The following is a 115,343-nucleotide window of genomic DNA, read 5'->3' on the forward strand; positions in this document are numbered from 1 at the left end:
TTCGAATGACGTATGAATCAGCCAATCCTACTGAAATTGTTGGGGTAACATTTATTGCACAAGTACTTTCTATGATTGGAGCAATTTGGATTGACCGCTATTTTTACCGAAGAAGGAGTAGAAAGGGGCGGAAAAAATGAGTATTGTAAATACAATTTCCTTATGGGTAATCCCTTGTGTAATTGGTTTTATCCTTTTATATGGCACGATAAAGAAAGTGCCGACGTATGAATCGTTCGTTGAGGGAGGAAAAGAAGGGATTCAAATTGCAATTTCCATTTTACCGTTTATGGTTGGAATGCTTGTGTCTATTTCTATATTCCGATCGTCAGGTGCGCTAGATGCAATGATATCAGTAATGAAGCCAATGCTAGATTTAATTCACGTTCCAGCAGAAATCGTTCCATTAGCACTAATACGTCCTATTTCAGGTTCTGCTGGTCTAAGTATTACGACTGATTTAATTGCCACATATGGGCCAGACTCATTCATTGGGAGATTAGCTTCTACGATGCAAGGGAGTACAGATACGACTTTTTATATTTTAACAGTATACTTCGGAGCTGTTGGTATTAGAAAAATGGGAGATGCATTAAAAGTAGGTCTTTTTGCAGATTTAATCGGAATTATTTGCTCGATTGTCTTTGTTTCCCTATTGTTTCAGTAAAGCTATTCATTTTTTATGCTATTTCGCGTATAATACGTATACGACCACTATTAAGGTGTAGCTTAATAGTGGTTTTTTTATGCAGTATTTTTGACAAAATGATGAACTTTTATTGTGAGAAATATGAAAAATATGGACAATAATAAAGGATAAAAACATGATTTGACCTTTATATGTTTAATATCATCGCTATGTTGTTTAAGGGAGATGGAGCGAATAACCGTAAAGCGTATGCGGTTGCCAAGTCTTTCTAATGTAAGGTAAGATAAATTCGAGGTGAAAAAAAGAAATGGAACGATTACAAAAAGTGATTGCGCAAGCAGGTATTGCATCGAGAAGAAAGGCTGAGGAATTAATTCAGCAAGGAAAAGTGAAAGTTAACGGAAAAATAGTGAAAGAGTTAGGAACAAAAGTAACTCCTCAAGATAAAGTAGAAGTAAATAACATCCCTCTTGAAAAAGAAGAACCTGTTTATTTTTTACTATATAAACCAACTGGTGTAATTTCAAGTGTATCAGATGATAAAGGTAGAAGTGTTGTAACAGACTTTTTCCCTGAAATTACACAACGTTTATTCCCAATCGGACGTCTAGATTATGATACGTCAGGAGTATTATTAATGACAAACGACGGGGACTTCGCAAATATATTAATGCATCCTAAATATAAAGTTGAAAAAACGTATGTTGCAAAAATAAAAGGTCCATTAACAGGTGAGAAAATTCGCATGTTAGAACGCGGTGTTGCACTAGAAGACGGTAAAACAGCACCAGCACATGTGAAAATTATTTCTTGGGACAAGCGTAAAGAAATGGCTATTGTACAATTAACAATTCATGAAGGACGTAACCGTCAAGTACGTCGTATGTTTGAAGCGTTAGACTGTAAAGTAGTGAAATTAAAACGTGAACGTTATGCTTTCTTAGAAGTAGGAAGCCTGCGACCTGGTGATGCGAGAGAATTGACACCACATGAGGTGAAACAATTACGCGCGCTTGCTTCTACAAAGCCAAGATAAGCTATAGAGTTAAAAATTCACCAGTGGAGTGCTCTGCTGGTGATTTATTCAATACAACATTTACAGAAGATAATACATAACATTTACCGAGGAGAGGAGAGGTAATATGAAGAAAAATCGCTTATTATTTCGCATTATTATTCTACTCATTTTATGCGGTGCTGTAGGATTTACACTTTATCAAGGATATTTCACTAAAGAAGAGAAAATGCAAATCGGAAAAGAAGCACCTAACTTTGTTGTGACAGATTTAGAAGGAAAGAAAATTGAATTAAAAGATTTAAAGGGAAAAGGTGTATTTTTAAACTTTTGGGGAACTTGGTGTAAACCGTGTGAAAAAGAAATGCCTTATATGAATGAACTATATCCAAAGTATAAAGAAAAAGGCGTTGAAATTATTGCGTTAGATGCAGATGAAACGGATATTGCTGTTAAGAATTTTGTGAAGCAATACGATCTTAAGTTCCCAGTCGCAATTGATAAAGGCGGAGAAATTATAAAAACGTATGGAGTAATACCGTTACCAACAAGCTTCTTGATTGATAAGGATGGTAAGGTGATTCAAGAGATTAAAGGTGAACAAACGATAGAACAATTGGAGGAGTATTTAAAGAAAATTACTCCGTAATAAAGAAAGCCTTTACATAAGAGGTGCGTGTCTATAGTGCCTCTGGTTTAAAAATTCTGAGTATTGCGGTAACTCGAGGTTAGAATATACAATAGTACATATAGAGACAGGGCGGTGAGAGTGTTGAAAGAAATTAAATGTGAATGTGGACATGTTAATCCGATAGGAACCGTTTTTTGTGAAGCTTGCGGGAAACCATTTGAAAGCAATGAAAATGCAAAACTATTGGATATGCGCTATGAGGGGAGTGCACGGAGATCTCTCACGCAAACAAAAACGATAGTCGATAAAATTTGGAGCTTTTTTTCTTCTGTAAAAGTGGGTGTATGGCTAATCGTAATAACTTTAGCTGCATCAGCGATAGGAACTATTTTTCCGCAAGAAATGTACATAACTCCAGGGATTGCACCAGCTGAATATTATAAACAAGAATACGGATTTTTAGGACAATTATACTATCAATTAGGATTTAATAATTTATACGGTTCATGGTGGTATATGATTTTGATTGCTTCTATCGGTATTTCACTTGTGATATGTAGTTTAGACCGCGTTATTCCACTTTATAAAGCTTTAAAAAAGCAAGGCGTAAAAAGACATCCTAGCTTTTTAAAGAGACAGAGATTATATGGGACTGGTACACCGAAAGATGGTGACCTGGAAAGAGTGCAAAAGAATTTAAAGAAAAGAAACTATAACGTGAAAGTGGAAGACGGAAACGTTTTAGCAGAAAAGGGACGCTTCTCGCGTTGGGGTCCATATGTAAATCATATCGGTCTTATTATCTTTTTATTCGGTGCGATGCTTCGTTTTTTACCGAGTATGTACGTAGACGAAGCACTTTGGTTACGTGATGGTGAAACGAAAGAAATACCAGGGACGGATGGACAATACTACTTAAAAAACGAGAAATTTATAAAAGAAGTTTATGATAAAAGTAAGGACAAGGAAGTTTTTGAGGAAGCGATTGATCGTGTAGGCGATAAAATGATTGCGAAAAACTTCCAAACGAATGCTGTATTATATAAAGCTGTGGGCGAAAATATAGCAGGGCAAAAACCAAAGTTGGAAAAAGTAAAAGAAGCGGAAATTCGAGTAAATGAACCACTGAAATTTGATCAATTTGCAGTGTATCAAGTGGATTATAAAGAAAGTGAATTTAAAAGTATGTCCTTCAACTTGCAAAATAAAGAAAATAATCAAAAATGGGGACCGATTAAAGTAGATTTAACGAATCCTAAGGAAAAATATGATTTAGGAAATGGTTATTCTCTAGAACTATTAAGCTATTTTCCTGATTTTTATTTTGATGAGAATGGAAAACCAAATACAAAAACGAAATTACCGAACAATCCTGCATTTGTATTTAAAATGTTTACACCTGAAACACCAGATGGTGAAGTGAGTTTTGTTGGTATTCAGCAAAATATAGAACCTGATGGAAACAACAAATATAAAATGTCGTTTGCAGGTGTTGAAATGCAAAATGCAACAGCACTTACTGTAAGAAAAGATTTAACGCTTTGGATTCTCGGTATTGGAGGGTTTATATTTATGGTTGGTGTCATTCAAGGTATGTATTGGAATCATCGCCGTATTTGGATACAACGTGTTAATGATGAATGGTGGATTGCAGGGCATACGAATAAAAATTGGTTCGGTTTAAAGAAAGATATTGAAAGAGTAATAGAAGGTACAGCAATTCCACAGCCAAATGATAAAGTAATCGATAAAAAAATTAGTTAAGGTGGGGAAACGATATGGTGCAAATAAGTAGTAACTTTCTCTTTACCGCATTTATTTTATATTTAATTGCGACTCTATTTTTTGGTGGAGCCATTAAAGAAAAGGGTCATAAATGGGCAAATGTAGGAATAACAATTACAATTTTAGGGTTTATAGCACAAACAGTATATTTTGTTACAAGGTGGATCGCATCAGGGCATGCACCAGTTAGTAACTTTTTTGAATTCGGTACATTTTTCGGCATGATGCTTGTAGGAGCATTTATTGTAATGTATTTTATGTACCGTGTAAGTATAATTGGACTATTTGCATTACCAGTTGCGCTTTTATTAATTGCCTATGCAAGTATGTTTCCGAGGGAAATATCTCCGCTTATTCCATCTTTAAAAAGTAATTGGTTACATATTCACGTGACGACTGCAGCAGCAGGACAAGCAATTTTAGCGATTAGTTTTATTACGGGCGTTATGTATTTATTAAAAAATGTAGATCAATCAACGAGAAGTAAACGGACATTTTGGCTAGAGACGGTAGTATTTACACTTGTTTGTACAGTTGGATTTATTGGAGTAACAACGGTATTTTCTAGTATGAAATATGAAGCGAAGTTTCAATGGGTTGATAAAAATGAACAGCAACTGGAAATGAAGTACAATCTTCCGGCTTTAGTTGGACCGCATGAAGGGAAGTTACTGACAGAAAATAAATTAGAACCGGCAGTTGAAGTTCCAGCGATTGTAAATGCGAAGAAATTAAATACTGTTATTTGGTCAGTGTTAGTTGGAACATTACTTTATATTGTATTAAGACTTGTTTTACGGAAGCGAGTATCGGCAGCACTTCAGCCGTTAGTAAAGAATACGAATAGTGATTTACTAGATGAAATCGGATATCGATCTATTGCAATTGGATTCCCAGTTTTCACATTAGGAGCGTTAATTTTTGCAATGATTTGGGCTCAAATAGCGTGGACGCGTTTTTGGGGCTGGGATCCGAAAGAGGTTTGGGCACTTATAACGTGGCTCTTTTATGCTGCAGTACTACATTTACGATTATCTAAAGGGTGGCATGGAGAGAAATCAGCTTGGCTTGCAGTAATTGGTTTTGCAATTATTATGTTTAACTTTATTGTAGTAAACTTAATTATTGCCGGTTTACATTCATATGCATAGAGAAATAAAATAGGAGAGTGCATGTCACTTTCCTATTTTATTTTTGTCAACTTTTCTTCTTTTTTGAGAAAAACATGACAAAGTAGCGGTTGATTTTGTAAAATGATGTCGAGGACATTATATACTGTTCAAAAAAAATACATAGTTTTGGAAAAAAATTGAACAAAATTTATTATTCTTGTGAAGCATAACATGGGAAGTGAAACATTTAGAAGATTGCTTAAATAAACGAGAATAGCGCAACATAATAGTAAAGAAGGGTAGGTGTGAACCGCTGAAGTGAGAGTACGCAGCGGGTAGATATGGAAAATGAATCAAGAATTTTAATTGTAGATGATGAGGATCGTATTCGTCGTTTATTGAAAATGTACTTAGAAAGAGAACAATACACAATTGAAGAAGCAGATAATGGTGATACAGCTTTAGAAATGGCGTTACAAAATGATTACGATTTAATCTTATTAGATCTTATGATGCCTGGTAAAGATGGCATTGAAGTATGTAAAGGGGTTCGTGAGAAGAAAGCGACACCAATTATTATGCTGACAGCAAAAGGTGAAGAAGTAAATAGAGTACAAGGATTTGAAGTTGGAACAGATGATTATATTGTAAAGCCATTTAGTCCACGTGAGGTCGTGCTACGTGTGAAAGCGGTATTACGTCGTGCTGTACCAACAACATTCTTTACACAAGATACAACGACAAAAGATGTTACTGTATTCCCGCACTTAACAATTGACAACGATGCACACCGTGTTACTGCAGATGGTAATGAAGTAAACTTAACGCCGAAAGAATATGAGTTACTATTATTTTTAGCGAAAGCTCCTGATAAAGTATTCGATCGTGAGCAACTGTTAAAAGAAGTATGGCAATATGAATTCTTCGGAGATTTACGTACAGTTGATACACATGTAAAGCGTTTACGTGAGAAGTTAAGCAAAAAATCACCAGATGCAGCGAAAATGATTGTTACTGTTTGGGGTGTAGGTTACAAATTTGAGGTTGTGAACGACTGATGCTTTGGAGAAGTGTAGTAGGGAAGTTATGGATGACCATATTACTTCTCGTTTCGTTTGTTCTTGGATTTGTTGCGATTTTACTTTCACAGTTTTTTAGAACGTATTATGTTGATATGAGTGAAGCTAGGCTTCAAAAAGTCGCAACAAGTGTTTCAGAGTTAATTGAAGAAGGTGCCGATGTAAAAACGATTGAGAATATCGCTTACAAATTCTCTGATCCACTTTCAAGGATTATTATTGTAGAAGATGGTAAAGAAATCTCTTCTTCACCGAAACAAGAAGGCTTAGTCACTCTTACAATGGATGACTTAAAAGAAGATAAAGAATTAGCGGCTGTGTTTACAGACAAAAAAGAAATTAAGAATAACATTAGAAAAGCCTCTAATAGTAGAAAGAATAAAAATACTGAAAATGATATTATGATTGTCGGAAAACCAGTGCAATCAAAAAATCAAAGTGCAGTGTTTGTGTACGAATCTTTACAAGTGCCGATACAAGGTATGGAAAGAACGACTGATTTTATATTCTTATCAGCAGGGATTGCGATTATATTAACAACTTTCTTTGCATTCTTCTTATCTACTCGAATTACAGCACCACTTCGTAAAATGCGTGAGGTTGCTTTTGAAGTGTCGCGTGGGAAGTTTGATGCGAAAGCTCCTATGGTATCTCAGGACGAGATTGGTGAGCTTGCAACGGCCTTAAATCAAATGGGGAAACAGTTGAAGTTTAATATGAATGCCCTGCAGCAAGAGAAAGAACAGTTAGCAAGTATTTTGAGTAGTATGGCAGATGGGGTTATTACATTAAATCAAGAAGGTGAAGTTGTAGTAATCAATCCGCCGGCTGAACATTTCTTACAAGTTTGGCAAGAAGAAAAAGAGATAGAGCTCAGTAAAAAACTGCCTTCTGAACTTGTTGAACTATTCCATCTCGTTGTAGAAAGCGAACAACAACAAGTTGTTGAAATTAATTTACAAAAAGGGAACTATGTAGTTCTTATGACGCCGCTCTACAATCAAACGAAAATTCGCGGGGCTGTAGCAGTACTGCGAGATATGACGGAAGAACGTCGTCTTGAAAAGATGCGTCAAGACTTTATTGCGAATGTATCGCATGAACTTCGTACACCGATGGTCATGCTGCAAGGGTATAGTGAAGCAATTTTAGATGATATTGTGCAAACGAAAGAAGAAATTAATGAGTTTGTTCAAATCATTTATGATGAATCTGTTCGTTTAGGTAAACTTGTAAATGAATTATTAGATTTAGCACGCATGGAAAGTGGTAATGTAGAGTTACATATAGGTGAAGTGGACATACATCCGTTTGTTGAAAAAATTGGTCGTAAATTCCAAGGGATCGCAAAGGATAAAGAAGTTGAACTAACAGTTGATTTCAAAAATCCAATTGAACAATACCCGTTTGATGCAGATCGTATGGAACAAGTATTGACGAATTTAATTGATAACGCAATACGTCATACGAACGCAGGCGGACATGTAACACTTGTAATTGATACGAAAAATAATGGTCTCATTTTTGAAGTACAAGATTCGGGCGTTGGTATTCCAGAAGAAGATATTCCATTTTTATTTGATCGTTTCTATAAAGCTGATAAAGCAAGAACACGTGGGAAAAAAGGTGGAACAGGACTCGGGCTTGCGATTGCGAAAAATATTGTTCAAGGCCATGATGGTAAAATTTCTGTATCAAGTGTTGTTGGAGAAGGAACTAAATTCTCTGTCTATTTACCGAATCGTATAATTTAGATATACGTTTTTAAAGTTGATAATGAATAAAGTTCTGCTGTTTTTTATTTTTTTGTAAACTCAATTAAATAAAGAATGGTAGAACTTTTTTCTATGTTGCTCGAATAAAGAATAACAAGAGAGGTGCTGTGAAGAAATGAAATTATATACAAAAACAGGAGATAAAGGAACGACAAGTGTAATAGGCGGTAGGGTTGATAAAGATGATATCCGTGTGGAAGCGTATGGAACAATAGACGAGGCGAATTCTCATATCGGATATGCAATGACTAAACTACAAGGCGGGCCTTTCGGAGATATTTACAATGAACTTGAAACGATTCAACATGAACTATTTGATTGCGGGGGAGACTTGGCGATAGTAGGCGAGAAGATACCTTATAAAGTAAAAATTGAAATGGTCGAAAACTTAGAAAGTAGGATTGATTCGTATATAGAAGAAGCACCGCCGCTAGAGCGCTTTATTTTACCAGGTGGAAGCGAGTCGGCAGCTGCTATTCATATTGCACGTACAGTTGTAAGGCGAGCAGAACGATGTATCGTATCCTTACAAAAAGAAGGAAAAATAAATGAAGTTGTTCTAAAGTATGTAAATAGATTATCTGACTATTTATTTGCAGTAGCTAGAGTAATAAACGCTCGATTACAAGTAAAAGATGTAGAGTATAATCGCAGTGCAATCGTTTTTCGTGATAAGAAAGAGAAGGAAGTGGAGTGATTCACTTTCTTTTTTTGTATACTTTTTTCTGTAATATACCAAAATAGAGAAGGTATGGTGGTAATTAGAAAACGGAGGATGTATATGAAAGCTTTAAAATACGGCGTCATGTTATTGACAGTACTGTTTTTATCTCAATTACATGTGTACGCAGAGGGAAATCAATGGGCATGGCCTGTTGAAGGACAGATAAGTGATTATTTTGGGACAAGACACGGAAAACACTACGGTATAGATATAGCGGCACCGATCGGCACGCCTGTGTCAGCTATTCAAGAAGGGAAGGTAACAAAGTCTTATTATTCAAGTAGTTATGGAAACGTTATATTTATTAAACATGGAGAATATGAGGCTGTGTATGCACATTTAAATAAGAGATATGTAGTTCAAGGGGATTATATTTCAAAAGGAGAAAAAATTGGAGAAGTAGGGAACACGGGAGAATCGCGAGGTGCACACTTACATCTAGAACTTCATCAAGGAAGATGGACGATGGCGAAAAAGAATGCGATGAACCCATTGCTTGTTTTAAGTGAACAAAGAAATGAAGTTGTTTCTTCATCATTATATGTTGTACAAAAAGGGGATACTTTAGTTAGTATTGCACGGAAATTTAGTATGACACTTAAGGAAATTAAAGAAAAAAATGGATTGCAGCAAGAGCTAATTTATCCTAATCAACAATTATATGTTAAGTAAAGGCAACGTCTCAAAAATTAAACTTTGAATATTCTTAAATAAGGTTCAATGTAAATGAAATTATATGGACGCTTCTCCTAGAAGTATTGAGTGAATTAGAGTATCTATATTTAAAAGAAAACCGTCCCGAAATTTATTTTGGGACGGTTTCTTTTACCAAAAAATAAAGACACATATAAATCCAGAAATAGCTAAATAGCTATATAAGTAAAAAACTTTTGTTCTTGTTTTCTCTTTTGTTCGAAACAGTACGATAGTCGGTTCAATTAAACCGATTGTCAAACAAAGTAGGCCAAGAAGCATACAACCAATCGAAATAGAATACAGGGCGATTTGTGGTGCTTGAAATGGAATCATCCATTTTAATAAAAATGCAATAAGTGCAGTGTAACAAATGCTACCGATGTATTTATTCAGTGGTGTATTAGAACGAAAACCAGGAAGTTTTTTTAAGAAAGAGCGGGAAACAACTTCTGTTTGTAAAGATGTATGCTCTTCAATAATTTTTTGAGCTTCTTTTCCTTTTTGAAAAAGAGATAAGATCCAATTTCGCTCACCCTGAAAAATAAATTGAGAAGTTGTCAAATAGTGATCAATCTTCACTTTACTCCAACTCTTCCACGGATGACGCTCGCACAATTTTAATTTACTTTCTGTTTTCTTATCATACTGATAAATACTGATGCCATCTTCATCGAAAGTAGCATAGTATGTCTCGTTTGAGAATGTGCCTAAATCAATTGGGCAGTAGAAAAGTAATTCTTTTTTTAAGTAAAAGTATTCTTTTCTTAAGTTTTTTTTCATTGCTTCTCGAATAGAATGTCTCTTTTCTTTTTTCATGACATTTCCTCCATAACTCAGAAAATGTTCTTATCTTAACAATTCAATATCTTATCACTTTTAATTATATATGACTAGGTAATTCAAAAGAGAAATGCCGAATAATAAAAAATATGGATTGTATTGTAAAATATTTCGCAATTCATTTGTTGTTACGAAAAATAAATAACTAATTTTAAATAAGTTACAATTTTTTAGTTCACAATGTTATGAGGTTGTTGTATAATGAAGGGGAAAATAGAATATCGGTCTATCTTCGGGGCAGGGTGAAAATCCCGACCGGCGGTGATGAACTATTTATGATTTTGTTCTAAGCCCGCGAGCCGTTAAGGCAGGATTTGGTGTGATTCCAAAGCCGACAGTATAGTCTGGATGGGAGAAGATGGAGGTTCAAGCGTTCAAAAAAGATATGGATTTGAACGTCTGTTTGATGTGCCTAAAATTCTCCCTTTGTGTAAAACACAAAGGGTTTTTTCGTTCTATGAAAAAATAGGCATAGCAGAACCTTTCCACTTTCCATGAGATGATCGATGGAAAAGGAGAGAGAAAGATGAAACAAAAAAACAGTGTAGTGCAGATGGTGAGTGTAGCGATGCTAAGTAGTATTGCATATTTACTAATGATGTTGGATTTCCCGTTCCCAGGGCTTCCGCCATTTTTGAAAATTGATTTTAGTGATGTACCAGCTCTAATTGCAGCAATTATCTTTGGACCAGTAGCAGGAGTGATTGTAGAGGCGATAAAGAACATTTTACATTACGGGATTCAAGGAAGTTTAACAGGAGTACCAGTTGGAGAAATTGCAAACTTTATTGCAGGATGTTTATTTATTGGACCAGCAGCTTTCTTATTTAGAAAGTATCGTACTGTGAAGAGTTTAACGACAGGATTAATGCTAGGGACAATTACAATGGCACTTATTATGAGTGTATTAAACTACATCATCATATTCCCGGCTTACACTTGGTTTTTAAATTCACCGGCTATGTCTAGCGAAGCTATCAGAACAACGGTTGTAACGGCAATCTTACCATTTAATTTAATTAAAGGAATTGTTGTAACAATTGTATTTGTAGCATTATTCTCACGCCTGAAAGTATGGGTGTTTGCAAAAATGAAAAATGCATAATATATATTAAAACCATTAGTAGTGTGGAACTACTAATGGTTTTTTATTAAGGAAAATAAAATTTAGATACAAAAAACGCCCCTCATCAATATGAGGGGCGTTTTTTGTAGTTAATAAAAGACTATTCGAATTTTAAAGCGTCTCCGTCGAATGATTCGTCAGCAACTTTAATTGAGTCAGTTGGACAGCCTTCGAATGCATCCATCATATCTTCAATTAATACATCTGGAATTTCAACGATACCTTGGTTATCGTCTAATGTTACAAATGCAATACCTTCATCATCATAGTCATAAATGTCTGGTGCAGCAGCGCCACAAGCACCACATGCAATACAAGTATCTTTATCAACGATTGTATATTTTGCCATCTTTTTTTCCTCCTGATAATATGTATGTGAAAAGCTCGCCATAAAAATTATAACCTTATTGTAAAACGGTTTGTGAAACTTTTCAACATAAAATTATAATGATAATGCTTATCAATTAGAGTGTCAACTTATTTTTGAATTATTTCATAAGATTTTCAAAATACGTAAATGTGATTTCGTTTGATACAATAGAATATATACAAGTATATAGTTCTTATATGATAAGTTTAATGAGCGACAGTAGATAGTGTAATTGTACTGAAGAGAATGAAGTTAAGATTGGAAGGTGGAAGCGGTCATGCAAATACAATATACTTTGTTGCATTGTTTAAAACAATTGAATGGTGAAAGAACCGTTTCTTCTATTTATTATTTACTAAAGGGCAAACGTTCTTCGCAAACTTTACAAGATGGAAATATGTTCCGGATTTCTTTTTTATTCGGAATATATAAATCATTAAATAGAAATGACTATGATGGTGAAGTTGTAAAGTTGTTGCAAGCGGATTTTATTCAAGAAATACATGAAAATACATATGTGTTAACACCTACGGGTAAAATGCAGTTACATAAATGGGAGGAAGTTTATGCTTTTCCAGCGCATTTGCATGGTTTACATTATGGTGAATTAGGTGAAACATTTTGGAAAAGATTATCATTGATTATTCAAACCATATCAAATTTACAACAGAATAATACGAAGTTTATCCCAATTCAACAAGATACAGAAATAATGATGTGGGTAAAACGTTTTCTAACAGGAAGGCCATATAAAAGAAGTGAGTTGGCGAGGAAACTATGGACGGAAGTACATAATCTTTTGGAAAAGAGTAATGCGATAGAAGCGACGATTGTAACATATCGACTAACGGGCTATGAACGTATTGGTTGTACATTGCAACAATTAGCAGAAATTACGAAACAAGATATATTCAGGGTGTATTTTTTATTTTGGGGTACAATGCATTTCTTTATACAAGAAGTTCGTGATAAAGAAAATGAATTTCCACTATTAGCTGAAATTATATCTTATCCAAATGAGAGAGCTGAATTATTTAGTTTATCCACGAAAAAAACATATAATTTTTGGAGACAAGGGCGTTCTTTAGAAGAAATAGCGACGATTCGGAATTTAAAGGTTGCAACGATAGAAGATCATTTTGTTGAAATTGCTTTGCGAGAAAAAGATTTTTCTATTGAAATGTTTATGGAAAAAGAAAAGATAGACAAAGTAATAAAAGTAATTGAAGCATTACAAACGCGGAAGTTACGTGTTTTGAAACAAGCGGTTGGAGAAGATATCTCTTATTTTGAAGTTCGTCTTGTATTAGCGCGGATGGAGGGTGTAAATGAAACTTGAAGAATATTTATATAAGTGGTTTGGATATTCTGAATTTCGTCCAGGTCAAAAAGGAGTTATTACAGATTTATTAGAAGGAAAAGATGTGATAGCAATGCTTCCGACTGGAAGAGGGAAATCTATGTGCTATCAGTTTCCAGGGCTTATGCGAGAAGGAACAGTGCTTGTTGTATCACCGTTATTATCTTTAATGGAAGATCAAGTGACACAATTAAAGTATGTTGTGAAAAACCGAGTGATAGCATTTAATAGTTTTCGGACATTAAATGAAAAAAGAGAAGCGATGAAAAAATTATCTTCATATAAATTTATTTTTGTTTCACCAGAGATGTTACAGTCGGAGTTATTAATTAGGGAATTGAAGAAAATTCATATTTCATTATTTGTTGTTGATGAGGCTCATTGTATTTCTCAATGGGGTTATGATTTTAGACCGGACTATAAGAAACTAAATGTAGTTATTGAAAATATTGGTTCTCCTACAGTATTAGCATTGACAGCCACAGCGACAAAAGGGGTACTACAAGATATCGCAGACAGTTTAAATTTAAAGGGTGCCGCGGAACATGTATACTCTATTGACCGTCCTAATATTGCAATGGAGGTGCAATTTGTAGAGACGATAGAAGAAAAGAAAGAGGCGCTTTTGGAGCAGGTGATGTATTTACAAGGGCCGGGAATTGTATATTGTTCAAGTAGAGCGTGGACAGAAAGGTTAACGGAATACTTGAGAGGAAAAGGTGTTACTGGTGTAGCTTTTTATCATGGTGGTATGGAACATGAAGAGCGTATGTTAATTCAACAACAGTTTATGAACGATCAATTGCAGCTTGTAATATGTACAAGTGCATTTGGTATGGGGGTAAATAAGGCGAATACGCAATATATTATTCATTTTCATTATCCAACTAATATAGCTTCTTACTTACAAGAAATCGGAAGAGCTGGAAGAGATGGCGAACCGAGTATAGCTATTTTATTGTGTAGTCCTTTGGATCATGATTTACCAATTTCAATCATTGAGGATGAATTGCCAAGTAAGTCGCAAATACAATTTTTATTTTCTTTACTACAAGAAAGAATGTTTCAAACGAAAGAATTACCAATAGAAGATGTAGAAGAAATTTGTTATAATGCAGCAAGATTTAATGAGCAATATTGGCGTTTCGTTCGTTATCATCTCGAACAGGTTGGAATTATACAACAACGAAGATTATTATTAGAGGGTTTGTCAGATGAAATTATGAACCGATTAATAGCTGAAGTAGAAATAAGGTTGCGTAATAAATATAGTGAGCTAGAAAATATGAAGTCATGGATACGAGTTAAAGGATGTAGACGTGAATATGTGCTGCAACAGTTCGGTTATAGGAAAGAGAAAGAGTTAAATAATTGCTGTGATTATTGTGGTATTACAAAAGAAGATTATAAAAAAAGACGAGCGCAACAATCGGATTTCGACTATAATTGGGAAACAGAGTTACAAAAGCTTTTCGGCCTAGAAAAGATGGGGGAATGATGAACATTCAAAGGCATAATGTTGAAGATATGAGTCCGCAGGAAATAAGGCTGAATCTATATATAACACAGTTAATTATTATCGGTATTGGCTGTTTACTAGCATATATATTATTTCAAGATGTAAAAGAAGTGTTTAATTTATGGAGATGGGAACCAGTATCTATACTTATTATAGGTGGTTTGTTAGCGATTGGTATTGTGTTATTAGATTATGTTGCAATGCGAGTGTTTCCAGAGTCTTGGTTTGATGATGGTGGTATTAACGATAAGATGTTTCGAGGAATGTCGGTTCTGCATTTACTCATTATTACGTTCGTAATCGGTTTTGCAGAAGAATTTTTATTTAGAGGTGTAGTGCAGACTCATTTTGGAATTGTAATTGCGAGTTTCGTATTTGCAGTGTTACATATTCGTTATATAACAAAGCCATTTTTGTTTTGTTTCGTCTGTTTCATTAGTTTTGTCTTTGGTTATGTATTTGAATGGACAGGGAATTTGTTTATAACAATCTTTGCACACTTTCTTGTTGATTTTATAATGGGACTCCAATTAAGAAAATAAATGGAAGGTGGTGGTGAACAACATGAGGAAACGAATTCCTGATTTTGAAGAGGAATTAGAAGTTGAGCGAGTAGAAGAAAAAGAAAGTTTACCGCCGCGTAGTGAAATTCATAGAAATAAAGAGAAAAAACAAAAGTTTAAAATAAATCATATTTTCGTCCGGGTTTTAACATTTCTATTCATTCTGCTGCCGATTAGTATTTTGTGGTATACGGATAAATATATTCAGGTGAAGGGCGATAGTAATAATGCCGGGAAAAGTGCGTTTGAAGTAATCTTCTTTGATTCAGCTAAATCTGAGTCGCAGAAACAGTCTGAAAAAGCGATAACGCATACTGTGAAAGAGGGAGAAACTTTAGAAAGTATAGCGAAGCAATATTTTTCAGATGAAAATGGGGTTGAAGTAATTAAAAAGTATAATAACTTGCAAGAAGATGAAGTGAGTGCAGGTCAAGAATTAAAAATTCCGATAAAAGATAAGTCCACAAAGCAAGAGAGCTAGTGAATTAGGCGAACGCAGTTTGTTATAAAAGCCTAGGGTTATCTTTATGATGAGGGGAGTAAAAAATATGATATGGATTATATTATTCAGTACTCTCATAGGAATGGGGATTTTATTACTTCTTGTGATGTATAAAGAAGCGATGCGTAATACAGTGTTGGAACATACTTTAGTATTTAAAGAATTTCCGAAAAGTTTTCAAAAAGTAAATGTGTTTTTTATTTCTGATATTCATAGAAGAGTCATTTCGAATTTGTTAATTGAACAAGTAAAAGGAAAAGTAGATCTCGTAATTATCGGAGGAGATTTAGCAGAGAAAGGAGTCTCTTTATCAAAAATCTCTGCCAATATTCAAAAGTTAAGAGAGATAGCTCCTGTATATTTTGTGTGGGGAAACAATGATTATGAGATAGAATATCATGAATTAGATGCTTTATTATTAGAAAATAACGTAAAAGTTTTAGATAATACAAGAGTGGTATTTGAGTCTGAATTAGGCGAGAAAATTTGTTTGCTCGGTATAGATGATGTTGGATTGCACCGTGATCGTTTAGATTTGGCATTGGCGGATTGTAAAGAAGATGGTTTTCGTATCTTAGTTAGTCACAACCCTGATATAATAAAAAAGATGTCTGGAAATGAACGGATTTCACTTGTATTAAGTGGACATACGCATGGAGGACAAATCCGATTATTCCCATCTAAAAAATATTTAAAAGGTGGCGTATATAACCATTTGAATACGATTCTCTTTGTTAGTAATGGGTACGGAACAACATTGATACCACTTCGTTTCCGAGCGCCTGCTCAAACACATATTATTACATTGTGCGGAGGGAAATGATGCCAACTCTTAGTGGAAAATATAATATAAAAGCTGTTTCAAATATAATTGGAGTTCAGCCGAGTACGCTTCGCGCATGGGAAAGACGATATCAAATTATTGCCCCAAAGCGGAATCAAGCTGGGCATCGTTTATATACAGAAGAGCATATTCAAATTTTAAAATGGTTAATGGAAAAAGTTTCTTCCGGTATGATGATTGGACAAGCAGTTCAGTTATTAGAAGAGAATCGTTTGCAGAGTACAGTTCAAAAAGAGATACATTTCGATAAAGAAGTTGTTTTAGTGGACGATTTGCTACAAGCTTTGTTAAAATTTGATGAAATTACAATTGCTGCATTATTAAACGAAGCTTTTAGTATATATTCAACAGAAAAGGTTGTTGCCAGTATCGTTCTTCGAGTGACAGACAAATTATTAACGTCAAAAAATAATAATGAGATTTCAATGGTGCAATTTCAATATGCACTATCATTTTTACAAACGCGTCTAGGGATGGTGTATCACAATGCCTCAATGTTTTCTTCTTTACACAAAGTTATTGTGTTAGAAAAGAATGCATTGAAAGGATTTATTTTTTCAACTTATTTACGCTTAAAAGGATATGAGGCGATATATATTAGGACAAGCTTAGCTGAAGATGGTATGTTGTCAGCGGTAGAGGAAATACAGCCGAAATATGTATTTGTATCTTTTGCTGACGAACTAGAAATGAAAAAGACGATGAACTTTATAAATGTATTACAAGAAAAAAGGGAATCTCTTTCTGTTGGATTTATCGGAAAGCTAGGCGTTCTAAACCAGTTGGACATTGAAACAATCTTAATTGGTGATACGAAAGAAGAATGGGATGAATGGTTAAAAATGTCGGAATAGTTGTTCGAAAAGAACCATCTATTTTCTATTTCATATAATAAAAATTAGATGCATTGGTTACGTAGGGAGGGTATGAGATGAGGCTGGAACGATTAAATTACAATAAGATAAAAATTTTTCTAACATTTGATGATTTATCTGAACGAGGATTAACGAAAGAAGATTTATGGAGAAATGCGCCGAAAGTACAGCAATTATTTCGTGATATGATGCAAGAAGCAAATAAGGAATTAGGATTTGAAGCAGATGGTCCGATTGCAGTTGAAGTGTTTTCTCTACAAGCACAAGGGATGGTTGTAATTGTAACGAAAGAAAATCAAGAAATGGATACGGATGATGAGTTCCGTGACGAGTTTATTGAAATGCAAGTGACTCTAGATGAAAGTGAACATATATTATATGAGTTTGCTATGCTAGATGACATAATTAACCTGTCGAATCGCTTATATAACCTTGGTGTAACTGGCGGAAAGCTATATACGTGGGATGAGCGCTTCTATCTTTGGGTGGAAGAAGAGGAACAAATTCAATTGTTAAAGGCGGATTTTATAGCTATTTTAGCGGAATACGGCAATCCGTCTACAGCAACTATTTATCGCATCATGGAGTACGGTAAAGAATTAATGGATTTTAACGCGATAGAACAAATACACAATTACTTTGTGAAAAAACAAAACCTCAGCTAATACAACATAGCTGAGGTTTTGTTTTTATTTGGATAAGGGAAGGGATGATAGTAAATACGCGAACATACTTTTTGAAAATAAAATATGCAGTTTTATGGGAGCGTCGCTGAGGAAAATAAAAAATATTTAAATATTTAAGTATTTTACTTTTCTAAAAGTAATAAAAGGACTATAATAATAGTGAAAACGCTTGCAACAGAAAATAGTTTGTATATATTTGTTAGCGTTTTCTATTGCATTCCAAATTTAAGGGTGTATACTAGGCAATGAAGGTTTACTAAACAAGTGAAATTACAGGGGGTTTACTTACTATGGTAGCCGAAAAGGGAACTCAAACAAAAACACAACAACAAAGGGAACAACATTTTGAACTATTGAATTCAACACAAATTGTTATTAGTGAAGCGTTAGAAAAATTGGGTTATCCAAACGAAGTATATGAATTATTAAAAGAACCAATTCGTATGATGACAGTGAAAATACCAGTTCGTATGGATGACGGGACTGTTAAAATATTTACAGGATATCGTGCACAACATAATGATGCTGTTGGTCCAACGAAAGGTGGAATTCGCTTCCATCCGAATGTAACAGAAAATGAAGTGAAAGCACTTTCAATCTGGATGAGTTTAAAATGTGGTATTGTTGATTTACCATATGGTGGAGGTAAGGGTGGAATTATCTGTGATCCACGTGAAATGTCATTCCGTGAGTTAGAAAGATTAAGCCGCGGTTATGTACGAGCAATTAGCCAAATCGTAGGTCCGACGAAAGATATTCCAGCTCCAGATGTATTCACAAACTCTCAAATTATGGCATGGATGATGGATGAGTATAGCCGTATTGATGAATTTAATTCACCAGGATTTATTACAGGTAAACCGCTTGTATTAGGTGGATCACATGGACGTGAAACAGCAACTGCGAAAGGTGTAACAATTTGTATTCGCGAAGCTGCGAAAAAACGTGGCATTGATATTAAGGGTGCACGCGTTGTTGTTCAAGGGTTCGGTAATGCTGGTAGCTTCTTAGCTAAATTTATGCATGATGCAGGTGCGAAAGTTATTGCAATCTCAGATGCTTACGGCGCTTTACATGATCCAAACGGATTAGATATTGATTATTTATTAGACCGTCGTGATAGCTTCGGTACAGTAACAAAGCTATTTAACAATACAATTTCAAACAAAGAATTGTTAGAGCTTGATTGCGATATTTTAGTTCCAGCTGCAATTGAGAACCAAATTACAGAAGAAAATGCTAATGATATTAAAGCGAAAATCGTTGTTGAAGCTGCAAATGGTCCAACAACATTAGAAGCGACTAAAATTTTAACAGATCGCGGAATTTTACTTGTTCCAGACGTATTAGCAAGTGCTGGTGGTGTAACGGTATCTTACTTTGAGTGGGTACAAAATAACCAAGGTTACTACTGGACTGAAGAAGAAGTAGAACAACGTTTAGAAAAAGTAATGGTAAAATCATTTGATTCTATTTATGAAACAGCACAAGTTCGTAAAGTGAATATGCGCTTAGCGGCGTACATGATTGGTGTTCGTAAAATGGCTGAAGCAAGCCGCTTCAGAGGTTGGGTATAAAATATTATATCTTGAGAAAACGTGATTTCCTTTCGAGGGAATCACGTTTTTTTGTTGAAGTATTAAATGAGGTGTTGTATATGAAGAATGAAATGCTGGAACGAGTAGAACAATTAGAAGAAAAGGTTAAGAGGTTAGAGGGAGAACTTGCAAGAACGGTGAAAGCTCGAAAAATAAGTACTGTCCGGATGTTCGGGGAAGGGCTACTGTTTTTGATATTTGGTGTGGTTGTAGTAGGGCCGATTATTGCCGTTGTAATCTCAATTTTTACTTGGCTTGCTGAAAAATAAAATAAAAACAAAAAGAACGCTTGTTCTATACGAACAAACGTGCTATACTCTCCTTAGATAAACAAAACGGAAATGATTTTAAGGAGAGATAAATGATGAAAATGACAGTAGACCAAAGATTTATGATGCCAGCAGATGTTGTAGAGCGAGTGGAAGTATTACGAAACAAACAAAGCAAGCGTGGCACATTATTACAATCGGTAAACAAATTTTTCGGTTTAGATACGAAAGAAGATTGTGTTTGGTTTTACGGTTTTTATGGAGTGGCTGTAAGTATCTTGTTGTTTATGGTGTTCACTTCAAATATTTTCGATTTTCTCTTCGCGTAAGAAATATGCGATAAGGACATTGCTACCGAATACATATATAAGGAAGTAAGGTAATCTTCTAGAGCGGGAGTTGGTAGCAATGGCGATGTTTCCTATAGAGCGCAACTATATAGGATATGGAAGTTCACGACCGGGGATTCCTCTAACTAAAGTGAGATTTATTGTAAGCCATGATACGGGGAATCCTGGAAGCAATGCGATAGGAAATCGAGATTACTTTAATGAATTACAACCGAAAGCTTCGGCGCATACATTTATAGATGATAAAACAATATTGGAGATTATTCCTATAAATGAAGTTGCATATCATGTTCGATATGGTGTGCCGACGGATAATGACTTATACGGCTATGACGCGAATAAGGCGGCCATTGGAGTGGAACTTTGTTATGGCGGTGATGTTAACTTTTGGGAAGCATATAATCGTTTTACATGGTATCATGCGTATTTATGCCAAAATTTTGGCTTAAATCCGAAAAAAGATATCGTGTCACATAAAACGCTTGATCCAGCTAGAAAGATTGACCCTGAGAATGTATTAGGGAAACAAGGTATTAAATTTCAGCAGTTTTTAGCAGATGTCTATCGGATGTACGTTTCGTTTAGATGACAAATATATGAAAAATGAATACAATAAAGATAGGTGCCTACTGCTGTAAGTAGGTTTTTTCTTGTTTTTATAAATAGTGTATTGGTAGAAGACTAGGAGTGGACGAGTATGCAGAAAGAAACAGTTATTATAATCGGAGGCGGTCCGTGCGGATTAGCGGCAGCGATTTCGTTGCAGAAGGTAGGGATAAATCCGTTAGTAATTGAAAAAGGAAACATTGTAAATGCCATTTATAATTATCCAACTCATCAAACATTTTTCTCTTCTAGTGAAAAATTAGAAATTGGTGATGTAGCTTTTATTACAGAAAATCGTAAGCCAGTTCGAAATCAAGCGCTTGCGTATTATCGGGAAGTAGTAAAACGTAAATCTGTACGTGTAAATGCTTTTGAGCGAGTGGAGAAAGTTCAAAACGATGGAGAAGTTTTTCAGGTTGAGACGACAAAGCGTGACGGAAGTAAAGAAATATATATAGCGAAATATATTGTTGTAGCAACTGGATATTATGATAATCCAAATTATATGAATGTTCCAGGCGAGGAATTGAAGAAAGTAGCTCACTATTTTAAAGAGGGGCATCCTTATTTTGATCGAGATGTAGTAGTTATAGGTGGGAAAAACTCGAGTGTAGATGCCGCGTTAGAACTTGTTAAAGCTGGTGCGCGTGTAACGGTACTGTATCGTGGAAGTGAGTATTCACCAAGCATAAAGCCTTGGATTTTGCCGGAATTTGAGGCGTTAGTACGAAACGACACAATTCAAATGCATTTCGGGGCTCATGTGAAAGAAATTACTGAGCATACATTAACGTTTACAGTTGATGGTGAAGATTTTACAATCCAAAATGATTTTGTATTTGCGATGACTGGTTATCATCCTGATCATAGCTTCTTAACAAAGATGGGTGTTAAGATTGATGAAGAAACAGGACGTCCAATTTATACAGAGGATAGAATGGAAACGAATGCTGAAAATATTTTCATTGCAGGTGTCATAGCTGCTGGAAATAATGCAAATGAAATATTTATCGAGAACGGTAGATTTCATGGAGATGCGATTGCACAAACTATTGCATCAAGAGAAAAATAAAAAGGAGCTGTCGGGAAAACCTCGACAGCTCCTTTTTATTCGTGCATAAACATATTTTGAATGGATTCATGAGAATTTGTATTCTCTAATGCGACAAGTAATTTAATGCGTGCTTTTTGTGCATTTAAGCCGTATGTGAATACAATGCCCATATCTTTTAAGTGTTTACCGCCACCTTCATACGAATATACGTCTTGAACGATACCGTTGAAACAGCGAGAAACTAATACGACAGGAATACCTTTATTTAATAATCGTTCTAGACTAGGAAGTGTTCTTGGAGGTAGATTACCTTGTCCAAGCGCTTCGATAACAATGCCGTCTACAGGAAGATTTTCGATTGCTGCTAACAATGTATCATCCATGCCGGCATATGCTTTTAGAACAACTACATTTTTAGACACTTTGTTTATCGTATATGTTTCGTGATGTACTAAAGCGTGATGGAAGACAACACCGCGTTTTGTTACCATTCCAATTGGTCCATATTGTGGGCTTTGGAATGTTGCGACATTACTTGTATGTGTTTTCGTTACATTTGTAGCGCAATGAATTTCGTCGTTTAATACGACTAAAACACCTTTTTCTGCAGCTTCATCACAACTAGCAACTTTTACAGCTGATAAGAAGTTATATAGACCATCAGCACCTAACTCATTGCTAGAGCGCATTGCACCTGTCACAACGATCGGAATGGTTGCTTGTACTGTTAAATCTAAGAAATAAGCTGTTTCTTCTAATGTATCCGTACCATGCGTAATGACTACGCCATGAATGTTGTCTTGTTTTACTCTTTCATCAATGATGACTTGTAATTGTAACATTTCGCTCGGTGTCATATGAGGAGATGGTAGATGGAACACATCTTCAACGATTAAATCAACATCGCCTTCTAAATCAGGAATGAATTTTAAAAGAGGATTTTTTTCACCTGGTTGTACGACCCCAGTTTCTTTATCTTCTTCCATTGCAATTGTTCCACCTGTGTGTAAAACTAGGATTCTTTTCAATGCTTATACCCCTTTCAAGTAAAAAAATACATTTAGAACATAACATGTTTTGAGTAAATTCGACAATGGAAATGTATAAAAGTATGCCTCGAAAATGACAATAAAATTAACTGCTATATGTACGATGTATAAAATCACGAAACGAAATGTGCAAATATAGTATAGGAGGGGGCAATTATGTTGAAAAAGATGGAGAGAATTTTTATTCGTATATTAATAATACAATTCATTTGTCTTTCTGTTGTACAATTGTTATTTATACATAAGTCATCAGTGAAATATTTATCTAAAATTGTTTATTACGAAGGTGTCATGGTAAAAAATAAAGCAGAAATCTTGCAGGTGAATAGGTAGTTTTCATTTTCTTCTATGAAGGATTATGCTACAATAATTGAGGATTTAATGACGTGAAGCAAATGAGAAGAAGCAGGGTGAACACCTGCTTTTCGTTTTGTTTTATAAGTGAAAAAATGAGGTGTTACAATGGATAAACGAATTTCAATTGCTATAGATGGTCCAGCAGCTGCTGGGAAAAGTACAGTGGCAAAAGTTGTTGCGAAGGAACTTTCTTACGTTTATATTGATACAGGCGCGATGTACCGTACGCTTACGTATGCAGCCCTTGAACAAAAAGTAGATATTGAAAATGAAGAACAGTTAATGGAAGTTGTAAAGAATGTAAATATTGAATTTCAGCAAGGAGAAAATACGCAGCTTGTATTTTTGAATGGACAAGATGTTTCTGAAGTAATCCGTACACCTGATGTGACGAATCGAGTATCTATTGTAGCGAAGCATCGCCTTGTTCGTGAAGAAATGGTACGTCGTCAGCAAGAGTTAGCGAAAAAAGGCGGCGTTGTAATGGACGGCCGTGATATTGGTACACATGTATTACCGGATGCTGAAGTGAAAATCTTTATGCTTGCTTCTGTTGAAGAAAGAGCGGAAAGAAGGCATTTAGAAAATTTAAATAAAGGTTTCGATTCTAATTTAGAGCAGCTAAAAGAAGAAATTGCTCAGCGTGATAAATTAGATTCAGAACGCGAAGTTTCTCCACTAAAAAAGGCTGATGATGCATTGGAATTAGATACGACTTCTTTATCAATTGAAGAAGTTGTCCAAAAAATTATGAGTATTGTTTCAGGAGTGTTTGCGAAATAAAGAAAGGGGATAATCCTCTTTCTTTTTTTGTTGAAATAGAAATGTAAAGGATACGTGAATTGTGAGTCTCTTTCCTTGACAAATGAGCTAATTTGTAAGAAGTTAGTTAAAGAGGAATAAAACTGTCAGAATATATTCGCTATTATATTTCAAAACATACTTTTTTCAAGCTGGTTTTGCTGTATACTATTTATATAGGTTTAATATATTTTCTTGTGAATGGTATTGAAAAAGAGTATGTGATGAGAGATTCTTAAACATGCAAATGAAAACTTTGTTTTCATTTCGTATATACATAAAAAAATGCTTTGTCAATTCTGTAGGGAGGTATTTCCATGGTAGAGAAAATGAATGAAGAAGTTATGGATTCAAAAGAATTACAAGTTGGTGACGTTGTTACAGGTTCTGTAACGAAAGTTGAAGAGAAACAAGTGCTTGTAAATGTTGGATACAAAACAGATGGCGTAATTCCAATTAGTGAATTAGCTAACGTTCATATTGAAAAAGCAAGCGATGTTGTAGAATTAGATCAAATACTAGAGTTGAAAATTATTAAATTAGAAGAAGATGATCTTGTCTTATCTAAACGTGCTGTTGATGCAGAAAAAGCATGGGTAGAATTACAAGAGAAATTTACTTCTGGTCATGTATTTGATGTTACTGTAAAAGATATTGTGAATGGCGGATTAGTTGTGGACCTTGGTGTTCGCGGTTTTATTCCAGCTTCACTTGTAGAAGTACATTATGTAGAAGACTTTACTGACTATAAAGGTAAAACATTAGCGGTGAAAATTGTTGAATTAGACCGTGAAAAAAATCGTGTAATCCTTTCGCATAAAGCGGTAGTAGAATTAGAACTAGATTCTAAGAAAAAAGAAGCAATTTCTTCATTAAAAGAAGGTGACGTTGTTGAAGGAACAGTGCAACGATTAACTGACTTTGGTGCTTTCGTTAACGTTGGTGGCGTGGACGGTTTAGTTCACATTTCACAAATTTCACACGAACGTGTAGAGCAACCTTCTGAAGTATTAGAGCAAGGTCAAAAGGTAAAGGTAAAGGTGTTATCTGTTGATGCTGATACACAACGTATTTCTTTATCAATTAAAGCGGCTCAACCAGGACCTTGGGAAAACGTTGCTGGCGAAATAAAAGCTGGAGATATTCGTGAGGGAGTAGTAAAACGCCTTGTTACATTTGGTGCATTCGTTGAGATTTTACCTGGCGTTGAAGGACTTGTACACGTATCTCAAATTGCAAATCGTCACGTGAAAAACCCAAATGAAGTATTGGAAATGGGACAAGAAGTAAAAGTGAAAGTACTTGAAGTTCACGTAGCAGAGAAACGTATTTCTTTAAGTATAAAAGAAGCCCTTGAGGAAAATAATGTAATTGAAGATTATAGTCAGTATGAGCCAAATGCTGATTCTGCTACTTTCCAATTAAGTGATATTATTGGTGAACAACTGAAAAAATTAAAGAAATAATGAGGGGTACAAGTGGTAAGGGCAAAACGCAAATTAGATCATATTGAATACGCTCTTTCTACTGGTCAGTCTCGTACGCATGGCTTTCATGATATTGATTTTGTGCATCAAAGCTTGCCAAATTCAAATTATGACACAATAACATGTGAAACAAAAATCGGCGAACTTTCACTAAGTTCGCCGATTTTTATCAATGCGATGACTGGTGGTGGAGGAGAGAAAACGTTACATATTAATGAGCAATTAGCATATGTAGCGAAACATCATAACATTGCTATGGCTGTAGGGTCGCAAATGGCGGCGTTAAAAGATGAAAGTGAGGCTGCTTCTTATAAGGTGATTAGAAAGGTAAACCCGAATGGTATTTTCTTTGCTAATTTAGGTAGTGAGGCAACTATCGAGCAGGCAGAGCGTGCCGTTGATATGATTGAAGCGAATGCATTGCAAATTCATTTAAATGTCATACAAGAGTTAACGATGCCAGAAGGAGACCGTGACTTTACTGGTGTACTTCAGCGCATAGAGAAAATTGTTTTAAATAGTAAAGTTCCTGTCATTGTAAAAGAAGTTGGATTTGGGATGAACAAGGAAACAATGCAACAGTTAGCGAACGTAGGTGTAACGGCAATTGATATTGGTGGGCAAGGTGGTACGAATTTTGCTGCTGTTGAAAATGAAAGAAGACAGCGAATGCTTTCTTATTTTAATAACTGGGGCATACAAACAGCAACCTCGATTATTGAAGCAACCTCTACAAATAATAACCTCTCTTTTATTGCATCAGGGGGTATACAGACAGCGCTTGACGTAGCGAAAGCAATCGCATTAGGGGCGAATACAACTGCGTTTGCTGGTTACTTTTTACGTATTTTAATGCAAGATGGTATCGAGAAATTAGTGGATGAAATTGAGCTTCTACATACAGATTTGAAATTTATTATGACAGCTCTTGGTGCGAAGACGATAGAAGAGTTGCAATCTGTACCTCTTGTTGTAAAAGGTGAAACATATCATTGGTTAATGCAGCGTGGTATTGATACTGCGCATTATAGTAGGAGATAAAAAATCAACCGTTCGGTTGATTTTTTTGTTTTGTTTTCTTTCTCGTAATATAAAATGGAATTGGTATTTTCTAAAGGAAATAGGTGGAGGTAAAAAGAAGTGATAGGAGGATATAGTACACAAAATATTATTTCGATATAAATAAAAATCATTAAAATGATTATGTAAAAGACGGTTTCGTACAATATCGAAACCGTCTTTTTGTATTCATTAGTGCTGGTTTTGTTTTCGAGCCTGCTCTGGTGTATCAAGTCCAGTTGCACCTGGATATTGTAGTGATTGATCACGATCAGATTCAACGCGGCGTGATTCTCGTAGTTTTCGTTCTTGGCGATCTTTACCCATAATGAATAACACCTCCTTGTTAAAAGTGTTGCTGTTATAAGAAAAAACTATGCGTAAATAAAGTGGATTAACTTTCATAAAAAATTCCCATAATGGAAAACATAGGAGGTGAAGTAGATGGATGGAAGTACTTTTTATTTTATAGCTTGGATAGGGTGGGTTGTCGTAACCTTTTTTATGAAAAAGGACCATATTCGTTGGAAGTTAGGCGCTTGTATATTGATTTTTATAATTTGCTCTCCGTTACATGTAACGATCGCCTCATTCATGGTATCAGTAAATGCTCTTTTACTTTGTATTATTTCTTTTATAGGGATCGCGCTGTATTCTGTTTGGAAAAAATTATATAGCTTACTTTCGGCACTTATTATTGCGATGTTATATACAAGTTTTCATCTGTTAGAGATATATGATCCGATTTGGATTGTGGTGGATAGAGTGTTTCTGCTAAGTAGTGCTCTTGTGTATGCATCGGTGTTATTGCATGGGGATCGCATATTACGATTATGTTCCCTATATGTAGGGATGTTACAAGGAGAGTTGCTAGTGACATTTATTTTTCGGAAATTGAATTTTCCATATGATTACGGTAGTTTAGCATTTTTTGATATCGTCGCCGTTTCTACATTATTCATGGCAGTATTGTTTTGGATTGCAAAAGCATCAGTATACATGGAACAGTTTAAGAGAAAAACACGTAAAAGAAAGGCGAGGGTAATACATGACTGAATATACACCAGCCATTTTATGCGGCGTAATAGCGGGGACAGTTACAAGGGTGTTAATGCTTCGGACGGATACACGGCAATATCCGACGAGGCTACATGGAAAGATTATTCATATTGCAATGGGGTTAATTGCAGCAGCTTTAGGAGCGATTGCAATCCCATCTATTTTGAAAAAAGATTTTTCTGCCATTACATTTCTTACGTTAGCAGCGACACAATTTCGTGATGTACGTAATATGGAAAGAAATACACTTCAACAATTAGATGGATATGAGCTCGTACCGCGTGGGAATACGTACATTGAAGGGATTGCATTGGTTTTTGAAAGTCGCAACTATTTGGCGATGTTAACGTCGTTTGCAACGACGTTTGCGTATATAGGGTTCCGTTCATGGATTGCTGGAGTAATTATGGCTATAATCGCATTTTTTATTGCGAAAAAATTAATGTCTGGTAGAAGACTCCATGACCTTGTAGATATTGAGCATGTTCCGCTGCGTTTTGAAGGAGCAGGGCTTTATATCGATAATATTTATATTATGAATATTGGATTGCCGGTGAGGCAAGAAGAGATTATGAAATATGGCATGGGGTTTATATTAAAACCGAAATCAATTGATGCGATGGTGACAATCTCAAATTTAGGGCAACGGCAAGCTATTTTACACGATGTTTCGGTGGCGTTAGGGATTTATAGAGATTCTGGTACACCAGCGCTTGTACCGTTAGCAAAGCGTGATTTAGAGGATGGCAGGGTTGGGATTTTTGTCTTACCGCAAGATCAAGATGCAGAGAAAGCGATAAGTGTCATAGGAAATGTACCAACGTTAGAAAGTGCTGTCCATATGTCATCGGAAGCCCCGAAAGGAAGGGGAGATAAGAGATGATGTTAGAAAGCGTTATCCTGGCAGTTATTACAACAGCGCCAGAAAAATTTGCAGGTGGTGCTCCTTTATTTGTTTGTGAGTCGATGGAGGAACTAGAATTTGTTGCAAATAATTTAGAGGCAATTTTAGATGGTATTGCGCATCGCTTACAAGAGAATGTATATATTATTGTGAAACATTAGGAACGTGTGTTATAATGTGAGGTGTTTTGATACGTTGAGAAATATTCTGGAATGCAAATCCCTTCTTGCACAAAGAAGGGTTTTTTACATAATAAACAGAAGCAAGTTGAAAGGATGAAAGTATATGCCGAAACCAGTAATAGCAATAGTAGGCCGCCCGAACGTAGGAAAATCTACTATTTTCAATAGAATAGTTGGAGAAAGAGTTTCAATCGTAGAAGATATCCCAGGTATAACTCGAGACCGTATTTATAGTGCGGGAGAATGGTTAAATCATGAGTTTAACATTATTGATACAGGTGGAATTGATATTGGAGACGAGCCGTTCTTGACACAAATTCGTCAACAGGCGGAAGTTGCGATTGATGAAGCAGATGTTATCATTTTTATGACGAATGGTCGCGATGGTGTAACTGCAGCGGATGAAGAAGTTGCTAAAATTTTGTATCGTTCTAAAAAACCAATTGTGCTTGCGGTAAATAAAGTTGATAATCCAGAAATGCGTAGTGATATTTATGATTTTTATTCATTAGGATTTGGCGAGCCATTCCCGATTTCAGGTACACACGGTTTAGGACTTGGTGATTTGTTAGATGAAGCTGCAAATCATTTTCCAAAGATTGAAGAAGAAGTGTATGACGATGAAACAATCCGTTTCTCTTTAATTGGACGTCCAAACGTAGGGAAATCATCGCTTGTAAATGCACTTCTTGGTCAAGAACGTGTAATTGTAAGTAATATCGCAGGAACGACGCGTGATGCTGTCGATACACCATATAGTAAAGATGATCAAGATTATGTAATCATCGATACAGCTGGTATGCGTAAAAAAGGAAAAGTATATGAAAGTACAGAAAAGTATAGTGTACTTCGTGCACTTAGAGCGATTGAACGTTCTGACGTTGTTTTAGTTGTTTTAGACGGAGAAGAAGGAATTATTGAGCAAGATAAAAAAATCGCTGGATATGCTCATGATTCAGGACGAGCTGTTATTATCGTTGTAAACAAATGGGATGCAGTGAAAAAAGATGAAAAAACAATGAAAGCATTTGAAGAAAACATTCGTGCTCATTTCCAATTCTTGGATTATGCACCAATTGTATTCTTATCTGCAAAAACGAAAAAACGTACACAAACGTTATTACCGGTTATCAATGAGGTAAATGAAAGCCATAGTATCCGTGTACAAACAAACGTATTAAACGATGTAATTATGGATGCGGTAGCAATGAATCCAACACCGACTCATAATGGTAGCCGTCTGAAAATCTTCTATGCAACACAGGTTGCGGTAAAACCACCGACATTTGTTGTGTTTGTAAACGATACAGAATTAATGCACTTTTCATATGAGCGCTTCTTAAAGAATCGTTTACGTGAAGCGTTCGGTTTTGTAGGAACGCCGATTCACATTATTGCTCGAGCAAGAGACTAATGGAGAGGATGTGATTTTATGACAAAAATCACAGTAGTAGGAGCAGGTAGCTGGGGAACAGCGTTAGCGATGGTATTAGCTGACAATGGACATGATGTACGTATTTGGGGAAATCGCTCAGAACTTATGGATGAAATGAATACGAAACATGAGAATAGTCGATATCTCCCAGGCATTACATTGCCAAGCACAATCGTAGCCTACTCTTCTTTAGAAGAAGCATTAGTAGATGTAAATACAGTACTGCTAGTAGTACCGACGAAAGCGTACAGAGATGTATTACAAGAGATGAAAGAAATTGTTACAGAACCGATTACTTGGATTCATGCGAGTAAAGGGATTGAACCTGGTACGTCAAAACGTATTTCGGAAGTAATCGAGGAAGAAATTCCAGAGAACTTAATTAAAGATGTTGTTGTATTGTCTGGACCGAGTCATGCTGAAGAAGTTGGTTTACGACAAGCGACAACAGTTACGTCTGCAGCAAAGCGTATGGAAGCGGCTGAGGAAGTACAAGATTTATTCATGAATAGTTATTTCCGTGTATACACAAATCCAGATATCGTTGGAGTTGAACTTGGTGGTGCGTTAAAAAATATTATCGCATTAGCTGCTGGTATAACTGATGGTCTTGGATTAGGTGATAATGCAAAAGCGGCATTGATGACACGTGGTTTAACAGAGATTGCTCGTTTAGGAAGAAAAATGGGCGGGAATCCGTTAACGTTTGCTGGTCTAACTGGTATGGGAGACTTAATTGTAACTTGTACAAGTGTTCATAGCCGAAATTGGCGCGCTGGAAATATGCTTGGAAAAGGACATTCTTTAGAAGAAGTGTTAGAAAGCATGGGTATGGTTGTGGAAGGTGTAAGAACAACGAAAGCTGCTCATGAATTGGCAGAGAAAATGGAAGTTGAAATGCCGATTACAGCTGCTTTATATGACGTGCTGTTCAATGGGAATAACGTAAAAGATGCGGTAGGCTCATTAATGGGACGTGTTCGAAAACATGAAGTGGAAGCTATACCTGACTTACTGTAAAGAAAAGCGACAGAAGTACATTTGTACTTCTGTCGCTTTTTTATTTTATGGGTCTTTTCACCATTTATTTATTTTTGCATAGGATGAAGAGTAACTTGAGGAGAGGGTGAAAAGAATGGATAATAACATTTTTAATAATATTGAGAAGGAAGCGAAAGTAAATAAAGAGGATATTTTTAAATTAGCATCATCCGTGCAAAATGCGAATTTACGTGATGAAACTGTACTTCGTCAATTGATTCATCAAGTGGCTCTTATGGCGGGACGTGAAGTGCCGAAAGAGCAAGAGGATCAAATTGTAAAAGCGATTATTAATAATAATATGCCAGCAGATTTTGGCTCGTTAAGCAAAATGTTTAAAAAATAAATTATGAGAAACAAAGAGTTTGTAGATTGCATATGATAGCCATGAAAGAATGGGAATAGAGCTGTTTTTGGGCATATTTGGTCAACCGAAGCGAGAGATACAATCGCTTCGGTTTTATTTTTATCTAGATTGGTGGAAGATGCTGAAAAACCTATTGATTAAAGTTACATATTCGCGATTTGTAGTAAAATGTTCTTTTTGTATTTGTTTAAAGATTTTAATTTGTTAAAATAGTATAAAAATAGATTGATAAAAAGGGGTGTGTATATGTCAGAAGGGCTTATGAAAATGTGGTTGGCTTTAGGGGCAATTGGATTTATGTTTTTTGCAGTAAGTTTTATTTTATTAAGTAGACATAAAATAAAGAATAAATTTTTGAAAGGGATTACAGCGTTAGTAGCGTACACCCTTATGGTTGTGTCAGGAATTGTTATTTTTCTTGTTGTATTTAGTGGACCTGTACAGCAGTAAATGGAATGGTCTCGAAAATACTACATACGGAGCAAGTTATATTAGTATGAAAAGGTGATGCTAGTGAAAAAAGTCCATATTATTTTAATATTTTGTTGTATGAGCCTTTTAACGGGTTGTCTGTATCCGAAAGAAAATATGAAGCAAAATGCGGTTCCTTATGAAGATCAGCTACAGGTTGTTCAAAAAGCTGTTGTGACATTTAAGGAGCAAAATGATGGGATATTGCCAATTAAGACGAGGGATATGAGTACACCTATTTATCAAAAGTATCCAATCGATTTTCAACAGATTGCTCCGCGTTACATACAAGAAGCGCCAGGGAATGCATATGAAAGTGGAGGAGTATATCAATACGTATTAATAGACGTTGAAACAAATCCAACAGTAAAGTTAATTGATGTTAGGATGGCTGAACAAATTCAGGAATTATCTTTAAAACTTAGGATGTATCGTGATGAACATCAATATCCGCCTTTTAAAAAAGTAATTTCAGATGGTGTATATGAATTGGATTTCAAAAAACTAGGATATAAAGATGTACCACAAGTGACAAGTCCATATTCTGGTAAAGGGCTTCCTTTTGTAATTAATGAAAAAGGAGAAGTTTTTGTTGATTATAGAATCGACTTATATGACGCTTTGAAAAAAAATGAAGGGCAGTTTACGGAGGGAGAAGATATTCGAAATATACTTTCGAAAGGTTCCCCGTTTGTACCAGCTTATTCTTTACCGTACACAGTAAAGAACGGAGAACCAATTTTTTTAAAATCATAAGTCATGAACCTTTCTTTTAGTGAATAAGTTCTAGAAGAAAGGTTTTTTATGTTATACAACTTACGATGCAAACAAAAGATATTTTTTAATAGTCATATGAAATTGGACAAAATTATATGATATATTGTCCGAACTTCTAGAATACCATTATATTATATCAGATATTATAGGCAACGTTAGAGAAGGTATTAGTTGACTATAAACGCGGAATTATTCCCAAAAATTTTGAGGGAGGGAATCACTTGGAAAAGGTAGATATTTTTAAAGATATTGCAGAACGAACAGGCGGTGATATTTATTTTGGAGTTGTAGGAGCTGTTCGAACAGGGAAATCAACATTCATTAAAAAATTTATGGAACTTGTAGTTATTCCAAATATTGAGAATGAGTCTGACCGTCAAAGAGCGCAGGATGAATTGCCTCAAAGTGCTGCTGGTCGTACAATTATGACGACGGAACCGAAGTTTGTTCCAAACCAAGCGGTTTCTATCGAAGTAGATGAAGGACTTGAAGTGAACATTCGATTAGTAGATTGTGTTGGATATACGGTTCCAGGAGCGAAGGGCTATGAAGATGAGAATGGCCCGCGCATGATTAATACCCCTTGGTATGAAGAACCTATTCCATTCCATGAAGCTGCAGAAATCGGCACGCGTAAAGTAATTCAAGAACATTCAACAATTGGTGTTGTAATTACAACAGATGGAACAATTGGTGAAATTCCAAGAAGAGATTATATAGAGGCAGAAGAACGCGTTGTAAATGAGTTGAAAGAAGTAGGAAAACCTTTCATTATGATAATTAATACGGTACAGCCGTATCATCCAGATACAGAGCAATTACGCCAAAGTTTATCAGAAGAATATGATATCCCGGTTATTGCAATGAGTGTGGAGAGTTTAAGAGAAACAGATGTATATAATGTACTTCGTGAAGCGCTATTTGAATTCCCTGTATTAGAAGTGAATGTGAACCTTCCGAGCTGGGTAATGGTGCTAAATGAAGGGCATTGGTTGCGTCAAAGTTATCAAGAAGCAGTTCAAGAAACTGTGAAGGATATAAAACGTCTTCGTGATGTGGATCGCGTTGTTTGGCAGTTTAGTCAATATGAATTTATTGATCGAGCGAGCCTAGCTGGCATTGATATGGGGCAAGGTGTGGCGGAGATTGATTTATATGCGCCAGATGAATTATATGATCAGATTTTAAAAGAAGTAGTAGGAGTAGAAATTCGAGGGAAAGATCATTTATTGAAGCTTATGCTCGATTTATCTCATGCGAAAATAGAATACGACCAAGTGGCAGATGCATTGCGTATGGTTAAGCAAACAGGATATGGTGTAGCAGCCCCTGCGCTAGCGGATATGAGCTTAGATGAGCCAGAAATTATTCGTCACGGTTCAAGGTTTGGTGTGAAGTTAAAAGCGGTAGCGCCATCTATTCATATGATTAAAGTAGATGTAGAGTCAACGTTTGAGCCGATCATTGGTACTGAAAAGCAAAGTGAAGAATTAGTTCGTTATTTAATGCAAGATTTTGAAGATGATCCGTTATCAATTTGGAATTCTGATATATTTGGACGTTCGCTTAGCTCGATTGTTCGAGAAGGAATTCAGGCGAAATTATCTTTAATGCCAGAAAATGCTAGATATAAATTAAAAGAAACGCTAGAAAGAATTATTAATGAAGGATCTGGCGGATTAATTGCGATTATACTATAAGAAAAATCCCTCTCACTGTAGAGGGATTTTTTGTTTTTTCGATTATAAAATAGAAAAATAAACAGTCATTATCTAATACATTGTTGTAAATTGTCAAGTTTCATCAGATTTTCACATTTTCAGAGTAACAATTTCCTTAAAAATATTGAATTATAAAGGAGAATCGTATAATATAGGCGTTGATAATGATTTATCTACATCTTTGTAGTATAGAATTTGTAAAAATTGCCTACAAATGAAAGTAAGACTCATTTTATGATCATTATACAGTCTTATCTTTGGGAGGAGGTGAATGGCATGAACAAGACAGATTTAATCAATGCTGTTGCAGAAGCAAGTTCCCTTTCTAAAAAGGACGCAACAAAAGCAGTAGACGCTGTTTTTGATTCTATCTTAGAAGCTTTAAAACAAGGTGATAAAGTACAACTGATCGGATTCGGTAACTTCGAAGTTCGTGAGCGTGCGGCTCGTAAAGGTCGTAACCCACAAACAGGTGAGGAGATTGAAATCGCTGCAAGTAAAGTACCTGCATTCAAACCTGGTAAAGCGTTAAAAGATGCGGTTAAATAATCCTTACATATTAACAGGGAAGAAGAGTTTCCTTTTTGGGAACTCTTCTTTTTGCTTTTAAAAACATAAATATGCTAGAATGTGTTCGTATCACTTTTAGGTTTTCGGGAGGGCTAGCGGATGGCAAAAGTTAATTTAGAACAAATTGAACATGCAGTACGCCTTATTTTAGAGGCGATTGGGGATGATCCAAATCGTGAGGGAGTACTTGATACGCCAAAGCGTGTTGCAAAAATGTACGCAGAAGTGTTCTCAGGTATGCATGAAGATCCGAAAGAGCATTTGCATAAAGTATTCGGAGAAGATCACGAAGAGCTTGTACTAGTAAAAGATATACCATTTTATTCGATGTGTGAGCATCATTTAGTTCCATTCTATGGAGTTGCTCACGTTGCATATATTCCGCAAGGTGGAAAGGTGACAGGGTTAAGTAAATTAGCTCGTACTGTAGATACAATTGCACGTCGTCCACAACTGCAAGAACGTATTACATCAACAGTAGCGAACTCTATTATGGAAGTACTAGAGCCTCATGGTGTAATGGTAGTAGTAGAAGCAGAACATATGTGTATGACGATGCGTGGTGTGAAAAAACCAGGTGCGAAAACCGTAACGACAGCAGTGCGTGGTGTGCTTGAAAATGATGCTGCAGCGCGCAGTGAAATTTTATCGTTTATTAAAGCGAAGTAAAGAAAAGCGGGAAACTGCTTTTCTTTTTTTTTTTAGTAAATAAATGATATAGTTTTAGCTAGACAGAGTGAGATTAGAAAGATTGCTTACATGAATGGTAGGTGTAGCCAAGTTTTGGTTATAGAAAATAGAGTGTATGTGTTATAATAAGTTTTATGAATTAGAAAACAAGGGTGATTTTTTGTGTGTGACATCTACGGAGGGTATGCGGGTATAAAAGAGAAATTGATGGAGAAATTACGCCATCCTTATTTTATAAACTATATTGAAGAACCATTTATTGATGAAGAAAAGATAGCATTGTTATATGGTGCTTTAAAGAGTGCAAACTTACATATAGAACAAATTGAGCATTACGTAGTAACAATTATGCTTGTACAAATTGCGCTTGATACGCATGAAAGGGTATCAAATAAAGCAGGCGAGGAAGAGATTGAATTCCATAAATGTCGTCAATTAACAGTACTTGCAGGCGATTACTATAGTGGACTATATTATTATTTATTGTCTATGAATCGTGATATTGTTTTAATTCGTGCACTTGCTGAAGGAATTAAAGAGATAAATGAACACAAAATTATGTTATACCAAAAAGCGCATGAAACGACGGATGACATAATGAAAAGCGTAGTAACGATTGAGTCTGCGCTCCTTCAAAAAACATGTGATCATTTTCATTTATCACATTGGAAGCCATTTATCACATACGTATTAGGTGGAAATCGCCTTCAAAAAGAAATTCAATTGTATGCTGATAAACAACATTCACCTGTTTTTCAAGCGGTGCAAGATGCTTTAGGGGATAAAGCAGAAGTAGTGATTAATGGTTGGATGATGGGATTGAGAAAGAAAGAAAAACAATTTTTAGAAAATCACACAGACATAAATGAAATAAATTCTGTGTTAAGGGATAAATAGAAGACATAAGCAATTTTATATTGGAAGAAGGTACGAGCATGCAACAATCAAAAGAAGAAAGAGTACATGACGTATTTGAAAAGATTTCTGATAAATACGATGTGATGAATTCTGTAATTAGTTTTCAAAGACATAAAGCGTGGCGTAAAGAAACGATGCGAATTATGGATGTACAATCTGGCAGTAAAGCGCTTGATGTATGCTGCGGAACCGCAGATTGGACAATTGCGCTAGCTGGAGCGGTAGGTGAGCAAGGAAAGGTTGTTGGCTTAGACTTCAGTGAAAATATGTTATCTGTCGGTAAGCAAAAGGTAGAGGCGTTACAATTAAAACAAGTAGAACTTCTACATGGGAATGCAATGGAGCTTCCATTTGAAGATAATACGTTTGATTATGTAACAATTGGGTTTGGTTTACGTAACGTACCGGATTATATGCACGTATTAAAAGAAATGACGCGTGTAGTAAAACCAGGTGGAAAAGTAATCTGTTTAGAAACATCTCAACCAACAATGATTGGTTTTCGACAAGGGTATATTTTATACTTTAAATATATCATGCCGTTATTTGGAAAGATGTTTGCGAAAAGTTATAAAGAATATTCATGGCTTCAAGAATCTGCTAGTGCATTCCCAGGGATGAAAGAATTGGCCCAAATGTTTGAGCAAGCTGGACTTGAACGTGTGCAAGTGAAACCATTTACTTTTGGGGTAGCAGCGATGCATTTAGGTATTAAACCAGAATCAAAATAGAAAAAAGAAGTTTTAGGTTAAGGTGAACAATATGAAGTTACAACTTATGTACTCTTTTTTACGATCGGATATTAATGTGATAGAAAAAGAATTAAAAAAGACAGTTGCTTCTGAACAGCCATTAGTAGAAGAGGCAGCATTACAACTTATTGAAGCTGGTGGGAAGCGAATTCGTCCTGTATTTGTGTTGCTTGCAGGGAAATTTGGAGATTATAAGTTAGATGCGATTAAGCATGTTGCTGTTGCGTTAGAGCTTATTCATATGGCTTCTCTTGTTCACGATGATGTTATTGATGCTGCATTTTTACGACGCGGCAGTGCGACTGTGAATGCGAAATGGGGAGATCGTATTGCGATGTATACAGGGGACTATTTGTTCGCTAAGTCTCTTGAATGTATAACAAATATCGAAATCCCAGAGGCGCATCAAGCGTTATCACATACTATTTTAGAAGTCTGTAAAGGTGAAATTGAACAAATTAAAGATAAATACAATTATGACCAAAATTTAAGAACGTATTTAAGAAGAATAAAGCGAAAAACAGCATTATTAATTGCCGCGAGTTGTCAATTGGGAGCGATTGCTGCTGGTGCTAATCGTGATACAGTAAATCGTCTATTTTGGTATGGGTATTTTGTAGGAATGTCTTATCAAATTATTGATGACATTTTAGACTTCGTTTCCACAGAAGAGAAACTTGGAAAACCTGCTGGTGGAGATTTATTACAAGGAAACATAACGCTCCCTGCTTTATATGCGATGGAAGATCCAGTACTTCGTCAGAAAATCACATCTGTACATGAAAATACAACAGCAAGTGAAATGCAAGAAATTATTGATGCTGTAAAAAATAGTCCAGCAATTGATCAAGCATTTGCGTTTAGTGAACGTTATTTACATAAAGCTTTAGAAATAATAAAACCACTCCCACGTGGAAAAGCGAAGTATGCATTACAAAATGTTGCAAAGTATATTGGAAAACGAAAATTTTAATGTTTATTCTAAAAAATAAAATAATCTCTCTATTTCAAAACTATTGCACAATTGTGATAAGGGTGATAATATGTGTGTGGGGATATACAATTACATACATAATTCAGAAGTGGAGAGATTTTTTATGGAAAAAACATTTCTAATGGTAAAACCAGACGGTGTACAACGTGCCTTCATTGGGGAAATTGTAGCTCGTTTTGAGAAAAAAGGCTTTCAATTAGTTGGTGCAAAATTAATGCAAGTCACTCCGGAAATTGCTGGACAACACTACGCTGAGCATAAGGAAAAACCTTTCTTTGGTGAGTTAGTAGACTTTATTACATCTGGCCCTGTATTCGCAATGGTATGGCAAGGTGAAGGTGTAGTAGATACAGCGCGTAACATGATGGGGAAAACAAGACCACATGAAGCAGCTCCTGGAACAATTCGTGGAGATTTCGGTGTAACTGTTGCGAAAAATATTATCCATGGTTCTGATTCTTTAGAAAGCGCAGAGCGCGAGATTGCTATTTTCTTTAAAGAAGAAGAATTAGTTGACTACTCAAAATTAATGAATGAATGGATTTACTAATTATTTTGAAATAATTTGTAAACGCTTTAATCACTGTGATAATAGTAAAAAGTGCAAGGAGAATAGGGGTATTCTTCTTGCACTTTTTTTATTTTCAATTAGTTACGAAGTTTGAGCTGTTATGATATATTGATATTTAAATTAGGCCTATCGGAAATATAGAATAAGAAAATGGTCGATTTATGATATAATTTCTTTAATATTTTTAGAATGATAAAAGTTAATATAGTGAGATAAATACATATACGAAAAGAGGAATAACGTATGCGATATATTACGGCTGGTGAATCTCATGGTCCGCAACTTACAACGATTATAGAAGGTGTTCCAGCAGGATTGTCTTTAGTAGCGGATGATATAAACGAAGAGTTAGCTAGAAGGCAAAAGGGATATGGGCGTGGTAGACGCATGCAAATTGAAACGGATCAAGTGCAAATTTTAAGTGGTGTTAGACATGGAGAAACATTAGGTTCCCCTATTGCACTCGTTGTTGAAAATCGTGATTTTGCCCATTGGACAAAAATTATGGGGGCAGAGCCTTTAACTGAGCAGGAAGAAAAAGAGATAAAAAGGAAAGTGACAAAACCAAGGCCTGGGCATGCTGATTTAAATGGTGCAATTAAATATGGTCATAGAGATATGAGGAATGTACTGGAACGTTCGTCAGCGCGCGAAACGACGGTGCGTGTTGCTGCTGGTGCGGTTGCTAAAAAGGTGTTAGCAGAACTTGGTATTAAAGTGGCGGGCCATGTAATTGAAATTGGCGGTGTACAAGCTAAGGAGGTTACGTATAGTTCAATTGAAGAATTAAAGAGTATTACAGAAGCATCTCCTGTACGTTGCTTAGATGACGAAGCTGGTAACCAAATGATGAAAGCGATTGATGATGCGAAAGCAAATGGTGATTCAATTGGTGGAATCGTTGAAGTAATTGTGGAAGGAATGCCAATTGGAGTAGGTAGCTACGTGCATTATGATCGAAAACTGGATGCGAAATTAGCAGCTGCAATTATGAGTATTAATGCTTTTAAAGGTGTCGAGATTGGAATTGGTTTTGAAGCAGCACATAGACCGGGAAGTGAAGTTCATGATGAAATTCTATGGAATGAGGAGCATGGATATACACGAAGAACAAATAATGCAGGTGGATTAGAAGGCGGTATGACGACTGGAATGCCAATTGTTGTGCGCGGTGTGATGAAACCGATACCTACGCTTTATAAACCTCTTCAAAGTGTAGATATTGATACGAAAGAGCCTTTTACAGCGAGCATTGAACGTTCAGATAGTTGTGCAGTGCCAGCAGCTAGTGTCGTTGCAGAAGCGGTTGTGGCTTGGGAATTAGCAACAGCTTTAATAGAACAATTCGGATTAGATCGTATGGAACTAATTCGTGAAAATATTGAGAAACATAATGAATATGCGAGGGGATTTTAATGGGAAACATACATATTCAAACGAAATCAAAAGAATATGATGTACATGTTGGTAAAGAAGCGTTGTCAAACTTAACAATGATCGTTCAAAATATGCAGCCAGCTGTATCTAACGTAATGATCATTTCAGATGAAGCTGTTGCATCACTACATTTACAGACAGTTATCGATGCATTACAAGTGGAGCAGGACGTGTTTTCGTTTGTTGTACCAAGTGGCGAAAAAGAGAAGTCTTTCGAAAATTTCTATGCGGCTCATACGTCAGCTCTTGAAAATAAATTAGATAGAAATTCTTTAATTCTTGCACTTGGAGGCGGAATGATTGGAGATTTAGCTGGTTTTGTTGCTGCATCTTTTATGCGGGGTATTCGCTTTGTGCAGGTTCCGACGACTTTATTAGCGCACGATAGCGCAGTAGGTGGGAAAGTAGCGATTAATCATCCGTTAGGTAAAAATATGATTGGTGCATTCCATCAGCCAGAAGCAGTTGTATATCATACACCGTTTTTACAGTCTCTTCCTGAAAAAGAGTGGCGTTCAGGTTATGCAGAGGTGATAAAGCATGCTCTTATTGGTGATGTGGAGCTATATCATTGGTTAAAAGAAGAAGTGCAAACATTAGCGGATCTTCGTGATGAGAAGTTAATCCATATATTAACGAAGGCGATTCCTGTAAAGGCAAATGTTGTGTCACAAGATGAAACAGAGAAGGGTGTACGTGCCCATTTGAATTTTGGACATACGTTAGGACATGCTCTTGAAAAAGAGCTAGGGTATGGGAATATTACTCACGGTGACGGCGTAGCGGTTGGAATGTTATTCGCCATATTTTTAAGTGAGCAAGTGTACAAGGTTGATCTTGCTTATGAAGATATGAAGCAGTGGTTCTTGAAATACGGCTATCCAAAAATGCCAAGAGATTTGAATGTAAAGCGCCTCGTTCAATTGATGAAACAAGATAAGAAAGCAAATGCAGGAGCAATTCATATGGTGCTTATGCAGGAATATGGGGTAGTGAATGTCGTATCTATTTCAGATGAGACTGTTCATATTGCGTTAGAGGCATTTCAAAAAGATATGGTTTAAAATGATAGCGAAGTGTTGTGAAGTGCTCATTTAGAGGTATTCTCGTAATAGTGACGGTTATGATAAAAGATTACAGTAAGGGGCTATAACTGTATTGTAATCAAATTGAATGAAATGACTGGGGGAAGAAAAATGAGAGTGAAAGAGCAATTGTTAACTTTGAGAGCATATGTGCCTGGGAAAAACATTGAAGAAGTAAAAAGGGAATATGGATTATCGAAAATTGTGAAATTAGCATCGAACGAAAATCCATTCGGTTGCTCAGCGCGTGTGACAGAAGCATTAACTTCTTTAGCGAGCCAATATGCCCTTTATCCAGATGGATATGCCTTTGAACTTCGGACAAAAGTAGCGGAACATTTAGGTGTAAAAGCAGAACAACTACTATTTGGTAGTGGATTAGATGAAGTCATTCAAATGATTAGCCGAGCGTTACTACATGAAGGAACAAACGTTGTAATGGCGAATCCTACGTTTTCACAATATCATCACCATGCTGTTATTGAAGGAGCAGAAGTTCGTGAAGTATCACTTAAAGACGGTATTCACGATTTAGATGCAATGCTAGAGCAAGTAGATGATAAAACGAAAATTGTATGGATTTGTAATCCTAATAATCCGACAGGTACATATGTTGAGAAACAAAAATTACTTTCATTTTTAGAATCAGTTCCTAAGTCGGCTCTCGTTATTATGGACGAAGCATATTATGAATACGCGGAAGCAGAAGACTATCCGCAAACATTGCCACTTCTTGAAAAGTATGAAAATCTTATGGTTTTACGCACGTTTTCAAAAGCATATGGTTTAGCTGCTTTTCGTATCGGATATGCGATTGGGGATGCGAAGTTAATCGGACAGCTAGAAGTAGCGAGGTTACCATTCAATACATCAACTGTAGCGCAATCTGTAGCACTCGCTGCATTAGAAGATCAAGCCTTTTTACAAGATTGTGTGAAAAAGAATGCTGAAGGTCTAAATCAGTATTATGCATTTTGTAAAGAATATAACGTATTCTATTATCCATCTCAAACAAATTTCATTTTCTTAAAACTTGGTATACCGGGTAATGAAGCTTTCGAACGATTAATGAAAAAAGGATATATCGTTCGTTCTGGTGCTGCATTTGGTATCGATGATGGTATTCGTATTACTGTCGGTTTGAAAGAAGAAAATGATGAAATTATAGAGTTGCTGAAAGAGCTTGTAAATGAGCAAGTACAGAAAGAAGAAACATATTCTTAAGAGATTGTGAAGGCTCCTATTATAGGAGCCTCTTTTATCGTATTAAAAATAAAGGTTGAAGACTGATAATTAAGTTGTTCTGTAAATCACGGTTTGTATGGCTTGATAATTAGTGAGAGAAGTTATTTGCACGGTCATAAAAGAAAGCGGTACAATAGAAGATGATGATAAGGTATCGGTGTCATATCCGAACCTTTTGAACAATTACCTACTCTGTAAGAAGAAGTATAAGAAGAAGCATGCTCATTCTAAAGGTTGCGTTCTAACAGTTGCGTTCTAACAGTGAGTTGCTTATGATAAATGAACAGAAGAGAATATTTTTTAGAATTAAAGGAGACGTTTATGCAAAAGTTTGAACAAGCTGTTTCATATATTGAAAATGGTGAAGTGGAAAAAGGATTACAATTATTAAAAGAACAATTAAAAATTGCAAATGATGAAGAGAAGTATGATATCGCTCGTTACTATCATACACTTGGATTTACAGATGAGGCATTAGCGATTACTGAAGACTTACGTTTACTGTATCCGGAAGAAAGTGAATTCACTGTATTTTTAGCAGAATTATATATTGATCTAGATAAAGAAGATGAAGCGATTGAAGTACTTCATGATATTCCAGAAAATGACGATTTATATGTTCAATCTTTATTACTTGTTGCAGATTTATTCCAAATGCAAGGTTTTGATGATGTAGCAGAGCAAAAACTATTAAAGGCGAAAGAAATGATGCCTGATGAACCTGTTATTACGTTTGGGTTAGCAGAATTATATAGTAGTAAAGGTGAAGAACAAAAGGCAATTACTTATTATGAATCGCTATTAGCTGAACATAAAGTAATGGGTGGTGTTGTGATCGCACTTCGTCTTGCAGAAACGTTAAGTGCGATTGGAAACTGGGAAGAGGCGATTTCTTATTATGAAGCAGGCCTAGAGGAACAAAAAGATATTCACTCATTATTTGGATATGCCTTCACATTATACCAAGGTGAAGAATATCAGAGAGCAATCGGTGCTTGGCAAGAACTAAAAGAATTAGACCCTGAGTACGCATCACTGTACATGTATTTAGCGAAAAGCTATGAAAAAGAAGGAATGCTTCAAGAAAGCTATGAAACGCTTCATGAAGGAATTAAAGTAGATGAGCTTTCAGTTCCGTTTTATGTAGAGTTAGCGAACATTGCGGCGAAATTAGGAAAAATAGTAGAAGCAGAGGAAGTTCTTCAAAAAGCACTTGAGTTAGACCCAGGGCATTTAGGCGCAACATTAAAATATGCGTATATCTTAAAAGGACAAGAAAAGTACGAAGAGTTAATTGCAATTGTAGAGCGTGCTATTGATAGTGGAGAACCAGATACACAACTACTTTGGGACCTTGCGTATGCAAAAAAACAATTAGAAATGTATTCGGATGCATTAAAACACTATGAAAGTGCATATACTTCTTTTAAGAATCATCCAGACTTCTTAGAAGAATACGGTTATTTCTTATTGGAAGAAGGAAAGCGAAAAGAGGCGAAAGAAGTATTTACCCAGTTATTACAACTAGACCCGACACAAATTCATATTGAAGAGTTGTTATATAATTTAGAGGATTTTTCATAAGTTGGAAGGAAACTGAATGCCGCTTCTTGAATCTAAAAAGAAAAGAGAAAGACAGAGGAGGGACTTAATTGCTATGAATACCCCTGTTTCTGTAAACGAGAAGAAGGATTTTGTAAAATGGTTTTTGAATAATTACCAACTGAAACAGCGTGAATGTGTATGGATTCTGAATTATTTAATGAGTCACGACCAATTGATGCATAAAGTCCACTTCGTAGAACATGCAAAATATTGTCCGCGTGGCTTAGTGATGTCAGCGAATTGTGTGAAAGACACACCGTTTCACTTTTTTAAACAAAATGTTATGACAACAGATGCTGAAAAATCGTTTCATGATATTCGTTTAAATCGAGATGAGGATATTTATATTCAACTCAACTTTAAATCATCGTTTCAAAATGCGAATTATGTAGCTGTATTAGAAGAAAACCCATATCTACCAAAGCATATTGAAGTAAATGAAAAAGATCGTTTACTTGCAGAAAGGCTTTTGGAAGAAAGTGTATTTTCATTTAGGAGAGAACGCCTTTTGAAACAAATTGATGAAGCGTTAGATAAGCAAGATAAGGAAGCGTTTCATAGATTAACGGCCGAGTTAAAGACTTTATAGAATTTATTTGGATTAATAAATTTTTACAAATTTCAGACTTTCACCAAGAAAAACTACCTATATTGGGTAGTTTTTCTTTTTTTACCTCTTTTAGTATGGTTTAATATATATAAAGTGAAAGTTCTGTCATTTGCAAGTGAAGGAGGGAAGGAATTTGAAGTGGAGTGTAAAAGATGTGGAACAGTTTGAACAAGCAAGAGAGTATGTTGATACAGGAGTAATACCGCTTTTATCAATTTCGGCAGCACAAGAAATGAAAATGGTTGTAGAACAAGGTGAATTTATCGAATTGTTGAGCACGGAATTGGAAAGAGAGTATAAAGGAAGAGTGCTTTTACTACCTGCGTTTACGTATTTGGTAGAAAGTCAAAAGAATGAAAAAGGTCGTTTGCAAGAATGGACAAATCATTTACGAAGCGAAGGTTTTAAGCATATTGCTTATGTTACAAGTGATTTTTCATGGAAAGAGGATATGCAAGAGTTACAGGGAGATTTATTTTGGTTTCCTTCATTAGCATTAGAACAATTTAGTGATCAGGCAAAAAGAGAAGTTATTCATGCACATATAAAAAATATAATGGTGATGTTGGAAGAGAAGTGGGGAAACTCATAATAAACAGAAAGTTCTTATTATTATGAGTAGTATGATATTGACCTGTGCATGAGCGTATTATATCATGATAGTGTCCTAGTTTTTATTTTTTATATAATTTATCACGAGGGGACAATTTCTGATAGAGGGGGGAAATTTTCGTGAGCGAGAAAGAACATCGCGTGTCAAGAAGACAATTTTTAAATTACACACTCACAGGGGTAGGAGGCTTTATGGCTGCCGGTATTTTAATGCCGATGACGCGATTTGCGCTTGATCCGGTGTTAAGAAAAGAAGCCGGAACAGATATGGTTGCTGTTGCGCAAGTAAAGGATATTACAACAGAGCCGAAGCGTTTCGATTTTAAAGTGAAACAGGTTGATGGTTGGTACAAGTCTGAAGAACCAAAATCGGCTTGGGTTCATAAAGATGAAAGCGGAGACATTGTTGCGTTCTCTCCAGTATGTAAACATTTAGGATGTACAGTTAACTGGAATTCGGACAAAACACATCCGAATCAATTCTTTTGTCCATGTCACGGGGGGCGTTATACAAAAGATGGGATGAACATTAAAGGTACGCCACCCCTTGCTCCGCTGGATGTGTACGAGTCTAAAGTGAAAGATGGAACGCTGTATCTAGGAAAAGCGAAGCCAAGAGGGGGTGCAAAGTAGATGTTAAATAAAATTTATGATTGGGTAGATGAAAGATTAGATATTACACCGATATGGCGTGATATCGCTGATCATGAAGTACCTGAACATGTAAACCCGGCACATCACTTTTCTGCATTCGTCTATTGCTTTGGAGGACTTACCTTTTTCGTTACTGTAATTCAAATTTTATCTGGAATGTTTTTGACGATGTATTATGTGCCTGATATTAAAAATGCTTGGGAATCAGTTTACTATTTACAAAATGAAGTTGCTTATGGGCAAATTGTTCGTGGTATGCACCACTGGGGTGCTAGTCTCGTAATTGTAATGATGTTTTTACATACACTCAGAGTTTTCTTCCAAGGTGCGTATAAAAAGCCCCGTGAGTTAAACTGGATTGTTGGTGTTCTTATTTTCTTTGTTATGTTAGGTCTTGGTTTTACCGGATATTTATTACCGTGGGATATGAAAGCTTTATTTGCTACAAAAGTAGGGATTCAAATTGCAGAGCAAACACCGCTCATTGGTCCTTATATTAAAACATTACTCGCTGGTCATTCCGAAATTGTTGGCGCTCAAACATTAACTCGCTTCTTTGCTATTCACGTCTTCTTCTTACCAGCAGCACTTCTAGGTTTAATGGCCTTCCACTTCATCATGATTCGCAAACAAGGTATTTCCGGTCCACTATAAGAAATTGCTAAATTAAAGGGGAAAGAACTAAAGGAGGGAGATTATGCATCGCGGCAAAGGGATGAAGTTTGTAGGAGATTCTCGGGTACCGGTAGCTCGGAAACCAAATATTCCAAAAGACTATTCTGAATACCCAGGGAAAACAGAAGCATTTTGGCCGAACTTCTTGTTAAAAGAATGGATGGTTGGTGCAGTTTTTTTAATCGGTTATTTATGTTTAACAGTGGCGCATCCGTCGCCGCTTGAGAGAATGGCGGATCCAACAGATGCTGGATATATACCACTTCCAGATTGGTATTTCTTATTCTTGTATCAGTTATTAAAGTATTCTTATGCTTCCGGTTCATTTACTGTAATTGGAGCGTTTATTATGCCAGGGATTGCGTTTGGTGCATTACTGTTAGCTCCATTTCTTGATCGAGGTCCAGAAAGACGTCCATTGAAGCGTCCTGTAGCAACTGGATTTATGCTTTTAGCAATTGCATCGATTATCTTTTTAACTTGGGAATCTGTAGCACACCACGACTGGGAAGCTGCAAAGAAACAAGGAGCAATTGTAAAAACCGCGCCAGTTGATAAAAATGATGATGGCTATAAATTAATGCAAAAAAATACTTGTTTAACATGTCATGGTGACAACTTACAGGGCGGGGCGGCAGCACCAGCACTGCAAAACTTAACTTTAAAGCCAGAAGAAATTGCTAAAATTGCGAAAGATGGAAAAGGTTCCATGCCTAAAGGTGTATTTAAAGGTACAGATGAGGAACTGAAGAAGCTTTCGGAATTCGTTGCAAAGTATAATAAAAAATAATAAAAAGCTGACTACAAAATTTGTAGTCAGCTTTTCTATTTAGTTGGATGAAGTTTGTTATAATAGAGTAGGATTTAGTGAATGAATTACTTTGCTTGAAAGGTGTTGGACATACAGATTGGTGTACTTGTATGCAATGTTAAGACAACGCTCGGTATTATTATTTTTATTGGTTGTTAACATATTAGGTACAATTTACGGGTTTATATGGTACGGAAATCAACTGAAAGAAACGTCACCTATATTTTGGCCGTTTGTACCAGATAGTCCTATGGCGAGTCTCTTTTTTGTCTTTGTTTTAATTGCTTTTTTGACAAAGAGAAACTGGGGATTAATAGAAGCGCTAGCGATTGTTACTTTAATAAAATATGGTATTTGGGCTGTTGTTGTAAATGCGATTATGATTTACGTAAAAGGTCCTATTGGCCTTATGGGCTACATGTTAATGCTTTCGCACTTTGCGATGGCAGTGCAAGGTGTTTTATATGCTCCATTTTACCGTATAAAAAAATGGCATTTTATAGTAGCGGGTGTGTGGACGTTGCATAACGATGCAATTGATTATTTATTTTGGCAAATGCCACGATATGGAATTATGCATTTGTTTGTAGAGGAAATTGGTTATTTTACGTTTTGGTTAAGCGTTGCTGTACTATGTATCACATATTATTGTTGCTTACGTGAGCACAGGAAACAATTTTCTTTATGATGGTTAGAACATTTAGGGGGAGAACATGGAGAAAAATAAGAGTGGTACAAAAATATTGGATCGATTGATTACTTTAGTTGTTTCATATAGCATAGCATTTTCTATTTTTGCACTCGCAACAACGGCAATTGTGTATGGAAAATGGCTGTATTATTTTGAAATTGATTTTTTAAATATTCCTGATTTAGCGGATATGACGAAGGATGAAATTAAAAGAAATTACGATGTGCTTATTACATATTTATCCCCGTTTTATGACGGAGCATTACATTTGCCAACATTAGATATGTCTACAAATGGCCGTATTCATTTTGTAGATGTTAAAAATATTTTAGTAAAGATTCAATATGTGATGTATGCGACAATTATGATTGCAGTGATAGGCGGAATTTATTTATTAAAAAAGAAAAATGAAAAGTTTTTACTGCACGGATCGATTTTAACAATCATTTTTCCGATAGCGCTTATGTTACCAATCGCTATTAATTTTGAAAAGAGCTTTGTATTATTCCATAAGCTTTTATTCAGTAATGATTATTGGATGTTTGATATTGAAACGGATCCAGTTATATTAATGCTACCAGAGGAGTTCTTTATGCATGCTGCGTGTGCTATTTTATTATTCATTTTAGGTGGTAGTATACTTTGTTATAGCTTATATAGATATTTCGTAAAAAAGAAAAGGATGTCAAAGAAAAAATTCTCTGCTTAAAGAGAATTTTTTCTTTGTAAAACGATAATATATTTTTCGGTTCAGTTCTGTTCTATTCTTGTCCCAATTAACATATTTTGTACTAGTAGTTATAGGGGGGACCGGGATGAAGAGAACATTAATTGGATTGATAGCATTTCTAATTATAATGTTTCCGTTACGTATATATGCTGAAGAGTGGAATGAGCTAACAGGGTTGTTAGACGACTCGTTACAGTTAGTGAAGCGTAATGAAGATGAAAAAGCGCTACAAGTATTACAACTTTTCTCAGAGCAATTTTTAATGAAGGGAAATGAAAAGAAGCAGGAAGTAACACCAGATCAAGTTAGAGTTATTTCTTTAGCTTACGACAAGGCGCAGCAATCGCTCTCTGAAGAAGGTTTAGGTAAGCAAGCTAAAATGGATAATGTGTTGGCATTACAACTTGCTGTTGATGCACAAGTATCGAAATATCAACCACTTTGGATGGAAAGAGAAAGGAAAGTAATGGATGCCTTTTCTCAAATGGAAAAAGCGATGGAAAAAGAAGATGCTGGGCAGTTTCAACAAACATTAAATACATTTTTAAATGAATTCAATATTATTTATCCAAGTTTAATGATTGCTTTGCCAGAAAACGAGGTACAGCGTGTAAATGTTCATTTATCTTATTTGGATGAATTTCGTAACGTTATGTTAAAAACGAAAGGTGGCCAAATGCAATTAGGGATTATTAAAGGGGATTTGCAAAAGATATTTCACACAGTAAAAAAGGATGAAATTGCACCTTCTCTCATTTGGTTTATGACAATTACTGGGGGACTTATTTTATTCACATTAACTTATGTTGGATGGAGAAAGTATAAAGGAGAGAGAGAAAAAAGAAAAAGTAATGTGCATTCTAAAAATAGATAATGTAATAAGTAAAGATATGGATTGTAAGGTTTATTCATTGACAATAGTGGCAGAAGAAAATAGAATGAGAAGTACTATAATTAAAACTTCAATGGAGGTTCATGATGTTTTATTTAATTTACTTCGCGATCATAATGATCATACCGTTGTATGCACAGTCAAGAGTACGAAGTGCCTATAGCAAGTATTCACAAGTTTATTCAACATCAGGTATGACAGGAGCGGAAGTGGCTCGAAAAATTTTAGATGAAAATGGATTATACAATGTAGCTGTGGAAGAAACACCAGGTCATTTATCAGACCATTATGATCCAACGGCCAAGACGGTTCGATTATCAACAGATAACTATTATGGACATTCAGTTGCTGGTACAGCAGTGGCAGCACATGAAGTAGGACACGCAATTCAAGATGCGCAAGATTATAACTTTATGCGTATTCGTCATTCGTTAGTTCCTGTGGCGAATTTTGGATCGAATATATCATGGGTATTTATTATGATTGGTATATTTGCGACAATGTCGAAACTATTGTTATTAGGAATTATTTTAATGGCTGCAGGTGTTGTGTTCCAACTTGTTACATTACCAGTTGAGTTCGATGCTTCAAAGCGTGCAATGCAGCAAATTGAAGCGTTAGGTATCGTATCAACAGATGAATATGGCCAAGCTCGTAAAGTATTAAATGCAGCAGCATTAACATATGTAGCAGCTGCAGCTGTAGCGGTATTTGAATTATTACGTCTCGTATTAATGTATACTGGTATGCAGCGTAGCGACGACTAAAGACTATCAATTTTGATAGTCTTTTTTTGTTGTGTGGATTGAATTATATAATGTATTACAAATAGAAATAATAGAAGTAATGCGGAAAGGCGGTGGGGGAAATGAAATATCCAGACCATTTAGTAAAACAAGTGAAAGAGCGTAGTGCTCCTTATCAACTAGAAGGTTTTTTAAGTGGACAAGGTCCTGAAAATCCCAAATTTATGTTGTTAGGAGAAGCGCCTGGTGAAACAGAAATTCATAATGGGATTCCGTTTAGCGGGAGGTCGGGAAAACAATTAATGGGTTTTTTAGAGCGTATTCACGTTACGAGGGAAGAAGTATATATTACGAGCGCTGTTCGGAGTAGACCTTATAAATGGCGAGAGAAAAAAGAACGAAATGGTGAAAGCATACAAAAAAAGTATAATAGAACGCCAAATCAAGGAGAAATAGTTGCCCATGCGCCTTTGTTAGATTATGAATTAGAGAAAATAAATCCGAGGCTTATCGTCACGCTTGGAAATATCGGTCTTCAACGTTTAACAGGAAAAAATAAAAAAATCACAGATGTACACGGGCAATTATTAAAACAGCCCATTCAAAAATTAAAGGATATGCAAAGTGCAGAGTTTACATGGTCAGAGAATGAATATCATGTTTTTCCAACTTTTCATCCAGCTTCCATTTTTTATAATCGGAGTTTATTGGAGCTTATTTATGAGGATTTGGAGAAGCTTAAAAGACTTGTAATAAAAAACTAGAAAAGCTAAGGCGCTTTTCTAGTTACATTTAATTATGTAAAGGGTTTTTATTTTCATCTAACGTAAATCCTTCACCAACTACATCATGTACATCACTTACAGCGACAAATGCATGAGGATCTACAGAAGTAATAATATTCTTTAATTTCACGATTTCATTTTTAGCAACAACGCAATACAGTACGTTACGTTCCACTTTTGTATACGATCCAACAGCCTTTAAAAAGGTTGCTCCGCGCTCCATTTCAGATAAAATTTTGGCAGCAATTTCATCGTTTTTCTCTGAGATAATAGTCGCTCCTTTGGCGGCATAGGCTCCTTCTTGCATAAAATCAATGACTTTAGCCCCGATAAAAACAGCAACTAACGTATACATACCCTCGCGGTATGATAAATAGGTAAGAATAGAGACGACGATAACGACAGCATCGAACATAAACATCGTTTTACCCATACTCCAGCCAACATATTTGTGAGCTAGTCGTGCGATAATATCTACACCGCCAGTAGTCCCGCCATATTTAAATATTATCCCAAGGCCAATACCGATAAATGCCCCGGCGAATAAAGCTGCGAGTGTCATATCATTTTGCAAGTTTAAATGTAAGTTGAGCACTTCGTAACGCTGGAAAATCCATAGAAATAAAGATACGCTAAATGTGCCGATTAATGTATATAAAAATGTCGTTCTGCCAAGTAACCTCCAACCAATAAAAAAAATAGGGATATTTAAAATTAAGTTTGAGTAGGAAGGATCAAACTTAAATAAAAAATACAATAATAGTGTAATACCGGTAAACCCACCCTCTGCAAGGTGGTTTTCAATATTGATATTGACAATACCGAAAGAAAATATAGCGGAACCGATTAAAATAAAAATAATATTTCGTATCTTCAATTTTGATGTCATATAGAAATCCCCCTAATTATGTAATGATTGCATTGCTCCGCTGAAACGGTAAAACATAATAATAAGTAATTTCTAGTTGCTAGTGAAAATAGTAAGAACTCGATTAGTGTGGGCTGATCTTTTGCAAAAAGCGCAAAAGAAAGTTTCACTTTATTATAGTCTATCCAAAAAAGGGTCGCAAATAGGTGTTTGGCGGGGAATAATATTTGTCAAATCGCGATGAATTGGCTAACATGAAAGAGGAAGGATTAGAGGTGAATAGTATGGAAGCAAAAACGATGAAAGATATGCAGAAAGAAGTAGATGCATATATTGGTCAGTTTAAAGAAGGTTATTTCAGTCCGCTTGCAATGATGGCTCGTTTAACGGAAGAAATGGGGGAGCTTGCAAGAGAGGTAAATCATTATTATGGTGAGAAACCGAAGAAAACGACTGAAAAAGAAAATAGTATTGAAGAAGAGCTTGGAGATGTATTATTTGTTATGATTTGTATGGCAAATAGTTTAAATATTGATTTAGAGACAGCACATAACATTGTAATGAATAAATTTAATACACGTGATAAAGATCGCTGGACACGTATTGATGAGGGAGAGAAAGAATAATGAAAGAAATTAAAGTAATTATCGCTGGACCAAGAGGACGTATGGGGCATGAAGCAGTCCTTCTTATGGAAAGAACGGAACATTTTAATTTAGTAGCAGCAGTAGATTATAAGCATGGTGGAGAGAAGATTTCTGATTTACCTGGCATGCCAGCGTTACATACGCCGATTTACGCTGATTTACATACTTGTTTAGATGAAGTAGAAGCAGATGTATTGTTAGATTTAACAACACCAGAAGTAGGGAAACAACACGTTACACTTGCAGTTGAGCGTGGACTTCGTTCTGTTATTGGTACAACTGGATTTACAGAAGAAGAATTGAAACGTTTAACAGAGAATGCAAAAGAAAAAGAAGTAGGAACAATTATCGCTCCAAACTTTGCAATTGGTGCAGTTCTTATGATGAAATTCTCACAAATGGCAGCGAAATATTTCCAAGATGTTGAAGTAATTGAATTGCATCATGATCAAAAATTAGATGCGCCATCTGGTACAGCTGTAAAAACGGTAGAATTAATTCGTCAAAATCGTGAATCAAAGCAGCAAGGTCATCCGAATGAAGTAGAGCAACTAGCAGGTGCACGTGGTGCAAATGTAGATGGTATTCACATTCATAGTGTACGTTTGCCAGGGCTTATTGCACACCAAGAAGTAATGTTTGGTGGAGATGGACAAATGTTAACAGTTCGTCATGATTCATTCAATCGTGCATCATTTATGTCAGGTGTAAAACTATCAATTGAGACAGTAATGAACCTGGATCATCTTGTGTACGGTTTAGAAAATATTATCGACTAAAGGGGAGACAACGGATGAAAATTGCCTTAATCGCACATGACAAAAAGAAAAATGATATGGTTTCGTTTGCATACGCATATAAACCAATTTTTGAACAACATGAATTATTTGCAACAGGAACGACAGGGCTTCGTATTATGGAAGCGACTGGCTTAGTTGTAACAAGATATCAATCGGGCCCTCTTGGTGGAGATCAAGAAATTGGTGCAATGATTGCAAAAAACGATTTAGATATGGTGATTTTCTTCCGCGATCCATTAACAGCACAGCCGCATGAACCAGATGTGAATGCATTGCTTCGTTTATGTGATGTATATGCGATTCCACTTGCAACGAATATGGCAAGTGCTGAAATGTTAATGCACGCATTAGAGCGAGGAGATTTAGATTATCGCAAGTTAAGAAAATGAGGGGAACAATTATGAGTGGATTACATATATTAGCGTTTGGTGCTCATGCCGATGATGTTGAAATCGGCATGGCTGGTACCATTGCTAAATATACGAAGCAAGGGTATGAAGTAGGTATTTGTGATTTAACAGAAGCTGATCTTTCTTCCAATGGAACGATAGAGTTGAGAAAAGAAGAAGCAGAGGCTGCAGCTCGTATAATGGGAGTAAAAACGAGACTGAATTTAGCGATGCCAGACCGTGGTTTGTATATGAAAGAAGAGTATATACGTGAAATTGTAAAGGTGATTCGTACATATAAACCAAAACTAGTTTTTGCACCATATTATGAAGATCGTCATCCAGATCATGCAAATTGTGCAAAGCTTGTGGAAGAGGCTATTTTTTCAGCAGGAATCCGTAAATTTATGCCAGAACTTCCGCCGCATCGTGTGGAATCTTTTTATAATTATATGATTAATGGTTTTCATAAACCGAATTTTTGTATAGATATTAGTGAGTACCTATCGCAAAAAGTGGAAGCATTAGAAGCGTATGAAAGTCAGTTTTCAACAGGGAGTGATGGTGTTAAGACGCCGTTAACAGAAGGGTACGTTGAAACTGTGGTCGCTCGTGAGAAGATGTTTGGGAAAGAAGTTGGAGTCTTGTATGCCGAAGGATTTATGAGCAAGAAACCGGTTTTATTACATGCTGATTTAATAGGGGGATGTAAATGAAATTAAAAATAGGTATTACATGTTACCCTTCTGTAGGTGGTTCTGGAGTTGTTGGAACAGAATTAGGAAAGCAATTGGCGGAACGAGGGCATGAAATTCATTTTATTACATCGGGTTTACCATTCCGGTTAAATAAAGTATATCCAAACATATATTTTCATGAAGTGACGGTAAGCCAGTACTCTGTATTTCAATATCCACCATACGATTTAGCGTTAGCAAGTAAAATGGCAGAGGTTGCACAAAGAGAAAACTTAGACATTTTACATGTGCATTACGCAATACCACATGCAATTTGTGCATATTTAGCAAAACAAATGATCGGAGAGCGTATTAAAATTGTTACAACCTTGCATGGAACAGATATTACTGTGTTAGGTTCCGACCCTTCGTTAAATAATTTAATTCGTTTTGGTATTGAGCAATCGGATGTTGTTACTGCTGTCTCGCATTCATTAATTAACGAAACGCATGAGCTTGTAAAACCAAGTAAAGAAATTCAAACGGTATATAACTTTATAGACGAACGCGTATATTTCAAGCGTAATATGTCTCAGTTAAAGAAAGAATACGGTATAAGTGAGAGTGAAAAAGTACTTATTCATATTTCGAATTTCCGTAAAGTGAAACGTGTGCAGGATGTTGTTGAGGCATTTGCTAAAATTGTTAAAGAAGTAGATGCGAAGTTGCTTCTTGTTGGAGACGGACCAGAATTCTGTACGATTTTACAGATAGTGAAGAATTTACATATTGAAGATCGTGTTTTATTCCTAGGTAAGCAAGATAATGTTGCAGAACTACTTGCGATGAGTGATTTAATGTTGCTTCTATCAGAGAAGGAAAGTTTTGGTCTTGTTTTATTAGAAGCAATGGCGTGTGGTGTGCCTTGTATCGGAACACGGGTTGGAGGTATTCCAGAGGTTATTCAACACGGGGAAACAGGATATTTATGTGAAGTTGGCGATACAACAGGAGTGGCAAATCAAGCTACTCAGCTATTAAAGCACGAGGAACTTCATCGTAATATGGGAGAACGAGCAAGAGAAAGTGTTTATGAGCAATTTCGCTCAGAAAAAATTGTTTCACAATATGAAACGATTTACTATGACGTACTAAGGGATGACAAAAATGGAAAGATTTAAAAAAGCTAGTTCTATTATTGAGACATTAAAACAACAAGGACATGAGGCTTACTTTGTTGGTGGGAGCGTACGAGATCTTATTATCGATAGGCCGATTGGAGATATTGATATTGCGACATCTGCTTTGCCAGAAGAAGTGATGGCTATATTCCCAAGAAATGTTCCTGTTGGTCTTGAGCATGGAACTGTAATTGTTTTAGAAAATGGTGAGCCTTATGAGGTAACTACTTTTCGAACAGAAAGCGAATATGAAGATTTTCGAAGACCTAGTAGTGTTCAATTTGTTCGTTCATTAGAAGAGGATTTAAAACGTCGTGATTTCACGATGAATGCAATTGCTATGACAGAAGAAGGCGAAATGGTTGATTTATTTGCTGGACAGGAAGCCATTCAGCAGAGAGAAATTGTGACAGTTGGAAATGCTGTGGATCGTTTTCAAGAAGATGCCCTGCGAATGATGCGTGGTATTCGGTTTGTAAGCGCGTTAGGTTTTTCATTAGAAACGAAAACGAAGCAAGCGATTGAAACGTATGGGCATTTGCTAGAACATATAGCAATTGAGCGCATTACAGTAGAGTTTGAGAAATTGTTAACTGGTACATATTGTGTGAAAGGTCTCAAAGAGTTAGTAGAGACGAAGCTATTTTCTCATTTGCCATATTTACAAATGTCAGAAGAGAGACTGTTAAAAGCTACGCAGTATAAATGGGATTCTTTCGAAACGGATATTGAGGCGTGGGCATTTTTCTTATATTGTATCGGAGAAGAACATCCATCTGTTTTTTTACGTCAATGGAAGTTTTCGAATAAAAAAATAAAAGATATTGTTGCAGTTTTATTGGCAATCCGTACTAGAAAGGAGAAGGATTGGGATACAGTCCTTCTTTATAAAACGGGAATTTATATCGCTGAAATGGCAGAGAGAGTATATGAAGCGATGATTGAAAGCTATGATCCTACATCTGTTAAACGAGTACAATCAATGTTTCATGCATTGCCAATCCAGGGTCGTCAAGAAATGAATGTGACTGGTAATGATTTATTAAACTGGGCAAACAAAAAGCCTGGTCCGTGGGTTGCTGACATGCTTCAGAAGATCGAGGAAGCAATCGTACAAGGAAACGTAGTTAATGAGAAAGAGCGTATAAGGGAGTGGCTGCAAGGATGCAATCTACTATAAGAAAGCAGTTATTACAAGTTTTTTCTGAAGCGGATGGCGAGTTTGTATCCGGCCAAACGATTAGTGATAAACTTGGTTGTTCAAGAACTGCTGTGTGGAAACATATGGAAGATCTCCGGAGTGAGGGATATGAACTTGAAGCTGTGCGCCGATTAGGTTACCGAATTGCAAGTAAGCCAGACAAAGTGACTGCTAATGAAATTCAGTTAGGGCTACAAACGAAGCGAATTGGTAGAACAGTGTATTTTGAATCAACTGTTGAATCAACGCAGCACATTGCAGCAAAACTTGCTTATGAAGGTGCAGAAGAAGGAACTATCGTTGTAGCAGAAGAACAAACAGCGGGAAGAGGTCGTTTAAGCAGAAAATGGCATTCACCAAAAGGAACAGGAATTTGGATGAGTATTATTTTACGCCCATCGATTCCAGTTCATCATGCACCGCAACTTACTTTGTTAGCGGCTGTTAGTGTTGCACAGGCAATTGAAAAATGTACAGGTGTAAACGTAGGGATAAAATGGCCAAATGATATTTTAATTCAAGGTAAAAAGGCTGTAGGTATATTAACAGAAATGCAAGCGGATCCTGATAAAATTAATGCTGTCATTATGGGCATCGGTATTAATGCGAATCAAAAGCAAGAACATTTTGATGAAGAAATTCAGCACATTGCTACTTCATTAGCGATTGAATCAGGTAAGCCGATTGTTCGTGCAGAACTTATGCAACAAATCTATTTACAACTAGAAAAATTATATGAAGAGTATTTACAAAATGGTTTCTCTGTTATTAAAATTCTTTGGGAAAGTTACGCTGTGAGCATCGGGAAAGAAATTACCGCTCGAACGATGAGAGAGACGATTACGGGGTTAGCAAAAGGAATCACAGAGGATGGTGTATTACTTCTGGAGGATCATGAGGGGAAAGTACATCATATTCATTCTGCAGATATCGAAATTAAGTAAAAGAAGTTCCTCTTTTGGAACTTCTTTTTATTTCAATATTTTTGAGTTAAATTTGTAACATGATAATAAATCCTTTTCATATTTAAAGTTTATTTCAAGATATCTTCCGTCTAGTTGGCCTGGCATGTTATTTGACAATTACTTTGCCTTCCATTCCTTTAAGGAGATGGTATCGACATATTAATTCATATGTACCAGTATTTTTAGGTTTCACGGTAATATTCTTTTCTTTTCCTGACTCAACTACGACGTCAATGCCGAGTTTTTTCACTGTAAAGGTGTGCTCGTTTTTACCTTTATTTTTCAATAGTAATGTTGTTGATCCTTCAAGCGGAATCGTGATGACATTTGGATTAAAGTAATCATCATTTAGTTCAACCTCAATCACGTTCGTTACATCGGTGGGTTGTGTTACGACATTAACTGAGGCAAATACATGAAAGGATCCTAAAGACATCCACCATACAATCATTACAAGCAAACTGCTGAATCGAAATAACCACCTGTTCATAGACATCTGCAATTCTCCTTTGTTAAGTACTTTTCCTCAATTAACCTGCATCATTAGTTTAAGAGTTATACTATACAGTTAAATTGATTACAGAAGAAATTAACTTGGACTTTTTTAACATGCGTTGAAAAAACATGTATCTTTTCAGGATTGAATTATCTATAAAAACTTTATCCCGCTATTTACCGGGCAATAAGACCTCCACCTCAAAATTCAGCGGAAGCAAAGAAGTTAGGTGGGGATCGGGCTGATTAAAGTTTCACTTTCTAGCATATATACTCTCTTATTAAATTTCATATACCGTAATAAGAATAAAAAATTATTTTTTCAAAAAAATGTAGTAATTTCCTTTTGTAGTTTGCTATAATTAGTTCGAATGTGGGCAGTATCAGAGCGAACTGCACCATGATTCGAAGTAATACGAAAAATAATAACTTGGATTCTGCCTTGATCCAATAACGGACTGGGACAGAGGGATGAATAATGCCGACTAACACACAACCCTTCTGCCCTTTTATGGCCAGAGGGGTTTTTTATATGATTGCGGCCATCTCCTCTCTCCTGCATAAAGGAGGAGTAGTTTTTGAAAACAAAAACAGATTTTTTGAAGATGAAAGAGCAAGGTGAGCCGATTACAATGCTAACGGCGTATGATTATCCATCTGCTAAATTAGCAGAAGAAGCTGAAGTTGATATGATTTTAGTTGGAGATTCTCTTGGAATGGTTGTACTCGGATACGATTCAACAGTACCTGTAACAGTAGAGGATATGATTCATCATACGAAAGCTGTGCGCCGCGGAGCGAAAGAGACGTTTATTGTAACTGATATGCCATTTATGTCGTATCACGTATCATTACAAGAAACGATGGTAAATGCACGCCGCATCGTTCAAGAGAGCGGGGCGCATGCACTGAAGGTAGAAGGTGCTGGAGAAGTTATATCAACGATTCAATATTTGACGAACGCAGGAATTCCTGTTGTAGCGCATTTAGGTTTAACCCCTCAATCTGTAGGAGTGTTGGGTGGATATAAAGTGCAAGGAAAAGATGCGGAGAGTGCAAAGAAATTAATAGAAGATGCAAAGAAATGTGAAGAAGCTGGTGCAATAGCGCTTGTGTTAGAATGTGTACCAATGCAGTTAGCAGAACTTATTTCAGAGCAACTAACAATACCGACAATTGGGATTGGTGCAGGACAAAAAGTAGATGGGCAAGTGCTTGTTTATCATGATCTTATCTCATACGGCGTGAATCGTGTGCCGAAATTTGTGAAGCAATATACATCTGTTCAAGAGGAGATTGTGCGTGGGATTTCACAATATGTTACTGAAGTAAAGACAAGGCAATTTCCTGAAGAAAAACATTCGTTCACAATGAAAGAGGAAGAATGCTTAGCGTTATACGGAGGAAAACAATAATGAAAATCGTAACTACAGTGCAAGAGATGCAGCAAATTACAAACGAACTTCGTGCAAGTGGAAAGAGTATTGGTTTTGTTCCAACGATGGGTTATTTACATGAAGGGCATGCTACCTTATTACGTAAGGCAAGAGAAGAAAATGAAATTGTAGTTTTAAGTGTATTTGTAAACCCGCTGCAATTTGGCCCAAATGAAGATTTAGATCGATATCCTCGTGATATTAATAGAGATGAAAATGTAGCAAAAGAAAACGGTGTAGATTATTTATTTTATCCGAGTGTAGAAGAAATGTATCCAGCAGAACAAACAACAACAGTAGAAGTTGTGAAGCGCACGGACGTATTATGCGGTCAACAAAGACCTGGTCATTTTGCTGGTGTTGCAACTGTACTAATGAAACTATTTAATATTACGCTGCCAACGCGTGCTTATTTCGGTATGAAAGATGCTCAACAAGTTGCAGTAATTGAAGGATTTGTAACTGATTTCAATTTTCCAGTTACAATCGTACCAGTTGATATTGTAAGGGAAGAAGATGGATTAGCGAAAAGTTCTCGTAACGTGTACCTATCACAAGATGAACGTGAAGAGGCTCTTCATTTATACCGCAGCCTATGTATAGCGAAAGAAAGAATTGAGGTAGGTGAACGTAATCCGGAAATCATTACAAATCTTGTGAAAGAGTATATTGAGACGCATACGAAAGGCACTGTAGATTATGCGGATTTATATGCATATCCGTCATTAAAAATGGTAGAGAAAGTCGAAGGACGAATCATTTTAGCTATTGCAGTTAAGTTTGAAAATGTAAGATTAATTGACAATATAACATTAACGGTTAAATAAGGGGGAGCACCTATGTTTCGCACAATGATGAGAGCAAAGTTACATCGTGCAACTGTAACGGAGGCAAATTTAAATTATGTAGGTAGTATTACAATTGATGAAGATTTAATGGATGCAGTAAATATTGTAGAAAACGAAAAAGTCCAAATTGTAAATAATAATAATGGTGCTCGCTTAGAGACATACGTTATTAAAGGGGAACGCGGTAGTGGTGTTGTTTGTTTAAACGGTGCTGCGGCAAGGCTTGTACAACCAGGGGACAAAGTAATTATTATTTGTTATGGGCTAGTTACGGAAGAAGAGGTTCATAAACAAGAACCCAAAATTGCAGTACTAGACGATAATAATCAAATTATTGAAATGTTAGGTGCTGAAAAAGCGGGTACGATATTATAAGTAGAAAGGCTATCTCCATTGCGGAGATAGCTTTTTTGTGCATCTTTTCATTAAGATGAGATAAAACGTGGTATAGTAACATTATATAAATTATTGTTGTTTGAAAGGTAAGAAATTGAGGTGTTACATATATGAGTAAGCGTTATGTCGTTGTTGATTTAGAGACGACAGGGAACTCCTGGAAAGATGGGAAGGATAAAATTACCCAAATTGCAGCTGTTGTAGTAGAAGATGGAGAGATATTGGAGATTTTTTCATCTTTTGTTAACCCAAAGAGAGAGATCCCACCATTTATTACAGAATTAACAGGGATTGATGAAAGTCTTGTAAAACAAGCCCCGTTATTTCAAGATGTAGCCCCGATGATTGTTGAGCTATTACAAGGTGCGGCTTTCGTTGCGCATAATGTTCACTTTGATTGGAATTTTTTAAATGAAGAATTAAGGCAGGCTGGATATACAGAAGTACATTGTCCTAAAATCGACACGGTTGAATTGGCTCAAATTCTTTTGCCGACAGCTGATAGTTATAAATTACGTGATTTAGCTAAGAAGCATGAACTAGAGCATGATCAACCACATCGTGCGGATAGTGATGCTCATGCAACAGCGGAATTATTTTTACAATTTTTAAATGAAATTGAAAAGTTACCACTTGTCACGTTGCAATCGCTTTATGAATTAAGCGATGTGTTCCAAAGTGATATAGCTGATGTGCTTTCTGAAAATATTTTAAAGAAAGTAATGCATGGTAAAGAAGATATAGCGGAGTATGAAATACATCGAAATATTGCGCTGAAAAAGCGGAACTATTCCTTAAACCTTGGAGAAACGTGTTCATCAAAGTTTGATGCTTTCTTGAATAAAACGATGGATAAATTGGAATCACATATGCCAAAGTTTGAAAGAAGAGAAAGTCAACAACTGATGATGAAAGAGATATATACGGCGTTAAGAGATTCTCGTTTTTCACTAATTGAAGCCGGTACAGGAACAGGAAAGACTCTTGCGTATTTGCTTCCTAGTCTTTATTTTGCAAAGAGAAAAGAAGAACCTGTCATTATAAGTACACAAACGGTACAACTCCAACAACAAATATTAGAAAAAGAAATACCGTTATTACAAAAAATAATGCCATTTTCATTTGAGGCAGCTCTTCTAAAAGGAAGAAAGCATTATCTTTGCTTGCATAAATTTGAGTATGCTTTGCAAGAGGAAGAAAAAAATTATGATATGGCACTTACGAAGGCGAAGATTTTAGTTTGGCTATTGAAAACTGAAACGGGTGATCGAGACGAATTAAATATTCCTGAGGGCGGAAAGTTACTTTGGAATCGTATTTGTAGTGATGCGTATAGTCCAGGCGGTATGCAAAGTAATTGGTTTAGTCGTTGTTTTTACCAGCGAGCGAAGAATAAAGCTTTATTTGCAGATATCGTTATCACAAATCATGCGTTATTATTTCAAGATTTTTCAAGTGAAGAACCGCTGTTTGCTTCATGCGAACATATTATTTTTGATGAAGCTCACCATATTGAAGAAGCTGCGAGTAGAACATTGGGTGAACAGTTCTCTTGTATGTATTTTCAATTGGTTATATCTCGTCTTGGGACGCTAGAAACAGAAGATGTACTGTCCAAAGTATATAAAATGATGAAAAAATCAGAGCAAGCATCTCGTTCAACTTTCCGTATGATAAGTTATAGTTTGAAGGAACTTAAGTTTGATGCGGATGAACTCTTCCAAATGTTACGTACTTTTATATTTAAACAAACAAAGCAAGAACAAGGAACGAATAATATGCCGCTCATCTATAGGTATAACGCAGAACTAGAAAAAGGTAAGTTGTGGGATAGTATTGTTGAATTAACAAATCGTTTTATATATGAATTAAGAAGGGTAGTAACTGCTCTTGAGAAGCAAGTGAATATATTGCAAAGTAAGTTAGAATGGGAGATGCATGTTGTAACAGGTGAATTTATGCATTTAATTGAGTTGCTGAGAAAGATGGCAGAATCATTACAGTTACTCGTATTAGAAAAGAATTCGTATGTAACTTGGATGGAGACTGAAACGAAAGGGACGATTCATTCAACAGTTCTATATGCACAGCCTGTTCATATTGGTGAAAGATTTGCTGATGAATTTTTAACAGAAAAAAAGAGTGTTATTTTTACATCCGCAACACTAACAGTTAACGATACGTTTGATTATATAAAAGAGGAACTTGGTTTACATGATTTCGCTCCAAATACTTTAAAGGTTCCATCGCCATTTCGTTATGATGAACAAATGAAATTAATGGTTTCAACGGATGTACCTTTTATTAAGCAAGTAAGTAATGAGCGATATATTGAATCTGTATCGGAACATATTGCAAAGATAGCGAAAGCCACAAAGGGCAGAATGCTTGTTTTATTCACTTCGTATGAAATGTTAAAAGAAGCGTATGCGAATTTAAAAAATAATGATGAATTAGAGGGTTATTTATTACTCACACAAAGTGTGAATAATAGAAGTCGAAGCCGCTTAATTCGAAAGTTCCAAGAGTTCGACAAATCAATTTTATTAGGGACGAGCAGTTTCTGGGAAGGGATAGATATTCCAGGAGATGCCTTAAGTTGTCTTGTTATTGTCCGTCTACCATTTACGCCGCCTCATCAGCCGATGATGGAAGCGAAAGGTGAGTGGCTAAAAAATCAAGGTGAGGATGTATTCGCTAAATTAGCGCTGCCACAAGCAATATTACGTTTTAAACAAGGATTCGGCCGCTTAATTCGAACGAATACAGATACAGGAACGGTAGTAGTGTTAGATCGTCGTTTGACGAGTTCTTCCTATGGAAAACGATTTCTACAATCGATCCCTAACGTACCTCTTTATGAAGGACCATTAGAAGAATTATTAGTACAATTAGAAGAACCATCTAATGAATAAAAATGGAAGAAAAATACGCCTGAAGTACTTATAAACTTCAGGCGTAAAAAATGTGGGTAGGAGGAATTTTATTTTTCTTACTTCTTGTATACAAAATGTGTTGGTTTTCGACTTGAAACCTTTTTTTGCTGTACATGTCCTGCTATAATAGATGGGTGATGAAGCAGGGGTTGTAAAGAATGTACTCTTATTGTAACCGCATTGCGTTCTTCTATAATTAGAAATTTTTGTGTAACGGAGGAGTTTTTTCATGGAGAAGAAAATCGAAGTACTATCAACGACGCGTATTAAATATTCGTCTGATTTGTATAAAATTGTTGATAGTTTGAATCGTACGTTAAAAGAGCAGGACCTCATGTTCGGACTAGCATTAGACGAAAAAGATAAAGAAACAGCTGTATTTACGATTTACAGAACGTAGTGATACAATGAAAAAGTGGATCTTTGCAATCATTATTGTTATCGTTGCTAGCGGAATATATGGGGCGTATGTTTATAATAAAGCAATGGGGAAGAAAATTCCAAAAGAGTCGAAATTTGTAGAAATTGCTAAAGAAAAAGCAAAGCTTACAAAGGTGAAATCTGTTGATTATTACAACGGAAAATCTGCATATATAGTCGTGCAAGGTACAGATGAAAAGGGAGAACAACTTATCGTTTGGGTGCCGGAGAAAAAAGGGGATACTGTAGTAAGGAAAAAGAGCGAAGGTATTTCTGAAAAAGAGGCTATACAAAGAACATTAGAACAAGTCGGCAATGAAAGTAAGGAATCAAAAAGTAAGCCGAAAGAGATTATGAAAGTGAAATTAGGCTTTGAAAATGATGTACCACTATGGGAAGTTACATATATTGATGATGACAATCGTTATAGTTATTACTATCTTGAATTTAAAGATGGAAAATTTTTAAGACGATATAGCATTGAAAAATAGATGTAGGGGGAACTACAAATGAAATTAGCAAAGCGAGTAGCTGCTTTAACACCGTCTTCAACTTTAGAAATTACAGCAAAGGCACAAGCATTAAAAGCAGAGGGTCATGATGTAATTGGATTAGGGGCAGGGGAACCTGACTTTAATACACCAGAGCATATTATGGATGCTGCACATAAAGCGATGTTAGAAGGGCATACGAAGTATACACCAACAGGTGGATTACAATCGTTAAAACAAGAAATTGTGAAGAAATTTACTCGCGATCAAGGTATTGCGTATGATCCATCTGAAATTATTGTATGTAATGGCGCAAAGCATGCATTATATACATTATTCCAAGTATTACTTGATGAGGGAGATGAAGTTATCATTCCAACTCCTTACTGGGTAAGCTATCCAGAGCAAGTAAAGCTTGCTGGCGGTAAGCCGGTTTATGTAGAAGGTTTAGAAGACAATGAGTACAAAATTACAGCAAAGCAGCTGCGTGAGGCAATTACAGAGAAAACGAAAGCAGTTATTATTAATTCACCGAGCAATCCAACAGGAATGATTTATAGCAAAGAAGAATTACAACAGCTTGGAGAAGTATGTTTAGAACATGATATTTTAATCGTTTCTGATGAAATTTATGAAAAATTAATTTATGGTGGCGTAGAATATACTTCAATTGCCCAGCTTTCTAATGCATTAAAAGAACAAACACTTATTATTAATGGTGTATCTAAATCTCATTCTATGACAGGATGGCGTATTGGATATGCAGCAGGAAATAAGCAGCTTATTAAAGCGATGACGAACTTAGCGAGTCATAGTACGTCAAACCCTACTTCAATCGCTCAATACGGCGCAATTGCGGCATATGCAGGCTCACAAGAACCTGTGGAAACAATGCGTCAAGCCTTTGAAGAGAGATTAAACATCATTTATGATAAATTAATTCAAATCCCTGGCTTTACTTGTATTAAACCGCAAGGTGCATTTTACTTATTCCCTAACGTAAAAGAAGCTGTAGCTTTATCAGGATATGCAACAGTTGATGATTGGGCAAAGGCTCTATTAGAAGAGGAAAAAGTGGCTCTTGTACCAGGTACAGGATTTGGTGCTCCAAATAATGTTCGTTTATCATATGCGACATCTCTTGAACAAGTAGAGAAAGCATTAGAACGCATCCATACATTTATGAAAAGTAAAGTGCAAGCTTAATTTTATATTTCATTCATGTAATATAAAAAACCTCCCTATTGATGGGGAGGTTTTTTTGACGAATTGTGGCAAAAAGAAATAGCTAAAGGTGTGTTATACTAGAGAGCGAGGTGTTTGGTGATGAAAAAGAAAATGATGCTACAGTGGTTTGAGCAGGGAAGCATTGCAATTCCAAAATTGCTTATGATGCATTATAAAAAATTAGGTTTAAATGAGACGGAATTTATGGTTGTACTTCATGTACACACATTTTTAGAATCAGGTAATTCGTTTCCGACTCCTTCAGAGATTTCTGAACGGATGACGATAACGGAAATGAAATGTATGGAAGTAATTCAAGCGTTGATTCAAAAAGGTTTTTTATCACTAGAAGGTGGACAAAGATCAGAAGCAATGATGTGCGAAAGTTATTCTTTACAACCGTTATGGGAAAAAATATTACATTTCTTAATGGATGAATCAATAGAGGAAGAGCAAAAAGAAAAAAAACAGCTGCAAGTAAATTTATATACAGTATTTGAAAAAGAATTTGGAAGACCACTTTCGCCGTTCGAATGTGAAACGTTAGGAATGTGGGAGGACCAAGATCAACATCATCCAAATTTAATTCAAGCAGCTCTTAGAGAAGCTGTAATGAGTGGGAAACTAAATTTTCGATATATTGATCGTATTTTATTTGAGTGGAAAAAGAATGGAATTAAAACGGTAGATCAGGCTCAAAATCAAGGTCAAAAATTTAGAGCGAATCAACAAAGAGCACAACAACTGACAAAACAAGAGACGAAATTTACTGGAAAAGTGCCTTTTTATAATTGGTTGGAGCAGTAATATAGGAGGAGAAATATGCTTAACAAAACGCAAATCCGTTATTGTTTAGACACAATGGCGGATATGTATCCAGAAGCGCATTGTGAATTGGTTCATGATAATCCATTTGAACTTGTAATCGCGGTGGCGTTATCTGCACAATGTACAGATGTACTTGTAAATAAAGTGACAAGAAATTTATTTCAAAAATATAAAACACCAGAAGATTATTTAAGTGTTTCTCTAGAAGAATTACAACAAGATATACGCTCTATCGGATTGTATAGAAATAAAGCAAAAAACATTCAAAAATTATGCCGAATGTTATTAGATGACTATAATGGGGAAGTACCGAGCGATCGAGATGAACTTACGAAATTACCCGGTGTAGGAAGGAAAACAGCGAATGTTGTAGTTTCCGTAGCGTTTGGGATTCCTGCAATTGCTGTTGATACACATGTGGAGCGAGTGAGTAAACGATTAGCGATTTGTAGATGGAAAGATTCTGTGTTAGAAGTAGAAAAAACGTTAATGAAGAAAGTACCGATGGATGAGTGGGGGGTTACGCATCATCGTATGATTTTCTTTGGACGTTATCATTGTAAAGCACAACGACCGCAATGTGAGGAGTGCAGGCTGTTAGAAGTATGTCGTGAAGGAAAGAAGCGAATGAAGGTGAAATAAAGGATGGAGCGAGTTATAGAAATACCGAAAGAATTTCACTGCTTACCATTTTTTAAAGAAAGCGTAAATTCAATTGAGTATCATACAGCCAAGTCTTTTGAAGAAATAATACAAAATACTTACTTTATATTTGATATTGAAAGACGGTATGAGCCATGGAAGGAAATTGAAAACAGTATTCCAACGATATTGAATGTATGGAAAAATAAGCATGAAGACATTGCTATACTGTTTCGAAATAGAAATAAGCAAGAGGCTGAGGGGCCAATGATTCTTTTTGCAGCTCACTTGTTATCGGTTGTCTATTGGCTAAATGAGCAACCTGTTCATAGTTTGAATGAAATGCAAATAAATACGAATAAATTAAAAGTGCAACCTGTTAATTTTATGGAAAGATATTCATTCATAATAAAGAAACCGAGTAATTATCATTCTTATATTCAATTAGCGCAGTTGTATATCGAAATAGAAAAGCTATATGTAAAGAAAATGATAACAAAAAAGAAGTCCGCTTCTCGTTAAGAGAAACGGACTTCTTTTTTGTTTATTAGGACTCTGTTGTAATAACAGTACCGTCTGCGTGAGGTGTATCTCCTCCGGTATTTTGATGTTGCTGTTCTTGTTGTTTCTTAGCTTCTTCTTCAGCTTTTTTCTTGGCCTCTTCTTCAGCTTTCTTCTTAGCTTCTTCTTCAGCTTTTTTCTTAGCTTCTTCTTCAGCTTTCCTTCTAGCTTCCTCATCAGCTTTCTTTTGAGCTTCTTCTTGCTGTTTACGTTGTTGTTCTTGCTGTTGTTGCTGCTGTTCTTGTTGTTTCTTAGCCTCTTCTTCAGCCTTTTTCTTAGCTTCGTCTTGTTTTACTTTATCTTCATTAGCCTTTTTCTGGGATTCCTCATCAGCTTTTTTCTTAGCTTCTTCATCGGCCTTTTTCTTAGCCTCTTCTTCAGCTTTTTTCGCATCTGGAGTTCCGCCAGGCGCAGTGAAGGATGCACCAACTGCTGGGCTTGTGCCAGTGCCTTTTTTCGCTACTACAGAGAAGCTGTAAGTAACACCTGGTTTAATACCACCAAGAGTAGCTGTCGTACCACTTATTGATAGGCTACCACTTGAACCGTCAGTTGCTTTATAGCTGGCTGCATATGCATCAACTTCTGCTGGTCCAGACCAGTTTAGTGTAACTGTGCTAGCGCCATCAAAAGTGACATTCAGACCACTAGGGGCATCTACTTTAATTTGTTTAATTGCATCTTTTTTCGCACCTTTTACGTATAATTCTCCGTTTATTTCTTGAACAGAAGAAGGACGTTCAAAGCGTGATTTATCTGTAGCGAATTTGCTCATCATTACTTGGAACATTTGCTGTGCAATTTTAGTATAACGATCACTAATGTAGTTTTCTGGACCGTTCTTTACGTAACCCGTCCATACAGCCATCGTATATTGTGGTGTATATCCAGCGAACCAGCTATCCCTGTTTGCATCAGCTGGAATGCCGTATTTCTTTAAATCTTTTGCATCAAAGTTTTGCGTTCCAGTTTTACCCGCTACGTCAACACCTGAAACATATGCTGTTGGTCCTGTACCACCAGAACCAGGTTTTACTACATCACGAAGAACGTCAGTTACCATGTAAGCTGTATAGTCTTGCATAGCGCGTTGTTCTTTCGGTTTAAAGCTTTTCTTTTTCCCGTCCGGGAAGGTTACTTCTTTTACGAAGTGTGGTTTATTATAGTTACCACTATTACCAAAGGTTGCATATGCACCTGCTACTGCTAATGGAGAACTATCGTTACTACCAATTGCAGTAGATTCATGTACTCCATTTTCAAATGTCATGCCTAAACCTTCAGCAAACTCTTTTGATTTATTAAGTCCAACTGTTTGAGCTGTCTTTAAAGCCGGGATGTTTAATGACTTCTTCAATGCTTCACGAAGTGAAACGTCACCTTTAAAACTCCCTGTAGCATTTTTAATCTTTGTGCCATCAGAATAAGTATATTCAGAGTCATTTAATTGATGATAAGTAGACCACTGAAGATTCTCAATCGCTGGACCGTAGTCGAAAATTGGTTTCATTGTTGAACCAACTTGGCGTTTTAAATCAGTTGCCATATTATGACCTTTGAAAGTGGACTTATTTTCTTTACGTCCAGCACCAATTGCTCGAACTTCTCCAGATTGTGTATCCATAAATACGAATGATCCTTGGAATTGATCGTTTGGATACTTAATAAGATTGCCATCCATAATTTTTTCAGCATAATCTTGAGCATCTTGATCAAGTGTTGTATGAATCGTTAAACCATCTGAACCGATATTTACATCAGGATATTCTTTTTCAACTTCTTTTACAACTGCATCTAAAAATGCTTGATACTTCATCTCAGTTATTTCTGAAGACGGTTGAAGGCCCTCTGTTACTGGGATCTTAACTGCGTTATTCATTTCTTCTTTTGTTATATAACCATGTCGATTCATTAATGACAATACGACATTACGACGATTTGTTGCTCGTTCAACATTTTCCTTTTTGGTTGGATCATAAATGTTTGGACCTTGGGGTAAACCAGCGAGCATAGCAGCTTCATGTAATTGCAAGTCTTTTAAATCTTTACCATAATATTTTTGTGCTGCTGTCGCAATACCATATGAACGGTTACCTAAATTAATCTTATTTAAGTACATTTCTAAAATCTCATGTTTAGAGTATTGTTGCTCTAATTTATAAGATAAGTACCATTCTTGTACTTTTCTCTTAGCGGTTTTATCCATCGTTAGAAAATAGTTCTTAACGACTTGCTGTGTAATCGTACTACCACCTTGGGAACCGAAACCACCAGTGACATTTTCCATAACTGCTTTTGTAGTTCGTTTAAAGTCAATTCCATTATGATCATAGAAACGCGAATCCTCAGTTGCAAGGAATGCATTTTCAACTACTTTTGGAATTTGATCATAAGTAACATGCGTTCGTTTTTCAGCACCGTATTCATAGAAGAAATTTCCGTTTTTATCAAGAAACTTTGTTGATAAAGGATTAACAAGTTTGGATTTATCTAATTTTGGAGCGTCCTTTACCATAACAAAGAAAGCGGAAACGCCGGCTACAAGACCAACGATACCAAGAAGTAGACAACCTATAAGGAATTTCTTGAAAAAGGAGCCTTTTTTCTTTGGTTTTTCTTCTTTATGTGTTTTTTTCTCTTGATTTTTTACATGATTTCGTTCTGTACGAGAACGATAATTATCTGACATTATACTTTCTCCTACCTTTCATTCTCTCCCCCAAAAGTCGAAAAAAGAGCCTTAGTGATGACTCTATCACGAAAAATAAACCGTGTCTAGTACACGGATATAGTCAATCCGAGGGTGATAACCGCATGATAATAAGGATCCATGCTCTTCTATTTCTTCTTTCGTAATCGACTTGCGTCCACCTGTATTTTGACGATTCCAAAATGCAATAATATGTTTTGCATCTAATAAATAAAATTCATCAAAAAGTGTAAATTTAATAATGACAAATGCAATTCCATTATGAGCAACCACTTGCTTCATATGTTCTATTTGATGAAGGTGGAAGTTTTGAAGTGGGAAACTAGTTTTATTTTTTGTTTCCTTTGCTTCAAAATCGATGTATTTCCCTTTGTATACACCGTTGTAATCTGTCGTAGAAGGTTGTTTAAAATACGCTTCTTTTACCACTGCAGCACTTCGAGCGGGGTAATCTACTTTTACAATTTGAAGAGGTGTAGGCTTTTTATGTACACATGCAATATTATGGGTTAAGTAATATTGATTTGTTTCATTCAATTCCTCTTCAAGGGACATACCTCTATTACTATAAGTATGTGTTTTTATAGGTGTTTTTTGAGGTTGTGAAGCTTGATTATACCTTTTTCCATTTGGGTAACGAATGGTCATAGTGTGTCCACTCCCAACTTGCTAAGAATTACTTACAAAGGTGATTATATCAAAAAATGAAAAAAGATGTGACCTTTTTGATGAAAGGTATGATGACTTATTTATGTTTACATGGAATGATTATATGAAAATTAAACAAAATCGAGAAAAAAATTTTTGCACAGAGAAAGAAAAAGCGATCATTCGCAATATTAAAAAGAAAACAGAAATAGCTAATGTGGACAATATTTCTCGGACACAATCTTATCAAGAATATTATTTAAGAAATAGTGAAATCAGGTGGGCCTTTTTAGCGAGTATGGTTTCGAGAAATGCGGGATGGAATATGACTGATTTAGAAGGAAGATATTATGCCACTGTATTACCTGAAACGGTAAAAAAACATTTATTTCTTCTGTACGAACAAGCTAATTGGATTATTTTCTTAGATGCATTTCCTCAGCTATTATTGTATGAGGAAAGTAAGAAGAGACGTGCACCTCTCTTTCATTTGTTGCAATATTTCAGCGTATCAATTTTTATGGAAAAAGAATGGTTACTTTTCTGGGAAAGAAAAGATATGAATAGGCTTATGACAGCGCTTATTATAAATGAACAAAATAAAATTCAAAAACCAGTCATTGAGAACACATATTTTAAAAAACATGTATTCCATACTGCACTTTTTAAAGTACAAGAAAGATTTCATATTAGTGCAGTTATCTTCCCAACAATTGAAGGGAGGATGTATGGATTTTCGGTTTATCAATTTGAAACGTTACAACAGCGTATAGAACTAGGAAAAAAATTAGCATGGTTATTGTTTCATCCAATTTATAATGGTTCGTTTTATAAGTTTGCATTGCAAACTACACATACTGGGTCTAGAGAAGATTATGAATTTTACTCAAAGGAAACTAGAAAATCTTGTACGCCAGCACTTAGAGATGTTTATTCTGTTGTTTCACATGAAGAAATAAAAATGAGAGATTGGTTTTGTGCAAATATGAAAATGAATGTGCTATTTGTACTTGAAGAACCTAAAGGAGAAGTTAATATAACAGAATGGTATAGAAGAAAGAGGGAACAAATCTATAGGATATCTATCGTAAATCGTTTCGTTAAAAGGGTGGATGAGTTCATGATATAATAAAAAAGAAGTCCCGTCTTCCATTTTGAAGACGGGACTTCTTAATTTGAAATAATCCTGCTATGCTTGCTACGACTTTAATCTCAAAACGTAATGCTAGTAGGAGATTAAGGATGATTTGAAATTTACCTGTTCGTAATAAAGTCTCGCTTTATGTAGCAGGGAAGTTTGGACCATCTAGCTTTGGATTGCCAGTCCCGGGTTTATTTTGTTGTTTGTTTTGGTTTTTCTTTTTTTCATTTTTGTTCTTTGCCATTGTAATACACCTCCTTTTTGTATTGTTACCATTTCTATAAATGACATACGAAATGATTTCTTTGACGAATAACAACTAGTTTTGTCATGTGGGCAGGAGTGGTGAATCATTCAGCGAAATTACATGACAAAGGAAAAGCAAAGAAGGAGGCGTTTTGTATATGGCGATGGTTCAGAAGGAAGATGTAATGAAAAAAATGGATCAAATGTTAAGTTCTCTCGATTTGCTGGAAATGAATATAGGGATTAGAATGAATCATGCATTAAAGGATGCGAGTGAAAAAATATGCAATAAGATAGAAATAACAGAAATGCATATTGAACATATGGAAAATAAATTAGTGCATCACGAAGAGAAAGGGAATTGGGTAAAGACATTTCAAAACATCGTAGTGAGTGCATAATAAGGTGGGAAAGAAATGAAGAATGAAGCATTAATACAGTCTTCAGAAAAACTCATGCAGTATAATAATGAAGCGAATGTAAAAAAAAGAGAACTAACCGAATACGACTTTTATAAGGATATGAAACCGTTTGTAGATATGGTGGATGAGGAATTAAAAAAGTGGAAAGAATTAGCTTATACGTGGATTAAAGAAGAAAAGCCAAAATATATACATGTACAGCAAATTGATCAAGTATACGATAATTTACAAACGAATGTGTTACAATGCTTTGTAAATAAAGGTAAAGGTAAACGATTCTTTGAAACACACCAAGCCATTTCGTATACTTTGCAAAATATAGTTGAGCAATGTAAATAACAAGAGGGAGAGCCCTCTTGTTATTTTTATGCTTCTGTCACTGTTGTAGGTTTTGTTGCGCCGTTTATTTCTAATTCTTTTATTAATGTTCGATAATCTGAAATGCATATTTTTCCTTCGAGATACCAATGTCTCGCAAAGTCTAATAATTCATTTGCATTCTCTGTGCAATACCCCTTTTTTTGAGAAAACGCTTGTTTTAAATCCCCTAATACCATGTTGATTCCTCCCCCATGAGAATCTTCTTCTTAATTATCATAGCATGGAAGGGTTTTCTTTTTTAATTTTTTAAAAATTTAAACTTCCGACAAAAATAGACAGATACTCCATTACACATATTATTTTATAGGTACATATTATATATGTAGAAACTTATGTGAGGGAGGAGAGAATGCATGTTTCAACAACCTAACGTATATCAGCAAACGAATCCATATGCACAGCAAAATATGTACCAATATAATACGGATACATATTTACGGTATAATATGTATCCTTTCGAGCCTTATTATGGAAATCAAAATTATTATCAACCGTTTGAAGTGTCCTTTATGAATCAAACTCAACAACCACAACAGCAGCAACCTTATGTGAATCAAGCTCAACAACCACAACAGCAGCAACCTTATGTGAATCAAGCTCAACAACCACAACAGCAGCAACCTTATGTGAATCAGGCTCAACAACCACAACAGCAGCAGCCTTATATGAATTCGCAATATTATATGCCACCACCATCGCCGTATGCTAATCAACAAGCGATGTTTTATCCACCAAAACAACCGTACCCGACGCAGGGTAAGCAAAAGCAACAACAGCCAAGTCAGTTTTCTAGTTTTGTTTCTCAATTTAAAACATCAGATGGTAACTATGATGTAAATAAAATGATGAATACAGCTGGACAAATGATGAATGCGATGAATCAAGTGACAGGTATTGTAAAGCAAGTTGGAGGCTTTTTTGGTAAGTGATGTTGAAGGATTGTCTATGAAAGTATTGTATATGAAATAAAGGACTAGACAAATTTCCTTGTAATAAATGGGTATATATAACAAACGGCTTTCTCTCTTTTCTCATACTGTAAAGTGTAATCAGATTTTTTTAACGAGAGAGGAGAGAAAAAACTATGCATCATTGTCATCCTTGCTTTGGAGGGCATAAGCCTACAGGACCTATTTGTACGACTGCTCCTGTCATTCATCCGACGAAACAATGCGTAACACACTCTTTTTCAACAACGGTGGTGCCACACATTTTCCCAACACATACAACACATGTACATCATCAACAAATTAAAAACCAAAACTTCTTCCCACAAACAAATTCAAATGTAAATGTTGTGGACCCAATCGACCCAGGATTCGGTGGCGGATGTGGACCGTGTGGTCATGGACATCATGGACATCATGGACATCACGTATCTCCATTTGGTCCAGGACCAAATGTATCTCCGTTTGGACCAAACGTATCACCATTCGGACCGAATATTGGACCAAACGTATCACCATTCGGTCCAAATATTGGACCAAACGTTGGTGGAATGTTTAAAAAGTAAATGATATGTTAGAACTAGCGAAATGCTAGTTCTTTTTTTGTAATTGGAGTGTTGATATGAAAGTTATTGCAGTAACAGGATATAAGCCATTTGAACTTGGAATATTTAAAAATGATCATCCAGGGGTGGAGTGTATAAAAAAGGCATTATACCGTAAATTAACCACTTTTGTAGAAGATGGTTTAGAGTGGGTTATAATAAGCGGCCAGTTAGGTGTAGAATTATGGGCTGCTGAAGTTGTTTTTGAAATTCAAGTAGAATATCCAGATTTAAAATTAGCGGTATTCACTCCGTTTTTAGAACAAGAAGAAAATTGGAAAGAAGATAATCGTGAATATTACGAATTTATTCTTTCTCAAGCAGACCATGTTGATAGTATCACGAAAAGGAAGTATGAAAGCCCAGAACAATTTAAATTAAAAAATCAATTTTTTATTGAAAAAAGTGATGCGCTTTTAGCGGTATATGATGAAGAAAAACCAGGAAGTCCCAAATATATTGTAGAAGCAGCAAAGAAAAAAGGGGAAATAGAAAATTATCACAGTTATTTCATTCTTTTTTCTGATTTACAAGATATAATAGAAGAGGAACAGTGGAATAATGCAGAGTAATATGTAATATAGTACTCGTATATATGATTGACAAAAAGCATTGTTTCTGAAAAAATTTAGTTAATGAAAGTTTTGGTAAAAATTTGAGGTGAAGAAAATGATTTCGGATAAAATTAAATTAACAGCGAAAGATATTTTAGAAAAAGAATTTAAAACAGGTATGAGAGGTTATCAGCAAGAAGAAGTAGACAAGTTTCTTGATATGATCATTAAAGACTATGAAGCTTTCCACAAAGAGTTTGAGCAATTAAAGCAACAAAATGCTCGTTTAAAGCGTGAATTAGAGGAACAAAAACTAGCAGTAACGCAAGTTCCACAACAACCTGTACAAACACCAGTTGCACAACCGGTTTATAACAACACGAATACGGATATTTTAAAACGCTTATCTAACTTAGAAAAAGCTGTATTTGGAAGTAAGTTATACGAATGATGTAAGGTGGGAAAAGGTTTAAGCGTTTTACATAGAAAAAAACGTTGCAAAATCTTTTTGTTTCCACTATACTAATGGATGTCATAACGTTTGGGTAATCGCTGCAACGCCAACGTTGTAGAGGAAAGTCCATGCTCGCACGGCCTGAGATGGCTGTAGTGTTCGTGCCTAGCCAATTCATAAGCTAGGGTATTCTGGCTGTAATGCTGGTTTAACGGCAGGGAAAAAACCTAAGTCCTTTCGGATATGGTTTGACTACCTTTAAAGTGCCACAGTGACGAAGTCCTTGAAGAAATGATAGGAGTGGAACGAGGTAAACCCCACGAGCGAGAAACCCAAATAATGGTAGGGGAATCTTTTCCAAGGAAATGAACGACGGGAAAGGACAGGTTTTATAACCTGTAGATAGATGATTGCCACCGGAGTACGAGGCGTGGGCCGTTTGTAGTACAAAGGAACAGAACATGGCTTACAGAACGTTATGAACCAACTATGAAATAACTCAGCTCTCCTTTGTTAGAGGAGGGCTTTTTATTTGTATGAAGTTGTAAAGTATGAGTTAAAATGGTTAATGAGAAAATTTTTCGTAAAATGTAATGATTAATAGGACCAATTGCTATTAATTATTGTTTGAATATACATAAGAGGTGAATGCAAATGGGAAAAGTTACTTTAATTGCAACAGCGGCAATGGGTATTGAAGCGTTAGTTGCCCGAGAAGTTCGCGATCTTGGTTATGAATGTCAAGTAGAAAACAGCAAAGTAACATTTGAAGCAGATGAAAAGGCGATTTGTCGTACGAATTTATGGTTGCGTACTGCGGACCGTGTAAAAATTAAAGTTGGCGAATTTAAAGCAACAACATTTGATGAGCTATTTGAAAAAACGAAAGCATTAAACTGGGGAGATTATATTCCAGAGAATGGCGAATTCCCTGTTATCGGTAAATCTTTAAAATCTGAATTATTCAGTGTTTCGGATTGCCAACGTATCGTTAAAAAAGCTGTCGTTGAAAAATTAAAAACAACATATAAACGTACAACTTGGTTTGAAGAAGATGGTCCGTTATTCCGTATCGAGATTGCAATGCTCAAGGATATTGCAACATTAACAATTGATGCGAGTGGTGTTGGACTTCATAAACGTGGATACCGTATGGATCAAGGGGAAGCTCCGTTAAAAGAAACATTAGCTGCGTCTTTAATTAAATTAACAAACTGGAAGCCAGATCGTCCATTTGTTGATCCATTCTGTGGATCAGGTACAATTCCGATTGAAGCAGCATTAATTGGACAAAACATTGCACCAGGATTTAACCGTGGTTTCGCATCTGACGAGTGGGGCTGGGTAGGTAAACAAAACTGGCGTGAAGCTCGTCAAGAAGCTGAAGATTTAGCGAACTATGATCAACGCTTACAAATCATTGGATCAGATATTGATCATCGTATGATTCGAGTTGCTCAAGATAACGCAGAAGAAGTAGGCTTAAGCGATTTAATTACATTTAAACAAATGCAAGTAAAAGATTTCACAACAAAAGAGGATTATGGCTACGTTGTAACGAATCCTCCATACGGAGAACGTTTAAGTGAAAAAGCACTCGTTGAACAACTGTATAAAGAAATGGGACAAGTATTCCGCCCGTTAGATACATGGTCAGCGTATGTATTAACAAGCTACGAAGCATTTGAGAAGTGTTACGGAAAAGATGCGTCGAAGAAGCGTAAACTATTTAACGGATTTATCCGTACAGATTACTACCAATACTTCGGAAAACGTCCACCGCGTAATTCATAGTATAAAACTCCTCCAGCGCGCATATACTGGCTATTATGTAATGCGTAAAGGAGGAAGTGATATGGATAATTTCCAATTATCAATGATTCAAAAAGCTATTCACCGTACGTATGATGAGCTCGGAAAAGAAGTGGATAGTCAAGGTGCGATTGTAGATGAAATACAAAAAGCACAAGAAGAATATTTGTCAGCTCTTTCACATGAAACAGCGATTGATAAACGGTATTTAAAGTCATTAATATAGAAGAAAATTTTCCTTTTTCGAAAGGAAAATTTTTTTTCGTGAATTTCTATGTATTGCAACAGGGGAAAGCAAATGCATACATATGCGTAGCAGTTGCTATTATTTTTTTATAGAAAAACTTTTTGGTTGGAGGCTAAGGATGTTTACTGAGAAGAGATTACCATTTGAAGTAGGAAAACAAGATAATTTTTATGATAAGTTGAATGAGTGGATTGGAGATGTGTTTTACGACATCCTTCCGGAAAAAGGCTTTGAAGAGCGTGATGAACAAATTTTTATGGCGTTTCAGTTAGAACGCGCTTTCCAAGAAAAGAAAGTTATGTTCGCAGAAGCTGGTGTAGGAACAGGGAAAACAATTGTATATCTTCTATATGCAATTTGTTACGCGCGTTATACTGGGAAACCAGCTATTATTGCTTGTGCAGATGAAACGTTAATTGAGCAGCTTGTAAAAGAAGAAGGGGACATCGCTAAGTTATCTGAAGCATTAGGGCTATCTGTTGATGTAAGGCTTGCAAAATCAATGGATAATTATTTATGCTTACGTAAACTTGAAGATGTTATGAGTGGACGAGCTCCAGAAGTAATTGAAGACGTATATTACGAGTTACCACAGTTTGTATTCGATCATGGTACGATGCAAAACTTTACTCACTATGGTGACAGAAAAGAATTTCCACTTTTAAATGACGAAGAATGGTCAAAAGTAAATTGGGATTACTTCCAAGATTGCTTTACTTGTGATTCTCGTCATCGTTGTGGACAAACTCTTTCTCGTGAACATTATCGTAAAGCAGCAGATTTAATTATTTGTTCTCAAGATTTCTATATGGATCATATTTGGACGTACGATGCTCGTAAGCGTGAAGGGCAAATTCCGTTATTACCAGAAAGTAGCTGCGTTGTATTCGATGAGGGACATCTTGTAGAATATACAGCTCAAAAAGCTTTAACATACCGTTTAAAGCAAACGATGATGGAGCAACTTTTAACGAGATTGCTACAAAACGATATTCGTGAGGAGTTTGCACATTTAGTAGAAGAAACAATTTGGCAAACAGAGCGATTCTTTGATGTGTTACAAGAAAACAAAAAAGAAATTGCCGGTTCTGATCGTTTAGAAATTACTGTGACAGAAAAAGTAACAGCTGAAGCGAAACGACTTTATGCAAAAATCGGTGAAGTTGGAGATGCATTAGTATTCGAAAGTGAAATGCATACAGTAAACACGTATGATTTAAATATTGTTGATGAGCATTTAGATGTATTAGAACATTCACTTCGTCTGTTCATGCACGAGAAAAATGTAATTACTTGGGGTGAAGAAGGTGATGGTGCCTTCACGTTAGTTATTATGCCGCGTGCAGTTGAAGAAGTATTACAAGAGAAAGTGTTCTCGAAGAAAATACCGTATATTTTCTCTTCTGCGACATTATCGAACAACGATTCATTCGCTTTCACAGCTAATAGCCTAGGGGTAAAAGATTACTTGTCATTCTCAGTTGCTTCACCGTTTGATTATGAAGAGCAAATGACAGTAAACTTACTATCGCATACGAAAGAAAATGAATGGGAAAGAAAGTGTCAATATACACTTGAAAATATTCAAAAAACAAATGGACGTACGCTTGTATTGTTCCGTACAACGCAAGAGCTTGCAGCGTTCAAAGAGTATGTAAGTAAAGAGCAAATGTCGGTTCCGTTCTTATATGAAGGCGATCAGGAAATTAGTCAGCTCGTTTCTCGTTTCCAAAATGAAGAAGAGACTGTACTTTGTGCGGTTCATTTATGGGAAGGTTTAGATATTCCTGGTTCATCATTATCGCACGTTATTATTTGGTCTTTACCATTCCCTCCAAACGATCCTGTGTTTGAAGCGAAACGTAAGCACGTAAATGATCCATTCTGGGATGTAGATGTACCATATATGATTTTACGACTTCGTCAAGGAATTGGGCGTTTAATTCGTACAAGTGAAGATAAAGGTGCTATATCAATCTTCTTATCTGATTCAGAAGATGAGAAAGTAGTTGCAGCTGTGAAAAATGTACTGCCAGTAGAAGGTATAGAATTATAAGGAGAAAGCTTGGCGCTTGCCAAGCTTTTTTCTATTATAAAAGGAATTTATGTTTCCGTGTCGAATTAAGTTTGAGGTAGAAAAAGGAGGCTTTTATACGATGACAGTTGCTACATATGAAGTAGAAAAACAATTTTTAACATACGTGAAGAAGATACAAAATTACGGAGAAGCATTAAGTTTAATGTTTTGGGATTTAAGAACAGGTGCACCAAAAAAAGGTGTAGATCAGCGTTCAGAAGTAATTGGTATGCTTTCGTCAGAAGTGTTTGCTATGTCGACTTCAGATGAGATGGGAAACTATTTAACAGAGCTTGAAGCTTTAATACGTGAAGATAAACTTTCTGAAACGACGAAGAAAATGGTTGAAGAGTGTCGGAAAGAATATGATAGAAATAAAAAAATTCCACAAGCTGAATATGAGGCTTATGTGAAATTAGAAGCGAAAGCAGAGAGTGTGTGGGAAGAAGCTCGCGAAAAATCTGATTTCGAAATGTTCCGCCCGTACTTAGAAAAAATTGTTGAATTTAAAAAGAAATTTATTACATATTGGGGTTATGAAACATATAAATACAATACATTATTAGACATGTATGAGCCAGGTATTACAGTAGAAGTTTTAGATCACGTATTTGGTCAACTTCGTGGGCGTATCGTGCCGCTTGTAAAAGAAATCTCTGAGTCTAAAAAAGGATTAAAAACAAGTGCTTTATCGGAACAATTTTCAAAAGAAAAACAAAAGAACTTTACATTAGAACTATTAAAGCAATTGAATTATGACTTTGAAGCAGGTCGTCTTGATGAAACAGTACATCCTTTCGAAATTACATTAAATAGAGGGGATGTTCGTATTACGACACGCTATGATGAAAAAGATTTCCGTATGGCTGTATTTGGAACAATTCATGAATGTGGTCATGCAGTATATGAACAAAACATTGCAGAACAATTTGAAGGTACACCACTTTGCAGTGGTACATCTATGGGTATTCACGAATCACAATCATTATTCTTTGAGAACTTTATCGGCCGTAATAAATCATTCTGGAAGAAAAATTATGATTTATTAAAAGAGTATAGCGATGGTCAATTTGATGATATGTCAGTCGATGAGTTTTATGATGCAATTAACGAATCGAAGCCGTCATTCATTCGTATAGAAGCAGATGAGCTTACATACCCGCTTCATGTTATGGTGCGTTATGAATTAGAGAAAGAATTATTTGATGGTACATTACAAGTGAAGGACTTACCAGCAGCTTGGAATGATAAGATGGAAGCATATTTAGGAATTCGTCCGGAAAATGATGCGCAAGGTGTATTGCAAGATGTTCACTGGGCTGGTGGCTCATTTGGATACTTCCCATCTTATGCGCTTGGTTACATGTATGCAGCGCAATTTAAGCAAAGAATGTTAAAAGACATTCCGAATTTTGATGCATTATTAGAAGAAGGAAATATAACGCCGATTCGTGAATGGTTAACAGAACATATTCACCAATATGGTAAAACGAAAAAGCCGCTTGAAATTTTAGAAGATGTAACAGGTGAAGGCTTAAATGCAAACTACTTAGCCGATTATTTAGAAGCGAAATATAAAGAGATTTATGAGTTGTAAAAAAAGAGCTGCTTAATTGCAGCTCTTTTTATTAAAGGGGATGATAAAATGGATTATACATATACAGTAATGAAGCAAGAAGAAGCGGAGGAAATTGTGTATAACTGGCATTATGAAGGGAAATATTCTTTTTATGATATAGAGGCAGATGAAGAAGATTTAGCTGAATTTTTACATGATGAGAGTAGAGGGAATCATACATTTTCAGTGAAGGAAAATGGCATTCTCGTTGGTTTTTTTACTATTTGTAAAATAAATAATGGAACGGTTGATATAGGACTTGGAATGAGACCTGATATAACTGGCAATGGATTTGGTTTACAGTTCGTGAATGCTGGACTAGCTTTTAGCAAAGAAAAATACGGATGCAAATATATAACACTATCAGTAGCGACATTTAATGAGAGAGCGATAAAAGTGTATAAAAGGGCGGGATTTGAAGCGGTTGGAACGTTTATACAGAAAACAAATGGTAGTTGTTTTGAGTTTTTGAAAATGAACTATATATGTAAACGTGATTAAAAAACAGAGGGATCTTCTGTTTTTTTATTTTGATTTAGAAATATATGATACATATTTTTTTACTTGTTGTAATTGAGGGTTTTGAAATTTTGGTAGAGGGTGTGTATGATAGAAGTTTAGTAGCAAATAGTAGGTTTAGCAAGGAAAGGTAGAGGTAGTATGATTACAATTAAAACGAAAAATGAAATAGATTTGATGCATGAATCTGGAAAATTACTTGCTTCATGTCATAAAGAAATTGCGAAAATGATAAAGCCAGGCATAACGACACAAGAGATTGATACGTTTGTTGAAATGTATTTAAAAAAGTATGGTGCCACATCTGAACAGAAAGGTTACAATGGGTATCCATATGCGATATGTGCATCTGTAAACGATGAAATGTGTCATGCGTTTCCGGCCGATGTTCCTTTAACTGAGGGTGATATTGTAACAATTGACACGGTAGTAAACTTAAATGGGGGTCTTTCAGATTCTGCTTGGACGTATAGAGTTGGAAAAGTTTCTGATGAAGCAGAAAAGTTGTTGCTAGTAGCTGAGAATGCTTTGTATAAAGGAATTGACCAGGCGATAATCGGTAATCATGTAGGAGATATTGGCTATGCAATTGAAAGTTATGTAACAAATGAAGGTTTTTCTGTTGCAAGAGACTTTACGGGGCATGGGATCGGTAAAGAGATTCATGAAGAACCAGCAATTTTTCATTTTGGGAAGCAAGGACAAGGGCCTCAGTTACAAGAAGGAATGGTGATTACGATTGAGCCGATTGTCAATGTAGGTATGCGATATTCGAAAGTAGATTTAAATGGGTGGACTGCACGAACGATGGATGGGAAATTATCAGCTCAATATGAGCATACACTTGCGATTACAAAAGATGGGCCAATCATTTTAACGAAGTTGTAATTGGGAATGAAAGAGTTTACAAAACTCGAACGAAAATAGTAGTTTTTAAAAATTCGTACGTGTTTTTTCGATAAATGCTTTTCAAAGTATAAAAAGTGCGTTATAATCCTTCTATAAAATAAATAGTTAGCTACACTCATATAATCGCGGGGATATGGCCTGCAAGTTTCTACCGAAGTACCGTAAATACTTTGACTATGAGTGAGGACGAATATAATTGCTTGTTTGGCATTCTTTTTTGCGAAACTCCAAAAGCGCGTCTCTCACTTGTAACGAGTGGTGGCGGCTTTTGGAGTTTTTTTATTGCATAAGAGGGGGAACAAACATGAAAGTATTACAAGAAAAGATTTTGAATGAAGGAAAGGTTTTATCTGGTGATGTATTAAAGGTGGATGCATTTTTAAATCACCAAATTGATCCAGTACTTATGCAAGAAATCGGAAAAGAATTTGCTAAACGTTTTAAAGAAGAGAACATTACAAAAATCGTGACGATTGAATCTTCAGGCATTGCACCATCTGTTATGGCTGCATTAGAGCTTGGTGTAAAAGTAATCTTTGCAAGAAAACGTAAATCGTTAACGTTACAAGATAATATGTACGTTGCAAACGTATATTCATTTACAAAACAAGAAACAAATGAAATTTCATTATCTCGAAATCATATTGATGAAAATGATCGCGTGCTAATCATCGATGACTTTTTAGCAAACGGTCAGGCTGCTTTAGGTTTAATGAGTTTGGTAGAGCAAGCAGGAGCAAGTATTGCAGGAATTGGAATTGTTATTGAAAAAGCATTTCAAGATGGAGGAAAGAAGCTTCGTGAACAAGGCGTTCGTGTTGAATCACTAGCAGAAATTGCATCACTTGATAACGGCACAGTTACATTTGTACAGCAAGAAACTGCGGAGGTGAAATAAACGATGAAGCAGCATCCATTTAAAATTGTATCGCTTGGTATGCAACATATGCTTGCAATGTATGCTGGAGCAATTATCGTTCCGCTTATTGTGGGCGGTGGACTTGGTTTAAATCAAAAAGAATTAACATATTTAGTCTCAATTGATTTATTAATGTGCGGCGTTGCGACAATTTTACAAGCATTATCAAATCGCTTTTTCGGTATTGGACTTCCCGTTGTACTCGGTTGTACATTTACAGCCGTTGGACCGATGATTGCGATTGGAAAACAATACGGTGTGTCTTCTATTTATGGAGCAATTATTGCTGCTGGGTTATTCGTTGTTATTTTTGCGAAATTATTTGGAAAGCTTGTAAAACTATTTCCACCTGTTGTAACAGGATCTGTTGTTACTGTAATTGGAGTTACACTTGTTCCAGCAGCAATTAATGATATGGCTGGAGGAGTAGGAAGTAAGGATTTCGGTAGTCTTGAAAATTTAGCATTAGCATTTGGTGTGTTACTATTTATCATCATTATGTATCGTTTCTTTGATGGATTTATTCGTTCAATCTCTATTTTACTAGGTCTATTGTTCGGTACAATCGTTGCAGCGTTTATGGGGAAAGTAAGCTTGCAAGCGGTTGGAGAGGCTGATTGGTTCCATGGTATTCAACCATTTTACTTTGGTACACCAACATTTGAATTAACACCAGTTATTACGATGATTCTCGTTGCTTGTGTAGGGATTGTAGAAGCAACGGGTGTATACTTTGCATTATCTGATATTTGCAATAAAAAAATCGGTGAAAAAGAATTAACAAAGGGCTATCGAGCAGAAGGATTAGCGATGGTGTTAGGTGGCATTTTCAACGCGTTTCCATATACAACTTACTCTCAAAACGTAGGACTTGTTCAATTAACTGGAGTAAGAAATCGCGTTATTATTTATACTTGCGGTGGTATGTTAATCGTTCTTGGATTCATTCCTAAAATCGCAGCTATTACAACAATCATTCCGAAATCAGTACTTGGCGGTGCTATGCTCGCAATGTTCGGTATGGTAATGGCATATGGTATTAAAATGTTAAGTAGTGTTGATTTTGGCAAACAAGAAAACTTATTAATTGTTGCATGTTCTGTCGGAATTGGGCTTGGGGTTACAGTTGTTCCTACATTATTCTCACAACTTCCTGAAAACATTCGTATTTTAACAGATAACGGAATTGTACTTGGAAGTGCGTCAGCAGTACTTTTAAATATCGTATTTAATATGGTGCCGCAGCGTAAAGTAAAAGAAGAGCCGGTGTCTATGCAAAGTGCAGTAAGAGAAGCTTAAAAAAGCAAGGTCTCGTTATGAGACCTTGCTTTTCTTTTTAAGTGGCATCATTTTTCCGTAAGTACCAAGACGCCAAATGTACTCAAGTGGCCCGTATTGGTAATGTGAAAGCCACCAGCGGCTAATAAAGATTTGTAACGTGTAGAAACTAATGCAGAATAGTGGTCCAACCCATAGTGGAGCAAGATAATCATTTTTAAACAATAGCCCGAATACAAGTAATGTAACAATTGTATGCGAGATGTAATTTGTTAATGCCATTCGTCCAACGTATTGGAATGGACGTAATAATATTTGCCATTTTTCTTTTTGTAATAAACGCATGAGCGTGAAAATGTAGAATATGAATAATGTTTTGCCGCTAAACATTGTAAAGGCCTGCATATAAATTGGTTCATAAGATGGTTTTGATAAGAAATAACGGACCATGAAGAACCACATTGGCAATGTTAAAATGAACATAATAATTTGCCATTTTTTAAGCTTTGGATCTAACTCTTTCGTACGGCGGAAAATATCCTTTTTACCGGCATATAAACCAAGTAAAAATAGCCCAACTGTTTCTGGGAGCATGAATACGTTTAGTCCAATTCCATCAGCATAAAATGCATGGAAACGATTTTGTATTTGTGACACCCAGTCTTCAAGTGGCATGATTGGTAAGGATAACCCAAGCTCCTCCTTTGGCATGAAGGCAATACCAATACTAGCAATTAGCATAAGAAACTGAAAAATACTTAATAAAACGATTGCCCATATTAAAATGGTACGAGGTTCTCTCTTATAAAATAAAAATAAGAAAAATCCAGCGATTGCATACGTATGTAAAATATCTCCGTCCCATAAAAGAACGTAATGTAAGAAACCAAATAATAATAAAATAAGTAAGCGACGAACAAATAAAGTTTTTGGACGATCTGTTTTCGCTTCAGCACGAGTCATAAAAATATAAAAGCCTAGGCCAAATAAAAACGAAAAGATAGTATAAAACTTTGTTTGAATAAACATATCGTAGAATAGACGGATATAGCTATCTAGCCCCGCATAAACTCCTAAAAGATCACGTGAGTCAACCCCGGCGATAACAGGCCAATTTACAAGAAAAATACCTAGTACAGCTATTCCTCTAATAATATCAATGGAGTGTATCCTCTCGCCTTGTGTGAGATTTTGTGTCATTTTTTTCCTCCTTGTTAAGTAATTCCCTTTTATTATACAAAATGTAAGATGGAGGGGATAGGGGATATTTCCATTTTTTTAAACTGTTAAGTTATGTAGGATGAGATATAATAAGAGTGCACAACAAGTTTTAACCTTTTTCAAAACAGGCAGTAAAGCTCCTTCTTATAAGGAGCTTTCTTTATGAAAAGTGTTGATAATGATTCTCTTTAATGATAAAATGTATTCAAAAGTGATAATCATTATCAAAAAAGGTTGGTGCATGAGTATGGTATATGCATTAGTAGCAGGTACAGTTGCTGTATATGCAGTTATTGCAAAGTATGTTTTAAATGGAGTAGGAACAGCAAAATGAGTGATATGACATAAAATCCCTTTCATTTGTAAAAAGAATGAAAGGGATTTTTTATTTTTAATGAGAATATGCTGAAAATTTAGTATGATAGTAAAGTGAAACTGTAATCAATGGGTAGGTGTAACTCTCACTGGTTATGAGCTCGCAATTAGCGGGGAAAAGTATATACATCTTGGATAAAGGGGAACAAGGGGATGACAAACATAGTACAGACAAACGGTATGAAAAAACTTGTTTGTTTTTATGAAGAGTGGCAAAAACACGGCGATGCAGAGAATAGCTTAAAGTTGTTTGAAGTGATTCAAAAATATAAACGAGAGCAGCTTATGATAGCGTTCTGCGGTCACTTCTCAGCAGGGAAATCAACGATGATGAATCATCTATATAAAGCGCAGTTGTTACCAACAAGTCCAATTCCGACAAGCGCTAACGTCGTTAAAATTGAAAAGGGATTTGATCGTGTTGTTGTAACGATTAAATCTGGAGAACAGTACGAATATGACGGTGCATATTCAGCAGAAGAATTAAAGCAAATTTGTAAAGATGGCGATGAGGTAATTGGTGTTCATATTTATCGGAATGATGCACCAATTCCTGAGGGTGTTATGTTAGTTGATACACCAGGGATTGATTCAACAGATGATGCCCATCAACTAGCGACAGAATCAACGCTACATCTAGCAGACGTAATTTTTTATATGATGGATTATAATCACGTCCAATCGGAAGTGAATTTGCAATTTGTTAAAGAATTGAAACAACGTAATAAAACGGTTTATCTCGTTGTAAATCAAATAGATAAACATAAAGAAAATGAATTATCATTTGAGGATTATAAAGATAGTGTGAAACAATCGTTCTCTAACTGGGATATTGAAGTAGATGGAGTTTATTATACGTCATTACGAATGATGAACCATCCACATAATGAAATTGGAAGTTTAGAAACATTAATTACTTCTATTATGAAAGAAAAAGAGCAGTATGTAAGAGAGGGAATGGAGCGAGAAACAGAATATTTAATGGGAGAACATTTCTCGTTTATTGTTTCTGAAAATGAAAAAGCTCTTTTGACATATGAGGAAGAGTTAGCATCACCGCTTTCGATTTCAGAAATAGTTGAAAAGAAAGAAGAGCTAACGGAAACTAAACATCGCGAGGCTAGTAAAGAATCTCATGTGAGAAACGAATTTATAAAAGGTTTACAAGCTATATTAGATAACGCGTATTTAATGCCATTTGAAATGAGAGAATTGGCAAATGCATATTTAGAAACGAAATTAACAAAGTTTAAAGTTGGTTTGCTATTTGCGAAAGGAAAGACGGAGCAAGAAAAACAAAGACGTGTAGAGGCGTTTTATTCTGCCCTTCAAAAGACTGTTGAAACGCAACTTGATTTTCATGTGAAAGAATTTATTGTAGCCTTCTTAAAAGAAGAAGGATTGTTCACGGAGGAAATTGGGAAAGACATATATGCTTTAGAAATTGCTTTTGGACCAGAAATGTTAGCTGAAGTCATTAAACAAGGTGCAGGTTTCACAGGTGATTACTTACTTCTTTATACAGCGGATGTAGCGAATGAACTGAAGAAACGTTATTTTACAAAAGCACAGCAAATTTTTGATAAAAGTGCAGTCGTTTTAAAGCAAAAAGTGAAGGAAGCAGTTGCTCGTATGGAAGAAGAGATTGAAAAATATACGATGTTGCAAACGGCAAAAGAGACGGAATTACAATACAGTAACAATTTAGAGACATATGAAAGTTATTTACAAAATGTTTGGCACGAGCGTGTTGCTACACCAGAAGGATTGCAAATAGAGGAGATATTGCAACGTGAAAAACAAATTGTTAGTGAGAAATTCACACTACAAGAGCAGGAAATGGTAAATGATAACGTAGCGGCTCATGAAGAAGAGATAAAAGGAACGGCAGCTTTAAATATTCAGCGTATATTAGAGAAAGTGAAGAAAGCTGAAATGATATTAGAGCCATTGCCAGCGCTGAAACATGTACAGCAAGAGGTGATAGAAAAAAGGCATCGTGTGGAAACGAAACAATTTACAGTAGCGTTATTCGGAGCTTTTAGTGCTGGGAAATCATCATTTGCCAATGCCTTACTTGGTGAGAAGGTACTTCCTGTATCACCAAATCCGACGACGGCAACGATTAATCAAATTTTGCCGGTTACAGAGGAAAAACCACACGGAACAGTAATGGTTCAATTCAAATCAAAGCAAGCTCTATTAGAAGATATGAAAGCTGTTTATAAGCTGTTTCATTATGAGATTACTACGTTAGATGAGGCGTTAGCACAAATTGATAAAGTTATGAAATATTCTTCACCGACTGGGAAGCAAAAAACAACATTTAGCTTTTTACGAGCGGTACAAAAAGGGTATGATGCAGTTTCTACTTATTTAGGAGAACAAGTACAAGTCACATTAGAAGAGTTCTCTGATTATGTAGCGAATGAAGAAAAATCATGCTTCGTTGAGTATATGGAGCTTTATTATGATTGTGCTTTAACAAGGCAGGGAGTAGCGCTTGTAGATACACCTGGAGCGGATTCTATTAATGCTCGCCATACGGATGTTGCATTCCAGTATATTAAAAACGCAGATGCTATTTTATTTGTAACATATTATAACCATGTATTCTCTCGTGCTGATCGTGAATTTTTAATTCAGCTTGGTCGTGTAAAGGATACTTTTGCCCTTGATAAAATGTTCTTCTTAATTAATGCGGCCGATTTAGCAGAGTCTGAAGAAGAACTTGAAATGGTAAAAGGTTATATCGCAGATCAGCTACTGCAATACGGTATTAGAAATCCGCGTTTATTTGCAATTTCAAGTTTATGTGCGCTTGAAGAGAAACAAGGAAAGAATGTTGAAAAAGAGAAGTATGGTATTTTACAAAACTCTGGAATTACTAAGTTTGAGAAATCATTTACGTCCTTTATGTTGAGAGATTTAATGCTTGTTTCTGTGCATGCTCTATATGGTGCGTTGCAAGGGGCAGATCAGCTTTTAGTAAACATGATAAATGGTGCAAAGCAGGGGAATGAAGAGAAAGAGAAGCAAACGAAAAAATATGAAGCAGAGCGTGATCAACTACTTCATATTATTTCATCATATAGTGTACTTGCTGAAGAACAGGCGATGCAAAATGAAGTGAAAGAGTTGCTTTATTACGTGCAACAGCGTCTATTCCTACGTTATAACGATGTGTTTACTGAATTTATTAATCCGGCGTCACTTCGAACGGATGGAAATGTGAAAACACAATTGCAACAGTGTGTTATGGAATTAGTAGCATTTATTCAGCATGATTTATTACAAGAAATGCGTGCGACATCATTACGTCTTGAAAAATGGATAGATGAAGCAATGAAGCGTGCAAAGGACGAAATTGTAGTGAACTGTAAAGTAGAAAATCAATCAATTTCTATGAATGGAACAGTTGAGTATGAATATAAAGATATTACACATAAAGAACCGTTCCCTTCAGTTGAAATAAAAAATTTCAAAAAAGCACTGGCACATTTTAAAAATGAGAAAAGCTTTTTTGAAAAGAATGACAAAGCTTTTATGCAAGAAGACGCTAAATCTGTATTAGAACCGCTTGTATCAAACTATGTAGCCGATGAAAAAGATTTATTTGTCCATCATTATAAGCAAGAATGGGATATGAAGTGGAACTTATTCCAAAAAGTGATGCAACAAGATGTGATGAACTATTATGAAAGTATATTGTTTGCATTGGCTAAAACGATCGATGTATCTCTATATGAACAAAGTAAAGAACAATTGCACAATCAGTTAGTAGAGATTGAAAAAGAAATTTATGTTATATAGTCGTTATGAGAAAAAGATTCGTTCAATTTTCTTTTGTAGTACAGTATCTAAAGATTTGACAAATCCAGCAAATTCATCGGTAGAAATCATATGAGTAAGAACGAGTCGTCTGCCATCTGGTGTTTCACCGCATAAGACGAATGAAGAAAATTCGTATGTTTTATTTTCAACTACTAACTTTGGATAGGAATACGTGTCGCTTTTCTTCTTCTTTCCATCAATAGAGATGACGTTGCATTTTTTCTCATTGTTGTCCATGGTGAATCCCTCCTTTCTATTATTTATGGTAGACAAGGAGGGTTTAGAACAATAGAGATGGGGGGATTTTTTATGTCTTTTGTAATAGAACGTATTTTAAAAGAGGCTATACCGAAGTCTTTATTGCTACTTGCTGATCCAAGTGAACGGCAAATAGCTATATATGTACAAAGAGGGTTAACATACGTAGCAAAGCAAGGGGGCAGCATCATCGGTGTGTATGTTCTTTTGGAAACAAGGCCGAAGACGATGGAAATCATGAATATTGCGGTTGCAGAGCATTTGCAAGGAACAGGGATTGGGAAGAAGCTATTAAGGCATGCCGTAGAAACTGCTAAAGGATATGGTATGTCAAAACTTGAAATTGGTACAGGCAATTCTAGTGTTTCACAACTTGCTTTATATCAAAAATGTGGATTTCGTATTTTTTCTATTGATTTTGATTACTTTTCGAAGCATTATGAAGAAGAGATTATTGAAAATGGCATTGTATGCCGTGATATGATTCGGCTTGCAATGGAATTGAATTAGAACGTATAACTTATTTAGGGGGAAGAGAAGATGGAAGTACATAAAGCAATTACAGCACATTCTCGTAAACAAAATGAAAGTGTAAAAGCATGTTTACAATTAGATGCGCAGCGTGAAGCAGCTATTGAAGCAGCCGTATCTCTTGCGTCAAATGGGAAAGAATTTTCGGTTGATGTCATTAATGTTGTAACAAAGCAAATTAATGATCTTGCAAAAAATGGTGTTACCTTGCAGCGTAAATATGTTACAGAAGAAATGGTTATGGAGTATGTAAGTCGTTTACAAGAGAAAGAAGGTCGTTAAAGATGATAGTTACAGTCGAATGGTTACGTGAGCATATAGAAGATGAGAACGTCCGTGTAATCGATTGTCGTTTTGATTTAGCGAATCCTAATTGGGGTAGAGAAAAGTATGAAGAAGAACATATTCTTCATGCGTTATATTTTGATTTGAATTTAGATTTATCAAGTCCTATAGCAGAACATGGTGGCCGCCATCCGTTGCCAAGCATTGAAGAGTTTGCGGACAAGCTTTCGGAGGTTGGTATTGATGAACATACGACAGTAATTGCGTATGACAGTCAAGCTGGTGCAAATGCTGCTCGTTTATGGTGGTTATGTAACTATGTAGGACATGAGAAAGTATATATATTAGATGGTGGTTTCCCGGTTTGGAAAGAGAATGGACTACCGACAACAACGGAAATTCCTGTTGTTATACGAAAAACATTTAAAACAAACATACAAGATCATATGCTTGTATCGATGGAAACAGTAAGAGAGAATATCCAGGCAGGTGCAGATGTTACGTTAATTGATTCAAGAGAGCCAAAACGTTATGCTGGTGTAGAGGAACTTGTGGATCATAAAGCAGGACATATTCCGACAGCAGCAAACTATTTTTGGAAGGATGGAATGTTGCAATCAGGACAATTTAAGAATGAAGCTGAGCAACAAGAACGATTCCAAAATCTGTCGAAAGATAAGGAAACCATTGTATATTGTGGTTCTGGTGTTACGGCATGTCCAAATATCATTGCGTTAAAATTGGCTGGATTCCAAAATGTTAAATTGTATGCAGGTAGCTGGAGTGATTGGATTTCTTATCCAGAAAATCAAATTGCAAAAGAAGAAGATTAATCACTTGCATGCAAAAATAATTTGTATTAAAATAAGGTCACAAGCAAGAGATTGCTCGAAAAACTTTGTATTTTACACATTGGAAACAATGTGATAATATAACGACAAGTAAATAATACATCCTGCGGTGTACGTAACTTATTTATGTCTAAAACCGATGTTAGTTATACGGAAGCTCAATATTTAGCGACCATCATCAAGCCTTCCTTGTGGAGGAAGATGTACGGTAACTGTGAGGGCATCCACCTGCGAGTAGCGGGTTTTTGGACATTTACGAGGAGCGGCACGTGCGGGGGTCTTATTTTAACTAACCTTATATAAAATTCCTACGGTGTACGTAGCTTATGCATGTCTTAAACCAATAAGTTTAATATGGAAGTTCAATATTTAAATGTAGCTAACATGCCATCTTTTTAAGAAGGAAGTTACAAACATTTGTGAGAGCATCCACCTGTGAGAGCAGGTTTATGGACATCTAGAGAGAACGGCATATGTGGGGCTATATAAAAACCTTACGTTTTATACGTAAGTTTTTTTTGTTGCATAGATATATCAATATTATCTTGATTCACCTGTGAAGTTTCCGTAATAAATGTAGCACTTTCTGTCTTCATCAATCTCTCTTGAATCCAAGGAGAATTCCATAGACATGCCGTCTCGCTGAATATATATAATATCTGAATGAAGAGATGGTAAAATTTCTTCGTAGTTCCATACATTTTGACTATCTACTAAGCTTGAACTCGTTTCACTTAGTTCTCTAATTTCAAAACCGATGTGGGAGTATGTAGGGTCTGAAGGGTCATTGGCGAAAACTTCTTTTTGAATATAAATAACTGCTGTTCCGTCTGGATCAACCGAAGTTGCAGTAACAACATAAGTATTTTTCTCTTTAATAAAATATTCACAAGTCATGCGTGCGATAATTTCAGAATTAGAAATATTGGCGTAGTTCCATAAAGCAGGATACCCTTTCGTTTCATCATTAAGTCGATATTCTAAGCGCATTTAATCCCTCTTCTTCCTTTTTTTTTCTACTTTATCATGCCATCCTATATAATAGGAATAGAATTTAAAAAGGGGAGTGCGAAGGTGATAAAAACGAAATGGCTAGTAGGTGGTGTCGTAACGTCTTTAATGACTGGCACTTTATTTGGTTGCGCACAAGATCTTCCCCCAAAACCGAATGATAATAGTTGTTCTGATTGGGATTGGGATGATGAACTTGGGGTATGGCAGTGTGATGATAGTAGTTCAGGTTATCGTGGGCATTATTTCTATGGTGGGCGATACTATCAAAATAAATCCACTTTTAAAAATTCATCGGCGTTTAAATCGTATCAATCGTCTGCTGAATTTAAAGGTGGAATTGGAAGCGGTTCAAAGGGAGGATTTGGGGGCTAAAATATGTCGCAATACATAAGGGATCGAAAAGAATTTTATTTAAAATATCCGAATTTTTGGTCGGATTTATATGAATGTGAGTATAGTTTGTTTCATGTTTTTTCTATAACAAATCAGACTTTGGACCAATTACACTTAGCGACTGAACGAATGGGGAAAATATTTTTTAAGACTGCTAGACTGCTGCGTAATTTAAGTGACGAACAGCTTCTAGATCTTGGCTTTCCATCCGCGAGTTTATCTTTCATTAGAATGAAAGGGCTTTATCCTGAATCTGTAATTTCGCGATTTGATTTTGCTGTAACAGAGGATAACAAAATCAGAATGCTTGAGTTTAATAGTGATACACCAACTTTTATTGTGGAATGTTTTCAAATGAATGGGAAAGTATGTGAAAATCTAGGCTATGATGATCCAAACTCGGATCAAGAACGATTGCTATCTTCTGGTGTAACGAAAGCAGTAATGGAAGCGACAAAGGGATTAGATAATCCAAATGTTGTTTTTACAGCACATCATGAACATATCGAGGATTGGAATACCACTATGTATTTAAGTCAGCTATGCCATGTTGAAAATAAAGTAGTGCCAATGTCAGAACTTAGAATTACAAAGGATGCTCTAGTCGATAAAGATGGGGCGAAGATTGATGTTTTATATCGCCAAACATATCCGATAGAAGATTTAATTGAGGATCAAGATCCTGAAACAGGGGATTTGGTAGGTGTGGAACTGTTACAACTTGTAAAAGCCGGAAAGCTTTTTATAATAAATCCTTTGTCAGCATTTTTACTTCAGCCAAAATCAATTCAGTGTCTTATTTGGGGGTTAGCAGAAGAAGAGGCCTTTTATACAAATGAGGAACAACAGTGGATTAAAGAATATATGTTACCTACATATTTAGAACCAGATTTATTTTTAGGCAAAGGTTCTTTCGTTCAAAAACCTTCATTTGGGAGAGAAGGAGATACAATTACGATTCGCGATAAAGACGAAAATATTATGCTTCAAAATGCACACCAAACGTATAAAGCGTCACTGCCGATATTTCAAAAGTATATAGAACTTCCAGTCGTATCCTTGGAAACAGAAAAAGGGATGGAGAAACTGTCGTATGTGTTTGGTTCGTTTTTAATTGCTGGAAAAGTGAGTAGTATCGGTATTCGCGCGGGAGAAAAGATTACAGGAAATGAATCGTACTATTTACCGGTAGGTATAAAAAGGAGGGGGAAAAATGATTAATTTTTTATTATATTTAGCAGTAACACTCGGACTTTTATGTATTGGTCTGTTCTTGATGGAAGTGACAACGAAAGTTAAGGAATTTAAGTTAATGGCTCAAGGGAATAAGGCGGTAAGCTATGTGCTTGGAGGACGATTACTTGGGTTAGCTATTGTTTTATATTCGACAGCAGCTAATTCAATTTCACTTCTTGATATGATTTCGTGGGGAGCAGTTGGGATTTTGGCTCAAATTATCGTTTTTTATTTAGCTGAGTGGCTTACACCGCGCTTTAATATAAACAAAAGTCTTGAAGAAGATAATCAAGCAGTCGGTCTTTTTCTTATGTTTTTATCGCTTTCAATTGGGATTGTAATTGCTGGCTGTATAACTTATTAAAAACTTTACGTTTAAACGTAAAGTTTTTTTTATCCCGCTATTTGCCGGGCAGTAAGACCCCCACCTCAAAATTCAGCGAAAGCAAAGAAGTTAGGTGGGGGGCTGCCCGTAAAAGCCCGATTGGTGTGGGCTAATAATCAGTGGGGGATGAACAAAACCCCACTGATTAAAGTTTCACTTTATATATGTTAGTTTGCCATACCTTTTGAAAAAATTGTAGGCTACTGTTGACATCTATTTTAAATAAGAGTAACATTTTCAATGTAATGAAAATAAGTCTCTGTTAGGTGAGGCTCCTGTATAGAGAAATGCTACTGCCCAAAAATGTCGAGAGACGCCAATGGGTCAACAGGAATGATCGAATTAAGGTTTTTCTTAACGTAGCTGGTAATGTACCTATGCTATACAGTGCTAAAACTCGGCGAGGGAGAGGTCCGTAGATTTCTAATTATATTAGAAATCGTTTATTTGTGTATGTAATGGCCACTACTCTCTTAAGGGTAGGGGTCTTTTTTGTTACCAAGCTATGAGTAATTTCATAGTATAAACTATAAAATTAAACGAGGAGGTGAGGAGCATGTCAAATTCTGACTCGGTTCCGTTACCCATATACTTCAAATCAAAAATATATGATGTAGGCAGGAAACGATTTGTTCCTCCCTCTATATTTATCACAATGTAGCGTTTATAAAGCGCTAGACACTTTCACAGTAAAGTGGATAAATTGAGAAACAAAGCGTTTCTTCCTATGTTGTAAAGGAGGAGACGATAATATGTTATATGCAAACAAAACGGTGGGTAACACGTCATATAAACTAAATAAAAAATCAATAAAAGAACAAGCAATGCTCCAAAAAAATAAAGATTTATTAATTGAAATTGCAACAAGAGATGTAAAATCTGTATTTGCATATTTTAAAACAACAAGAGACGGACTATCAATGAAAGAGGCGCAAAAACGTATTCAAGTATATGGCCGAAATGAACTAACTTCAAAAAGAGCAATTCTTGCAGAAGTAATGATGAAGCTTGGTGGCATGATTCCAGGTTTTTCAAAACAACGTGTGTGTGATGAATTACAACGTGAAACGATTACTGTATCTAGAGTAGAATGTTCCAGTAGTACAGGGCTAAATAGTGAACTGAAAATGATGGAGATACCAGTGCAAGAACTTGTACCTGGAGATATGATTTTTCTTTCGGCTGGAGATGCTGTGCCAGCTGATGTACGTATTATTTATGCAGATGATTTATTAGTGAATGAGTCTGTGTTAACGGGAAACGAAGCGAGTATAGAGAAGTTTGAAAGCTGCTATCACCTTGAACGTAAACGATTTATTCCATTAAAACGGATGAAAGATTATAATCCACTTGAGCTTGAAAATGTATGTTTTAAAGGTTCACATATCGTTAGTGGAAGTGCAAAGGCTGTCGTTGTTTCTACTGGAAAAAATACGTATTCAGGCATATTGCATACTTGTTGTAGTAGAACGTCTTAATGTGTTAATGGTGCTAAATATACAAAAACAATGTATAATAGACAAAGTTGAGCAAAAACGTAGAATGGTAATCTATTTATATAACCTTACGTGATAACGTGAGGTTATTATTTTTTTAATAGGAGAGGAATTATGAAAAAAGTATTGTTAGTTGATGGTATGGCACTATTATTTCGTGCTTTTTACGCAACAAGTGTCTACGGACAATTTATGAAACGACAAGATGGAACCCCTACGAATGGGATTCATGGTTATATGAAACACTTGTTAACAGCTACGCAAGCGATTGAACCAACACATATCGTTACATGCTGGGATATGGGAAGTACGACATTTAGAACAGAATCGTTCTCGAATTATAAAGCAAATCGTGCAGCGCCACCAGAAGAATTAATTCCTCAATTTGATTTAGTGCAAGAAATGACTGCGAAATTATCCATTCCAGTTATCGGTATGAAAGGCTATGAAGCCGATGATTGTATCGGTACGCTTGCAAAACAATACTGCAATGAAGCTGAAGTTTATATTTTAACTGGTGATACAGATTTACTTCAACTTGTTGATAAGAACGTTACAGTTATGCTTCTGCGTAAAGGAATTGGAAATTACGAATATTACACACCGGAGAAAATCATGGAAGAAAAAGGTGTAGAGCCGTGGCAAATCGTCCATGCAAAAGCTTTCATGGGAGATACAAGTGATAATTATCCAGGTGTAAAAGGTATCGGTGAAAAAACAGCGTATAAGCTTATTCAAGAGCACGGAACAGTATCCGCTGTACTAGAAAATGTAGAATCATTAACAAAAGCGCAGCGTACGAAGATTGAAAGTGATTTAGAGAACTTAAATATTTCGTTGCAATTAGCACAAATTCACTGTGAAGTTCCAATTTCATGTTTACTAGAAGAGGGATTACACACAATGGATGAAGAAAAACTTAGATTTGTTTGTGAAGAAATGAATTGGGGAAGACCTGAAATATTAATAAATATGCTATAAATAGTTTGGAAAGAGGGATGTTGCATAAGTCGAAATTTGACTTGGTGACACCTTCTTTTTGTTTTTGTAAACAGTATTATAGTAAATAAAATTATGTCAAACTCAATTTTAAATATATAAATGTTTCGACAAGATATAATGATAAAAGTTGATGGGAATAGTAATTTTTATAATGAAGTGAATTAATTTCAACATAGTTTTAGAGAGTCTTTTTTTCGTGTTCACAAAGTTGTCAGAAAATAAACGGAATTTTCATATGAAGTTCAAATAGAATTCACAACAATCAATTATTATAAGGACACACAGATAATTCTTTATCTTTTATATAAACCATCCCCCAAGGAGGACAATGAAAATGAGAAAAAAAGTGAGAAAATCTTTTAAACAATTATTAATTGAAAATAAACAATCACTATTAAATAATAAAGAAAATATGAAAGAAATTGAAGAGAGAATTGAGAAACGACATGTAGCATATAGTGGTGCTAGTAATTAAATAAAATAATAAAGATAGCCTATGCAGGCTATCTTTTTTATTTTATATTGAAAAAACGCTATTCATCTCTTTAATTTATGTAAATATGCAAGATATTTTTATAGTGTTTTTCTATCAATATTACTCATTTTTCGAGGTTGAAATTGGTATATACCAATTTTTGAGATTCGCTATTCATAATATTACAAAAAATGTTACAATACACTCAAATTTATACTATAAAATCATTTTAATATGAAAAATTGGAATGAAAAGAAAGGAGAGGAATATGAATAAAGATGTCGCTTTGAAATGATTATTATCATTTCATTAGGAGTTGATGTAAAAAGATGAAGAGATACGAAGAATTGGATTCTATAAGAGGGATTTCTTCATTAATAGTAATGATCGGTCATCATTTAATGATTTTTTCAGCATTTCAAAATTACAGTTATGAAGATAATAAACCATTTGTTGTGTATCTATTAAAAGAAACGCCTGCTCGTCTAATTTTTAGTAGTGGTAATGAATCTGTTATTATCTTTTTTGTTTTGAGCGGATTTGTTTTGTATGAATCTATTCAAAAAACCTATAGTAGTTATGGGGCATACCTTTTAAAACGTATATGCAGAATATACATTCCCTATATTGTAGCAATAATTATAGCTATTATATGCCAGGCTACAATTAGTGGATATGGTATTTCTTATTTAAGTGAATGGTTTAATCGCTCGTGGACGATTGAAAGTTCTTCAAGTTTAATAGCGCAACATATTTTATTGGTTGGGAAATATAATACAGATGCATATAACGGTGTGATTTGGTCACTTGTCCATGAAATGCGAATATCAATAATTTTTCCGCTAATTTTGATGATTTGCTTACGAAAAACGTTGAGGTGTTCATTACTATTATTGTTTAGTTTTAGTATATGTTCTGTCGTAATATTATTTTTGTTTCGCTCGGGCTTAACATTAACAAGCTATGCATTAACGTTGCATTATACGGTGCTGTTTTTACTAGGGGCACTAATTGCGAAGTATAAAAATAAATTAATAGTTTTTTATAGTAATTGTACTAAAAACACGAAAATTGCATGGTTTTTATTTGCGATTTTACTTTTTATGTACGAAGGACTTATTGGAGAAATGAAAGTGCTCAATAATTTCATATTTCGAGACTACGTAGTGGCGATAAGTGCAAGTCTATTTGTCATATTAAGCTTGTCAATATCAACTTTGTCGTCCTTGCTACGCAATAAATACTTGTTATATTTGGGGAAGATTTCTTACAGTCTTTATTTATACCATATTATATCGTTGTTTTCCCTTATATACATGCTCCATGAAATATTACCGTTGCCTATTATTTTAATTTTTTCACTTATATTTTCGTTTATACTTGCAATGCTTTCGTATATATATGTAGAAAAATTTGCATTCAGAGTCGGAAAATATGTAACAAAACAAGTGGATAGAAAGAAGAGAGGGGTATCTGTAAAGAGTGACTTGCAGGATGTTATTCAGAAAAGGGCGGTGAAATAATTGAAGCAAGAAATGAGTATAAAAGATTTTCAACAATTAATGAAAAGAAGATTCGTAACGATTATTTTAACGATGTGTTGTTTAACCGCTTCTTTAGTTCTTATCTCTATGTATGTTTTAAAGCCGTCATATCAATATTCAACGCAAATTCTTGTTGGGAATTTAGATGAGTTTAATAAGGAAAATTCAACAAATAAAACACAAGAAAATAAGCAACTAGTAACATCGTATGTCGATATTTTAAAAAGCCCATTAATTATTTCAACAGTCAAAAAAACTTTGAAATTAGAGCAATCAAGTTATGAATTAGCACAAAAAATCTCGGTGGTGAATACGGACAACTCACAAATTGTAACTGTTACAGTAAAAGATTCCAATCCGAAAGTCGTGAAAGACATTGTAAAGACATTGGCAGAGCAATCACAACAAAGTTTTCAACAGTACACAAATGTACAAGGTGTGAAAGTGTTGACGGATCCTGAGTTACAGGAACAGGCTGAAAAATTGTTTCCGAAATTTCAACTGATCATTCCTATTTCTTTAATTGTTAGTTTTTTTGTTGGGATAGGTTTAGCTGTATTTCGAGATTATTTTGATGAACGTATATACACGGAACAAGATTTAGAGAAAATAACAACAGTCTCTGTTATTGGTCACGTAAATGTGAAACCGAATAGAAAACAGAAATCTACAGAGATTGATAAACAATCATCTATATATCGAGGTGAACATGTCGATGTTTAGGACAAAGAAACAGCTGCCATTCGATTTGCATGATGATCTGATGAAAGAGCAGTTTTATACGGTGTATCACGAGCTGAAAAAATCTGGAAAACAACTATTCACAGTTAGTTCAACGAAGGACAGAGGGGTTGTTGCCTCGCTTATAGTAAATATGGGTCTAGTGTTTGCGGAAATGAAGAAAAAGGTGTTACTTATTGATGTGAATTTTTCTGACCCTCAATTACATGTATTATTACAAAGTGATCACATGATAACAGTAAACGATATAATAAGCTCTTCCCCCTGCAATTATGAATCTTTTTCTAGTAATTTATCTAAATACTTATATTGTATTCCTGCAAAAAAAACAGTACACACAGGGACGCCCTTAGTTGCTATGGATGAATTTGATAATGCGATTGCTAAGTGGAAAGAAGATTTTGATTACATTTTCTTTTATTCTTCTGAAGTATTTGATCTTCCTGCTACGCACATTATTGCAGAGAAATGCGATGGAGTGGTCTTAGCAGTTAAAAAGCGAAAAGATTCACTACGTACAGTGCAAAAAGTAATAGCGGATATAAATAGGAAAGAATGTGAATTAATAGGTATAATTTTATATTCTTGAATGTGGGGGTAACGATCCATGATTCGTGAAACAAATCAAGCCAAGTTGTATACGATTCCGGCTCAAGAAAAGCCTAGCATATTGAATCGAAGTGTAAAACGCTTGTTTGATATTATATTTTCAATCATATTGTTACTATTAACGATACCAATTATGTTGTTCTTTTGTATTATGATTACTTTAGAAACATCAGGGGCTCCAATTTACTTTCAAGAACGTTTAGGTATAAACGGGAAGAAGTTTAATGTATTTAAATTAAGATCAATGGTAAAGGATGCTGAAATAAATGGCCCACAATGGGCAAAAGAACATGATTCAAGAATTACAAAAGTTGGATTGTTTATAAGAAAAACGAGAATTGATGAATTACCACAACTTTTAAATATTTTAAGAGGAGATATGTCTTTTGTAGGTCCTAGACCAGAGAGAGAGTTTTTTTATAATGAATTTGATGCGTATATTCCAGAATTTAAGGAACGTTTAATAGTAAAACCAGGATTAACAGGATGGGCACAAATAAATGGAGGGTATAATCTTGATCCAAAGGAAAAGTTGAGGCTGGACATGGAGTATATTGAAATGAAAACATTTCGGATGGACATCCGTATTTTATGTAAAACCGTTTTAATTGTATTGAACGGTAATGGTGCAAGATAAATATATATGTAAACAAACAACATATGTAAGTAGGTTACTTGCAAAGGAGAACTTGTATGGGTAGATCTATTCTAAACAATATTATCCATCTATTTTATAGTACGATTTTAGCTAACCTTCTTCAGGCCGTCAGTTTAATTGTTTTAGCAAACTTTTTTAACGCACAACATTATGGGATGTTTAGTGTTGCCATAGCAGTGACGTTTGTTATGTTATTCTTTACAGACTTAGGACTTAGTAATACGTTTCTTCGAGAAGGGGCAAAGGATGGAGCAGATTTAGAGAAGATTTTATCATCGTATATAAAAATAAGGATGATTCTACTTATTTTTATTTCTATCATCGGTTATATTGCTATTCATTATATGTATGCGGATAAAAATTTAATTTATATGATGATAAACGTAATGTTTTTCATGTTAATAGGATTAACTTGGCAAAACATAGGAATTGCCTATTTTCAACTGACGGAACGTATGAAGTATATAGCGCTCATAAAAGTTGTATCAGCATCAGTTGTCATTATAATTACATGTTTTTGTATTTTCGGAGAGTTACCGGTGTATGTAACAGCTCGCTTATATGCTTTTGGTTATATGATCGGTGGTTTATTCAGTATATATATCATGAGAAGAAAGACGAAAATGAATATGAAAGTCGTAATTCATAAAGCGTTATTTTGGCAATTAACTCCCTTTATTATTAGCGGTTTTTTAATAATGAGTACGCCACAATTAGCACCTATCTTGCTTAACTATACATTGCCATTAAGTATGGTAGGTGTTTTTGCAGTGGCGTACCGGATGCCGGCAGCTTTATATCAAGTACCAGGGGTAATTGCAGGTGCATTTTTCCCAGTGCTCTTTAAGCATTATAACCAGAATAATATAGAAGAGCATACGAAATTAAATTTACTTCAAATTAAATCAATGGCGATTGTAGGAATATGTATGACGATCGGTTTATATCATTTAGCACCATACTTTATTTCTATATTTTTTCATGAAGAATGGCGCAATGCAGTAGAACCACTCCAAATATTATCATTTCTTATTGTGCTACAAAGTTTAAATATTGCTATTGCTGACGGTTTAACGACGAGTGGATGTCAAAATAAGAGGACTGTTGTGCAGTGTGTAGCATTGGTGATCGGTGGAGTTATGCTTTATAGCTTTAGTAGTCTTGGTGGAGTGATAGGAGCGGCATACGCTATGGTTTTATTTGAAATAGTCGCTTTAGTGGGATATATAGCGGTAAGTGTAGTGAAGAAAAAAATTGTATTCCAAATTGTAATACCGTATACAATTTATTTTGGTGTAACCTTTATTGGAGTGCAATATATATTACATACATATCATTTAATTGCGCTTGTTCTTAATATACTAATTGTAGTAGCTGCCATATTCCTATATGATTATGAGCTAAAAAAACTTCTTCTTTCTTTTATAAGAAAAATACGCAAAAAGGATTATATTACGAAACAGGGGATATAGCCTATGGAAAATAATATGAAAGTATCGATGGGATGGATTATTCTTCTAATATTATTTGTTATGTTAAGTAAATACAATTTATATATTGGATTTTCATTGAAAATATATATGATTTTTTTAGTCATATATTTTTGTTTAACAATTAAAGATTTTCATATTCAAAAGTTATATTTTTATGAAGTTATATTTTTACTGTTTTATTTCATTTATTGTTTGAGTGGAATTCTTTCTATGTATTTAAATGCTAGTATTCGTATGATTTTTGGCGTGCTACTTGTTTTAGGATGCTATTTTATAATGAGGAATTTATTGGGCAATACTGAAATAGTGGTACTTGAATCATCTATTGCTTATGTAGGAGTAGTATTTAATGTAGTAAGTCTAATACTCTATATAATCGGTTTACAATACTTTAGTTTATACGGTGGAGAAGAGAGAGAAATTTTTGCCGGGTTATTAGTTGATAGAGGATATCCACGGTTAATTGGATTGCTAGATGATCCTAACATTTTTATTTTCTATAATACAATATTTTTTATGTACTATATGACGAATTTACAAAATATCACTAACATACTAGGGTTAATTTTATGTGTTACGACGAGTTTATTAACCTTTTCAAGGGGGGGGATATTAGCGCTTGTGCTTGTCGTTTTTGTATATATATGTATGTCTAGTTTCGCTAAAAAAATCAAAATAATTATGAGTTTAGTATTGTTTAGTGTAGTTATTTTTAGTTTATCGAATAGTGTAATGGGGGGCCAATTAGATGACATATTAAATAAACGAATTTCTGATTTTTCCCATGATAATGGAAGTGGTAGATTTACATTATGGGAAGCTGCTTTTAAATATTATTTATCCAATCCATATATCGGAATCGGTGCTTTTAACTTTTCGAATTATTATGAGTATCAATTTAATGAAAAATTATATGTACACAATACATTTTTAGAAATTTTGTCTGAATCGGGTACAATTGGTTTTCTTCTATATAGCGCGTTTTTATTCATATTAATGTTCAAGCTAGCGCAGCATACTTTGTTTCGTGAAAAACCATATCTTCTATTGACTATGATTGCATTTTTATTTCAGATGATGTCATTGTCACTCATTATTAACGAAGCGTTCTTTTTATTTTTAGCAGTTGTTGTGAAGTATATTTCAATATATGAAGGAAGGGGAAAGATAGATGGTAAAATGTCTATCAGCACATAACGAGCCGCCTTATGTTTCTGTAATAACACCTTCTTATAATAGTATACGATTTATAGGTGAGACAATTTCATCTGTACAGAATCAATCGTATGAAAACTGGGAAATGATTATCGTTGATGACGGTTCAACCGACCAATCTGCCGCAAAAATTAAAGAGATAATAGAAGGAGACTCACGAATTAGGTTATTATCATTAAAAGAAAATGTTGGTGCTGCTAAAGCTCGGAATTTAGCGATCCAAGAGGCAAGAGGAAGGTATATTGCCTTTTTAGATAGTGATGATATATGGTTGCCGCATAAATTGAAGACACAATTGTTATTTATGGAAGAAATGAATATAGCTTTTTCATATGCGTCGTATAGTTTAATTGATGAAAATGGTAATGAACTAAATTGCGAAGTGAGTGTACCAAAATCTGTTGACTATCATTATTTAGTAGGAAATACAATTATCGGGTGTTTAACAGTGATGATTGATCGTAAAAAAATTCCGTATGTCGAAATGCCTAGTATACAGCCGGAAGATACAGCGTTATGGCTGAACTTATTACATGAAGGGTATGAAGCAAAAGGGATACAGCAAGTGTTAGCAAAATATAGAATTGTTACAAATTCTGTTTCTAGAAATAAAATTAGAGCAGCTTTTCGGTATTGGAAATTGTTAAGGGAACAAGAACGACTGAATTCGGTGCAAATTTTTTACTATTTTAGTAAGTATGCTTATCATGCTTATAAAAAAAATAAAATCAATGTAGTTGGGAAGACGCAATTATGAATATACTGTTGATGACAGATAAATTGATAACTGGCGGAGCAGAGAGTTATTTCTGTAAATTGGAAAGTAATTTGCGTTATGATGATTTTAAGATTTATACAGCTGCAGGTGATGGAGAACTATATGAATCTCTTACTAGAAAAGAAAATTTTATATTAATTAGTCGATGGAATCATTTGAGAAATATTTATTATTTACGAAACGAAATTTGTAAACGAAAGATAGAACTTATTCATGCAAATAGTTTGCGAATGGTATTATATGCTTTTCTACTTCAAAAGTTTATTAAAAAAAAGATAAAAATTGTTTATACGAAACATAATGTAACGATATTAGAAAAGAAAATGCCAGCCCTTTTTCGTTATTTCATGAATAAATATGTGAACAATATTATTACAGTAAGTGAGTTTGAAAAGAATAATTTAATTTCAATTCATGTAGCAGAAGAAAAAATAAATACAATTTATAACGGCGTCGATATTGAAAAGTTTTTATTCCAGCAGAAAAAGAAAGAATCTACATATAAAATAGGGATATTAGCTAGATTATCCAAAGAGAAAAACCATCAACTATTTGTCAAAATTGCAAATGTGTTGAAAAAGAGAAATGATTTTATGTTTTATATTGCTGGTGATGGACCAAAGAAAGAATCGATTATGAAAGAAATAGAAAAATATGGGTTGCAACAGAGTGTAAAGATGTTAGGGAATATTTCAGAACCACATGAGTTTATAGGGAATATGGATGCCTTACTTTTATTATCTTTTCGTGAAGTGTTTCCAATGGTAGTAATCGAAGCGATGGCTACAGGGACACCAATTGTTTCAATAGATGTTGGCGGAATACATGAAGCGGTAATAGATGGAGAATCAGGTGTTTTGATATCTGAATATTGTGAATCTGAATTTGCAAGTGCGCTTGAGGAACTACAAGGGAATGAAGAAAGGGTGACTGCTATTAGACTAAAAGCACGAGAGAAAGCAGTGAAGTCTTTCTCGTTAACTAAAATGATAGAAGAAACGAAAAATATATATGAATTAAACAAATGACCGGGTAGGTCGTTTGTTTTTTTTATTATAGAAACTTTTAAGAGAGAACTCACATATTATATGAAAAAAGGTAATATGAGGAGTGAATTTATTTTGTCAGAATATATTTCTTCCCAAGAAGATTGTGCACCAAAAGGTAGCGTTCACATCGATTGTTTTGGCGCAGTTCCAAACTCGGTAAATGATAGCTCATTAGCAATTCAGCAAGCTATTGATTATTGTGTAGCGAATCGAATTTCGACGGTTCGAATTACAGGGGTAAATACGTACAAAATTGTAAAGCCGATTGTTATTAAATCAAACGTAAGATTAGAGTTAGATCCTACCGTAACGTTGCAAATTGATGGGGATTTTAATGCATTTGAGCTACAAAGTAACGCTTCGATAGTTGGTGGTACTATTCAAGTTATAAATCCATTGTTTCAATCTGCTGTTATTTATGTTTCTGGTTCACAACAAATCGAAGTACCTAATCAATCTGTTATATCAAATATAAATATAATAAATATAACTCCATCGTATAAAGGAAAAGCTATACATTTTTATTGTCAAAAGGCATGGGACTATATTAGTTTCTTTCAAGTTAAATTTATTCAAATTAAAAACTTTCAAACTGCAATATATTTGAAAACAGAGTATATAGATGATATCAATACACCTTGCTGGATTAACGCCAATGTATTTCAATCTATATTTATTGATGGATGTGTATATGGGATTGAAGTAGATGGAAATAGTGATTTGCCAAATGAAAGTTCAGGAAATACGTTTCATGATATTCAAGTGCAATGTAGACAACAAACGAAAAAAGTAATTCGTTGCTCAGGTGCGTATAATACATTTGATTGTATGATTTGGGATACTTACCGGATGAGTAGTGAACAAATTGTCATTGAATTTTCTTCTAATTCTCATCGTAACTACCTTTTTTCAAATCTGCTTTCGACAATTATTGTAGATAAAGGACAATACAATGTTTGTAAGTCTACTTATGAAGAATCCCTACGAATTCAGTTACCGATTACGTTAAATAGACCTCATTTAATAGGGAATCAAGATGATATTTTAGTAAATGCCCAGCAGAAATATAATGTTAAGCAAGTAAGTGGGAAAGTGCCTTACGGGGGGAATCTCGCAAATTGCTTTAATTTAATAGATGAACAAAGTGTAAACTATATTGACGTTCCAGATAGTAATCCAGTTGTAATTGAACTGGATTTTACGAAAAAACCAATACAAATGTTAAATTGTTTTGGAATGTATTTTGGGTGGGGAGAGAGCCCAAAGAAAATTAAAATTGAATATGCATTAAGCGCAACTGGAAGTTGGGTTATCGCGTTGGATGTTCCATTAAATGTTGGCGATACAATTATATCGAATATGAAGGCGAGTCAGTTATATAAAGTTAGAATTACATTAAGTGGTTATTCTCAAGATCATAAACGTTTTCGAATTAATCGTATCTTTGCAAGATCTTCTATGGAAAATGGGAATGCTTGGTTAGCGACAACTGGAGGAAGAATGTTTGGAGATATTGAAATAGAGGCAAGTAAAGGTATAATCATGAAGACTGCTAGTGGAGTGAAATGGAAAGTTACTATTAATGAAGCTGGCCAACTTATTACGACTAAAATAACTTGAGATGTTGTTTAATTGTATATTCTTGGACGAGTTACAACATAGTGGGATATAGGTAATGAAAAAGAGATTGTAATTTGGTTTCAACCAAACTACAATCTCTTTTTTGTTTAAATTACTTCCACCAAATCCAAGTCCAAAGGTAATTTCGTACATTTCGAGGAGTAATGCGAATGAAGCGTTCACCGTCAAAGAAACAATTTAAATTTGGAAGTGTTTCATCTGGATTTTCTGGAACAAAGGTGACGATGTTTTCGTTACTTGTAACGGTTACTGTAATTGGTGGATCGGTAGCGGATTTGAAGTTGTAATGTTTTAATCGCAAGATAAATACTTTCTACCCTAAAATAGCTTCTACGTAAAGAACATCACTACTAGCAGGGATATTTAAAATAACGATAGAACTATTTTGTATATAGATAATGTTACACCAGCAGGGTTTTAATTACTAATTTCACTTAATTTTTAAGTGAATAGTGTCATATCACATACATATAGTTCTGGTCAAAATAGGATATGTATGCGGTAGTTAAAGGGAAAAGTATATAAGCGGATTTAGAAAGAACAATCTAAGAGTCTAGATAAAGAGAGGGAGAATGATTGAATTGGAAATTAGGGTGGAGCGTCTTAGGGAAGAAAAAACAGGGAATATTGTATCATTATCTTCTTATATTGGGTGGGATTATAACAGAGAAGAAATTGAGACTATTTTTAACGCAGGGATTGTATACGGTGTTTGGAATGAGAAAGAGGAACTAATTGCTAGCGCGGCAATAATATTATATGGGGAGAAATTAGCGTCTATCGGAATGGTGATTGTACATCCAGATTATAAGGGGAGAGGGATTGGAAAGATAATAACGGAAGCGTGCGTTAAAAGCGTATCAGCTCATACTCCAATTATGCTGATTGCTACGGATGAAGGGAAACCTTTATATGAAAAGTTAGGATTTAGGGCAGTAAGTTATGTTTCTAAATACATATGTAACTCATACAATGCGAAAGATTATTGTGTAAGAAATGAAGATTATGTGATGAATTATGAAGAGGGTGATTTAGAAAAAATAGATGAATATGCGTTTGGAACAAATAGAAAAGAGTTTTTAAAGAAAAGAATTATGCAAAGTGAACAGTGTATCGTTGTAAAGGACAAGGAACAAAATGTATTAGGTTACGGTTTAAGCATACAAACACCAGAAAATAAGATAATAGGACCAGTTGTTGCTAAAAATAATGCGATGGCAATGAGAATAGTACATAATTTAGCAAGAGGACATAATGGAAAATTAAGAATGGATGTACCAGAAGGAAAGAACGATTTCATGAAAGAATTAGAGATTGCTGGTTTTAAAAAGGTGAATACACCACCAATTATGATGAAAAATAGTAATCGGTTATTAAAAAGAAATGGTGAACTATATAGTATTGCAGCGCAAATTTTTGGATAAAAAAGAATCCTTTTAAATGAAGGATTCTTTTTTGAGCCAATTTAATCACGATATTGGTCATGAGTAGGTTGAAAAAGATCTTCCTCGACATCTCTAACAACTGAAAAATGATCAACATTATAATGACCATGGAGAATTTTATTATGGTGAGAGATAATTTGCTCTGCAGACAATACGTTAGAATCAGTTGTTGAATGACCGTTTTTAATTAATGTAACGTCAAATCCTTGTACAGTTGCTGCCCTAACAGCAGTGTCAATGCAATGTTCTGTTTTACATCCGCCTATAACAATATGATTAATGTTTTCTTCTTTTAAAAGTTCAAGTAAAGAAGTGCCGTAGAATGAATTGGTTGCTGCTTTATTAATAAAGATTGCAGACTGGGGTACTTGAATTTGATTATGTACTTCAAATCCTTCGCCACTACCAGAAGCAACATCGATATCTCTTACGAAAACAATAAGGGCATTTGAATCTATTGCTTTCTGTATGGCTGTATTTAGTATAGATAAAAGCTCAGTTTTACGAAAAACTTCATTTTCTTGCTCATTTCCATCAATTAATTCTTGTTGAGCGTCGATAATTAATAGTGCTTGTTTCATCGTGTCTCCCCTTTAATATGAAATAAGTTCCACTTTACATATTCCTTCAGATTGTTAGGAAATCCTCCATTGTAAGCGAAGTAGAAGATTGATTTACAAAGTTGTCAAAGAAATTTCATTCTCATAGCGTGTAAAAACATGTATGATAGGAGATGGAGAATTTTTGAGTAGGTGGGAATAACATGCAAACAGTAGAAGATTATCTTTCATTCTTACATACGAAAGGATTTAAATTATCAGAGGAAGCACAGGGGTTTATTATGTTTGGACAAGGATATACTGGTGCGTCTGATGGGATTGTGAACGCAGCAATAGAAGCGACCATTAAACATCAATTACAGTTTGATGGCAGTTATTTCGTTGCGTTATTAGAACGATTGAAAGAAGAAGAGATTACAGATAAAAAAAGCGCTAAGGCTTTTATGCGGAAGTTACAAGCGTAACTTCACGCAGCCTGCGCTTCTTTTTTTGTTTTGGAAGGTAATTCAACAAAAATCATGCCTAGGAAAATACATAGACATCCGATAATAGCAGAAATAGAAAGTTGTTCATTTGCAACGAGAACGCCTGTTAAGGCAGCAAAAACGGGCTCCATTGCGAAAATAATTGCTACTCTCGTTGGAGAAGTGTGTTTTTGTGCCGATGTTTGAATGAAAAAAGCAATAGATGTTGCAAACAGGGCAGTTAGAAAGAGTGCGAATAAAAAGGATTGATTCGTCCATAGTGATACGGAAAATAACTTTTCCCAATCTTCAAACAAAAAAGCGCAAATAGAAGAAAATATACCAACAGCTAATACTTGAGATGTGCTTAATAATAAAGGTGATATTTTTTTAGAAAAGAAGCCGTTAATAAGAATATGGGCAGCGAAAGCAACTGCACAACCGAGAACAAGTATATCTCCTATATTTAATTGGAAAGAATCAGCAGCTGTTAATAAGTATAAACCTGTTGTAGCTACAGCAATACCAAGTACGATGAAAATGGTAGCTTTTTGTTTTAAAAAGATAAATGATAAGATTGGGACCATAACAATGCTTAGCCCAGTTAAGAAACCTGCTTTTGAAGATGTTGTATAGAGTAAGCCAAATGTTTGCAATAAATAACCGACAAATAAGAAAAAACCAACGATTATCCCTGCCGTGCTACTATGTTTTATATCTTGTTTTGAAGTTTTTTGTGAGAAAATAATTTGAACGAATAATAAAATAATTCCAGCGAATAAAAAGCGAATACCATTAAACGTAAATGGACCAACGAAAGACATAGCGTTTTGAACGACAACAAACGTAGCTCCCCAAATAAAAGAGACAAATAATAAAGCAAGAGGAGCAATCCACTCTTTTTTCACACTCATACCCCCGTTAATTTTGTAAGATAGCTTTTCTAGCTAATTCATCAGCTACTTTATTTTGACTACTTGGAATCCACTTAATAAAAAAGAGATCGAAGTTTTTTATGTACTGCAGCGCTTCATCTAAAAGAGGTGCAAATATTTTATTTTTTGCGTATTCCTTTTCAACAGCCCGTTCGACAAGCTGGGAATCTGTACGAAAAGAGACAGTGCTATAATTATGCTCGATGCAATATTTTAATGCTAGAAGTAAAGCGCGATATTCTGCTTCATGATTGGACATTGTTCCAAGTGGTACTGATAATTGTACAGGCGGCTGAACGCCTTTAATAAACACTCCTGCACCAGAAGGACCAGGATTTCCTTTTGATGCACCATCAATATATACTTCAATCAAAATGAGAAACCTCCAAATTATAAGATTATCCCCTACTTAAATATTTTTTGAAGTAGGGGATAGAGTAGTTATCCGATTGTGATGCTATAACGACATGTAAATGTTTCATTCGCTTGTAACGATTGAATTCCCTTTTTGTCCTTGAAATCTTTTGCTGGATTTATTTCATCAGCGATTCCATACCAAGGTTCAATACATAAGAAAGGTGCATTATCCCCTGGTGTCCATACGCCGACAAATGGGAAGCCATCAAATTCTACTTTTACAAATTTATTATGTTTATGAGAACGAATCGAAATTTCATTCGTATTCATATTTTCAAAAATAAGCGCATCATTTTTGAATAAATCATATGTAAGTGGCAATTCAGTTGTATTTTCAGCGATTAATTGCTTTTTGTTTGAAAGATAAGGTCCTTCTAATACGCTTGTTTCTAAGCGTTCCGAACCATTAAACGATAAATGATAATCTGTAAATGATTCACCGTCCAATAAGGGGAAGTTGAATCCAGGATGTGCTCCGATTGAGAAGAACATCTCTTTAGAAGTAGGATTGTTTACTTCATATGTTACATGAACGATTTGTCCATCTAGCTCATAAGAAACGAGTAATTCGAATTCGTATGGATATTTTTTTAATGTTTCTTCATTACTAGTAACGATATAAGTGATCTTTGTTTCACTTTGTTCTTTCACAGAGAAAGTAAGATCACGAGCGAAACCGTGTTGTGTTAATGAATATGGTTTACCGTCTACGTAGTATGTATTATCTACTAATCGGCCGACAATCGGAAACAAAATTGGTGCACGGCGTCCCCAATAAGTAGAATCACCTTGCCATAAATATTCTGTGTTGTCTTCTTTTAAGCGAACGCTCTGTAATTCTGCACCTTTGTCAGAAATGGAAACGATCACTTTTTCATTTTGAATTGTTGCTGTCATGAAGTGAAACCTCCTAAATCTTTCATATGTTTCATTATACGTTGTCTAAAAGGAAAAAGGTAGTTTATGATAGGAATCTATTGACGAAAGAGGGGCTACCACGTAAAATATAATCTTGTTGCTTAAAAAACGAATAACGTGGTTCGAAACCATCCCACGTAAAAAAACTAAGGAGATTTTGTCATGAATATTAGAACTTTAGTCGGTAATGGTATTTTAGCGGCATTATATATTGCTGTTTCTATGCTTATTCAGCCATTTGGCTTTACGAATGTACAATTTCGTATTTCAGAGATGTTTAATCATCTCGTTGTATTTAACAAGAAAGCAATTTACGGAATTGTATTAGGTGTATTTTTAACGAATCTCTTTTTCTCACCTATGATCGCTTACGATTTAGTATTTGGAGTAGGGCAATCTATTCTTGCGTTAGTTGCAACGATTATTTCTATGCGATTTATTAAAGGTGTTTGGGCTCGTATGATTTTTAATACAGTTATCTTTACAATTACAATGTTTATGATTGCAATTGAACTTCATCTTGCATTGGGTTTACCATTTATGTTGTCTTGGTTAACTTGTGCAATTGGTGAATTTGTTGTCATGGCGATCGGTATGCCTGTAATGTACTGGATTAATAAGCGAGTACAATTTGAAAGATTTATGTAATAGATGAAAGAGCTATTCCTATAGGGATAGCTCTTTTTGTATGTAATCATATTGAATATAATGCTGTGACTCTAGATAAAATATAATAAAATAAAGTGAGGCTTCAATTAGCCGGATATATATATAAGAAGTCTTACATAAGGGGAATGTAGTATGAAATATAAAATTCATTGGTTGTATAAAACGAAGCGTGGATTGCAGACGGAATTAACAACAGAGTATATGAACATAGAAGAAGTACTTCAATTTGCAGAGGATTTTGAGAAAACAGGAAGAGCTAAGGAACTTTTATTTTACGATGAAATGGACGCAGAATGGTCATTAAAAGAGATGAAAAAGTTAAGTAAGCAAGTAGAGGAAGAGCCCCAAGAAATACTCGTTTATTTTGATGGGGGGTATGATGTGCAAACGAAAGAAGCTGGCGTTGGTATATGTGTGTATTATAAAAAAGGAAATACAAACTACCGCATTCGCCGCAATGCATATATAGAAGGTATATATGATAATAATGAAGCGGAATATGCATCATTATTATACGGTATGAATATACTCGAGGAACTAGGGAT

At 35.3% G+C, this 115,343-nt stretch carries 128 protein-coding genes, 3 other RNA genes, 1 pseudogene and 4 riboswitches (2 of these 136 running past the window's edge); of the genes and pseudogenes, 114 read left to right on the plus strand and 18 right to left on the minus strand.

Annotation, left to right across the window (positions count from 1 at the left end; translation table 11 throughout):
* The 10 genes from spmA to ACTJJY_RS01445 all read left to right on the plus strand — a co-directional run.
* Positions 1–140 carry the 3' end of a spore maturation protein SpmA gene (gene spmA / locus ACTJJY_RS01400; RefSeq protein WP_000247811.1) on the plus strand. 457 nt of this gene lie to the left of the window's left edge, so only the last 140 of its 597 coding nucleotides appear in the window; its start codon lies beyond the left edge, outside the window; the stop codon is at positions 138–140.
* Complete coding sequence (spmB, locus tag ACTJJY_RS01405) at positions 137–667, plus strand: spore maturation protein SpmB (protein ID WP_000029514.1); 531 nt, start codon at positions 137–139, stop codon at positions 665–667. The genes spmA and spmB overlap by 4 nt, the downstream gene beginning before the upstream one ends.
* Before the next feature lie 289 nt (positions 668–956).
* Complete coding sequence (rluB, locus tag ACTJJY_RS01410; protein WP_000440553.1) at positions 957–1,685, plus strand: 23S rRNA pseudouridine(2605) synthase RluB; 729 nt, start codon at positions 957–959, stop codon at positions 1,683–1,685.
* A 106-nt stretch (positions 1,686–1,791) separates the two neighbouring features.
* On the plus strand, positions 1,792–2,313 hold the full coding sequence (gene resA, locus ACTJJY_RS01415; protein WP_097845513.1) for a thiol-disulfide oxidoreductase ResA: 522 nt from the start codon (positions 1,792–1,794) through the stop codon (positions 2,311–2,313).
* Positions 2,314–2,433: 120 nt separating this feature from the next.
* Entirely contained in the window at positions 2,434–4,059 is a 1,626-nt protein-coding gene (resB, locus tag ACTJJY_RS01420) for a cytochrome c biogenesis protein ResB (protein WP_000910517.1), read from the plus strand.
* Between the two features lie 14 nt (positions 4,060–4,073).
* The gene (gene resC / locus ACTJJY_RS01425) at positions 4,074–5,231 is read left to right on the plus strand and encodes a cytochrome c biogenesis protein ResC (RefSeq protein ID WP_000250087.1); all 1,158 of its coding nucleotides are present in this window, start codon (positions 4,074–4,076) and stop codon (positions 5,229–5,231) included.
* 302 nt (positions 5,232–5,533) lie between these two features.
* Positions 5,534–6,250: a DNA-binding response regulator ResD gene (gene resD, locus ACTJJY_RS01430; protein WP_000426861.1), complete on the plus strand. Its 717-nt coding sequence runs from the start codon at positions 5,534–5,536 to the stop codon at positions 6,248–6,250.
* The gene (gene resE, locus ACTJJY_RS01435; RefSeq protein ID WP_326341259.1) at positions 6,250–8,025 is read left to right on the plus strand and encodes a sensor histidine kinase ResE; all 1,776 of its coding nucleotides are present in this window, start codon (positions 6,250–6,252) and stop codon (positions 8,023–8,025) included. Before resD ends, resE begins: the two co-directional genes overlap by 1 nt.
* A 136-nt stretch (positions 8,026–8,161) precedes the next feature.
* The gene (locus ACTJJY_RS01440) at positions 8,162–8,743 is read left to right on the plus strand and encodes a cob(I)yrinic acid a,c-diamide adenosyltransferase (protein ID WP_000781271.1); all 582 of its coding nucleotides are present in this window, start codon (positions 8,162–8,164) and stop codon (positions 8,741–8,743) included.
* A gap of 84 nt (positions 8,744–8,827) precedes the next feature.
* On the plus strand, positions 8,828–9,442 hold the full coding sequence (locus ACTJJY_RS01445; protein WP_098834526.1) for a peptidoglycan DD-metalloendopeptidase family protein: 615 nt from the start codon (positions 8,828–8,830) through the stop codon (positions 9,440–9,442).
* Between the two features lie 153 nt (positions 9,443–9,595).
* On the opposite strand, the gene ACTJJY_RS01450 is transcribed toward ACTJJY_RS01445, so the two are convergent.
* A complete protein-coding gene (locus ACTJJY_RS01450) occupies positions 9,596–10,282 on the minus strand; it encodes a hypothetical protein (protein WP_000711798.1) in 687 nt (228 codons plus the stop codon).
* Positions 10,283–10,530: 248 nt separating this feature from the next.
* Positions 10,531–10,670: riboswitch (FMN riboswitch) on the plus strand.
* Positions 10,671–10,832: 162 nt separating this feature from the next.
* Here ACTJJY_RS01450 and ACTJJY_RS01455 point away from each other — a divergent pair.
* Entirely contained in the window at positions 10,833–11,411 is a 579-nt protein-coding gene (locus tag ACTJJY_RS01455) for an ECF transporter S component (protein ID WP_000810856.1), read from the plus strand.
* Between the two features lie 121 nt (positions 11,412–11,532).
* Here ACTJJY_RS01455 and ACTJJY_RS01460 read toward each other — a convergent pair whose 3' ends face one another.
* Positions 11,533–11,781 carry a ferredoxin gene (locus ACTJJY_RS01460; RefSeq protein WP_001151993.1) on the minus strand — a complete coding sequence of 83 codons (249 nt, stop codon included), beginning with the start codon at positions 11,779–11,781 and terminating at the stop codon, positions 11,533–11,535.
* Positions 11,782–12,079: 298 nt separating this feature from the next.
* On the opposite strand from ACTJJY_RS01460, the gene ACTJJY_RS01465 reads away from it, so the two are divergent.
* The 12 genes from ACTJJY_RS01465 (at position 12,080) to ACTJJY_RS01520 (ending at position 22,046) form a co-directional block, all read left to right on the plus strand.
* Positions 12,080–13,141, plus strand: coding sequence for a helix-turn-helix domain-containing protein (locus tag ACTJJY_RS01465; RefSeq protein ID WP_001167017.1), 1,062 nt, complete (start codon positions 12,080–12,082; stop codon positions 13,139–13,141).
* Entirely contained in the window at positions 13,131–14,660 is a 1,530-nt protein-coding gene (recQ, locus tag ACTJJY_RS01470) for an ATP-dependent DNA helicase RecQ (protein ID WP_016082279.1), read from the plus strand. The genes ACTJJY_RS01465 and recQ overlap by 11 nt, the downstream gene beginning before the upstream one ends.
* The gene (locus tag ACTJJY_RS01475) at positions 14,660–15,223 is read left to right on the plus strand and encodes a CPBP family intramembrane glutamic endopeptidase (RefSeq protein ID WP_001025783.1); all 564 of its coding nucleotides are present in this window, start codon (positions 14,660–14,662) and stop codon (positions 15,221–15,223) included. The genes recQ and ACTJJY_RS01475 overlap by 1 nt, the downstream gene beginning before the upstream one ends.
* A gap of 22 nt (positions 15,224–15,245) precedes the next feature.
* Positions 15,246–15,725, plus strand: coding sequence for a LysM peptidoglycan-binding domain-containing protein (locus ACTJJY_RS01480; protein ID WP_001231555.1), 480 nt, complete (start codon positions 15,246–15,248; stop codon positions 15,723–15,725).
* Positions 15,726–15,792: 67 nt separating this feature from the next.
* Complete coding sequence (locus ACTJJY_RS01485; RefSeq protein ID WP_440604844.1) at positions 15,793–16,569, plus strand: metallophosphoesterase; 777 nt, start codon at positions 15,793–15,795, stop codon at positions 16,567–16,569.
* Positions 16,569–17,444, plus strand: a complete 876-nt coding sequence (locus ACTJJY_RS01490; protein WP_065228528.1) for a MerR family transcriptional regulator — start codon at positions 16,569–16,571, stop codon at positions 17,442–17,444. Before ACTJJY_RS01485 ends, ACTJJY_RS01490 begins: the two co-directional genes overlap by 1 nt.
* Positions 17,445–17,521: 77 nt before the next feature.
* Positions 17,522–18,130, plus strand: coding sequence for a genetic competence negative regulator (locus ACTJJY_RS01495; protein ID WP_440604845.1), 609 nt, complete (start codon positions 17,522–17,524; stop codon positions 18,128–18,130).
* A 311-nt stretch (positions 18,131–18,441) separates the two neighbouring features.
* Positions 18,442–19,728 (plus strand): NAD-specific glutamate dehydrogenase, encoded by a 1,287-nt coding sequence (gene gudB / locus ACTJJY_RS01500; protein WP_000225172.1) that lies wholly within the window; start codon positions 18,442–18,444, stop codon positions 19,726–19,728.
* Positions 19,729–19,808: 80 nt separating this feature from the next.
* Complete coding sequence (locus ACTJJY_RS01505) at positions 19,809–20,018, plus strand: hypothetical protein (protein WP_000787297.1); 210 nt, start codon at positions 19,809–19,811, stop codon at positions 20,016–20,018.
* A gap of 92 nt (positions 20,019–20,110) precedes the next feature.
* The gene (locus ACTJJY_RS01510; protein WP_001983018.1) at positions 20,111–20,347 is read left to right on the plus strand and encodes a DUF3961 domain-containing protein; all 237 of its coding nucleotides are present in this window, start codon (positions 20,111–20,113) and stop codon (positions 20,345–20,347) included.
* A 79-nt stretch (positions 20,348–20,426) separates the two neighbouring features.
* Complete coding sequence (locus tag ACTJJY_RS01515; protein WP_001240655.1) at positions 20,427–20,957, plus strand: peptidoglycan recognition protein family protein; 531 nt, start codon at positions 20,427–20,429, stop codon at positions 20,955–20,957.
* A gap of 108 nt (positions 20,958–21,065) precedes the next feature.
* Positions 21,066–22,046 carry a YpdA family putative bacillithiol disulfide reductase gene (locus ACTJJY_RS01520; protein ID WP_001168518.1) on the plus strand — a complete coding sequence of 327 codons (981 nt, stop codon included), beginning with the start codon at positions 21,066–21,068 and terminating at the stop codon, positions 22,044–22,046.
* Positions 22,047–22,081: 35 nt separating this feature from the next.
* On the opposite strand, the gene ansA is transcribed toward ACTJJY_RS01520, so the two are convergent.
* Positions 22,082–23,056, minus strand: a complete 975-nt coding sequence (ansA, locus tag ACTJJY_RS01525) for an asparaginase (RefSeq protein WP_000822009.1) — start codon at positions 23,054–23,056, stop codon at positions 22,082–22,084.
* 180 nt (positions 23,057–23,236) lie between these two features.
* Here ansA and ACTJJY_RS01530 point away from each other — a divergent pair, with 180 nt between their 5' ends.
* The 4 genes from ACTJJY_RS01530 to ACTJJY_RS01545 all read left to right on the plus strand — a co-directional run bounded on the left by ACTJJY_RS01530 (position 23,237) and on the right by ACTJJY_RS01545 (position 26,763).
* Positions 23,237–23,410 (plus strand): YpfB family protein, encoded by a 174-nt coding sequence (locus ACTJJY_RS01530; RefSeq protein ID WP_023521499.1) that lies wholly within the window; start codon positions 23,237–23,239, stop codon positions 23,408–23,410.
* A 129-nt stretch (positions 23,411–23,539) separates the two neighbouring features.
* Entirely contained in the window at positions 23,540–24,217 is a 678-nt protein-coding gene (gene cmk / locus ACTJJY_RS01535; RefSeq protein WP_000361252.1) for a (d)CMP kinase, read from the plus strand.
* A 335-nt stretch (positions 24,218–24,552) separates the two neighbouring features.
* On the plus strand, positions 24,553–25,701 hold the full coding sequence (gene rpsA, locus ACTJJY_RS01540; RefSeq protein ID WP_098834527.1) for a 30S ribosomal protein S1: 1,149 nt from the start codon (positions 24,553–24,555) through the stop codon (positions 25,699–25,701).
* 12 nt (positions 25,702–25,713) lie between these two features.
* The gene (locus ACTJJY_RS01545) at positions 25,714–26,763 is read left to right on the plus strand and encodes a type 2 isopentenyl-diphosphate Delta-isomerase (protein ID WP_440604846.1); all 1,050 of its coding nucleotides are present in this window, start codon (positions 25,714–25,716) and stop codon (positions 26,761–26,763) included.
* A 210-nt stretch (positions 26,764–26,973) separates the two neighbouring features.
* On the opposite strand, the gene ACTJJY_RS01550 is transcribed toward ACTJJY_RS01545, so the two are convergent.
* Positions 26,974–27,108 (minus strand): YpzI family protein, encoded by a 135-nt coding sequence (locus ACTJJY_RS01550; RefSeq protein ID WP_000513900.1) that lies wholly within the window; start codon positions 27,106–27,108, stop codon positions 26,974–26,976.
* A gap of 117 nt (positions 27,109–27,225) precedes the next feature.
* Between ACTJJY_RS01550 and ACTJJY_RS01555 the strand changes: the two genes are divergently transcribed.
* From ACTJJY_RS01555 to ACTJJY_RS01695, 29 genes are all read left to right on the plus strand, one after another.
* On the plus strand, positions 27,226–27,837 hold the full coding sequence (locus tag ACTJJY_RS01555) for a YphA family membrane protein (RefSeq protein WP_002093921.1): 612 nt from the start codon (positions 27,226–27,228) through the stop codon (positions 27,835–27,837).
* Positions 27,830–28,723, plus strand: coding sequence for a YIEGIA family protein (locus ACTJJY_RS01560; RefSeq protein WP_000141599.1), 894 nt, complete (start codon positions 27,830–27,832; stop codon positions 28,721–28,723). Before ACTJJY_RS01555 ends, ACTJJY_RS01560 begins: the two co-directional genes overlap by 8 nt.
* Positions 28,720–28,905 carry a capping complex subunit for YIEGIA gene (locus ACTJJY_RS01565; protein ID WP_000979048.1) on the plus strand — a complete coding sequence of 62 codons (186 nt, stop codon included), beginning with the start codon at positions 28,720–28,722 and terminating at the stop codon, positions 28,903–28,905. Before ACTJJY_RS01560 ends, ACTJJY_RS01565 begins: the two co-directional genes overlap by 4 nt.
* 124 nt (positions 28,906–29,029) lie before the next feature.
* Positions 29,030–30,340, plus strand: a complete 1,311-nt coding sequence (der, locus tag ACTJJY_RS01570) for a ribosome biogenesis GTPase Der (protein WP_440604847.1) — start codon at positions 29,030–29,032, stop codon at positions 30,338–30,340.
* Between the two features lie 18 nt (positions 30,341–30,358).
* Positions 30,359–31,381, plus strand: a complete 1,023-nt coding sequence (locus ACTJJY_RS01575) for an NAD(P)H-dependent glycerol-3-phosphate dehydrogenase (RefSeq protein ID WP_000161783.1) — start codon at positions 30,359–30,361, stop codon at positions 31,379–31,381.
* 115 nt (positions 31,382–31,496) lie between these two features.
* Complete coding sequence (locus ACTJJY_RS01580) at positions 31,497–31,748, plus strand: stage VI sporulation protein F (RefSeq protein ID WP_000369753.1); 252 nt, start codon at positions 31,497–31,499, stop codon at positions 31,746–31,748.
* A 267-nt stretch (positions 31,749–32,015) separates the two neighbouring features.
* Positions 32,016–32,219 (plus strand): DUF2768 domain-containing protein, encoded by a 204-nt coding sequence (locus tag ACTJJY_RS01585; protein ID WP_001289005.1) that lies wholly within the window; start codon positions 32,016–32,018, stop codon positions 32,217–32,219.
* Positions 32,220–32,282: 63 nt separating this feature from the next.
* Positions 32,283–32,996: a hypothetical protein gene (locus tag ACTJJY_RS01590; RefSeq protein WP_000755480.1), complete on the plus strand. Its 714-nt coding sequence runs from the start codon at positions 32,283–32,285 to the stop codon at positions 32,994–32,996.
* Positions 32,997–33,238: 242 nt separating this feature from the next.
* Positions 33,239–34,717, plus strand: a complete 1,479-nt coding sequence (gene spoIVA / locus ACTJJY_RS01595) for a stage IV sporulation protein A (protein ID WP_000416519.1) — start codon at positions 33,239–33,241, stop codon at positions 34,715–34,717.
* A gap of 297 nt (positions 34,718–35,014) precedes the next feature.
* Positions 35,015–35,287: an HU family DNA-binding protein gene (locus ACTJJY_RS01600; RefSeq protein ID WP_001043860.1), complete on the plus strand. Its 273-nt coding sequence runs from the start codon at positions 35,015–35,017 to the stop codon at positions 35,285–35,287.
* Positions 35,288–35,407: 120 nt separating this feature from the next.
* Complete coding sequence (gene folE, locus ACTJJY_RS01605; protein WP_001151481.1) at positions 35,408–35,977, plus strand: GTP cyclohydrolase I FolE; 570 nt, start codon at positions 35,408–35,410, stop codon at positions 35,975–35,977.
* Positions 35,978–36,160: 183 nt separating this feature from the next.
* Complete coding sequence (locus ACTJJY_RS01610) at positions 36,161–36,895, plus strand: heptaprenyl diphosphate synthase component 1 (RefSeq protein ID WP_327973956.1); 735 nt, start codon at positions 36,161–36,163, stop codon at positions 36,893–36,895.
* A 38-nt stretch (positions 36,896–36,933) separates the two neighbouring features.
* The gene (gene menG, locus ACTJJY_RS01615) at positions 36,934–37,647 is read left to right on the plus strand and encodes a 2-heptaprenyl-1,4-naphthoquinone methyltransferase (RefSeq protein ID WP_153591902.1); all 714 of its coding nucleotides are present in this window, start codon (positions 36,934–36,936) and stop codon (positions 37,645–37,647) included.
* Between the two features lie 31 nt (positions 37,648–37,678).
* Positions 37,679–38,641 carry a heptaprenyl diphosphate synthase component II gene (hepT, locus tag ACTJJY_RS01620; protein WP_000776079.1) on the plus strand — a complete coding sequence of 321 codons (963 nt, stop codon included), beginning with the start codon at positions 37,679–37,681 and terminating at the stop codon, positions 38,639–38,641.
* A 124-nt stretch (positions 38,642–38,765) separates the two neighbouring features.
* Positions 38,766–39,212: a nucleoside-diphosphate kinase gene (gene ndk / locus ACTJJY_RS01625; protein WP_000415883.1), complete on the plus strand. Its 447-nt coding sequence runs from the start codon at positions 38,766–38,768 to the stop codon at positions 39,210–39,212.
* Positions 39,213–39,476: 264 nt separating this feature from the next.
* Positions 39,477–40,649, plus strand: coding sequence for a chorismate synthase (gene aroC, locus ACTJJY_RS01630; RefSeq protein WP_001269379.1), 1,173 nt, complete (start codon positions 39,477–39,479; stop codon positions 40,647–40,649).
* Positions 40,649–41,734 carry a 3-dehydroquinate synthase gene (gene aroB / locus ACTJJY_RS01635; protein ID WP_440604848.1) on the plus strand — a complete coding sequence of 362 codons (1,086 nt, stop codon included), beginning with the start codon at positions 40,649–40,651 and terminating at the stop codon, positions 41,732–41,734. Before aroC ends, aroB begins: the two co-directional genes overlap by 1 nt.
* Positions 41,735–41,866: 132 nt before the next feature.
* The gene (gene hisC / locus ACTJJY_RS01640) at positions 41,867–42,979 is read left to right on the plus strand and encodes a histidinol-phosphate transaminase (protein WP_001264022.1); all 1,113 of its coding nucleotides are present in this window, start codon (positions 41,867–41,869) and stop codon (positions 42,977–42,979) included.
* Positions 42,980–43,321: 342 nt separating this feature from the next.
* A complete protein-coding gene (locus tag ACTJJY_RS01645) occupies positions 43,322–44,584 on the plus strand; it encodes a tetratricopeptide repeat protein (protein WP_440604849.1) in 1,263 nt (420 codons plus the stop codon).
* A gap of 73 nt (positions 44,585–44,657) precedes the next feature.
* On the plus strand, positions 44,658–45,194 hold the full coding sequence (locus ACTJJY_RS01650; protein WP_440604850.1) for a ReoY family proteolytic degradation factor: 537 nt from the start codon (positions 44,658–44,660) through the stop codon (positions 45,192–45,194).
* A gap of 154 nt (positions 45,195–45,348) precedes the next feature.
* Positions 45,349–45,807 carry a YpiF family protein gene (locus tag ACTJJY_RS01655; protein WP_000872170.1) on the plus strand — a complete coding sequence of 153 codons (459 nt, stop codon included), beginning with the start codon at positions 45,349–45,351 and terminating at the stop codon, positions 45,805–45,807.
* Between the two features lie 140 nt (positions 45,808–45,947).
* The gene (qcrA, locus tag ACTJJY_RS01660; protein ID WP_440604851.1) at positions 45,948–46,460 is read left to right on the plus strand and encodes a menaquinol-cytochrome c reductase iron-sulfur subunit; all 513 of its coding nucleotides are present in this window, start codon (positions 45,948–45,950) and stop codon (positions 46,458–46,460) included.
* Positions 46,461–47,135: a menaquinol-cytochrome c reductase cytochrome b subunit gene (gene qcrB, locus ACTJJY_RS01665; RefSeq protein ID WP_000932700.1), complete on the plus strand. Its 675-nt coding sequence runs from the start codon at positions 46,461–46,463 to the stop codon at positions 47,133–47,135. It abuts the gene before it with no gap.
* Between the two features lie 43 nt (positions 47,136–47,178).
* Positions 47,179–47,946: a menaquinol-cytochrome c reductase cytochrome b/c subunit gene (gene qcrC, locus ACTJJY_RS01670; RefSeq protein ID WP_000554601.1), complete on the plus strand. Its 768-nt coding sequence runs from the start codon at positions 47,179–47,181 to the stop codon at positions 47,944–47,946.
* Positions 47,947–48,064: 118 nt separating this feature from the next.
* Positions 48,065–48,655, plus strand: a complete 591-nt coding sequence (locus tag ACTJJY_RS01675; protein WP_000262838.1) for a DUF1405 domain-containing protein — start codon at positions 48,065–48,067, stop codon at positions 48,653–48,655.
* A 25-nt stretch (positions 48,656–48,680) separates the two neighbouring features.
* A complete protein-coding gene (lit, locus tag ACTJJY_RS01680) occupies positions 48,681–49,367 on the plus strand; it encodes a lipoprotein intramolecular transacylase Lit (protein WP_440604852.1) in 687 nt (228 codons plus the stop codon).
* Between the two features lie 106 nt (positions 49,368–49,473).
* Entirely contained in the window at positions 49,474–50,262 is a 789-nt protein-coding gene (gene ypjB / locus ACTJJY_RS01685; protein WP_440604853.1) for a sporulation protein YpjB, read from the plus strand.
* A 101-nt stretch (positions 50,263–50,363) separates the two neighbouring features.
* On the plus strand, positions 50,364–51,047 hold the full coding sequence (locus ACTJJY_RS01690; RefSeq protein ID WP_011109966.1) for a zinc metallopeptidase: 684 nt from the start codon (positions 50,364–50,366) through the stop codon (positions 51,045–51,047).
* Between the two features lie 101 nt (positions 51,048–51,148).
* On the plus strand, positions 51,149–51,790 hold the full coding sequence (locus ACTJJY_RS01695) for a uracil-DNA glycosylase (RefSeq protein ID WP_000876861.1): 642 nt from the start codon (positions 51,149–51,151) through the stop codon (positions 51,788–51,790).
* A 28-nt stretch (positions 51,791–51,818) separates the two neighbouring features.
* Here the strand turns inward: ACTJJY_RS01695 and ACTJJY_RS01700 are convergent, their stop codons facing one another.
* The gene (locus ACTJJY_RS01700; RefSeq protein WP_000202117.1) at positions 51,819–52,700 is read right to left on the minus strand and encodes a YitT family protein; all 882 of its coding nucleotides are present in this window, start codon (positions 52,698–52,700) and stop codon (positions 51,819–51,821) included.
* Between the two features lie 263 nt (positions 52,701–52,963).
* Here ACTJJY_RS01700 and ACTJJY_RS01705 point away from each other — a divergent pair, with 263 nt between their 5' ends.
* Genes ACTJJY_RS01705 through ACTJJY_RS01735 form a run of 7 tightly spaced genes read left to right on the plus strand, consistent with a single transcriptional unit; the run spans position 52,964 to position 58,518 of the window.
* Positions 52,964–53,305, plus strand: a complete 342-nt coding sequence (locus tag ACTJJY_RS01705; protein WP_014894810.1) for a nucleotide pyrophosphohydrolase — start codon at positions 52,964–52,966, stop codon at positions 53,303–53,305.
* Complete coding sequence (gene dapB, locus ACTJJY_RS01710; protein ID WP_098614369.1) at positions 53,305–54,105, plus strand: dihydrodipicolinate reductase; 801 nt, start codon at positions 53,305–53,307, stop codon at positions 54,103–54,105. The genes ACTJJY_RS01705 and dapB overlap by 1 nt, the downstream gene beginning before the upstream one ends.
* 14 nt (positions 54,106–54,119) lie before the next feature.
* Positions 54,120–54,515, plus strand: coding sequence for a methylglyoxal synthase (gene mgsA, locus ACTJJY_RS01715; RefSeq protein ID WP_000684765.1), 396 nt, complete (start codon positions 54,120–54,122; stop codon positions 54,513–54,515).
* 11 nt (positions 54,516–54,526) lie between these two features.
* Positions 54,527–55,231, plus strand: a complete 705-nt coding sequence (gene bshB1 / locus ACTJJY_RS01720; RefSeq protein WP_377853456.1) for a bacillithiol biosynthesis deacetylase BshB1 — start codon at positions 54,527–54,529, stop codon at positions 55,229–55,231.
* Positions 55,228–56,373 carry an N-acetyl-alpha-D-glucosaminyl L-malate synthase BshA gene (bshA, locus tag ACTJJY_RS01725; RefSeq protein ID WP_440604854.1) on the plus strand — a complete coding sequence of 382 codons (1,146 nt, stop codon included), beginning with the start codon at positions 55,228–55,230 and terminating at the stop codon, positions 56,371–56,373. Before bshB1 ends, bshA begins: the two co-directional genes overlap by 4 nt.
* Positions 56,360–57,553 carry a CCA tRNA nucleotidyltransferase gene (locus ACTJJY_RS01730; RefSeq protein WP_440604855.1) on the plus strand — a complete coding sequence of 398 codons (1,194 nt, stop codon included), beginning with the start codon at positions 56,360–56,362 and terminating at the stop codon, positions 57,551–57,553. Before bshA ends, ACTJJY_RS01730 begins: the two co-directional genes overlap by 14 nt.
* Entirely contained in the window at positions 57,538–58,518 is a 981-nt protein-coding gene (locus tag ACTJJY_RS01735; RefSeq protein ID WP_440604856.1) for a biotin--[acetyl-CoA-carboxylase] ligase, read from the plus strand. Before ACTJJY_RS01730 ends, ACTJJY_RS01735 begins: the two co-directional genes overlap by 16 nt.
* A 127-nt stretch (positions 58,519–58,645) precedes the next feature.
* Here the strand turns inward: ACTJJY_RS01735 and ACTJJY_RS01740 are convergent, their stop codons facing one another.
* Positions 58,646–59,035 carry a cupredoxin domain-containing protein gene (locus tag ACTJJY_RS01740; protein ID WP_000062382.1) on the minus strand — a complete coding sequence of 130 codons (390 nt, stop codon included), beginning with the start codon at positions 59,033–59,035 and terminating at the stop codon, positions 58,646–58,648.
* Between the two features lie 577 nt (positions 59,036–59,612).
* Between ACTJJY_RS01740 and panB the strand changes: the two genes are divergently transcribed.
* The 10 genes from panB (at position 59,613) to ACTJJY_RS01790 (ending at position 68,780) form a co-directional block, all read left to right on the plus strand.
* Positions 59,613–60,449, plus strand: a complete 837-nt coding sequence (gene panB / locus ACTJJY_RS01745; protein WP_000851108.1) for a 3-methyl-2-oxobutanoate hydroxymethyltransferase — start codon at positions 59,613–59,615, stop codon at positions 60,447–60,449.
* A complete protein-coding gene (gene panC / locus ACTJJY_RS01750; RefSeq protein WP_440604857.1) occupies positions 60,449–61,297 on the plus strand; it encodes a pantoate--beta-alanine ligase in 849 nt (282 codons plus the stop codon). The genes panB and panC overlap by 1 nt, the downstream gene beginning before the upstream one ends.
* A 12-nt stretch (positions 61,298–61,309) precedes the next feature.
* The gene (gene panD, locus ACTJJY_RS01755) at positions 61,310–61,693 is read left to right on the plus strand and encodes an aspartate 1-decarboxylase (RefSeq protein WP_000490186.1); all 384 of its coding nucleotides are present in this window, start codon (positions 61,310–61,312) and stop codon (positions 61,691–61,693) included.
* A 131-nt stretch (positions 61,694–61,824) separates the two neighbouring features.
* Positions 61,825–64,629 carry an ATP-dependent DNA helicase DinG gene (gene dinG, locus ACTJJY_RS01760; RefSeq protein WP_440604858.1) on the plus strand — a complete coding sequence of 935 codons (2,805 nt, stop codon included), beginning with the start codon at positions 61,825–61,827 and terminating at the stop codon, positions 64,627–64,629.
* Positions 64,630–64,879: 250 nt separating this feature from the next.
* A complete protein-coding gene (locus tag ACTJJY_RS01765) occupies positions 64,880–65,050 on the plus strand; it encodes a YpmA family protein (protein ID WP_000412179.1) in 171 nt (56 codons plus the stop codon).
* A gap of 7 nt (positions 65,051–65,057) precedes the next feature.
* Entirely contained in the window at positions 65,058–65,561 is a 504-nt protein-coding gene (locus tag ACTJJY_RS01770) for a cell wall elongation regulator TseB-like domain-containing protein (RefSeq protein WP_000758740.1), read from the plus strand.
* An 18-nt stretch (positions 65,562–65,579) separates the two neighbouring features.
* On the plus strand, positions 65,580–66,767 hold the full coding sequence (aspB, locus tag ACTJJY_RS01775; protein WP_000761571.1) for an aspartate transaminase AspB: 1,188 nt from the start codon (positions 65,580–65,582) through the stop codon (positions 66,765–66,767).
* 120 nt (positions 66,768–66,887) lie between these two features.
* Positions 66,888–67,595 carry a DNA replication protein DnaD gene (gene dnaD, locus ACTJJY_RS01780; RefSeq protein ID WP_440604859.1) on the plus strand — a complete coding sequence of 236 codons (708 nt, stop codon included), beginning with the start codon at positions 66,888–66,890 and terminating at the stop codon, positions 67,593–67,595.
* Between the two features lie 15 nt (positions 67,596–67,610).
* A complete protein-coding gene (gene nth, locus ACTJJY_RS01785; protein ID WP_000933035.1) occupies positions 67,611–68,258 on the plus strand; it encodes an endonuclease III in 648 nt (215 codons plus the stop codon).
* Positions 68,259–68,261: 3 nt separating this feature from the next.
* Positions 68,262–68,780, plus strand: a complete 519-nt coding sequence (locus ACTJJY_RS01790) for a YpoC family protein (protein ID WP_440604860.1) — start codon at positions 68,262–68,264, stop codon at positions 68,778–68,780.
* 25 nt (positions 68,781–68,805) lie between these two features.
* On the opposite strand, the gene ACTJJY_RS01795 is transcribed toward ACTJJY_RS01790, so the two are convergent.
* Together ACTJJY_RS01795 and recU are read right to left on the minus strand one after the other, a co-directional pair.
* Positions 68,806–71,508 (minus strand): PBP1A family penicillin-binding protein, encoded by a 2,703-nt coding sequence (locus ACTJJY_RS01795; RefSeq protein ID WP_440604861.1) that lies wholly within the window; start codon positions 71,506–71,508, stop codon positions 68,806–68,808.
* Between the two features lie 66 nt (positions 71,509–71,574).
* Positions 71,575–72,177, minus strand: a complete 603-nt coding sequence (recU, locus tag ACTJJY_RS01800) for a Holliday junction resolvase RecU (protein WP_000155599.1) — start codon at positions 72,175–72,177, stop codon at positions 71,575–71,577.
* A 103-nt stretch (positions 72,178–72,280) separates the two neighbouring features.
* On the opposite strand from recU, the gene ACTJJY_RS01805 reads away from it, so the two are divergent.
* A complete protein-coding gene (locus ACTJJY_RS01805; protein WP_440604992.1) occupies positions 72,281–73,306 on the plus strand; it encodes a DUF2515 domain-containing protein in 1,026 nt (341 codons plus the stop codon).
* A 151-nt stretch (positions 73,307–73,457) separates the two neighbouring features.
* Here the strand turns inward: ACTJJY_RS01805 and ACTJJY_RS01810 are convergent, their stop codons facing one another.
* Positions 73,458–73,637, minus strand: coding sequence for a phage portal protein (locus ACTJJY_RS01810; protein WP_440604862.1), 180 nt, complete (start codon positions 73,635–73,637; stop codon positions 73,458–73,460).
* An 85-nt stretch (positions 73,638–73,722) separates the two neighbouring features.
* Between ACTJJY_RS01810 and ACTJJY_RS01815 the strand changes: the two genes are divergently transcribed.
* Both ACTJJY_RS01815 and ACTJJY_RS01820 read left to right on the plus strand, forming a co-directional pair.
* The gene (locus ACTJJY_RS01815) at positions 73,723–73,965 is read left to right on the plus strand and encodes a hypothetical protein (RefSeq protein ID WP_440604863.1); all 243 of its coding nucleotides are present in this window, start codon (positions 73,723–73,725) and stop codon (positions 73,963–73,965) included.
* Positions 73,966–73,980: 15 nt separating this feature from the next.
* Positions 73,981–74,325: a YppE family protein gene (locus ACTJJY_RS01820; RefSeq protein ID WP_000786940.1), complete on the plus strand. Its 345-nt coding sequence runs from the start codon at positions 73,981–73,983 to the stop codon at positions 74,323–74,325.
* A 26-nt stretch (positions 74,326–74,351) separates the two neighbouring features.
* Here the strand turns inward: ACTJJY_RS01820 and ACTJJY_RS01825 are convergent, their stop codons facing one another.
* Entirely contained in the window at positions 74,352–74,543 is a 192-nt protein-coding gene (locus ACTJJY_RS01825) for a YppF family protein (RefSeq protein ID WP_098518524.1), read from the minus strand.
* Positions 74,544–74,720: 177 nt separating this feature from the next.
* On the opposite strand from ACTJJY_RS01825, the gene ACTJJY_RS01830 reads away from it, so the two are divergent.
* The 13 genes from ACTJJY_RS01830 to pbuX all read left to right on the plus strand — a co-directional run bounded on the left by ACTJJY_RS01830 (position 74,721) and on the right by pbuX (position 86,327).
* Complete coding sequence (locus ACTJJY_RS01830; RefSeq protein WP_440604864.1) at positions 74,721–75,296, plus strand: YppG family protein; 576 nt, start codon at positions 74,721–74,723, stop codon at positions 75,294–75,296.
* Between the two features lie 155 nt (positions 75,297–75,451).
* Positions 75,452–75,880 (plus strand): CotD family spore coat protein, encoded by a 429-nt coding sequence (locus ACTJJY_RS01835; protein ID WP_000546268.1) that lies wholly within the window; start codon positions 75,452–75,454, stop codon positions 75,878–75,880.
* A 56-nt stretch (positions 75,881–75,936) separates the two neighbouring features.
* Positions 75,937–76,491 (plus strand): DUF1273 domain-containing protein, encoded by a 555-nt coding sequence (locus tag ACTJJY_RS01840; RefSeq protein WP_000862925.1) that lies wholly within the window; start codon positions 75,937–75,939, stop codon positions 76,489–76,491.
* A 97-nt stretch (positions 76,492–76,588) separates the two neighbouring features.
* On the plus strand, positions 76,589–76,924 hold the full coding sequence (gpsB, locus tag ACTJJY_RS01845; protein ID WP_000622431.1) for a cell division regulator GpsB: 336 nt from the start codon (positions 76,589–76,591) through the stop codon (positions 76,922–76,924).
* An 86-nt stretch (positions 76,925–77,010) separates the two neighbouring features.
* An RNA gene (gene rnpB / locus ACTJJY_RS01850) (RNase P RNA component class B) lies at positions 77,011–77,401 on the plus strand.
* A gap of 180 nt (positions 77,402–77,581) precedes the next feature.
* The gene (locus tag ACTJJY_RS01855) at positions 77,582–78,721 is read left to right on the plus strand and encodes a THUMP domain-containing class I SAM-dependent RNA methyltransferase (protein ID WP_000521227.1); all 1,140 of its coding nucleotides are present in this window, start codon (positions 77,582–77,584) and stop codon (positions 78,719–78,721) included.
* Between the two features lie 61 nt (positions 78,722–78,782).
* Positions 78,783–78,965 (plus strand): DUF3921 domain-containing protein, encoded by a 183-nt coding sequence (locus ACTJJY_RS01860; protein WP_000368570.1) that lies wholly within the window; start codon positions 78,783–78,785, stop codon positions 78,963–78,965.
* Between the two features lie 139 nt (positions 78,966–79,104).
* Complete coding sequence (locus ACTJJY_RS01865; protein WP_440604865.1) at positions 79,105–81,042, plus strand: ATP-dependent DNA helicase; 1,938 nt, start codon at positions 79,105–79,107, stop codon at positions 81,040–81,042.
* 100 nt (positions 81,043–81,142) lie between these two features.
* Positions 81,143–82,660, plus strand: coding sequence for a carboxypeptidase (ypwA, locus tag ACTJJY_RS01870; RefSeq protein ID WP_440604866.1), 1,518 nt, complete (start codon positions 81,143–81,145; stop codon positions 82,658–82,660).
* A gap of 48 nt (positions 82,661–82,708) precedes the next feature.
* Positions 82,709–83,182, plus strand: a complete 474-nt coding sequence (locus ACTJJY_RS01875) for a GNAT family N-acetyltransferase (protein WP_440604867.1) — start codon at positions 82,709–82,711, stop codon at positions 83,180–83,182.
* A gap of 159 nt (positions 83,183–83,341) precedes the next feature.
* Complete coding sequence (locus ACTJJY_RS01880; protein WP_098854916.1) at positions 83,342–84,088, plus strand: type I methionyl aminopeptidase; 747 nt, start codon at positions 83,342–83,344, stop codon at positions 84,086–84,088.
* A 116-nt stretch (positions 84,089–84,204) separates the two neighbouring features.
* A riboswitch (purine riboswitch) is annotated at positions 84,205–84,306 on the plus strand.
* 107 nt (positions 84,307–84,413) lie between these two features.
* On the plus strand, positions 84,414–85,007 hold the full coding sequence (locus tag ACTJJY_RS01885; RefSeq protein ID WP_000866496.1) for a xanthine phosphoribosyltransferase: 594 nt from the start codon (positions 84,414–84,416) through the stop codon (positions 85,005–85,007).
* A gap of 3 nt (positions 85,008–85,010) precedes the next feature.
* Entirely contained in the window at positions 85,011–86,327 is a 1,317-nt protein-coding gene (gene pbuX, locus ACTJJY_RS01890) for a xanthine permease PbuX (RefSeq protein WP_440604868.1), read from the plus strand.
* Between the two features lie 15 nt (positions 86,328–86,342).
* On the opposite strand, the gene ACTJJY_RS01895 is transcribed toward pbuX, so the two are convergent.
* Entirely contained in the window at positions 86,343–87,506 is a 1,164-nt protein-coding gene (locus ACTJJY_RS01895) for a DUF418 domain-containing protein (protein ID WP_440604869.1), read from the minus strand.
* Between the two features lie 549 nt (positions 87,507–88,055).
* Here ACTJJY_RS01895 and ACTJJY_RS01900 point away from each other — a divergent pair.
* Complete coding sequence (locus ACTJJY_RS01900) at positions 88,056–91,715, plus strand: dynamin family protein (RefSeq protein WP_440604870.1); 3,660 nt, start codon at positions 88,056–88,058, stop codon at positions 91,713–91,715.
* A gap of 3 nt (positions 91,716–91,718) precedes the next feature.
* Here ACTJJY_RS01900 and ACTJJY_RS01905 read toward each other — a convergent pair whose 3' ends face one another.
* A complete protein-coding gene (locus ACTJJY_RS01905) occupies positions 91,719–91,973 on the minus strand; it encodes a DUF3931 domain-containing protein (protein WP_000369740.1) in 255 nt (84 codons plus the stop codon).
* A 72-nt stretch (positions 91,974–92,045) separates the two neighbouring features.
* Between ACTJJY_RS01905 and ACTJJY_RS01910 the strand changes: the two genes are divergently transcribed.
* The 5 genes from ACTJJY_RS01910 (at position 92,046) to ssrS (ACTJJY_RS01930) (ending at position 94,147) form a co-directional block, all read left to right on the plus strand.
* The gene (locus ACTJJY_RS01910; RefSeq protein WP_440604871.1) at positions 92,046–92,504 is read left to right on the plus strand and encodes a GNAT family N-acetyltransferase; all 459 of its coding nucleotides are present in this window, start codon (positions 92,046–92,048) and stop codon (positions 92,502–92,504) included.
* 30 nt (positions 92,505–92,534) lie between these two features.
* Positions 92,535–92,807, plus strand: coding sequence for a YpbS family protein (locus tag ACTJJY_RS01915; RefSeq protein ID WP_000451820.1), 273 nt, complete (start codon positions 92,535–92,537; stop codon positions 92,805–92,807).
* A 2-nt stretch (positions 92,808–92,809) separates the two neighbouring features.
* Positions 92,810–93,643 (plus strand): sulfurtransferase, encoded by an 834-nt coding sequence (locus ACTJJY_RS01920; RefSeq protein WP_440604872.1) that lies wholly within the window; start codon positions 92,810–92,812, stop codon positions 93,641–93,643.
* Positions 93,644–93,759: 116 nt separating this feature from the next.
* Positions 93,760–93,942, plus strand: a non-coding RNA gene (ssrS, locus tag ACTJJY_RS01925) — 6S RNA.
* 21 nt (positions 93,943–93,963) lie between these two features.
* Positions 93,964–94,147: non-coding RNA, 6S RNA (gene ssrS, locus ACTJJY_RS01930), on the plus strand.
* 54 nt (positions 94,148–94,201) lie between these two features.
* Here the strand turns inward: ssrS (ACTJJY_RS01930) and ACTJJY_RS01935 are convergent.
* The gene (locus ACTJJY_RS01935) at positions 94,202–94,651 is read right to left on the minus strand and encodes a hypothetical protein (protein WP_098481048.1); all 450 of its coding nucleotides are present in this window, start codon (positions 94,649–94,651) and stop codon (positions 94,202–94,204) included.
* 84 nt (positions 94,652–94,735) lie between these two features.
* On the opposite strand from ACTJJY_RS01935, the gene ACTJJY_RS01940 reads away from it, so the two are divergent.
* The 15 genes from ACTJJY_RS01940 (at position 94,736) to ACTJJY_RS02010 (ending at position 109,369) form a co-directional block, all read left to right on the plus strand.
* On the plus strand, positions 94,736–95,047 hold the full coding sequence (locus ACTJJY_RS01940) for a hypothetical protein (protein WP_440604873.1): 312 nt from the start codon (positions 94,736–94,738) through the stop codon (positions 95,045–95,047).
* Positions 95,048–95,050: 3 nt separating this feature from the next.
* Positions 95,051–96,289: a glutathionylspermidine synthase family protein gene (locus tag ACTJJY_RS01945; protein WP_440604874.1), complete on the plus strand. Its 1,239-nt coding sequence runs from the start codon at positions 95,051–95,053 to the stop codon at positions 96,287–96,289.
* Complete coding sequence (locus tag ACTJJY_RS01950; RefSeq protein WP_000606857.1) at positions 96,282–96,668, plus strand: DUF350 domain-containing protein; 387 nt, start codon at positions 96,282–96,284, stop codon at positions 96,666–96,668. The genes ACTJJY_RS01945 and ACTJJY_RS01950 overlap by 8 nt, the downstream gene beginning before the upstream one ends.
* A gap of 272 nt (positions 96,669–96,940) precedes the next feature.
* A riboswitch (M-box (ykoK) riboswitch) is annotated at positions 96,941–97,106 on the plus strand.
* Positions 97,107–97,441: 335 nt separating this feature from the next.
* Positions 97,442–98,167: a P-type ATPase gene (locus tag ACTJJY_RS01955; protein WP_440604875.1), complete on the plus strand. Its 726-nt coding sequence runs from the start codon at positions 97,442–97,444 to the stop codon at positions 98,165–98,167.
* 132 nt (positions 98,168–98,299) lie between these two features.
* Positions 98,300–99,166 carry a 5'-3' exonuclease gene (locus tag ACTJJY_RS01960; protein WP_000757069.1) on the plus strand — a complete coding sequence of 289 codons (867 nt, stop codon included), beginning with the start codon at positions 98,300–98,302 and terminating at the stop codon, positions 99,164–99,166.
* 355 nt (positions 99,167–99,521) lie between these two features.
* Entirely contained in the window at positions 99,522–99,662 is a 141-nt protein-coding gene (locus tag ACTJJY_RS01965; RefSeq protein WP_001228048.1) for an FbpB family small basic protein, read from the plus strand.
* Between the two features lie 329 nt (positions 99,663–99,991).
* Positions 99,992–101,185: an acyltransferase family protein gene (locus tag ACTJJY_RS01970; RefSeq protein ID WP_440604876.1), complete on the plus strand. Its 1,194-nt coding sequence runs from the start codon at positions 99,992–99,994 to the stop codon at positions 101,183–101,185.
* Positions 101,186–101,929, plus strand: a complete 744-nt coding sequence (locus tag ACTJJY_RS01975) for a YveK family protein (protein WP_440604877.1) — start codon at positions 101,186–101,188, stop codon at positions 101,927–101,929.
* Positions 101,916–102,536 carry a CpsD/CapB family tyrosine-protein kinase gene (locus tag ACTJJY_RS01980; protein WP_440604878.1) on the plus strand — a complete coding sequence of 207 codons (621 nt, stop codon included), beginning with the start codon at positions 101,916–101,918 and terminating at the stop codon, positions 102,534–102,536. Before ACTJJY_RS01975 ends, ACTJJY_RS01980 begins: the two co-directional genes overlap by 14 nt.
* 18 nt (positions 102,537–102,554) lie before the next feature.
* Complete coding sequence (locus tag ACTJJY_RS01985) at positions 102,555–103,193, plus strand: sugar transferase (RefSeq protein ID WP_071740365.1); 639 nt, start codon at positions 102,555–102,557, stop codon at positions 103,191–103,193.
* A gap of 56 nt (positions 103,194–103,249) precedes the next feature.
* Positions 103,250–104,686 (plus strand): oligosaccharide flippase family protein, encoded by a 1,437-nt coding sequence (locus ACTJJY_RS01990; RefSeq protein WP_440604879.1) that lies wholly within the window; start codon positions 103,250–103,252, stop codon positions 104,684–104,686.
* A 3-nt stretch (positions 104,687–104,689) separates the two neighbouring features.
* On the plus strand, positions 104,690–105,904 hold the full coding sequence (locus ACTJJY_RS01995) for an O-antigen ligase family protein (protein WP_440604880.1): 1,215 nt from the start codon (positions 104,690–104,692) through the stop codon (positions 105,902–105,904).
* Positions 105,879–106,679 (plus strand): glycosyltransferase family 2 protein, encoded by an 801-nt coding sequence (locus ACTJJY_RS02000; protein WP_071730808.1) that lies wholly within the window; start codon positions 105,879–105,881, stop codon positions 106,677–106,679. The genes ACTJJY_RS01995 and ACTJJY_RS02000 overlap by 26 nt, the downstream gene beginning before the upstream one ends.
* Positions 106,676–107,728 (plus strand): glycosyltransferase family 4 protein, encoded by a 1,053-nt coding sequence (locus tag ACTJJY_RS02005; RefSeq protein ID WP_440604881.1) that lies wholly within the window; start codon positions 106,676–106,678, stop codon positions 107,726–107,728. The genes ACTJJY_RS02000 and ACTJJY_RS02005 overlap by 4 nt, the downstream gene beginning before the upstream one ends.
* A gap of 93 nt (positions 107,729–107,821) precedes the next feature.
* Entirely contained in the window at positions 107,822–109,369 is a 1,548-nt protein-coding gene (locus ACTJJY_RS02010) for a hypothetical protein (protein WP_440604882.1), read from the plus strand.
* Between the two features lie 112 nt (positions 109,370–109,481).
* On the opposite strand, the pseudogene ACTJJY_RS02015 reads toward ACTJJY_RS02010, so the two are convergent.
* A pseudogene (locus ACTJJY_RS02015) lies at positions 109,482–109,664 on the minus strand (hypothetical protein); the annotation flags it as partial.
* Between the two features lie 298 nt (positions 109,665–109,962).
* Between ACTJJY_RS02015 and ACTJJY_RS02020 the strand changes: the two are divergent.
* Entirely contained in the window at positions 109,963–110,814 is an 852-nt protein-coding gene (locus ACTJJY_RS02020) for a GNAT family N-acetyltransferase (RefSeq protein WP_440604883.1), read from the plus strand.
* Between the two features lie 41 nt (positions 110,815–110,855).
* Here ACTJJY_RS02020 and ACTJJY_RS02025 read toward each other — a convergent pair whose 3' ends face one another.
* Entirely contained in the window at positions 110,856–111,416 is a 561-nt protein-coding gene (locus tag ACTJJY_RS02025) for a cysteine hydrolase family protein (protein WP_440604884.1), read from the minus strand.
* Positions 111,417–111,598: 182 nt separating this feature from the next.
* Between ACTJJY_RS02025 and ACTJJY_RS02030 the strand changes: the two genes are divergently transcribed.
* Positions 111,599–111,859, plus strand: a complete 261-nt coding sequence (locus ACTJJY_RS02030) for a DUF6123 family protein (RefSeq protein WP_001195212.1) — start codon at positions 111,599–111,601, stop codon at positions 111,857–111,859.
* Positions 111,860–111,861: 2 nt separating this feature from the next.
* On the opposite strand, the gene ACTJJY_RS02035 is transcribed toward ACTJJY_RS02030, so the two are convergent.
* From ACTJJY_RS02035 to ACTJJY_RS02045, 3 genes are all read right to left on the minus strand, one after another.
* Positions 111,862–112,767 carry a DMT family transporter gene (locus ACTJJY_RS02035; RefSeq protein WP_000712599.1) on the minus strand — a complete coding sequence of 302 codons (906 nt, stop codon included), beginning with the start codon at positions 112,765–112,767 and terminating at the stop codon, positions 111,862–111,864.
* A 13-nt stretch (positions 112,768–112,780) separates the two neighbouring features.
* Positions 112,781–113,167, minus strand: coding sequence for a reverse transcriptase-like protein (locus ACTJJY_RS02040; protein ID WP_000573880.1), 387 nt, complete (start codon positions 113,165–113,167; stop codon positions 112,781–112,783).
* A 68-nt stretch (positions 113,168–113,235) separates the two neighbouring features.
* Positions 113,236–114,108 (minus strand): aldose 1-epimerase family protein, encoded by an 873-nt coding sequence (locus tag ACTJJY_RS02045; RefSeq protein WP_098676078.1) that lies wholly within the window; start codon positions 114,106–114,108, stop codon positions 113,236–113,238.
* Positions 114,109–114,240: 132 nt separating this feature from the next.
* A riboswitch (PreQ1 riboswitch) is annotated at positions 114,241–114,285 on the plus strand.
* 6 nt (positions 114,286–114,291) lie between these two features.
* Here ACTJJY_RS02045 and ACTJJY_RS02050 point away from each other — a divergent pair.
* Both ACTJJY_RS02050 and ACTJJY_RS02055 read left to right on the plus strand, forming a co-directional pair.
* Entirely contained in the window at positions 114,292–114,777 is a 486-nt protein-coding gene (locus tag ACTJJY_RS02050; RefSeq protein WP_001026474.1) for a QueT transporter family protein, read from the plus strand.
* Positions 114,778–114,930: 153 nt separating this feature from the next.
* A protein-coding gene (locus tag ACTJJY_RS02055; RefSeq protein ID WP_000875548.1) for a ribonuclease H family protein crosses the window boundary here: on the plus strand, positions 114,931–115,343 show its 5' portion. It continues 247 nt past the right edge of the window; only the first 413 of its 660 coding nucleotides appear in the window; it begins with the start codon at positions 114,931–114,933; the stop codon falls past the right edge of the window.

The sequence above is a fragment of the Bacillus sp. 22475 genome, assembly GCF_052044835.1.
Lineage (GTDB): Bacteria > Bacillota > Bacilli > Bacillales > Bacillaceae_G > Bacillus_A > Bacillus_A cereus.

Coding starts and splice junctions, on each gene's coding strand:
- ACTJJY_RS01735 (WP_440604856.1), top strand. CDS start 57,538: ATGCAATCTACTATAAGAAAGCAGTTATTACAAGTTTTTTCTGAAGCG.
- ACTJJY_RS01895 (WP_440604869.1), bottom strand. CDS start 87,506: ATGACACAAAATCTCACACAAGGCGAGAGGATACACTCCATTGATATT.
- lit (WP_440604852.1), top strand. CDS start 48,681: ATGGAGAAAAATAAGAGTGGTACAAAAATATTGGATCGATTGATTACT.
- ACTJJY_RS01815 (WP_440604863.1), top strand. CDS start 73,723: ATGGCGATGGTTCAGAAGGAAGATGTAATGAAAAAAATGGATCAAATG.
- ACTJJY_RS01520 (WP_001168518.1), top strand. CDS start 21,066: ATGCAGAAAGAAACAGTTATTATAATCGGAGGCGGTCCGTGCGGATTA.
- ACTJJY_RS01550 (WP_000513900.1), bottom strand. CDS start 27,108: ATGGGTAAAGATCGCCAAGAACGAAAACTACGAGAATCACGCCGCGTT.
- ACTJJY_RS01950 (WP_000606857.1), top strand. CDS start 96,282: ATGATTAATTTTTTATTATATTTAGCAGTAACACTCGGACTTTTATGT.
- ACTJJY_RS01690 (WP_011109966.1), top strand. CDS start 50,364: ATGATGTTTTATTTAATTTACTTCGCGATCATAATGATCATACCGTTG.
- ACTJJY_RS01460 (WP_001151993.1), bottom strand. CDS start 11,781: ATGGCAAAATATACAATCGTTGATAAAGATACTTGTATTGCATGTGGT.
- dinG (WP_440604858.1), top strand. CDS start 61,825: ATGAGTAAGCGTTATGTCGTTGTTGATTTAGAGACGACAGGGAACTCC.
- menG (WP_153591902.1), top strand. CDS start 36,934: ATGCAACAATCAAAAGAAGAAAGAGTACATGACGTATTTGAAAAGATT.
- panC (WP_440604857.1), top strand. CDS start 60,449: ATGAAAATCGTAACTACAGTGCAAGAGATGCAGCAAATTACAAACGAA.
- ACTJJY_RS02030 (WP_001195212.1), top strand. CDS start 111,599: ATGCAAACAGTAGAAGATTATCTTTCATTCTTACATACGAAAGGATTT.
- ACTJJY_RS01905 (WP_000369740.1), bottom strand. CDS start 91,973: ATGGACAACAATGAGAAAAAATGCAACGTCATCTCTATTGATGGAAAG.
- resA (WP_097845513.1), top strand. CDS start 1,792: ATGAAGAAAAATCGCTTATTATTTCGCATTATTATTCTACTCATTTTA.
- ACTJJY_RS01565 (WP_000979048.1), top strand. CDS start 28,720: ATGATGTTAGAAAGCGTTATCCTGGCAGTTATTACAACAGCGCCAGAA.
- hepT (WP_000776079.1), top strand. CDS start 37,679: ATGAAGTTACAACTTATGTACTCTTTTTTACGATCGGATATTAATGTG.
- bshA (WP_440604854.1), top strand. CDS start 55,228: ATGAAATTAAAAATAGGTATTACATGTTACCCTTCTGTAGGTGGTTCT.
- ACTJJY_RS01495 (WP_440604845.1), top strand. CDS start 17,522: ATGAGGCTGGAACGATTAAATTACAATAAGATAAAAATTTTTCTAACA.
- hisC (WP_001264022.1), top strand. CDS start 41,867: ATGAGAGTGAAAGAGCAATTGTTAACTTTGAGAGCATATGTGCCTGGG.
- ACTJJY_RS01740 (WP_000062382.1), bottom strand. CDS start 59,035: ATGTCTATGAACAGGTGGTTATTTCGATTCAGCAGTTTGCTTGTAATG.
- mgsA (WP_000684765.1), top strand. CDS start 54,120: ATGAAAATTGCCTTAATCGCACATGACAAAAAGAAAAATGATATGGTT.
- ACTJJY_RS01835 (WP_000546268.1), top strand. CDS start 75,452: ATGCATCATTGTCATCCTTGCTTTGGAGGGCATAAGCCTACAGGACCT.
- ACTJJY_RS01995 (WP_440604880.1), top strand. CDS start 104,690: ATGGAAAATAATATGAAAGTATCGATGGGATGGATTATTCTTCTAATA.
- ACTJJY_RS01730 (WP_440604855.1), top strand. CDS start 56,360: ATGGAAAGATTTAAAAAAGCTAGTTCTATTATTGAGACATTAAAACAA.
- ACTJJY_RS01960 (WP_000757069.1), top strand. CDS start 98,300: ATGAAAAAAGTATTGTTAGTTGATGGTATGGCACTATTATTTCGTGCT.
- cmk (WP_000361252.1), top strand. CDS start 23,540: ATGGATAAACGAATTTCAATTGCTATAGATGGTCCAGCAGCTGCTGGG.
- ACTJJY_RS01695 (WP_000876861.1), top strand. CDS start 51,149: ATGAAATATCCAGACCATTTAGTAAAACAAGTGAAAGAGCGTAGTGCT.
- ACTJJY_RS01795 (WP_440604861.1), bottom strand. CDS start 71,508: ATGTCAGATAATTATCGTTCTCGTACAGAACGAAATCATGTAAAAAAT.
- ACTJJY_RS01450 (WP_000711798.1), bottom strand. CDS start 10,282: ATGAAAAAAGAAAAGAGACATTCTATTCGAGAAGCAATGAAAAAAAAC.
- ACTJJY_RS01860 (WP_000368570.1), top strand. CDS start 78,783: ATGGATAATTTCCAATTATCAATGATTCAAAAAGCTATTCACCGTACG.
- ACTJJY_RS01645 (WP_440604849.1), top strand. CDS start 43,322: ATGCAAAAGTTTGAACAAGCTGTTTCATATATTGAAAATGGTGAAGTG.
- resC (WP_000250087.1), top strand. CDS start 4,074: ATGGTGCAAATAAGTAGTAACTTTCTCTTTACCGCATTTATTTTATAT.
- ACTJJY_RS01770 (WP_000758740.1), top strand. CDS start 65,058: ATGAAAAAGTGGATCTTTGCAATCATTATTGTTATCGTTGCTAGCGGA.
- ACTJJY_RS01455 (WP_000810856.1), top strand. CDS start 10,833: ATGAAACAAAAAAACAGTGTAGTGCAGATGGTGAGTGTAGCGATGCTA.
- gudB (WP_000225172.1), top strand. CDS start 18,442: ATGGTAGCCGAAAAGGGAACTCAAACAAAAACACAACAACAAAGGGAA.
- ACTJJY_RS01970 (WP_440604876.1), top strand. CDS start 99,992: ATGAAGAGATACGAAGAATTGGATTCTATAAGAGGGATTTCTTCATTA.
- ACTJJY_RS01700 (WP_000202117.1), bottom strand. CDS start 52,700: ATGACATCAAAATTGAAGATACGAAATATTATTTTTATTTTAATCGGT.
- ACTJJY_RS01900 (WP_440604870.1), top strand. CDS start 88,056: ATGACAAACATAGTACAGACAAACGGTATGAAAAAACTTGTTTGTTTT.
- ACTJJY_RS01915 (WP_000451820.1), top strand. CDS start 92,535: ATGGAAGTACATAAAGCAATTACAGCACATTCTCGTAAACAAAATGAA.
- ACTJJY_RS01935 (WP_098481048.1), bottom strand. CDS start 94,651: ATGCGCTTAGAATATCGACTTAATGATGAAACGAAAGGGTATCCTGCT.
- folE (WP_001151481.1), top strand. CDS start 35,408: ATGGCAAAAGTTAATTTAGAACAAATTGAACATGCAGTACGCCTTATT.
- ACTJJY_RS01880 (WP_098854916.1), top strand. CDS start 83,342: ATGATTACAATTAAAACGAAAAATGAAATAGATTTGATGCATGAATCT.
- recU (WP_000155599.1), bottom strand. CDS start 72,177: ATGACCATTCGTTACCCAAATGGAAAAAGGTATAATCAAGCTTCACAA.
- ACTJJY_RS01945 (WP_440604874.1), top strand. CDS start 95,051: ATGTCGCAATACATAAGGGATCGAAAAGAATTTTATTTAAAATATCCG.
- ACTJJY_RS01990 (WP_440604879.1), top strand. CDS start 103,250: ATGGGTAGATCTATTCTAAACAATATTATCCATCTATTTTATAGTACG.
- ACTJJY_RS01485 (WP_440604844.1), top strand. CDS start 15,793: ATGATATGGATTATATTATTCAGTACTCTCATAGGAATGGGGATTTTA.
- ACTJJY_RS01465 (WP_001167017.1), top strand. CDS start 12,080: ATGCAAATACAATATACTTTGTTGCATTGTTTAAAACAATTGAATGGT.
- ACTJJY_RS01965 (WP_001228048.1), top strand. CDS start 99,522: ATGAGAAAAAAAGTGAGAAAATCTTTTAAACAATTATTAATTGAAAAT.
- ypwA (WP_440604866.1), top strand. CDS start 81,143: ATGACAGTTGCTACATATGAAGTAGAAAAACAATTTTTAACATACGTG.
- ACTJJY_RS01585 (WP_001289005.1), top strand. CDS start 32,016: ATGTCAGAAGGGCTTATGAAAATGTGGTTGGCTTTAGGGGCAATTGGA.
- aroC (WP_001269379.1), top strand. CDS start 39,477: ATGCGATATATTACGGCTGGTGAATCTCATGGTCCGCAACTTACAACG.
- ACTJJY_RS01580 (WP_000369753.1), top strand. CDS start 31,497: ATGGATAATAACATTTTTAATAATATTGAGAAGGAAGCGAAAGTAAAT.
- dnaD (WP_440604859.1), top strand. CDS start 66,888: ATGAAAAAGAAAATGATGCTACAGTGGTTTGAGCAGGGAAGCATTGCA.
- ACTJJY_RS01955 (WP_440604875.1), top strand. CDS start 97,442: ATGTTATATGCAAACAAAACGGTGGGTAACACGTCATATAAACTAAAT.
- recQ (WP_016082279.1), top strand. CDS start 13,131: ATGAAACTTGAAGAATATTTATATAAGTGGTTTGGATATTCTGAATTT.
- ACTJJY_RS01910 (WP_440604871.1), top strand. CDS start 92,046: ATGTCTTTTGTAATAGAACGTATTTTAAAAGAGGCTATACCGAAGTCT.
- ACTJJY_RS01980 (WP_440604878.1), top strand. CDS start 101,916: ATGTCGATGTTTAGGACAAAGAAACAGCTGCCATTCGATTTGCATGAT.
- ACTJJY_RS01820 (WP_000786940.1), top strand. CDS start 73,981: ATGAAGAATGAAGCATTAATACAGTCTTCAGAAAAACTCATGCAGTAT.
- ACTJJY_RS01480 (WP_001231555.1), top strand. CDS start 15,246: ATGAGGAAACGAATTCCTGATTTTGAAGAGGAATTAGAAGTTGAGCGA.
- nth (WP_000933035.1), top strand. CDS start 67,611: ATGCTTAACAAAACGCAAATCCGTTATTGTTTAGACACAATGGCGGAT.
- ACTJJY_RS01445 (WP_098834526.1), top strand. CDS start 8,828: ATGAAAGCTTTAAAATACGGCGTCATGTTATTGACAGTACTGTTTTTA.
- dapB (WP_098614369.1), top strand. CDS start 53,305: ATGAAAGAAATTAAAGTAATTATCGCTGGACCAAGAGGACGTATGGGG.
- qcrB (WP_000932700.1), top strand. CDS start 46,461: ATGTTAAATAAAATTTATGATTGGGTAGATGAAAGATTAGATATTACA.
- aroB (WP_440604848.1), top strand. CDS start 40,649: ATGGGAAACATACATATTCAAACGAAATCAAAAGAATATGATGTACAT.
- ACTJJY_RS01830 (WP_440604864.1), top strand. CDS start 74,721: ATGTTTCAACAACCTAACGTATATCAGCAAACGAATCCATATGCACAG.
- ACTJJY_RS02025 (WP_440604884.1), bottom strand. CDS start 111,416: ATGAAACAAGCACTATTAATTATCGACGCTCAACAAGAATTAATTGAT.
- pbuX (WP_440604868.1), top strand. CDS start 85,011: ATGAAGCAGCATCCATTTAAAATTGTATCGCTTGGTATGCAACATATG.
- ACTJJY_RS01575 (WP_000161783.1), top strand. CDS start 30,359: ATGACAAAAATCACAGTAGTAGGAGCAGGTAGCTGGGGAACAGCGTTA.
- ACTJJY_RS01765 (WP_000412179.1), top strand. CDS start 64,880: ATGGAGAAGAAAATCGAAGTACTATCAACGACGCGTATTAAATATTCG.
- ypjB (WP_440604853.1), top strand. CDS start 49,474: ATGAAGAGAACATTAATTGGATTGATAGCATTTCTAATTATAATGTTT.
- ACTJJY_RS01555 (WP_002093921.1), top strand. CDS start 27,226: ATGGATGGAAGTACTTTTTATTTTATAGCTTGGATAGGGTGGGTTGTC.
- ACTJJY_RS02050 (WP_001026474.1), top strand. CDS start 114,292: ATGAATATTAGAACTTTAGTCGGTAATGGTATTTTAGCGGCATTATAT.
- ACTJJY_RS01475 (WP_001025783.1), top strand. CDS start 14,660: ATGAACATTCAAAGGCATAATGTTGAAGATATGAGTCCGCAGGAAATA.
- ACTJJY_RS01985 (WP_071740365.1), top strand. CDS start 102,555: ATGATTCGTGAAACAAATCAAGCCAAGTTGTATACGATTCCGGCTCAA.
- resE (WP_326341259.1), top strand. CDS start 6,250: ATGCTTTGGAGAAGTGTAGTAGGGAAGTTATGGATGACCATATTACTT.
- ndk (WP_000415883.1), top strand. CDS start 38,766: ATGGAAAAAACATTTCTAATGGTAAAACCAGACGGTGTACAACGTGCC.
- ACTJJY_RS01875 (WP_440604867.1), top strand. CDS start 82,709: ATGGATTATACATATACAGTAATGAAGCAAGAAGAAGCGGAGGAAATT.
- ACTJJY_RS01600 (WP_001043860.1), top strand. CDS start 35,015: ATGAACAAGACAGATTTAATCAATGCTGTTGCAGAAGCAAGTTCCCTT.
- ACTJJY_RS01920 (WP_440604872.1), top strand. CDS start 92,810: ATGATAGTTACAGTCGAATGGTTACGTGAGCATATAGAAGATGAGAAC.
- ACTJJY_RS01505 (WP_000787297.1), top strand. CDS start 19,809: ATGAAGAATGAAATGCTGGAACGAGTAGAACAATTAGAAGAAAAGGTT.
- panD (WP_000490186.1), top strand. CDS start 61,310: ATGTTTCGCACAATGATGAGAGCAAAGTTACATCGTGCAACTGTAACG.
- ACTJJY_RS01440 (WP_000781271.1), top strand. CDS start 8,162: ATGAAATTATATACAAAAACAGGAGATAAAGGAACGACAAGTGTAATA.
- ACTJJY_RS01840 (WP_000862925.1), top strand. CDS start 75,937: ATGAAAGTTATTGCAGTAACAGGATATAAGCCATTTGAACTTGGAATA.
- ACTJJY_RS01790 (WP_440604860.1), top strand. CDS start 68,262: ATGGAGCGAGTTATAGAAATACCGAAAGAATTTCACTGCTTACCATTT.
- ACTJJY_RS01560 (WP_000141599.1), top strand. CDS start 27,830: ATGACTGAATATACACCAGCCATTTTATGCGGCGTAATAGCGGGGACA.
- bshB1 (WP_377853456.1), top strand. CDS start 54,527: ATGAGTGGATTACATATATTAGCGTTTGGTGCTCATGCCGATGATGTT.
- gpsB (WP_000622431.1), top strand. CDS start 76,589: ATGATTTCGGATAAAATTAAATTAACAGCGAAAGATATTTTAGAAAAA.
- ACTJJY_RS02000 (WP_071730808.1), top strand. CDS start 105,879: ATGGTAAAATGTCTATCAGCACATAACGAGCCGCCTTATGTTTCTGTA.
- ACTJJY_RS01515 (WP_001240655.1), top strand. CDS start 20,427: ATGGCGATGTTTCCTATAGAGCGCAACTATATAGGATATGGAAGTTCA.
- ACTJJY_RS01885 (WP_000866496.1), top strand. CDS start 84,414: ATGAAAGTATTACAAGAAAAGATTTTGAATGAAGGAAAGGTTTTATCT.
- qcrC (WP_000554601.1), top strand. CDS start 47,179: ATGCATCGCGGCAAAGGGATGAAGTTTGTAGGAGATTCTCGGGTACCG.
- ACTJJY_RS01490 (WP_065228528.1), top strand. CDS start 16,569: ATGCCAACTCTTAGTGGAAAATATAATATAAAAGCTGTTTCAAATATA.
- aspB (WP_000761571.1), top strand. CDS start 65,580: ATGAAATTAGCAAAGCGAGTAGCTGCTTTAACACCGTCTTCAACTTTA.
- ACTJJY_RS01650 (WP_440604850.1), top strand. CDS start 44,658: ATGAATACCCCTGTTTCTGTAAACGAGAAGAAGGATTTTGTAAAATGG.
- ACTJJY_RS01510 (WP_001983018.1), top strand. CDS start 20,111: ATGATGAAAATGACAGTAGACCAAAGATTTATGATGCCAGCAGATGTT.
- der (WP_440604847.1), top strand. CDS start 29,030: ATGCCGAAACCAGTAATAGCAATAGTAGGCCGCCCGAACGTAGGAAAA.
- ACTJJY_RS02005 (WP_440604881.1), top strand. CDS start 106,676: ATGAATATACTGTTGATGACAGATAAATTGATAACTGGCGGAGCAGAG.
- spmB (WP_000029514.1), top strand. CDS start 137: ATGAGTATTGTAAATACAATTTCCTTATGGGTAATCCCTTGTGTAATT.
- ACTJJY_RS01805 (WP_440604992.1), top strand. CDS start 72,281: ATGTTTACATGGAATGATTATATGAAAATTAAACAAAATCGAGAAAAA.
- resD (WP_000426861.1), top strand. CDS start 5,534: ATGGAAAATGAATCAAGAATTTTAATTGTAGATGATGAGGATCGTATT.
- ACTJJY_RS01705 (WP_014894810.1), top strand. CDS start 52,964: ATGGAAGCAAAAACGATGAAAGATATGCAGAAAGAAGTAGATGCATAT.
- rpsA (WP_098834527.1), top strand. CDS start 24,553: ATGGTAGAGAAAATGAATGAAGAAGTTATGGATTCAAAAGAATTACAA.
- rluB (WP_000440553.1), top strand. CDS start 957: ATGGAACGATTACAAAAAGTGATTGCGCAAGCAGGTATTGCATCGAGA.
- ACTJJY_RS02020 (WP_440604883.1), top strand. CDS start 109,963: ATGATTGAATTGGAAATTAGGGTGGAGCGTCTTAGGGAAGAAAAAACA.
- ACTJJY_RS01865 (WP_440604865.1), top strand. CDS start 79,105: ATGTTTACTGAGAAGAGATTACCATTTGAAGTAGGAAAACAAGATAAT.
- ACTJJY_RS01825 (WP_098518524.1), bottom strand. CDS start 74,543: ATGGTATTAGGGGATTTAAAACAAGCGTTTTCTCAAAAAAAGGGGTAT.
- ACTJJY_RS01855 (WP_000521227.1), top strand. CDS start 77,582: ATGGGAAAAGTTACTTTAATTGCAACAGCGGCAATGGGTATTGAAGCG.
- ACTJJY_RS02045 (WP_098676078.1), bottom strand. CDS start 114,108: ATGACAGCAACAATTCAAAATGAAAAAGTGATCGTTTCCATTTCTGAC.